The sequence below is a fragment of the Alkalimonas delamerensis genome (assembly GCF_030717955.1).
Taxonomy (GTDB): domain Bacteria; phylum Pseudomonadota; class Gammaproteobacteria; order Enterobacterales; family Alteromonadaceae; genus Alkalimonas; species Alkalimonas delamerensis.
Map to the genome: position 1 here is coordinate 1 of NZ_JAUZVY010000007.1, position 113,338 is coordinate 113,338.

At 54.9% G+C, this 113,338-nt stretch carries 107 protein-coding genes (1 of these 107 cut by a window edge); 49 read left to right on the forward strand and 58 right to left on the reverse strand.

The window, feature by feature from the left end:
• Positions 1-20: 20 nt before the first annotated feature.
• From Q3O59_RS14460 to lptM, 9 genes are all read right to left on the reverse strand, one after another.
• Entirely contained in the window at positions 21-833 is an 813-nt protein-coding gene (locus Q3O59_RS14460; RefSeq protein WP_305946263.1) for a hypothetical protein, read from the reverse strand.
• A gap of 50 nt (positions 834-883) precedes the next feature.
• A complete protein-coding gene (locus Q3O59_RS14465) occupies positions 884-2,995 on the reverse strand; it encodes a tRNA(Met) cytidine acetyltransferase TmcA domain-containing protein (protein WP_305946264.1) in 2,112 nt (703 codons plus the stop codon).
• Complete coding sequence (uvrD, locus tag Q3O59_RS14470) at positions 2,953-5,124, reverse strand: DNA helicase II (RefSeq protein WP_305946265.1); 2,172 nt, start codon at positions 5,122-5,124, stop codon at positions 2,953-2,955. The genes Q3O59_RS14465 and uvrD overlap by 43 nt, the downstream gene beginning before the upstream one ends.
• Before the next feature lie 82 nt (positions 5,125-5,206).
• On the reverse strand, positions 5,207-5,908 hold the full coding sequence (locus Q3O59_RS14475) for an HAD-IA family hydrolase (RefSeq protein WP_305946266.1): 702 nt from the start codon (positions 5,906-5,908) through the stop codon (positions 5,207-5,209).
• Positions 5,908-6,843, reverse strand: a complete 936-nt coding sequence (gene xerC, locus Q3O59_RS14480) for a tyrosine recombinase XerC (protein ID WP_305946267.1) — start codon at positions 6,841-6,843, stop codon at positions 5,908-5,910. The genes Q3O59_RS14475 and xerC overlap by 1 nt, the downstream gene beginning before the upstream one ends.
• The gene (locus tag Q3O59_RS14485; protein ID WP_305946268.1) at positions 6,833-7,531 is read right to left on the reverse strand and encodes a DUF484 family protein; all 699 of its coding nucleotides are present in this window, start codon (positions 7,529-7,531) and stop codon (positions 6,833-6,835) included. The genes xerC and Q3O59_RS14485 overlap by 11 nt, the downstream gene beginning before the upstream one ends.
• Complete coding sequence (dapF, locus tag Q3O59_RS14490; protein ID WP_228590484.1) at positions 7,528-8,388, reverse strand: diaminopimelate epimerase; 861 nt, start codon at positions 8,386-8,388, stop codon at positions 7,528-7,530. Before dapF ends, Q3O59_RS14485 begins: the two co-directional genes overlap by 4 nt.
• A complete protein-coding gene (gene lysA / locus Q3O59_RS14495) occupies positions 8,385-9,635 on the reverse strand; it encodes a diaminopimelate decarboxylase (RefSeq protein ID WP_305946269.1) in 1,251 nt (416 codons plus the stop codon). Before lysA ends, dapF begins: the two co-directional genes overlap by 4 nt.
• Positions 9,622-9,837 (reverse strand): LPS translocon maturation chaperone LptM, encoded by a 216-nt coding sequence (lptM, locus tag Q3O59_RS14500; RefSeq protein WP_228590470.1) that lies wholly within the window; start codon positions 9,835-9,837, stop codon positions 9,622-9,624. The genes lysA and lptM overlap by 14 nt, the downstream gene beginning before the upstream one ends.
• Before the next feature lie 203 nt (positions 9,838-10,040).
• On the opposite strand from lptM, the gene Q3O59_RS14505 reads away from it, so the two are divergent.
• From Q3O59_RS14505 to Q3O59_RS14540, 8 genes are all read left to right on the forward strand, one after another.
• Positions 10,041-10,721, forward strand: a complete 681-nt coding sequence (locus Q3O59_RS14505; RefSeq protein WP_305946270.1) for an alpha/beta hydrolase — start codon at positions 10,041-10,043, stop codon at positions 10,719-10,721.
• Position 10,722: 1 nt separating this feature from the next.
• A complete protein-coding gene (gene hemC / locus Q3O59_RS14510; protein WP_305946271.1) occupies positions 10,723-11,655 on the forward strand; it encodes a hydroxymethylbilane synthase in 933 nt (310 codons plus the stop codon).
• The gene (locus Q3O59_RS14515) at positions 11,652-12,398 is read left to right on the forward strand and encodes a uroporphyrinogen-III synthase (RefSeq protein ID WP_305946272.1); all 747 of its coding nucleotides are present in this window, start codon (positions 11,652-11,654) and stop codon (positions 12,396-12,398) included. Before hemC ends, Q3O59_RS14515 begins: the two co-directional genes overlap by 4 nt.
• Positions 12,395-13,558, forward strand: coding sequence for a uroporphyrinogen-III C-methyltransferase (locus Q3O59_RS14520; RefSeq protein WP_305946273.1), 1,164 nt, complete (start codon positions 12,395-12,397; stop codon positions 13,556-13,558). The genes Q3O59_RS14515 and Q3O59_RS14520 overlap by 4 nt, the downstream gene beginning before the upstream one ends.
• Entirely contained in the window at positions 13,555-14,649 is a 1,095-nt protein-coding gene (locus tag Q3O59_RS14525) for a heme biosynthesis HemY N-terminal domain-containing protein (protein ID WP_305946274.1), read from the forward strand. The genes Q3O59_RS14520 and Q3O59_RS14525 overlap by 4 nt, the downstream gene beginning before the upstream one ends.
• Complete coding sequence (locus Q3O59_RS14530) at positions 14,649-15,152, forward strand: DNA-deoxyinosine glycosylase (RefSeq protein ID WP_369812397.1); 504 nt, start codon at positions 14,649-14,651, stop codon at positions 15,150-15,152. Before Q3O59_RS14525 ends, Q3O59_RS14530 begins: the two co-directional genes overlap by 1 nt.
• Positions 15,153-15,527: 375 nt before the next feature.
• On the forward strand, positions 15,528-16,913 hold the full coding sequence (locus Q3O59_RS14535) for a pre-peptidase C-terminal domain-containing protein (protein ID WP_305946275.1): 1,386 nt from the start codon (positions 15,528-15,530) through the stop codon (positions 16,911-16,913).
• 72 nt (positions 16,914-16,985) lie between these two features.
• Entirely contained in the window at positions 16,986-18,059 is a 1,074-nt protein-coding gene (locus Q3O59_RS14540) for a cyanophycinase (protein ID WP_305946276.1), read from the forward strand.
• 63 nt (positions 18,060-18,122) lie between these two features.
• Here the strand turns inward: Q3O59_RS14540 and Q3O59_RS14545 are convergent, their stop codons facing one another.
• The 4 genes from Q3O59_RS14545 to ubiD all read right to left on the reverse strand — a co-directional run bounded on the left by Q3O59_RS14545 (position 18,123) and on the right by ubiD (position 21,122).
• On the reverse strand, positions 18,123-18,533 hold the full coding sequence (locus Q3O59_RS14545) for an acyl-CoA thioesterase (protein WP_305946277.1): 411 nt from the start codon (positions 18,531-18,533) through the stop codon (positions 18,123-18,125).
• A 111-nt stretch (positions 18,534-18,644) separates the two neighbouring features.
• On the reverse strand, positions 18,645-19,352 hold the full coding sequence (gene fre, locus Q3O59_RS14550; RefSeq protein ID WP_305946278.1) for an NAD(P)H-flavin reductase: 708 nt from the start codon (positions 19,350-19,352) through the stop codon (positions 18,645-18,647).
• A gap of 10 nt (positions 19,353-19,362) precedes the next feature.
• Positions 19,363-19,647 carry a 2Fe-2S iron-sulfur cluster-binding protein gene (locus tag Q3O59_RS14555; RefSeq protein WP_305946279.1) on the reverse strand — a complete coding sequence of 95 codons (285 nt, stop codon included), beginning with the start codon at positions 19,645-19,647 and terminating at the stop codon, positions 19,363-19,365.
• Positions 19,644-21,122 carry a 4-hydroxy-3-polyprenylbenzoate decarboxylase gene (gene ubiD / locus Q3O59_RS14560; protein ID WP_305946280.1) on the reverse strand — a complete coding sequence of 493 codons (1,479 nt, stop codon included), beginning with the start codon at positions 21,120-21,122 and terminating at the stop codon, positions 19,644-19,646. The genes Q3O59_RS14555 and ubiD overlap by 4 nt, the downstream gene beginning before the upstream one ends.
• A 253-nt stretch (positions 21,123-21,375) precedes the next feature.
• Here ubiD and Q3O59_RS14565 point away from each other — a divergent pair, with 253 nt between their 5' ends.
• A complete protein-coding gene (locus Q3O59_RS14565; protein WP_305946281.1) occupies positions 21,376-22,149 on the forward strand; it encodes an EAL domain-containing protein in 774 nt (257 codons plus the stop codon).
• Between the two features lie 78 nt (positions 22,150-22,227).
• On the opposite strand, the gene Q3O59_RS14570 is transcribed toward Q3O59_RS14565, so the two are convergent.
• Entirely contained in the window at positions 22,228-24,747 is a 2,520-nt protein-coding gene (locus Q3O59_RS14570) for a TonB-dependent receptor plug domain-containing protein (protein ID WP_305946282.1), read from the reverse strand.
• Between the two features lie 282 nt (positions 24,748-25,029).
• On the opposite strand from Q3O59_RS14570, the gene Q3O59_RS14575 reads away from it, so the two are divergent.
• Entirely contained in the window at positions 25,030-26,202 is a 1,173-nt protein-coding gene (locus tag Q3O59_RS14575; protein WP_305946283.1) for a cystathionine beta-lyase, read from the forward strand.
• 218 nt (positions 26,203-26,420) lie between these two features.
• Positions 26,421-29,300 (forward strand): TonB-dependent receptor, encoded by a 2,880-nt coding sequence (locus tag Q3O59_RS14580; protein ID WP_305946284.1) that lies wholly within the window; start codon positions 26,421-26,423, stop codon positions 29,298-29,300.
• A gap of 46 nt (positions 29,301-29,346) precedes the next feature.
• On the opposite strand, the gene Q3O59_RS14585 is transcribed toward Q3O59_RS14580, so the two are convergent.
• The 3 genes from Q3O59_RS14585 to Q3O59_RS14595 all read right to left on the reverse strand — a co-directional run bounded on the left by Q3O59_RS14585 (position 29,347) and on the right by Q3O59_RS14595 (position 31,636).
• Positions 29,347-30,447: a GGDEF domain-containing protein gene (locus tag Q3O59_RS14585; RefSeq protein WP_305946285.1), complete on the reverse strand. Its 1,101-nt coding sequence runs from the start codon at positions 30,445-30,447 to the stop codon at positions 29,347-29,349.
• A complete protein-coding gene (locus tag Q3O59_RS14590) occupies positions 30,447-30,965 on the reverse strand; it encodes a molybdopterin-dependent oxidoreductase (RefSeq protein ID WP_305946286.1) in 519 nt (172 codons plus the stop codon). Before Q3O59_RS14590 ends, Q3O59_RS14585 begins: the two co-directional genes overlap by 1 nt.
• A gap of 122 nt (positions 30,966-31,087) precedes the next feature.
• Complete coding sequence (locus Q3O59_RS14595) at positions 31,088-31,636, reverse strand: YaeQ family protein (RefSeq protein ID WP_305946287.1); 549 nt, start codon at positions 31,634-31,636, stop codon at positions 31,088-31,090.
• 130 nt (positions 31,637-31,766) lie between these two features.
• Between Q3O59_RS14595 and Q3O59_RS14600 the strand changes: the two genes are divergently transcribed.
• Positions 31,767-32,339 carry a hypothetical protein gene (locus Q3O59_RS14600; RefSeq protein WP_305946288.1) on the forward strand — a complete coding sequence of 191 codons (573 nt, stop codon included), beginning with the start codon at positions 31,767-31,769 and terminating at the stop codon, positions 32,337-32,339.
• 118 nt (positions 32,340-32,457) lie between these two features.
• Complete coding sequence (locus Q3O59_RS14605; RefSeq protein ID WP_305946289.1) at positions 32,458-32,928, forward strand: Hsp20 family protein; 471 nt, start codon at positions 32,458-32,460, stop codon at positions 32,926-32,928.
• Positions 32,929-33,082: 154 nt separating this feature from the next.
• Here Q3O59_RS14605 and Q3O59_RS14610 read toward each other — a convergent pair whose 3' ends face one another.
• From Q3O59_RS14610 to Q3O59_RS14630, 5 genes are all read right to left on the reverse strand, one after another.
• Positions 33,083-33,322 (reverse strand): TIGR02647 family protein, encoded by a 240-nt coding sequence (locus tag Q3O59_RS14610; protein WP_305946290.1) that lies wholly within the window; start codon positions 33,320-33,322, stop codon positions 33,083-33,085.
• A 67-nt stretch (positions 33,323-33,389) separates the two neighbouring features.
• Positions 33,390-34,235, reverse strand: a complete 846-nt coding sequence (locus tag Q3O59_RS14615; RefSeq protein ID WP_305946291.1) for a transporter substrate-binding domain-containing protein — start codon at positions 34,233-34,235, stop codon at positions 33,390-33,392.
• 57 nt (positions 34,236-34,292) lie between these two features.
• Entirely contained in the window at positions 34,293-35,096 is an 804-nt protein-coding gene (locus Q3O59_RS14620) for a CLCA_X family protein (protein WP_305946292.1), read from the reverse strand.
• 100 nt (positions 35,097-35,196) lie between these two features.
• Complete coding sequence (locus tag Q3O59_RS14625) at positions 35,197-35,523, reverse strand: isoamylase early set domain-containing protein (RefSeq protein WP_305946293.1); 327 nt, start codon at positions 35,521-35,523, stop codon at positions 35,197-35,199.
• 228 nt (positions 35,524-35,751) lie between these two features.
• Positions 35,752-38,427, reverse strand: coding sequence for a M14 family zinc carboxypeptidase (locus tag Q3O59_RS14630; RefSeq protein WP_305946294.1), 2,676 nt, complete (start codon positions 38,425-38,427; stop codon positions 35,752-35,754).
• 340 nt (positions 38,428-38,767) lie between these two features.
• On the opposite strand from Q3O59_RS14630, the gene Q3O59_RS14635 reads away from it, so the two are divergent.
• Positions 38,768-39,568: a substrate-binding periplasmic protein gene (locus tag Q3O59_RS14635; protein WP_305946295.1), complete on the forward strand. Its 801-nt coding sequence runs from the start codon at positions 38,768-38,770 to the stop codon at positions 39,566-39,568.
• Positions 39,569-39,895: 327 nt separating this feature from the next.
• Here the strand turns inward: Q3O59_RS14635 and Q3O59_RS14640 are convergent, their stop codons facing one another.
• The 4 genes from Q3O59_RS14640 to Q3O59_RS14655 all read right to left on the reverse strand — a co-directional run bounded on the left by Q3O59_RS14640 (position 39,896) and on the right by Q3O59_RS14655 (position 45,084).
• On the reverse strand, positions 39,896-40,684 hold the full coding sequence (locus Q3O59_RS14640; RefSeq protein WP_305946296.1) for a hypothetical protein: 789 nt from the start codon (positions 40,682-40,684) through the stop codon (positions 39,896-39,898).
• Between the two features lie 179 nt (positions 40,685-40,863).
• On the reverse strand, positions 40,864-42,243 hold the full coding sequence (gene dbpA / locus Q3O59_RS14645; RefSeq protein ID WP_305946297.1) for an ATP-dependent RNA helicase DbpA: 1,380 nt from the start codon (positions 42,241-42,243) through the stop codon (positions 40,864-40,866).
• Positions 42,244-42,318: 75 nt separating this feature from the next.
• Positions 42,319-43,236 (reverse strand): histone deacetylase family protein, encoded by a 918-nt coding sequence (locus Q3O59_RS14650; protein ID WP_305946461.1) that lies wholly within the window; start codon positions 43,234-43,236, stop codon positions 42,319-42,321.
• Between the two features lie 3 nt (positions 43,237-43,239).
• Positions 43,240-45,084, reverse strand: coding sequence for a bifunctional acetyl-CoA hydrolase/transferase family protein/GNAT family N-acetyltransferase (locus Q3O59_RS14655; RefSeq protein ID WP_305946298.1), 1,845 nt, complete (start codon positions 45,082-45,084; stop codon positions 43,240-43,242).
• Between the two features lie 145 nt (positions 45,085-45,229).
• Between Q3O59_RS14655 and arfB the strand changes: the two genes are divergently transcribed.
• Positions 45,230-45,652, forward strand: a complete 423-nt coding sequence (arfB, locus tag Q3O59_RS14660; protein WP_305946299.1) for an alternative ribosome rescue aminoacyl-tRNA hydrolase ArfB — start codon at positions 45,230-45,232, stop codon at positions 45,650-45,652.
• 9 nt (positions 45,653-45,661) lie between these two features.
• On the opposite strand, the gene Q3O59_RS14665 is transcribed toward arfB, so the two are convergent.
• Entirely contained in the window at positions 45,662-46,540 is an 879-nt protein-coding gene (locus Q3O59_RS14665) for a TraB/GumN family protein (RefSeq protein WP_305946300.1), read from the reverse strand.
• 171 nt (positions 46,541-46,711) lie between these two features.
• Between Q3O59_RS14665 and ppc the strand changes: the two genes are divergently transcribed.
• Positions 46,712-49,345 carry a phosphoenolpyruvate carboxylase gene (ppc, locus tag Q3O59_RS14670; RefSeq protein WP_305946462.1) on the forward strand — a complete coding sequence of 878 codons (2,634 nt, stop codon included), beginning with the start codon at positions 46,712-46,714 and terminating at the stop codon, positions 49,343-49,345.
• Positions 49,346-49,402: 57 nt separating this feature from the next.
• Here the strand turns inward: ppc and Q3O59_RS14675 are convergent, their stop codons facing one another.
• Both Q3O59_RS14675 and Q3O59_RS14680 read right to left on the reverse strand, forming a co-directional pair.
• Entirely contained in the window at positions 49,403-49,900 is a 498-nt protein-coding gene (locus Q3O59_RS14675) for a hypothetical protein (protein WP_305946301.1), read from the reverse strand.
• Positions 49,901-50,006: 106 nt separating this feature from the next.
• Positions 50,007-50,894 (reverse strand): LysR substrate-binding domain-containing protein, encoded by an 888-nt coding sequence (locus Q3O59_RS14680; RefSeq protein WP_305946302.1) that lies wholly within the window; start codon positions 50,892-50,894, stop codon positions 50,007-50,009.
• Between the two features lie 299 nt (positions 50,895-51,193).
• Here Q3O59_RS14680 and Q3O59_RS14685 point away from each other — a divergent pair, with 299 nt between their 5' ends.
• Together Q3O59_RS14685 and Q3O59_RS14690 are read left to right on the forward strand one after the other, a co-directional pair.
• Positions 51,194-53,245 carry a protein-disulfide reductase DsbD family protein gene (locus Q3O59_RS14685; protein WP_305946303.1) on the forward strand — a complete coding sequence of 684 codons (2,052 nt, stop codon included), beginning with the start codon at positions 51,194-51,196 and terminating at the stop codon, positions 53,243-53,245.
• A gap of 74 nt (positions 53,246-53,319) precedes the next feature.
• Positions 53,320-53,922 carry a thioredoxin family protein gene (locus Q3O59_RS14690; RefSeq protein WP_305946304.1) on the forward strand — a complete coding sequence of 201 codons (603 nt, stop codon included), beginning with the start codon at positions 53,320-53,322 and terminating at the stop codon, positions 53,920-53,922.
• 129 nt (positions 53,923-54,051) lie between these two features.
• On the opposite strand, the gene Q3O59_RS14695 is transcribed toward Q3O59_RS14690, so the two are convergent.
• The 4 genes from Q3O59_RS14695 to mtnK form a co-directional block, all read right to left on the reverse strand.
• Positions 54,052-54,744: a hypothetical protein gene (locus Q3O59_RS14695; RefSeq protein WP_305946305.1), complete on the reverse strand. Its 693-nt coding sequence runs from the start codon at positions 54,742-54,744 to the stop codon at positions 54,052-54,054.
• 898 nt (positions 54,745-55,642) lie between these two features.
• Positions 55,643-56,539 (reverse strand): exo-alpha-sialidase, encoded by an 897-nt coding sequence (locus Q3O59_RS14700; RefSeq protein WP_305946306.1) that lies wholly within the window; start codon positions 56,537-56,539, stop codon positions 55,643-55,645.
• An 83-nt stretch (positions 56,540-56,622) separates the two neighbouring features.
• On the reverse strand, positions 56,623-57,339 hold the full coding sequence (locus Q3O59_RS14705; protein WP_305946307.1) for a DUF5020 family protein: 717 nt from the start codon (positions 57,337-57,339) through the stop codon (positions 56,623-56,625).
• Between the two features lie 82 nt (positions 57,340-57,421).
• Positions 57,422-58,630, reverse strand: coding sequence for an S-methyl-5-thioribose kinase (gene mtnK, locus Q3O59_RS14710; RefSeq protein WP_305946308.1), 1,209 nt, complete (start codon positions 58,628-58,630; stop codon positions 57,422-57,424).
• Between the two features lie 86 nt (positions 58,631-58,716).
• On the opposite strand from mtnK, the gene mtnA reads away from it, so the two are divergent.
• On the forward strand, positions 58,717-59,751 hold the full coding sequence (gene mtnA / locus Q3O59_RS14715) for an S-methyl-5-thioribose-1-phosphate isomerase (protein WP_305946309.1): 1,035 nt from the start codon (positions 58,717-58,719) through the stop codon (positions 59,749-59,751).
• A gap of 162 nt (positions 59,752-59,913) precedes the next feature.
• On the opposite strand, the gene Q3O59_RS14720 is transcribed toward mtnA, so the two are convergent.
• From Q3O59_RS14720 to Q3O59_RS14730, 3 genes are read right to left on the reverse strand one after another with little or no spacing between them, the layout of a single operon-like run.
• Positions 59,914-60,456: a 1,2-dihydroxy-3-keto-5-methylthiopentene dioxygenase gene (locus Q3O59_RS14720; protein WP_305946310.1), complete on the reverse strand. Its 543-nt coding sequence runs from the start codon at positions 60,454-60,456 to the stop codon at positions 59,914-59,916.
• 2 nt (positions 60,457-60,458) lie between these two features.
• Positions 60,459-61,133 (reverse strand): acireductone synthase, encoded by a 675-nt coding sequence (gene mtnC, locus Q3O59_RS14725; protein ID WP_305946311.1) that lies wholly within the window; start codon positions 61,131-61,133, stop codon positions 60,459-60,461.
• On the reverse strand, positions 61,130-61,771 hold the full coding sequence (locus Q3O59_RS14730) for a methylthioribulose 1-phosphate dehydratase (RefSeq protein WP_305946312.1): 642 nt from the start codon (positions 61,769-61,771) through the stop codon (positions 61,130-61,132). Before Q3O59_RS14730 ends, mtnC begins: the two co-directional genes overlap by 4 nt.
• Before the next feature lie 172 nt (positions 61,772-61,943).
• Between Q3O59_RS14730 and Q3O59_RS14735 the strand changes: the two genes are divergently transcribed.
• From Q3O59_RS14735 to deoA, 5 genes are all read left to right on the forward strand, one after another.
• Positions 61,944-63,095: a pyridoxal phosphate-dependent aminotransferase gene (locus Q3O59_RS14735; protein ID WP_305946313.1), complete on the forward strand. Its 1,152-nt coding sequence runs from the start codon at positions 61,944-61,946 to the stop codon at positions 63,093-63,095.
• Positions 63,083-63,865 (forward strand): amidohydrolase, encoded by a 783-nt coding sequence (locus tag Q3O59_RS14740; RefSeq protein WP_305946314.1) that lies wholly within the window; start codon positions 63,083-63,085, stop codon positions 63,863-63,865. The genes Q3O59_RS14735 and Q3O59_RS14740 overlap by 13 nt, the downstream gene beginning before the upstream one ends.
• The gene (locus Q3O59_RS14745) at positions 63,865-64,464 is read left to right on the forward strand and encodes a carbohydrate binding domain-containing protein (RefSeq protein WP_305946315.1); all 600 of its coding nucleotides are present in this window, start codon (positions 63,865-63,867) and stop codon (positions 64,462-64,464) included. Before Q3O59_RS14740 ends, Q3O59_RS14745 begins: the two co-directional genes overlap by 1 nt.
• An 88-nt stretch (positions 64,465-64,552) precedes the next feature.
• Complete coding sequence (cdd, locus tag Q3O59_RS14750; RefSeq protein ID WP_305946316.1) at positions 64,553-64,984, forward strand: cytidine deaminase; 432 nt, start codon at positions 64,553-64,555, stop codon at positions 64,982-64,984.
• 32 nt (positions 64,985-65,016) lie between these two features.
• Positions 65,017-66,333, forward strand: coding sequence for a thymidine phosphorylase (gene deoA, locus Q3O59_RS14755; protein ID WP_305946317.1), 1,317 nt, complete (start codon positions 65,017-65,019; stop codon positions 66,331-66,333).
• A 58-nt stretch (positions 66,334-66,391) separates the two neighbouring features.
• On the opposite strand, the gene rho is transcribed toward deoA, so the two are convergent.
• Both rho and trxA read right to left on the reverse strand, forming a co-directional pair.
• Positions 66,392-67,657 carry a transcription termination factor Rho gene (rho, locus tag Q3O59_RS14760; protein WP_305946318.1) on the reverse strand — a complete coding sequence of 422 codons (1,266 nt, stop codon included), beginning with the start codon at positions 67,655-67,657 and terminating at the stop codon, positions 66,392-66,394.
• A gap of 222 nt (positions 67,658-67,879) precedes the next feature.
• On the reverse strand, positions 67,880-68,206 hold the full coding sequence (gene trxA, locus Q3O59_RS14765) for a thioredoxin TrxA (RefSeq protein WP_091343963.1): 327 nt from the start codon (positions 68,204-68,206) through the stop codon (positions 67,880-67,882).
• A 103-nt stretch (positions 68,207-68,309) separates the two neighbouring features.
• Between trxA and rhlB the strand changes: the two genes are divergently transcribed.
• From rhlB to Q3O59_RS14795, 6 genes are all read left to right on the forward strand, one after another.
• Entirely contained in the window at positions 68,310-69,593 is a 1,284-nt protein-coding gene (gene rhlB / locus Q3O59_RS14770; RefSeq protein WP_305946319.1) for an ATP-dependent RNA helicase RhlB, read from the forward strand.
• Entirely contained in the window at positions 69,565-71,088 is a 1,524-nt protein-coding gene (gene gppA / locus Q3O59_RS14775) for a guanosine-5'-triphosphate,3'-diphosphate diphosphatase (protein WP_305946320.1), read from the forward strand. Before rhlB ends, gppA begins: the two co-directional genes overlap by 29 nt.
• The gene (locus Q3O59_RS14780) at positions 71,085-71,567 is read left to right on the forward strand and encodes a GNAT family N-acetyltransferase (RefSeq protein WP_305946321.1); all 483 of its coding nucleotides are present in this window, start codon (positions 71,085-71,087) and stop codon (positions 71,565-71,567) included. The genes gppA and Q3O59_RS14780 overlap by 4 nt, the downstream gene beginning before the upstream one ends.
• Positions 71,568-71,569: 2 nt before the next feature.
• The gene (locus Q3O59_RS14785; protein ID WP_305946322.1) at positions 71,570-72,139 is read left to right on the forward strand and encodes a hypothetical protein; all 570 of its coding nucleotides are present in this window, start codon (positions 71,570-71,572) and stop codon (positions 72,137-72,139) included.
• Positions 72,140-72,216: 77 nt separating this feature from the next.
• On the forward strand, positions 72,217-73,380 hold the full coding sequence (locus tag Q3O59_RS14790; protein WP_305946323.1) for an E22 family MetX-like putative esterase: 1,164 nt from the start codon (positions 72,217-72,219) through the stop codon (positions 73,378-73,380).
• 12 nt (positions 73,381-73,392) lie between these two features.
• Positions 73,393-74,388, forward strand: coding sequence for an extracellular catalytic domain type 2 short-chain-length polyhydroxyalkanoate depolymerase (locus tag Q3O59_RS14795; RefSeq protein ID WP_305946324.1), 996 nt, complete (start codon positions 73,393-73,395; stop codon positions 74,386-74,388).
• On the opposite strand, the gene Q3O59_RS14800 is transcribed toward Q3O59_RS14795, so the two are convergent.
• The gene (locus Q3O59_RS14800; protein WP_305946325.1) at positions 74,376-75,026 is read right to left on the reverse strand and encodes a TetR/AcrR family transcriptional regulator; all 651 of its coding nucleotides are present in this window, start codon (positions 75,024-75,026) and stop codon (positions 74,376-74,378) included. The genes Q3O59_RS14795 and Q3O59_RS14800 overlap by 13 nt on opposite strands.
• Positions 75,027-75,327: 301 nt before the next feature.
• On the opposite strand from Q3O59_RS14800, the gene Q3O59_RS14805 reads away from it, so the two are divergent.
• From Q3O59_RS14805 to Q3O59_RS14815, 3 genes are all read left to right on the forward strand, one after another.
• Positions 75,328-77,493, forward strand: coding sequence for a TonB-dependent receptor (locus Q3O59_RS14805; RefSeq protein ID WP_305946326.1), 2,166 nt, complete (start codon positions 75,328-75,330; stop codon positions 77,491-77,493).
• Between the two features lie 25 nt (positions 77,494-77,518).
• The gene (locus tag Q3O59_RS14810) at positions 77,519-78,784 is read left to right on the forward strand and encodes a thiolase C-terminal domain-containing protein (protein WP_305946327.1); all 1,266 of its coding nucleotides are present in this window, start codon (positions 77,519-77,521) and stop codon (positions 78,782-78,784) included.
• Between the two features lie 63 nt (positions 78,785-78,847).
• Complete coding sequence (locus Q3O59_RS14815; protein WP_305946328.1) at positions 78,848-80,395, forward strand: AMP-binding protein; 1,548 nt, start codon at positions 78,848-78,850, stop codon at positions 80,393-80,395.
• Between the two features lie 14 nt (positions 80,396-80,409).
• On the opposite strand, the gene hemB is transcribed toward Q3O59_RS14815, so the two are convergent.
• From hemB to Q3O59_RS14870, 11 genes are all read right to left on the reverse strand, one after another.
• Entirely contained in the window at positions 80,410-81,420 is a 1,011-nt protein-coding gene (hemB, locus tag Q3O59_RS14820; RefSeq protein WP_305946329.1) for a porphobilinogen synthase, read from the reverse strand.
• Positions 81,404-82,183, reverse strand: a complete 780-nt coding sequence (locus tag Q3O59_RS14825; RefSeq protein ID WP_305946330.1) for a GGDEF domain-containing protein — start codon at positions 82,181-82,183, stop codon at positions 81,404-81,406. Before Q3O59_RS14825 ends, hemB begins: the two co-directional genes overlap by 17 nt.
• Complete coding sequence (locus Q3O59_RS14830) at positions 82,180-82,971, reverse strand: TatD family hydrolase (protein WP_305946331.1); 792 nt, start codon at positions 82,969-82,971, stop codon at positions 82,180-82,182. The genes Q3O59_RS14825 and Q3O59_RS14830 overlap by 4 nt, the downstream gene beginning before the upstream one ends.
• 3 nt (positions 82,972-82,974) lie before the next feature.
• Positions 82,975-83,469 (reverse strand): hypothetical protein, encoded by a 495-nt coding sequence (locus Q3O59_RS14835; protein ID WP_305946332.1) that lies wholly within the window; start codon positions 83,467-83,469, stop codon positions 82,975-82,977.
• Positions 83,459-84,226, reverse strand: coding sequence for a twin-arginine translocase subunit TatC (gene tatC / locus Q3O59_RS14840; protein WP_228592341.1), 768 nt, complete (start codon positions 84,224-84,226; stop codon positions 83,459-83,461). The genes Q3O59_RS14835 and tatC overlap by 11 nt, the downstream gene beginning before the upstream one ends.
• The gene (gene tatB, locus Q3O59_RS14845) at positions 84,204-84,536 is read right to left on the reverse strand and encodes a Sec-independent protein translocase protein TatB (RefSeq protein ID WP_228592343.1); all 333 of its coding nucleotides are present in this window, start codon (positions 84,534-84,536) and stop codon (positions 84,204-84,206) included. Before tatB ends, tatC begins: the two co-directional genes overlap by 23 nt.
• The gene (gene tatA / locus Q3O59_RS14850; protein WP_228592345.1) at positions 84,537-84,797 is read right to left on the reverse strand and encodes a twin-arginine translocase TatA/TatE family subunit; all 261 of its coding nucleotides are present in this window, start codon (positions 84,795-84,797) and stop codon (positions 84,537-84,539) included.
• Between the two features lie 33 nt (positions 84,798-84,830).
• Positions 84,831-86,459 carry a ubiquinone biosynthesis regulatory protein kinase UbiB gene (gene ubiB / locus Q3O59_RS14855; protein ID WP_305946333.1) on the reverse strand — a complete coding sequence of 543 codons (1,629 nt, stop codon included), beginning with the start codon at positions 86,457-86,459 and terminating at the stop codon, positions 84,831-84,833.
• 3 nt (positions 86,460-86,462) lie between these two features.
• Positions 86,463-87,068: a ubiquinone biosynthesis accessory factor UbiJ gene (locus tag Q3O59_RS14860; protein ID WP_305946334.1), complete on the reverse strand. Its 606-nt coding sequence runs from the start codon at positions 87,066-87,068 to the stop codon at positions 86,463-86,465.
• Entirely contained in the window at positions 87,068-87,823 is a 756-nt protein-coding gene (ubiE, locus tag Q3O59_RS14865) for a bifunctional demethylmenaquinone methyltransferase/2-methoxy-6-polyprenyl-1,4-benzoquinol methylase UbiE (protein WP_305946335.1), read from the reverse strand. Before ubiE ends, Q3O59_RS14860 begins: the two co-directional genes overlap by 1 nt.
• Positions 87,824-87,907: 84 nt before the next feature.
• Complete coding sequence (locus Q3O59_RS14870; protein ID WP_305946336.1) at positions 87,908-88,921, reverse strand: GGDEF domain-containing protein; 1,014 nt, start codon at positions 88,919-88,921, stop codon at positions 87,908-87,910.
• Positions 88,922-89,229: 308 nt separating this feature from the next.
• On the opposite strand from Q3O59_RS14870, the gene Q3O59_RS14875 reads away from it, so the two are divergent.
• Positions 89,230-90,969, forward strand: coding sequence for a DUF885 domain-containing protein (locus Q3O59_RS14875; protein WP_305946337.1), 1,740 nt, complete (start codon positions 89,230-89,232; stop codon positions 90,967-90,969).
• A gap of 88 nt (positions 90,970-91,057) precedes the next feature.
• On the opposite strand, the gene Q3O59_RS14880 is transcribed toward Q3O59_RS14875, so the two are convergent.
• Together Q3O59_RS14880 and Q3O59_RS14885 are read right to left on the reverse strand one after the other, a co-directional pair.
• Positions 91,058-91,297 carry a hypothetical protein gene (locus Q3O59_RS14880; RefSeq protein ID WP_228590912.1) on the reverse strand — a complete coding sequence of 80 codons (240 nt, stop codon included), beginning with the start codon at positions 91,295-91,297 and terminating at the stop codon, positions 91,058-91,060.
• A gap of 36 nt (positions 91,298-91,333) precedes the next feature.
• Positions 91,334-91,810, reverse strand: a complete 477-nt coding sequence (locus tag Q3O59_RS14885; RefSeq protein ID WP_305946339.1) for an EVE domain-containing protein — start codon at positions 91,808-91,810, stop codon at positions 91,334-91,336.
• A 77-nt stretch (positions 91,811-91,887) separates the two neighbouring features.
• On the opposite strand from Q3O59_RS14885, the gene tesB reads away from it, so the two are divergent.
• Positions 91,888-92,763, forward strand: coding sequence for an acyl-CoA thioesterase II (tesB, locus tag Q3O59_RS14890; protein WP_305946340.1), 876 nt, complete (start codon positions 91,888-91,890; stop codon positions 92,761-92,763).
• Between the two features lie 2 nt (positions 92,764-92,765).
• Here tesB and plsB read toward each other — a convergent pair whose 3' ends face one another.
• A complete protein-coding gene (gene plsB, locus Q3O59_RS14895; protein WP_305946341.1) occupies positions 92,766-95,216 on the reverse strand; it encodes a glycerol-3-phosphate 1-O-acyltransferase PlsB in 2,451 nt (816 codons plus the stop codon).
• 272 nt (positions 95,217-95,488) lie between these two features.
• Here plsB and lexA point away from each other — a divergent pair, with 272 nt between their 5' ends.
• The 5 genes from lexA to Q3O59_RS14920 all read left to right on the forward strand — a co-directional run bounded on the left by lexA (position 95,489) and on the right by Q3O59_RS14920 (position 100,643).
• Complete coding sequence (gene lexA, locus Q3O59_RS14900; protein ID WP_305946342.1) at positions 95,489-96,112, forward strand: transcriptional repressor LexA; 624 nt, start codon at positions 95,489-95,491, stop codon at positions 96,110-96,112.
• 341 nt (positions 96,113-96,453) lie between these two features.
• On the forward strand, positions 96,454-97,596 hold the full coding sequence (gene coxB, locus Q3O59_RS14905) for a cytochrome c oxidase subunit II (RefSeq protein ID WP_440132272.1): 1,143 nt from the start codon (positions 96,454-96,456) through the stop codon (positions 97,594-97,596).
• Positions 97,597-97,599: 3 nt separating this feature from the next.
• Entirely contained in the window at positions 97,600-99,186 is a 1,587-nt protein-coding gene (gene ctaD, locus Q3O59_RS14910) for a cytochrome c oxidase subunit I (RefSeq protein WP_228590922.1), read from the forward strand.
• Positions 99,187-99,195: 9 nt separating this feature from the next.
• Positions 99,196-99,762: a cytochrome c oxidase assembly protein gene (locus tag Q3O59_RS14915; protein WP_305946343.1), complete on the forward strand. Its 567-nt coding sequence runs from the start codon at positions 99,196-99,198 to the stop codon at positions 99,760-99,762.
• A 2-nt stretch (positions 99,763-99,764) separates the two neighbouring features.
• Positions 99,765-100,643 (forward strand): cytochrome c oxidase subunit 3, encoded by an 879-nt coding sequence (locus tag Q3O59_RS14920; protein ID WP_305946344.1) that lies wholly within the window; start codon positions 99,765-99,767, stop codon positions 100,641-100,643.
• 44 nt (positions 100,644-100,687) lie between these two features.
• Here the strand turns inward: Q3O59_RS14920 and Q3O59_RS14925 are convergent, their stop codons facing one another.
• On the reverse strand, positions 100,688-100,897 hold the full coding sequence (locus Q3O59_RS14925; protein WP_228590928.1) for a DUF2909 domain-containing protein: 210 nt from the start codon (positions 100,895-100,897) through the stop codon (positions 100,688-100,690).
• Positions 100,898-100,923: 26 nt separating this feature from the next.
• Between Q3O59_RS14925 and Q3O59_RS14930 the strand changes: the two genes are divergently transcribed.
• From Q3O59_RS14930 to Q3O59_RS14950, 5 genes are read left to right on the forward strand one after another with little or no spacing between them, the layout of a single operon-like run.
• Positions 100,924-101,658, forward strand: a complete 735-nt coding sequence (locus Q3O59_RS14930; RefSeq protein WP_305946345.1) for an SURF1 family protein — start codon at positions 100,924-100,926, stop codon at positions 101,656-101,658.
• Positions 101,645-102,169, forward strand: a complete 525-nt coding sequence (locus tag Q3O59_RS14935; RefSeq protein ID WP_228590932.1) for a redox-active disulfide-containing membrane protein — start codon at positions 101,645-101,647, stop codon at positions 102,167-102,169. Before Q3O59_RS14930 ends, Q3O59_RS14935 begins: the two co-directional genes overlap by 14 nt.
• A complete protein-coding gene (locus tag Q3O59_RS14940) occupies positions 102,166-103,176 on the forward strand; it encodes a COX15/CtaA family protein (RefSeq protein ID WP_305946346.1) in 1,011 nt (336 codons plus the stop codon). Before Q3O59_RS14935 ends, Q3O59_RS14940 begins: the two co-directional genes overlap by 4 nt.
• The gene (gene cyoE / locus Q3O59_RS14945; RefSeq protein ID WP_305946347.1) at positions 103,176-104,090 is read left to right on the forward strand and encodes a heme o synthase; all 915 of its coding nucleotides are present in this window, start codon (positions 103,176-103,178) and stop codon (positions 104,088-104,090) included. Before Q3O59_RS14940 ends, cyoE begins: the two co-directional genes overlap by 1 nt.
• The gene (locus Q3O59_RS14950) at positions 104,080-104,721 is read left to right on the forward strand and encodes an SCO family protein (protein ID WP_305946348.1); all 642 of its coding nucleotides are present in this window, start codon (positions 104,080-104,082) and stop codon (positions 104,719-104,721) included. The genes cyoE and Q3O59_RS14950 overlap by 11 nt, the downstream gene beginning before the upstream one ends.
• Before the next feature lie 40 nt (positions 104,722-104,761).
• Here the strand turns inward: Q3O59_RS14950 and Q3O59_RS14955 are convergent, their stop codons facing one another.
• Together Q3O59_RS14955 and nfuA are read right to left on the reverse strand one after the other, a co-directional pair.
• Positions 104,762-105,793, reverse strand: a complete 1,032-nt coding sequence (locus tag Q3O59_RS14955; protein ID WP_305946464.1) for a polysaccharide deacetylase family protein — start codon at positions 105,791-105,793, stop codon at positions 104,762-104,764.
• 46 nt (positions 105,794-105,839) lie between these two features.
• Positions 105,840-106,418 carry a Fe-S biogenesis protein NfuA gene (gene nfuA / locus Q3O59_RS14960; protein ID WP_305946349.1) on the reverse strand — a complete coding sequence of 193 codons (579 nt, stop codon included), beginning with the start codon at positions 106,416-106,418 and terminating at the stop codon, positions 105,840-105,842.
• Between the two features lie 150 nt (positions 106,419-106,568).
• Here nfuA and Q3O59_RS14965 point away from each other — a divergent pair, with 150 nt between their 5' ends.
• The gene (locus tag Q3O59_RS14965; RefSeq protein WP_305946350.1) at positions 106,569-109,112 is read left to right on the forward strand and encodes a M14 family zinc carboxypeptidase; all 2,544 of its coding nucleotides are present in this window, start codon (positions 106,569-106,571) and stop codon (positions 109,110-109,112) included.
• Between the two features lie 205 nt (positions 109,113-109,317).
• On the opposite strand, the gene Q3O59_RS14970 is transcribed toward Q3O59_RS14965, so the two are convergent.
• Complete coding sequence (locus Q3O59_RS14970) at positions 109,318-110,031, reverse strand: ComF family protein (RefSeq protein WP_305946351.1); 714 nt, start codon at positions 110,029-110,031, stop codon at positions 109,318-109,320.
• A gap of 13 nt (positions 110,032-110,044) precedes the next feature.
• On the opposite strand from Q3O59_RS14970, the gene bioH reads away from it, so the two are divergent.
• The 3 genes from bioH (at position 110,045) to Q3O59_RS14985 (ending at position 112,019) form a co-directional block, all read left to right on the forward strand.
• A complete protein-coding gene (gene bioH, locus Q3O59_RS14975; protein WP_305946352.1) occupies positions 110,045-110,827 on the forward strand; it encodes a pimeloyl-ACP methyl ester esterase BioH in 783 nt (260 codons plus the stop codon).
• Between the two features lie 72 nt (positions 110,828-110,899).
• Complete coding sequence (locus Q3O59_RS14980) at positions 110,900-111,178, forward strand: excinuclease ATPase subunit (RefSeq protein ID WP_305946353.1); 279 nt, start codon at positions 110,900-110,902, stop codon at positions 111,176-111,178.
• 4 nt (positions 111,179-111,182) lie between these two features.
• Positions 111,183-112,019, forward strand: a complete 837-nt coding sequence (locus Q3O59_RS14985; RefSeq protein WP_305946354.1) for a putative metalloprotease CJM1_0395 family protein — start codon at positions 111,183-111,185, stop codon at positions 112,017-112,019.
• Between the two features lie 16 nt (positions 112,020-112,035).
• Here Q3O59_RS14985 and Q3O59_RS14990 read toward each other — a convergent pair whose 3' ends face one another.
• Positions 112,036-113,338, reverse strand: partial view of a Tex family protein gene (locus Q3O59_RS14990; RefSeq protein ID WP_305946355.1) — the 3' portion only. Its footprint extends 1,013 nt past the window's final position; 1,303 of the gene's 2,316 nt are visible here — the last part of the coding sequence; its start codon lies off the right edge, out of view — the gene reads right to left on this strand; it ends in the stop codon at positions 112,036-112,038.

Here is a 113,338-nt window from a genome sequence, read left to right on the forward strand (position 1 = left end):
CACCGGTAGGCCTTTTTGCGTTACGGTTTTCTGTTCAGATTACCATGCCTGTCAAAGCTCCAATGCTCTGTGCCAAGTAACTCCAGATAGGATTTGGCCTCGGAAAGAGGAACGGCATGGATAAAGTGTTGTTGATGGTCAAGAAAGATTAACCATTGCTGGTTGCTCTCAGCAAGCTCAGATGCTGATAGGTAGCGATGCATTCCGAGGAAAAGTGGCGGATAATGCTTCCAGCCTTTTTGGCTGCGAAAGATGTAATCGCTTTGGTAATCCAGATGCAGGTAATTGGCCTGCTGGATAGCGGAAAGCTGGCTTTTATGGACGATGTTGACAATGGCGATGCTGTTGCTGCTTGCAATCAGTTGTTGGTAGCGCTGCTGCTGAAGATCCTGGCCTTGCTGTCTAAGAGCAAGGGTATCTGCAAAACTCTGATCCAGTGGAGGGCTGAGCTCTAGAGCAAAGTAGGCCTCTCGGTAATCCCTGAATAATTGCTCCCAGCCATCGTCGTCATCACAGGCTAACGATCTGTCTTGCCATTTGAACACAGTGCTGGAAGGTTTGAGAGCGATGCTCCTTATAAAGTCCCGATAAGACGCAATGGGCAGCGCTAGAGTTTGCTCGATCACGCTGACGGCAGGGAAGCTTTCGAGCTCTTGATATAAGCTGCTCCATTGAATAGCTGATTCACTGTGCTGACAGTGGTGATAAGCTTCGGTCAGCTGTTGACTAAGTTGCTCTGTATCAAGCGCAACCTGCAGCAAGCGTATTTGTTGTGCGGTAAAATCCTCCGCGGTAAGGCTGGAAAAGAGGGTAAAAGCAACAATTGAGAGCATGGTAATGTCATCAGCTAAAACACCAGATTAACACTATTTTAGTTGATGTACTACTTTGAGGCGGGGGTTGAAAGTGCTGCCGCCATCATGCAGCGCAATCGCTCGATGATCTGCTTTTTACCGGTTAAACCAAAGGTTCTGGCTAAAGAATCAAAGGATCTCTTTTGCCACAGCAGGGCTATGCAGAGCTCGGCATCTGCAGCTGGCACATCCTGCAGATGCTGATTAAACCAATGCAGCAGCTGGCTATAAATAAGTTCGAAAGGACGCTGCTGATCGGCAAACAGGATCAGCGCCTGATAATCCAACTGACTGAGTGTTTGCTGTGGTGGTGTGACTAATTGTCGAAGCAGTGCGGGGGAAAGCTGCGAGTAAAGGGCCGGGACTTGATCATAGAGCTGGCGGCTAAAGCTGCTTTCCAATTGCCTGATGGTACTTTGGTGCTTATTGCTTTGCTGCAACATCAGCAGTGAATGCTCACCGCTGGCCTGATCGGCTTTGACGCCCAAGCGTACCGGCACAAAGCCAGCTCGAGACCAGAAGCTCAGCAGCGGTGCCGATACCGCAAAGCTGGTTCCGAGCAGGCGCTGCGCAGATTGATAGTGTGCACTGATACGGCTTAGCAGCTCAGTGCCAAGGCCTTGCCCCTGCAATTTGGGGTGCACTACTATGCGCTGGACACGGGCCATCGGCGCTTGGGCAAGTTTGGGTTGTTGCAGGTGAAACGTCAGGCTTTGTGCCAACAAATGCCCTTGTACCCGTCGCTTGCCAAGCAGTACTTCTTTACTGAGTAATTCGGGTAATTTGCCTTCCAGACTAACCAGGGCACAAGCCAGCAGGTTGTTGTGTTGCAGCAGGGCAAAGACTTCCAGTTGCGGGTTATCCAGCAAAGCGGCCAGATCATCGACTTTGGTTTGGTAATGCGCCAAAGACAACAAATGAAACAAAGATTGCAGCAGCTCTGGCTGCTTAAGCAGCTGGCCGGAGTTGAGTTGTTGCAGCTGCAATGCATCGATAGCGCCGTCCCACTCCGGATCTTGCTCCGATAGATTTAACAGCAAGCTATGAAACAGCAGTTGTTCGAGTGGATCGCCATCCGCATAACGTATCGGCTGCGTGAGCTGCAGCTGTTTAAAACCGGCAAAGTGCTGCTGCAAATAAGCCTGAAAACGTAACTGAAAGCCGCGGCCGGTGCCTTCATAGCCGTGCTCAGTGGTGGCAAAAACGACTCTGGGATAGGCCTGCACCAGTTGCTGCAACAAAGGGGTGGGGATGGCGGCTGCTTCATCCACCAGCACCAAATCAGCATGCGGTTGCTGCTTTAGCAGCACATCAATCGGCAGGTAACGCAGCAGCGATTGCTGTTCAGAACTGACATGGGCACAAAAGTGCTGTTGGCAGATAGCCGCAGCTGACTCAGTGGGCGCCGTCAACAGGATTTGTTTATCGTGCTGTGCTAATTCAGCGGCAGCCAGCCCAAGTGCTGCTGATTTACCCCGGCCCCGATGCGCGGTCAGCACCAAAGGGCGTTTGCGATGGCCCAGCGCTACTTTATGAATGGCGGCAACTGCAGCTTGCTGCTCGGGGCTGGCATAAGGTGCCGGTGCTGGCTCAGGGGTGGTAATTTTCGGAAAGATGGGGGCTTGCTGCACCTCATCGGGTGTCAGCCAGGCCAGTGCGCATTGCTGCAAGCGCTGGCAGAAAAACCGCACAAAATCACCCCGGTGTTTGCTTGCATCCAGTGGATAGGGCAGCAGATGGCGATGGTCAGGGTTCGGTTGTTGCATCCACTGCTCAGGCTCTGGTGTCAGCAGCAACCAAAGACCATCCGCTTTAAGACTGCCGCTAACCGCAGCAACCAAATCGGCAGGAAAACCTTGCTCTGCATTAATAATCAGCCAGTCGCACTCAGTGCCGAGCTGTTTGTGTTGTCGGCTCGGTACCAGTGCACCAGCCGGCGCATCCGGGCCAATCCAGCACAGTTTGTCCGGCTGGAAGTGTTGCAACAGCTGCTGTACTTCCGGCAACAAGCGGCTGTTGCTGCCACTGAACACCACGGGCAGGCGGCATTGGGCAGCGCTGGCGGCTCTGAGCCAATCAGGCAGCTGCTGCACCAACATCAGGCGATGGCCTCCAGCCTGGCGTAGGCGGTGACCAGCCATTTGCTGCCCACCTCGTCAAAATTAACCTGAATTCGTGACTGAGCCCCGCTGCCTTCGTAGTTTAGGACGGTGCCTTCGCCGAATTTGCTGTGCAGCACCCGTTGTCCGAGCTTGTAGCCGGTACTCTCAAAGGCAAGATGGCTGGCTTGCTGACCAAAGCGTCCCCCTGTGGCGGGCTGCACCACCCGGGTGGTCAAGCGGATGGGCTGCAGATACTGCTCGGGAATTTCGCGCAGAAAACGGGATGGCAGTTGGTGGTGCTCCTGGCCATAGATGCGGCGACTTTCGGCGTGGCACAGATACAACTTTTGCATCGCTCGGGTCATGCCGACGTAACAGAGGCGACGCTCTTCTTCCAGCCGGCCGGGCTCATCGGCGCTTTGCTGGCTGGGAAACATGCCTTCTTCCAGGCCGTTGATAAAGACCAGCGGAAACTCCAGCCCTTTGGCGCTGTGCAAGGTCATCAGCTGGACCGCATCGGCGTGCTTATCGGCCTGGTACTCACCGGCATCCAGCGCAGCCTGGGACAAAAAGGACTCGAGCGGCGTCATTTGCTCGTCGGCCTGGTAAGGCGCACTTTGACAGGCGCTGATCAGTTCGTTTAAGTTCTCCAGCCGGGTCTGAGCTTTTTCACCCTTTTCGGCCTGGTACATGGCGTAGAGGCCTGAGCGTTTGATGGCATGTTCGGCTTGTTCGTGCAGTGGCAGCTCCATGCATTCGCTACTTAACTGCTCAATCAGCTCGATAAACTGGCCAATGGCATTGGCTGCACGACCCGATAGCTGCTTTTCAGCCAACATCCGCTGCAGACTTTGCCATAGGGTCAGCTGCTGGCTACGGGCTTCTGCCCTTACTTTGGCCAGGGTGGTGTCGCCAATACCGCGAGCTGGCGTATTAATCACCCGCTCGATGGCAGCGTCGTCGTTGCGGTTGGCAATCAGCCGCAGGTAGGCCAAGGCATCTTTGATTTCCTGCCGCTCGTAAAAGCGCAAGCCACCGTAGATGCGGTAATTGAGCCCTGCCTGGATCAAGGCTTCTTCCAATATCCGCGATTGGGCGTTGTTGCGGTAGAGGATGGCTGCATCGCTTAAGGTGTTGCCTTGCTGCTGCCAGTCCTGAATGCGGCCGACAATAAAACGGGCTTCATCCAGTTCATTAAAGGCGGTGTAGAGCGAAATGGGCTCGCCTTCCTGGCCATCGGTCCACAAGTCTTTGCCGAGCCGGTCGCTGTTGTTGGCAATGACGGCATTGGCGGCTTTTAGAATGGTGGCGGTGGAGCGGTAGTTTTGCTCCAGCCGGATGGTGACAGGCTCGCTGAAGTCGCGCAAAAAGCTCTGAATGTTTTCAACCCGGGCACCGCGCCAACCATAAATCGACTGATCGTCATCGCCGACTATCATCACCTTGCTGTCTGGCCCTGCCAGCAGCTTTAGCCAACGGTACTGAATGGCGTTGGTATCCTGAAACTCATCCACCAGCACATGGCGAAAACGCTGTTGGTAGTGTGCCCGTACTTCAGGGTGTTGCTGCAATAACTCGACCGAACGCAGCAGGATCTCAGCAAAATCGACCAGCCCGGCCCGATCACAGACATCCTGATAAGCGGCATAAATCTTCAGCATGGTTTGCAGGCTGAAATCGCCGCCGGCTTCAATTTGGCCTGGCCGATCGCCCTCGTCTTTGCGGGCATTGATAAACCATTGAATTTGCTTAGCGGGCCAGTGTTTTTCATCCAGATTCAGGCTTTTCAGCACCCGGCGGATCAGCCGGTACTGATCGTCGGAGTCGAGGATTTGAAAGCCCTGCGGCAAACCTGCCTCCTGATAGTGGTGGCGCAGCAAGCGGTGCGATAAGCCGTGAAAAGTGCCCATCCAGAGGTTGTGCAAGCTGACCCCGACGGTGTGCTCAATGCGACCACGCATTTCCTGCGCGGCTTTGTTGGTAAAGGTCACTGCCAGCAAGCTGTAAGGAGCGACTCGTTCGACCTGCATTAACCAGGCCAAGCGATGGATCAACACCCTGGTTTTGCCACTGCCAGCCCCTGCCAGCACCAGCATATGCTGCGGCGGCGCTGCCACAGCTTCGCGTTGGGGGTCGTTCAGGTCATCCAGCAGGCTCGATACATCCATCAGGGCATCCGATTGTTACAGAAAAAGGCATTATAACAGGCCTGAGCCGCAGGCCAAGATTTGGTGGATGGATATCCAGTGTTTATCCCAGCAGTTTAATCAATTGCGACAGCTGGGTGAGCCGCAGATGGGGCAATACAGGGACTGAGCTTTGATGGTGATCCAGCCAGGCGGCCTGGCAACCGGCGCTGAGTGCGCCCATCACATCGGCCCGGTGGCTGTCGCCGATATGCAGGATCTGTTGTGGCGTAAGCTGCAGCTTTTTGGCGGCGGCCAGAAATAGATCTGGAAAGGGTTTCATCCGGCCATCCGGCCCGGCCTGCAGACTGAACTGAAACAGATCCCCAAGCCCCATGCGCTGGATGCAGGCATTGCCATTGGTGATCGCTACCAGCTGATAGCGGCTGGCCAATTGCTGCAGCAACCGACGCACTTCTGGTGTTATGGAGATCGTCGTTCGTGCCTGCCAAAAAGCCTGATAAGCGGCTTCGGCGATTTTAGCCGCCTTACCAGTCGCCAGCCCAAGCTGAATTAACCCTGCTTCCAGTCCCAGCAAGCGCCAACGGCCAATATCGTGGCGAATGTCCGGTTGTTGTTGCCCCAGTTGCCAGCGCTGCTGACTCCAGTAGTCCAGCGGTTTGTGCAGCTCAGGCGCCAGTTGTTGCTGCAGGCTGTGCAGCATCGCCTGTTCGGCCGCCAGCAAGACCGGCCGGTTGTCGTACAGGGTGTCGTCCAAATCGAATGATAAGACTTGAAAAGGCGCCAATGCCTTATATAACTGCATTAACTTTTCTTCCTTGCTCTGGGATGCGCACCATCGTACACCTTAGCCAAGTGCTGAAAGTCGAGGTGGGTGTAGACCTGAGTGGTGCTTAAATTGGCGTGGCCGAGCAGTTCTTGCACGGCGCGCAAGTCGCCACTGGATTCGAGCAGATGGCTGGCAAAGGAGTGGCGCAGCATGTGTGGGTGCAGCGATTGTGGCAGCCCTTGCTGTTTGGCCCAGCGTTCGACCCGTTGCCGGACCTGGCGGGTGGAGATGCGTTGTTGCTGCAGGCTTAAAAACAGTGCCTGACTGTCCTCTGCCGGCAGCTTGGGGCCGGCCAGTTCGGGCCGGTGCTGCAGCCAGCTTTGCAGTGCCTTGATGGCGAAGCGGCCAATGGGCACCAACCGATCTTTGCTGCCCTTACCCCGCACCCGCAGCAGCCGCTGGTGCCAGTCAATGTCCGGTAGATTGATGTTGACCAGCTCTTCCAAACGCAGGCCGGACGAGTAAAACAATTCCAGCATGGCGCGATCGCGGTAGCCCAGGCTATCCTCGGGCTCGGCATCCAGCAGCTGGCGTATTTGATCGACATCCAGTTGCTTCGGCAGGGTTTTCGGCGCTTTGGGGACTTTCAGCTGTTGGGCCGGATTAATCTCCAATCCAAGCTCGGGCTGCAAAAAGCGAAACAGGCTGCGCAAACTGGCGGCGCGCAGGGCCAGTGAGCGCGGCGCTAAACCTTGCTGAAAATCCTGCATCAGCAGGCGTTGCAGCATCGTCTGTTTTACCTCCGACCAAGAGGACACCGGCAAACGGATGGCAATGGCTTCCAGCTGCTGCCGATAGCTGCTCAGTGTGGCCTTGCTGTACTGACGCTCATGGCGCAGGTGATCGATAAAACGTTGCAGCGGCCCGGCCAGCGCCTCAGGCAAGGCTGAGCCCGTCTGCTCAGGCGACATGGTGCGCCGGTGAGAGCACCCGCACCACCAGTTCGGCGATATGGGCCAGAAACAAGTTGTCCATCTCGGGCTGGAAGTGATCGTCCTGCTCACTGCCGAAGGCCAGCAAGGCCAGCGGGGTATCGCCGGCCTGAATCAATTGCAAAGCGACCGAATGAATGCTGGCCGGGAAAATCAGTTGCTGCTCCTCCTGGTTTAACCGCCCGAGATAGAGGTTGCGATCGTTCAGGCGCCGGTTGAGCAGCAGTTCAAACTGGCTGTAATCCGGCTTGCTGCCCTCGGCGGCAAAGGAGAACAGCTTGCAGGCATGCACGCCTGGCATGGCGGTAGTAAAGGCGGTTAAGTGCTGCTGCAGCTCGCTGGCGTGCCGGCACTGCATCAAATCGACATGCAATTGATTCAGCGCTTTAAAAATCAACTCGTTGTGACGGGCGATGCCCATCAGGCGGGTGATCTCTTCTTCCAGAGCGTGGATTTTCTCCCGTTGCAGCTCCAGCTTGCGCTCGACCAGGGAAATACTGCCTTTTTGCGAGTGGGGTAAACGCAGCTCTGCCAAGAGCTCTGGGTAGTGCAGGAAAAAGTCCGGGTGTTGCTGCAGGTGATCCATCACCAGGGCGGCTTGCATTCGCTGCTCATCGGCTTGCAGTTCAGCGGCTGTCAGACTGTTGTTTTCTTTGTTGCTACTCATAAATTGATTTGTCCGTCGTATACGTGGGTGGCGGGGCCTGTCATCCGAACCGGTTGGCCGGGGCCTTGCCAGCGAATGGTCAGGCTGCCACCGGGTAAGTCTACCCGCACTTGTTGTTGGAGTTTTTTCTGCAAAGCACCCACTACCACAGCAGCGCAAGCTCCGGTACCACAGGCCAGGGTTTCACCGACACCGCGCTCCCAGACACGCAGCTTGATGTGCTGAGGGTTGATGATCTGCATAAAGCCGATGTTGGCGCGCTCCGGGAAGCGCTCATGCAACTCGAATAAAGGCCCCAGAATGTCAACCGCGGCGGTATCCAGTTGGTCAACAATGGTCACCGCGTGGGGATTGCCCATTGAAACCACCCCTGCCAGCAAGGTTTGATCGTCGGCCCGCAGAATGTAAGTGGTTTCCTGTTTGTTGGCTTTAAACGGTATGCGATCCGGCTCCAGCTGCGGCACGCCCATATTGACTGTGACCTGGCCATCTTGTTCTACCAGCAGCTGAATGGTACCTGACTTGGTGCTGACGCCGATTTTGTGTTTGTTGGTCAGGCCGCGGCTACGGACAAAGCGGGCGAAACAGCGGGCGCCATTGCCGCATTGTTCCACTTCGGAGCCATCGGCATTGAAAATGCGATAATGGAAGTCCAGATCCGGATCATAGGGTGGCTCGACCATCAGCAGTTGATCAAAGCCAATGCCAAAGTTGCGATCGGCCAGCCGGCGAATTTGCTCGGGCGTGATGTAGACATTGTTGCTGACGTTGTCCACCACCATAAAGTCGTTGCCAAGACCGTGCATCTTGGAAAAGTGCAGCACAGTCCCGCGTTTGTCATGACGCTGCGCTGTCATGGGAGCGTTTGTTCGCCGCGCCATAAATCCTGCCATAGTTCACGTTGCCGGATCAGATGGCAGTTGCCACCATCCACCAGCACTTCGGCCGCCCGGGGCCGGCTGTTGTAATTGGAGCTCATGGTAAAACCATAGGCTCCGGCTGAGCGGACCGCCAGCAAATCGCCTTCGGCAATCGCCAGATCGCGGTCTTTGCCGAGAAAATCACCGGTCTCGCAGACCGGGCCCACCACATCGTAGCGCTGGGTTGCACGGTCACTTTGTTGCTGCACCGGCACGATGGCTTGCCAGGCGCTGTACAGTGCCGGCCGGATTAAGTCGTTCATGGCGGCATCGACAATGGCAAAGTTTTTTTCCTGACCTGGCTTTAAGTACTCCACCCGGGTCAGCAACACGCCGGCATTGGCCATAATGGCCCGGCCCGGTTCAAAAATCAGCGTCAGTTCCGGGTAGCGTTGCAAGCGTTCGACCACAGCAGCGGCGTACTCGCTGGGGTGCGGTGGGGTTTCTTCCTGATAACGGACACCCAGGCCACCACCGACATCGATGTGTTGCAAGCGGATCCCAAGGCCAGCCAGACGGTCAATCAATGCCAATAGCTTGTCCAGCGCATCCAGAAAAGGTTGAGTTTCGGTGAGCTGTGAGCCAATGTGGCAGTCGACGCCGACCACCTGCAAGTGAGAAGCGGCGGCTGCTTGTTGGTAGATGCGCTCGGCATCATTGATATCGATGCCAAACTTGTTGGCTTTCAGACCGGTTGAAATGTACGGGTGGGTTTTGGCATCGATGTCCGGATTGACCCGGATGGAAACCGGTGCCACTTGATCCAGCGACTGGGCCACCTGCTGCAGGCGCATCAGTTCGGCTTCCGACTCGACATTGAAGCACTTGATGCCCAGTTGCAGCGCATAACGCATTTCGTCGGCGGTTTTGGCCACACCAGAAAAGACCACTTTTTTTGGATCGCCGCCGGCAGCGATGACCCGGCGCAACTCACCTTCGGACACGATGTCAAAACCAGAACCCAGTCGGGCCAGCACATCCAGAATAGCCAGATTGCTGTTGGCTTTGACGGCATAACAGATCAAATGGGGGTGCCCTTTGGCGGCATCGGCAAAGGCATGATAATGCCGTTCGATGGTGGCCCGGGAGTAGACATAACAGGGGGTGCCGTAATGACTGGCAATGTCTGTTAAAGGCACGTCTTCAGCAAAAAGCTGCTGCTCACGGTAATTAAAATGGTCCATATGGCTCGCTCTGAGAAACAAAGTTGTTGGTTTTTTCAGGGGGATCGCTTGGCTCTTCTGCGACAGTTTCCGGCGGTTGTGGTAAGGTAAGAGGACCTTTTTGGCCACAGGCTGTGAAGGCCAGCAAAGCCACCGCGACCAAGGCGAAACGGGAAACAAGCAAACGAGTTCGGTAAGCTGGATGCATGATGATGTATTTCATAAATTGCCAGACACTCTATAATCGCATCCTTAGCCGCAAAAGCAAACAGCTGACGCTATGAATGATCGCGAATAGGCTGAATTCGTTGGCTGAAACCTGTGCACACCGACCGGCGGCTAGCCGGGTGGGTCCCGGTTAGTCCGGACTTTGCGACGAACCGCCAGTACAACGACTGGCATAGCTACTCAAGATGAGCCAATGTTATGACAACACTTCCTTTTGTCGATACACCCAGCCAGGGGCCATGCCAGAGCGTGGTGGTCTGGCTGCACGGTTTGGGTGACTCAGGTCATGGGTTTGCCCCCATAGTGCCAGAGCTGCGCTTACCAGCTGATGCCGGTATTCGTTTTATTTTTCCGCATGCGCCGGTGCAGCCGGTCACCATCAATGGTGGCATGGAAATGCGTGCCTGGTACGACATTAAAAGTATGGACTTATTGAGCCGGGCCGACGAAGCCGGTGTTCGCGATTCTGCGGCCAAGGTACAGCAGTTGCTGGATAGCCTGATCGCCGAAGGCATTCCCTCCGAGCGCATTGTGCTGGCTGGATTTAGCCAGGGCGGCGTTATTGCGCTGCATTTGTTGCCGCGTCTGCCCTACAAACTGGCGGGCGTGATGGCGTTGTCCACCTACCTTTGCGCACCCGATAAGCTGCCAGCAGAGGCCGTGGCTACCAACAAAACAACACCGGTCTTTATTGGTCATGGCACCCAGGACCCGGTGGTGCCGATGGCCGGTGGGCAACAGGCGTTTCATGCCTTAAAAAATCAGGGCTTTCAGGTACGCTGGCACGAGTACCGGATGGAGCACAGCGTGTGCGCCCAGGAAGTGGCCGACATCCGCAGCTTTTTGCAGCGTCTGCTGATCACTGAAAAGGAGTGCTGAGGTGTCCCAGACTTTACGCATAGCAACCCGGAAAAGCGCGCTGGCACTGTGGCAGGCTGAATACGTGAAAGCCGAGCTGGAAAAGCATCATCCTGATCTGCAGGTGATGTTGGTGCCGATGTCGACTCAGGGGGATAAAATTCTCGACACGCCGTTGGCCAAAATTGGAGGCAAAGGGCTTTTTGTCAAAGAGCTGGAAACGGCCTTGCTGGATGGACGGGCCGATATCGCGGTGCACAGCATGAAAGATGTACCGGTGGCCTTTCCGGATGGCCTGGTGCTGCAAACCATTTGCCCGCGGGAAGATCCGCGCGATGCCTTTGTTTCCAACCGTTACGCCAATCTGGATGCGCTTCCCGCTGGCGCTGTGGTTGGCACCTCCAGCTTGCGCCGGCAGTGCCAGTTAAAAGCCAGACGCCCCGATTTGGTGATTCATGATCTGCGTGGCAACGTCAATACCCGTCTGGCCAAGCTGGACCAGGGCGACTTTGATGCCATCATTCTGGCGGCGGCAGGGTTAATTCGGCTGGGCTTTCAACAGCGTATCGCCGATTGGCTGGAACCCGAGCAAAGCCTGCCAGCCAATGGTCAGGGGGCGGTTGGCATTGAATGCCGGGCTGACGATGTGGTGACACAGCAATGGCTCTCTGCACTGCATGATGCCGATACCGCGGATCGGGTGCTGGCCGAGCGGGCGATGAACCGTCGCTTGCAAGGTGGTTGCCAGGTGCCGATAGGCGCTTACGCGGAACTGGCAGGGGATCACCTCTGGTTGCGCGGCCTGGTCGGCTCGCTGGATGGCGACCAGATACTGCAGGCGGAAGCCAGAGCGCCGCGTCAGCAAGCCGAAGCCCTGGGTGAGCAGGTCGCAGAAGCACTGCTGGCCCAGGGGGCTGCCGATTTGCTGGCAGCCGCTTATCAGGACCGCGCATGACAGCGCACAGCCTGTTAATCACCCGACCAGCCGGCAAGGCCGATGGCTTGCTGGCCAGCCTGGATCAGTTGGGCTATCAGTATCTGTATCAGCCTCTGATTGCGACCCAACTGGTACCGATCAAAGCCAAAGAGCAACAATGGCTGCAACAGGCCGATCAGTTGATTTTTGTCAGTGTCAGCGCCGTCACCTCGCTGCAGCAGCAGCTGGATGCCAGCACGCTGGCGGCTCCCCTTCGGGCTGTCGGCCACACCACCGCCACGGTGTTGCAGCAGTGGACCGGCCGCGAGGTGCTGTACCCGGACGATCAGCGCAGCGAAGGGGTGCTGTCGATGCCTTGCATGCAGCAGGTGGATGGTCAGAACATCGTGATTGTACGGGGGCAAAGTGGCCGTGAACTGATGAAGCAGGGGCTGCAACAGCGGGGAGCCCGGGTGCGTTATGTGCAAAGCTACCATCGGTTGCCAATCGAGCTGGATGGCTGTGCCTTGTATGCATTGTGGCAGCAGCAGGTGAGTTGTATTCTGGTCACCAGCGAAGAAATTATGCGGCGGTTATTTTCGTTACTACCGGTCGAGGGCCATGACTGGTTGCGCAGCCGCTACTGGATCCTGGTCAGCCCGCGCATGCACGATGCCGCGCTGACACTTGGCATTCCGGTGAGCAAGATTATACTGGCAGACAATGCCAACGACAGCGCCTTGATGGCAGCGATAGGTCACTACAAAAGAGGTTACTTATGAGCCGTGAGCCGGATACCACTGAAGCAGCTGCAGCAGAGGCAACGCCACAGGAAGGCGATGCGATGCGTTATCTGTCGGAAGAAGCGATGCAAGAGCCTGCGCGGAAAACCGGCAGGGGCATCGCCTGGCTGGCGCTGTGGTTGCTGTTGATGTTGCTGGCTGCACTGACAGCGGCTGCCTGGTGGCTTTACCCGCAATTTCAACAACTGAGTCAGCTGCCTCAGCAGCAACAGCAGCAGTGGGAGCGACTGTTCAGTGAAGAGCGGCGCTTGTTGCAACAGCAAAGCCGGCAGGTGCAGGCCGATATGCAAGCCGGGCAGGAATCATGGTTGCGGCAACAGCGCCTTCAGCAGCAGGAGCAACAGCAGCAATTGCAACAGCAAGCGGCTCAATTTCAGCAGCAGCTGCGTTTTCTGGAGCAGCGGCTGGAGCAACAACAGGGTGCAGCTCCCAGCATCTGGTTATTGGCAGAGGTGGACTACCTGCTGCGGATGGCCAGCCAGAAAATCTGGCTGGAACTGGATGTGGCCACCAGCCAACAGTTGCTGAAAAGCGCCGACAGTCGGCTGGCACAGTTGGCGGAGCCATCCTTGGTGATGGTTCGTGAAGCCATCCGGCAAGATCAGCAAGCGCTGGCGCGGCTTCGGATCCCCGATCCGGTCGAGACGCAGCTGGCCATTCGTGCGCTGCGTGATCAAGCGCTGGAACTGCCTTTTACACATCAAGCCGGGCCTGTGTTGAAAGCTGAGGTGCCCGCAGAGCAAGGCTGGCAACAGCGCTGGCGGCAGCTGTGGCGCCAAGGCCTGAGTCAACTGGTGCAGGTGCGTCGGGCCACGGCGGATGATGAATTTAGCCTGAGCGCAGAGCAGGAGTTCATTGTGCAGCAGCGGTTGCAACAGCAACTGGTACAGGCCGAATTGGCGGCGCTGCAACAGCAGACACCGCTGTTTCGGGCCAGCCTGCAAGAGGCCAAAAGCCTGGTGCAGCGTTTTTACCTGGACTCTGCGCCGGCTACCCAGCAACTGCTAGCCCGGCTGGAAGCCCTAATTGGCCAGGAGCTTCACCCAGGCCACATCGCGCCCTTTCAAAGTCTGGAGGCATTGCAACGTTATCAGCGCACCATCGATTTGCTGTCGGATGAAGCAGGAGAGGCGCCATGATGCGACTACTGCTGTTGGTGTTGTTGCTGGCGCTCGCCATGTGGTTCGGCCCCCTGGTATTGGCCCAGCCAGGCTATGTCCGTATCGTGGTTGCCGGCTATACCCTTGAGATGACTTTGGTGGGGCTGTTGAGCTGCCTGTTGCTGGTGATGCTGCTGAGCTGGCTGGTGCTGCGGCTGTTGCGTTTTGTTTGGTTGCTGCCCAGTCGATCCTGGCGCTTTTGGCAGTGGCGCCGGCGACAAAAAGCCGAGCAAGCCTTCCAGCAGGGGCTGCGCGCTTTTGCGCGGCAACAATGGCAGGATGCCGCGGCTTTGCTGCAACAATCGCTGCAGCATCACCAACACCAGCAGGAAAAGCAGATGTTGGCCGGTTACGCCGCCTTTTATGCCGGCCAAAAGCAACAGGCTGAGCAGTTGGTCCAGGCGTTGCCCGAGTCCGATGCCAATACCTGGTTTGTCAAAGCCGACCTGCTGATTCAGCAAGGACGTGCGGCCGAGGCGGCCCAGTTGCTACAGCCCCGGATGGAGCAGCAATCAACGGCCTGTGGCCTGGGCCAGCTCTACCTTTACAGCTTACAGCAAGCCGAGCAGTGGCAATCCTTGCTGGAACAGGTGCCGACGGCGCTTAAACAGCGTTGGTTTAGCAAGTCGCAATGGGCCGTGCAGCGTTACCAGATTTATCCCAAAGCCATCAGCAGCCTGGTGCAGCAAGGGCAATTTTCCGAGCAGGCCGATTACTGGCAACAGTTGCCTGGCAAAGAGCGCAAATCGGTGGCGGCTGCGATTGGCCGGGCCTGGGCCAAAGCCAATCAGGGCCAAACGGAGCAGGCGGAGCGTCTGCTGGTCAATACGCTGGCGCTGGCCGATGTGGAGCTGGCCTGGCCTTACCTGCGGCAAATTCCACTGGGCAACTCGGTGTTGCAACTGCGCAAACAGGTGCAACACTGGTTGCGTGATCATGCCGCCAATGGTTACCTCTATGCCGTGCTGAGCTGGCTGGCTGCGCAGGAAGGGGAGCTGGAGCAAGCGCGGCTGGCCTGGAAAAAAGCGTTGCAGTACCAGCCTGAACTGGCGACGTTCGGATCGCCCTGATGGCGCAGCTCACCGGGCTGGCGCCAGTCAGCCGGCCCGATGCGCGGCTGTTGGTGCTGGGCAGCATGCCAGGAGCCGTGTCACTGGCGCAGCAGCAGTATTATGGTCATCCGCGCAATCATTTTTGGCCCATCATGGCCGAGCTGTTTGGCTTTGATGCCGCTTTAGCCTACCCGGAACGCGTCCAGGCGCTACTCAACAATCAAGTAGCGCTGTGGGATGTGCTGCAGCACTGTGAACGTCAGGGCAGCCTGGACAGTGCCATCCGTGCTGAAATACCAAACAACTTTGCTGAGTTTTTTGCCACTCACCCGGCCATTCGTGTGATCGCCTTTAACGGCCGAAAAGCGCAACACAGCTTTCAGCGCTGGGTGCTGCCACAGCAGGTGTTACCCGACGGCTGCCAGCTACTGGCCTTGCCATCAAGCAGCCCGGCCAATGCGACTATTGCACGCGAGCAACGCTTGCTGCAGTGGCGACAACTGGCAGATTTTTTGGCCTGATTAAAATCAAACCCCTCAATGGCTTACTTGGCTGCAGTGTCAATTAAGCTGACAAATATTAAGTTTTTTCTTGACAACATGCCTGTCGCGGGACAATAGTGTTTATAAAGTAATCAAACTGACACCTTTGTATGATCCTGCATGGCCCCTGTCAATTCGACACCCGCTGCCTGGCTTTTCGCCAGCAGGGCCTGCATGCATGCGCCACCGATTATCACCTCTCTGAGTGGTTCGACGAATAGCCACCTTCCCTTGCTAAGGTCTTAGCCAAGGTTCAATCCGAATACTTCCGTAGTCTGTGTAGTACCTGTAGTGCATGCTGCGGAGTTTCTGCCCTTAGGGCATTTCTATAATAACGATAAGCAGGTAACAACAATGAAAGCACTCGTTCAAATCAGCGCCATGGCGCTGTTGATTAGTAGCCATGCCTACGCCTGTCTGACGCAGGAGCAGGAAAACAACAACACCGAAAGCCGCGCCAATGGGCCTTTGTGTTCCGGGGTGACGGTGGATGCCAGCATCCATAACCGCAACGATGTGGACTGGTTTTATTTTGATACCACCAGCACCGGTGATATCTCCATCAGCTTAAGTCACGGCAATAATGTTGATTTTGACTGGTTTTTGTACCGGGAAACCGGCAGTTACATCCTCTCCGGCCAAACGGCGAACAACCCGGAAACCGGCACCTATCCAGCCGCTGCCCCCGGACGACACTACATCAAGGTCACCCGCTATGCTGGCACTGGCAATTACCAGTTGCTGGTCACCTTTAACGGGGACGGGCAAGGGGGCGATCCTGATCCGACGCCTGGCAGTTGCGACTATGGCCCGCGGCCCAGTAAGCCGGGTGGCCTGACGGTTTACCGGGTGGGCAGTCTGGAGGATAACTGCGTCGAGCTGTCGGAGCCGGCTGTATTGTTGATGGGGGGCGGTACCGATGTGGATGACGCCTTCAGTCAGCGGGTTGCTCCACATATTCAGGGCGGCAATATTGTGGTACTGCGTACTGCTGGAACCGGTGCCTACAATGACTACCTGCAGGGGCTGACCAATGCCGCTTCGGTAGAAACCATCATTGTCGATAGCCGCAACAAGGCCAACAGCGACTATGTGGATTGGGTGATTCGTACCGCTGAGTTTGTCTGGCTGGCCGGTGGTGATCAAAGTACCTACATCAGCAATTGGCAGGGCACCAAGGTGGAAGAGGCCATCCAGTATGTCTACGACAAAGGTGGCGTGGTGGGTGGTACGTCGGCCGGTAACCATGTGCTCAGTCAGTTTGTTTACAACCCGGATGGTGTTCAGGGAGCTGTAAGCGCTGAAGTGGTAACCGACTTTTGCCACAATACCATTCAAATCAGCACCGACTTTCTGAACATTCCGATGTTGGCCAACACCATCAACGACACCCACTTTTATGAGCGGGATCGGATGGGACGTTCGGCGGTGTTTCAGGCGCACTTAGGCAGCTCGGGTCGCGCCATCGGTGTGTCAGAGCGTACTTCACTCTTTGTGCAGGCGAATGGCCATGCGGTGGTGGATGGCCAGTACGAAGTGTATGTGCTTCGGGCCGATGGCCAAACCTCGTATCAGCAAACCAGTTGTGGTCAGCCGGTCGTGATGAGCGATTTGTTGCGGTACCGCTTGTTGTCTGGCGATAGCTACAATCTGCTGAATAACAGCAGCTCGGTCTCGCCAATCCGGATTGGAATCAATGGCAATTTTAGTAGCTTTTATACGCCATCCAACCCTTACTAACACGAAACAAGTGCCTGGCCGCATCTGCTGCGGCCAGCGCACAACAGAGGGATGCGATACGCAATGGTTCAAATGAAGAAGTTAATGCCAGTGCTGGCTCTTGGCATGATGGTGGTACTGAACACGGGTTGTAGCAGCAGTGATACACAAACAGAATTGCTGAGCAGTATTGAGCAACTGGCCAATGCGGAGGCCTGTGGCTATGGGCCAAGGCCAGAGCGGCCGGCAAATCTAACCCGCTATGCGGTGGGCTATACCGGCGATGTGTGTGTTGCTCTGAACCCCGATGATGCCGGCGTTATTCTGATGGGTGGCAGCAGTGATGTGGACAGTATTTTTGTCAGCAAGGTACGGCCTCACATCCAAAATGGCAATGTGCTGGTATTGCGCACCCGCGGCGCGGCCGGCTACAACGACTACTTGCAGCAGCTGACTCAGGCTGCCTCGGTGGAAACTTTGATTGTTGACAGCCGGGATAAGGCCAACAGCGATTATGTGGCCTGGGCGGTGAAAACCGCTGAGTTTATCTGGTTTGCCGGTGGCGATCAGTCCGAGTACATCCGCTATTGGCAAGATACCCGCTTGCAGCAAAAGCTGCACTACGCCTACCAAAAAGGGGCCATTATTGGCGGTACCTCGGCAGGTAATGCGATTTTAGGCGAAGTTGTCTACAACCCGGATGGGGTGGGCAGTGCTGTATCTTCTGAGGTGGCGAAGGATTTTTGCGATGCCAACATTCGCTTTAGCGGCGACTTTTTGCAGGCTCCGATGTTGGCTGGCACCCTAACCGATACCCACTTTAAGCAACGGGATCGAATGGGGCGTTTGATGGTGTTTTTAGCCCATCATCCCGAAAAAGCCTTGACCGGTATTGCGGTCTCCGAGCAAACAGCACTTTGGGTGGCGCGCGATGGCCAGACCGAGGTCTATGGGCACCATGAAGTTTATATGGTCAGAGCCGACGATCAGACTCAGTTTCGTCAAACCGAGTGTGGCCAGCCGGTCATCATTGATGATTTGCTGCGTTACCGTCTGGTGCCGGGGGATCACTATCAGCTGGGCAGCCATCAAAGCTCAGTAGTGCCGCTGCGGATCTCGCTGGATGGACGGCAAAACCCCAGCTACCAACCTAGCAACCCCTATTAGCAGTGTGTTCAATCAGAGCAGTTGATTCTGCTCTTAAGATTAGTGTCTGCTACGCGCCTAGCCTTAACCCTGCTGCAGTTGCTGCTCCAGTCGCTCTTTTAAAGCCCCTTCAATGGCGACGGCTTTGCCGGTTTTTTGATCCAGACAGACAAAGGTAATATCAGCATCGGCAGCAAGGGTGTCGCTGCCTTTAATCCGAACTTCCTGGCGGACCATGGCACTTTTGCTGCCAATTTTGCTGAAGCGGGTGCTGATTTGCAGAGTATGCCCCATGGTGGCGGCTTCACGGTAGTTGATATTGATGTTCACAATGACCCAGGCCAGGCCCAGCTTCTGAAAGAACTCGACGTCGCCATTGTCTTCCAGATAGCCCCAGCGGGCTTCCTCTAAAAATTCCAGATAACGGGCATTGTTGACATGCTGATAAATATCAAGGTGATAGCCGCGGACTTTGATATCAGTTAGGTGTGGCATAGGGGCAATCTCGTCTATAAACAGACCCGGATTATGGCACAGGCCATCTGGCTGGACCAGTTCATGCTGAGCAAAACACGACTGAACGGGTCCATGCAGTCTGGTTCCCGCTTAGATATAAGCAAACGCATCAGCGAACATCTGTTCGCGATGTGCGCCTTGCTGCAAAAAGGCATCCCGTGCCATACCCACCATCGGGAAAGGGCCAGCGATGTAAATATCATACGCATCCAGTGAGACAAAATCATCCAGCACCGCTTGATGCACCAGGCCGGTCCGTCCTTGCCAGCTGGCTTCAGGCTCTTGCACCACCGGAATAAATCGAAAGCCAGGCTGGCTGCTAGCCCAGCTCGCCAGCTGTTGCTGCAGGTAAAGGCTGCTCTCTTCCCTGACACCCCAGTATAAAAACACCGGTCGGTTTTGGCCTTGTTGCTGCAACGCCTGAGCCAGACTGTAGATGTAGGAAAAGCCGGTGCCACCAGCAAGCAATACGATGGGGTTGTCGCGCTCTGCGCGCAAAAAGGCCTGGCCGAGCCCTCCTTCAATGCAAACCGGCTGCCCGGCTTGTTGCTGCTGCATCAGATAATTCAGCGCCTGACTGCTGTATTCATCGGCTTTGGAGCCGCCAATATGCAGTTCCAGCAGCTGGCTATCGGGCGTGCAGGCCAGCGAGAAGGGGCGCTTGTCCTGCTCTGTCAGACAAAGCTGAAGGTATTGGCCTGGCAGGAAAGTCACCGGTTGTTCCGGTCGAAGCAACACCCTTTGCACAAAAGGGGTTAAAGGCGTAATGGCTTCTACGGCGCATTGGGTTGGGTTCATGTTGGTCTCATCAGGCTTGAATAAAAGGGTGGTGCAATACCAAATCCGTGGTCGGATAGGCTAAACAACCATAGGTAAAGTTTTGCGTCTTGTCGATGTCCGAAAGCGGCGACGGTGGCTGATAGCGTACCTCGCCTTGCTGCAATCGGCAAACGCAGCTGGTGCAAACGCCCTGTTGGCAGCGGTATGGGTAATCAATGCCCTGGCGCAGTGCAGCTTGCAGTATCGTTTCACCAGCACTGGCCTCGAAACTGAGGCCGGCCGGCATAATGGTAATCCGGTAGCTTTGGCTCATGGCTCTGGCAGCTCAATGCCTAGTTCGGGCCAGAGTGCATCCACCCGGGCTTTGACCGCCGGATCCATCACAATGGGCTCGCCCCATTCGCGGTCGGTTTCACCCGGCCACTTGTTGGTGGCATCCATCCCCATTTTAGAACCCAGGCCTGAAACCGGTGAGGCAAAATCCAGGTAGTCAATGGGCGTGTTCTCGACCAGCGTGGTATCGCGGGCCGGATCCATCCGGGTGGTGATGGCCCAGATCACATCTTTCCAGTCACGGGCATTGATGTCGTCGTCGCAAACAATGACAAACTTGGTGTACATAAACTGGCGTAAAAACGACCAGACCCCCATCATCACCCGCTTGGCATGTCCCGGATACTGTTTTTTCATCGTCACAACCGCCAGGCGATAAGAGCAGCCTTCGGGTGGCAGATAAAAGTCGACAATTTCCGGAAATTGTTTTTGCAAAATAGGGACAAATACTTCATTCAGAGCCACCCCCAGAATGGCCGGCTCATCCGGTGGTCTGCCGGTGTAGGTGCTATGATAAATCGGGTCTTTGCGATGGGTGATATGGGTGACGGTAAACACCGGGAAGTTGTCCACCTCGTTGTAATAGCCGGTGTGATCGCCATAAGGTCCTTCCGGTGCCATCTCGCCGGCCTCGATGTAGCCTTCCAGCACAAACTCGGCACTGGCTGGGACTTGCAGGTCATTGCTTAGGCATTGCACCACTTCGGTATTGTCACCGCGCAGCAGGCCGGCAAAGCCGTATTCGGACAGGGTATCTGGCACTGGCGTGACCGCCCCCAAAATGGTCGCAGGGTCTGCGCCCAAGGCCACCGCAACCGGGAAACGCTCACCCGGGTGGGCTTTTTGCCATTCGAAAAAATCCAGTGCGCCGCCGCGGTGGGATAACCAGCGCATAATGACTTTGTTTTTGCCAAGCACTTGCTGGCGATAAATACCCAGATTTTGCCGCTCTTTGTGTGGGCCCCGTGTGACGGTGAGTCCCCAGGTGATCAGAGGCGCGGCGTCGCCGGGCCAGCAATGCATGATGGGCAGTTGGGTTAGGTCGATGGCGTCGCCGGTCAGTACCACTTCCTGGCAGGGCGCTTTGCGGACTTTTTTCGGCGACATGTTCAGCACTTGCTTAAAAATTGGCAGCTTGCTGAAAGCGTCCTTTAAGCCTTTGGGGGGCTCGGGCTCTTTTAAAAAGGCCAGCAGTTTGCCCACCTCGCGCAAAGCGCTGACATCTTCTTGCCCCATGCCCAGAGCCACCCGCTCCGGGGTACCAAACAGATTGGCCAGTACCGGGATCTTTGAGCCTTTCGGGTTTTCAAACAGCAAGGCGGGGCCACCGGCACGCAAGGTGCGGTCGGCTATTTCGGTCATTTCCAGCACCGGGTCCACTTCGACCGTGATGCGTTTCAGTTGGCCTCGTTGTTCCAGCTGATGGATGAAGTCTCGCAAATCTTTGTATTTCATAAGCTCGTTCATTGGCAAAGCAGCAAATTACGTAGCTGCAGCATGGCAGGATCAGCCCCGACTCAGGTAGCGAAGTATACACTTTGACAGCCGAGCTGTCAGTCCGGCTGGTGGTTGGCTGTCTTGATAAAATCCATCATTGCCTGCTTCTGCTGAATCAACACGAATTATCGATTAAAGACCCGCCTGCGGGCTGTAATGGTTTGAATCTATGACTATACTGAAAAGAAACGAACCCACGAACAGAGGTTGCATGGACTTTCCCGCCAGCATCAAGCAGCAGACGTGTCAGGACTGCCTGAGCGGTCAATCCCTTGGTTTTGACATCAAAATGGCGTTCCAGCCAATTCTGGATTGGCAAGCGCAATCAATTTTTGCCTACGAGGCTTTGGTGCGTGGCCCTGAAGGGCAGGGGGCTGGTTGGGTGTTTGAGCGCATCAACAAAAGCAATCGGTATTATTTTGATCAGGCCTGTCGGGTCAAAGCCATTGAAACTGCGGCCCGGCTTGGCTGCAGCACCTATTTGAATATCAATTTTATGCCCAATGCGGTCTACAACCCTGAGACCTGCATCAAAGCCACTTTGGAAGCCAGCGATCTCTATGGCTTTTGCAAAGAAAAAATTATTTTTGAAGTAGTAGAGACGGAAGAGATCCCGGACAAAGAACACTTAACCCGCATCTTCCAGAGTTATGCCCGCCATGGTTTCTTAACGGCCATTGATGATTATGGCGCTGGTTTTGCCAATCTGGAGTGGTTGCAACGCCTAAAACCCAACATTCTGAAATTAGACATGGCCTTGATCAGAGACATCGACCAAAGCCCGGCCAAGCAAGCCATCGTCCAGGACACCATGGCACAATGCGAACTGCAAGGGACCCGGGTGTTGGCTGAGGGCATAGAAAGTGCCGCTGAGCTGGCCTGGCTGGTGTCGGCCGGTGTGCGTTACCTGCAAGGCTACTATTTTGCCAAGCCAGCGCTGGAGCAGCTTACGCCGCTGTCAGCCATTCATGGTTTAGCGCAGTAGTGGCTGACCCCACAGGGATTCTCTTAGCAAGCAACAAAGGCGCCGGGAGGCGCCTTTATTGTTTGTGCCGCGATCAGCTTAAAAATCGTAGCTAATGCGGGCGTAGACCATGCGACCAGAGCGGCCGAAAGGCGAGTAGTTGGAAAAAGAAGTGGCTCCTGTGGTGTTCAGGTGAATTGGAAAGGCATCTGGATAGGTATCGAACAGGTTATCGGCACCAAAGGCGACACGCATGCTGTCGGTCAGCTGGTAGCGTCCTTCCAAATCCACCAGGACCTTAGCCCCTAAGGTAAAGTCGTTGGCCGGATTGGCATTGGGTGCCAATACCTCGCCATAGCGGGTTGCTTTTAAAGTGGCGCCAAAACGATCATGGCTCCAATTGATAATGGCACCCAGCTTGTCTTTCGGGTTGCCTTTTTCAAAGGTCAGCACATTGACCCGGCCAAATAAGGTTGGGGCAGGATCCAAAGCGGCCAGCTCGGCTGTTTCCGGTATCCGGGTGACTTTGGTGTTGTTGTAATTTCCTACCAGCGTAAAGTCGAAGTTACCGATGCTGTCGGTCATGGTGGACCAATTGATCACCACATCAACCCCCTGGGTTTCGGTATCGACACCGTTGATAAAGAAACGGCCACCACCAATGCCAAGGAAACCCTGAGACTCCAGGTACTCACGTACGTTCGCCTGTGTCAGGTTTTCGGAAAGAACAATGCGATCATCAATATCAATACGGTAAGCGTCCACCGTAATGGTGACAGCATCAAAACGCATCACGGCACCCAACGAGAAGTTGATGGACTTCTCAGCATCCAGCTCGCGCGCTCCTAGTGCTATTGCCACCGGGTCACTGACCGGGAAGGTGGTAATATCAAAAGGAATGCCATTGATAAAATTGGTTGAGGTGGCGGTAAAGTTTTGTTGCTGTAAGGAGGGCGCCCGGAAACCATTTTGCACCGAGCCACGCAGCGCAAAGGCATCGCTAAAATCGTAGCGGGTTGCAAATTTGCCCGAAAGGTTGCTGCCAAAATCCGAATAGCGCTCGGCCCGGATGGCCGCCGATGCCAGCCAGTCATCCGTTATATTGGCTTCCAAATCCAGGTAGGCACCGACAGCTGTCCGGCTTTCACTGACTTCATTGGCTGGCCGGAAGCCTGGAAACACCTGGGAGCCAGAAGCTGTAGGGAGGCCACTCGGCAGCAAGACACCACCATTGCGGTAGGAGTCGGGTTCGCCAGCAAAGATGGAGTAGGCTTCGCGCCGTGCTTCAATGCCCACCGCCAGGTTCAGGGCAGAGGCAAGCCCATCGACATCAATGGCTTTGACCCCGGATAAGTTATAGACCCACTGATTGTACTTGTAACCACCGGCATCAAACTCGGTTTTGCTGGCAGGGCCTAACGAGCGGTTAAGGGTATTTTCAATGGTAAAGGCCATTTTGTTCGAGCCGTAGACCAGAGAGCTGTCCAGTTGCCATTCACCCCAGTCCCACTCGTAGCCGAATGCCGCACTAAAATCATCGACATCGGGTGAGATCAGCGGTAAAAAGCCGTCCGGGTAAATTTCGATCACATTGCGGGCATCACTGGCTGGTCGGTAGAAGCCGGCCGAGGTGGCCTGACGATTCTGATAGCTGGCCCAGCCATACAGCTTGCCGTTATCTGTAGTGATGCCGGCATTGGCGAATAAGGTCCATTGTTGCAGTTCTGGCTCGCCGTACCAGGCATTAAAGCGATCGAAGGTCAGTTCACGTGGGTCCAGACTGCCATCTTCCAGCCGTGGGTACTGACGGCGGTAATCCCAGCCACCGCGCTCAGTGCGGTCTTGATCTTTAAACTCCGCCGATAGGGTCAAAAAGCCATTGTCACCCAACTCTAACCCTTTCCAGCCTGCCAAGGTAAAGGTTTTGCCATCGGTTCTGGATCGCTTAATGCGCCCATCCGCAATGCCCCAGGTTGCATCTGGCACGGTTTGGCCAGCAACCGGTGGGTTGGTGGGATCCGTTGTGGGGGTGGTGTAGCTGGTGTCACGGAAGCTGTAACCAGCTGTGACGGAGCCGCCATCGCTGGCCTCGCGCAGCCGTACGTTCATTACGCCGGCAATGGCATCGGAGCCATATTGGGCTGAGGCACCGTCACGCAGCACTTCGATGGCACTGATGGCGCTCATCGGAATGGTGTTAAGATCCACCGCCGAGGCACCACGACCGACGGTGCCATTGACATTGACCAAGGCCGCAGCATGGCGGCGTTTGGAGTTGACCAACACCAGGGATTGATCCGGTGACAAGCCGCGCAAGGTGGCCGGCCGGATGGTATCGGTGCCATCGGCAAGGCCGGGTCTTGGGAAGTTAAATGAAGGCAAAGCGACCGATAAGGCCTGGTTTAGCTCGGTGGTGCCGGATCGCTCCAACACATCAGAGCGGACTAAGTCGACCGGTACCGCTGTATCGGAAATGGTTCGGCCGGCGACCCGGGTACCGGTGACGACAATGGTTTCTACATTTTCAGCATTGGCATCATCGTTATCGGCGAAAACAGCCGGGGCAGCTAGCAGGGATGTTATCGCCAGAGCCAGTGGCGTGAGTTGAAAGTAACGCATACAGTTTCTCCTGTGGGATCTCGAGTTTCTTATTATCAGTTCTATCCTTGGTCAAAAGGTGCTGATGAAAGATGGCCTCTTCGGCTTCTTATCCGTCACAATAAACTGCATTGTTGCTGCATCGTACCCTTGTCGCCGCATCGCAGGCAGGCAAACGGTATCGCTGTTTCGAGAAGCATAGACTATAAGCGCATGATTTTCCTTTCAACAATAGTCGAATGGATGATTTGAAGTAAAAAAGTCAGTACCATGCCACGACAGGACTAGCAAAAGGGCACAGCGATGAAGCAGAACACCCGATTAATTCAGGCAGGGCGAGGCAAGCAGTGGATCGGACAGGCAGTGAATCCTCCTGTGGTACGGGCCTCTACCATCACCTTCGACACCATGGCCGAGCTGGCCCACGCCAGTCAGCACAAAGGGGAGCGGGTGCCTTATTACGGGCGCCGTGGTACCAGCACGCACTTTGCATTTCAGGAAGCGATCTGTGAGCTCGAAGGCGGCGCTGGCTGTGCGCTTTACCCATGCGGCGCCGCTGCGGTAAGCGGTTCTTTGCTGGCGTTTTTGCAGCAAGGTGATCACCTGCTGATGGTAGACTCGGTGTACGAGCCGACCCGCGCCTTGTGCGAAAAAGTGCTGCGACCCATGGGCGTGGAAACGCAGTATTACGATCCGATGTTGGGCGCAGATATTGAACGATTGATACGCCCCAACACCAAAGTGATTTTTTTAGAGTCGCCAGGCTCCATTACCATGGAAGTGCAGGATGTGCCGGCCATTTGCCGCATTGCCCGTGCCAACGGCATCGTCACCATACTGGACAACACCTGGGCATCGCCCATTTTGTGCCGGCCATTTGCACTGGGGGTGGACGTTTCCATTCAGGCGGCAACCAAATACATTGTGGGGCACTCCGATGTGATGCTGGGTACCGCCAGTGCCAATGCCAGCCACTGGCCACAGTTGCGTGAGCACAGTTATTTGCTTGGCTATTGTGCTTCTGCAGACGATGTTTATCAGGCCAGCCGTGGTCTTCGAACTTTAGGTGTGCGGCTGGCGCAGCATCAACAAAATGCCTTGCAGGTGGCCGAGTGGCTTGCGCAAAGGCCCGAGGTTGAAACGGTGCGCCACCCGGCTTTTGCCAGTACTCCTGGTCATGCTTTTTTTCAACGTGACTTTGCCGGTAGCAATGGCTTGTTTTCCTTTGTGCTGAAACAAGGCGGCGCCAAAGCGGTGGCGGCCTTTGTTGAAGGCATGCAGTACTTTAAGATGGGCTTCTCCTGGGGCGGCTACGAAAGCCTGATCTCACCGACGCTGAATGTACAGAAGCTGCGAACCGCCAGCGAATGGCCCTACCAGGGGCCGCTGATTCGACTGCACATTGGCTTGGAAGATCCGGCCGATTTGATTGCCGACCTTGAGCTGGCTTTTCAGCGTTATCAGGCCAGCCTCTAAGGCTGGCTGCGGTAAAATCACTCAGTTTGTATAATTATTCATAATAATCTGCATAAAAAGTCAGCATGCAGTGGTTTTTACCACTGTTTTGCTGGATCCTGCCGCGCCTTTCCTTACAATGCGCCCCATTTTGGGGAAACTCATCGTTGGCTCGCTAAGCAGTCAATGGACTTTCAACACTGAAAGACCCGAGGGTCGCATTTTTCAGGGGAGACACTATGTTGCAAAATTTTTCTCGCAAACGCCTGTGGCAGGTTAGTCAGCTTGGGTTGCTGGGAACCGGGGCTTTATTGGGTGTTGCGCATGCAGAAACCGACACACTGGCGATGGCGGAAGTTACGCCAGAGCGTATTCAGGTCACAGGGTCGCGCATTTTACGTGAAGGGGCTATTGCGCCATCGCCGGTCACCGTGATTTCCGGTCAGGAGCTGGTTGAAACGGGCGCTATGAATATCGGTGAGGTGTTGAATGCACTGCCATCACTGGCTGCGACCTTCTCGTTAGCCAACTCGGGCCGCTCCATCGGTACGGCAGGACTGAACTTACTGGACTTACGTGGCATGGGCACAGCCAGAACTTTGGTGCTGGTGGATGGCCGCCGTCATGTTTCCAGCAGTGCGGGCTCGGCTGCAGTCGATACCAATGCCATTCCAACCGCCTGGATTGACTCGGTAGAAATTATTACCGGCGGTGCTTCTGCTGTTTATGGCGCAGATGCGGTGACTGGGGTGGTGAATTTCCGCCTAAAACGCGATATTGAAGGCTTTGATTTGCACGCCAGTGTTGGCCGAGCGGAAGATAGTCCTTACCGGAACCATAAATTGACTGCCTCCTATGGCAGTTACTTCGCACAGGACCGGGGCAATTTTGCGCTGTCTGCTGAGGTATCCGGGCAGAATGGCATCAATGCGACGCAGCGCCGTCAAACACGCACCTCCTTCATGGCGGTCCGCAATCCTGAAGATGGCGATTACCGGGATGACGATGGACAATGGGTACACGATGGGATCCCCGATACCATCACCGTGGCCAATGCCGGCTGGTACGATAGTTCTACTGCCGGTAATTTTTATCTGGTGTCCGACAGCGGCACGGTGGATTGGTTTATTTTCAACCCGGATGGCAGTGTACGGCCACAGGACCTGGGTACTACCTATGGACAATGGGGCCGTTGTTCCGACTGCGAATTTCTTGATCTCCGTCGTTACAATGACTTACAGCCAGCCTTTAACCGTTTTAATGTCAACAGCAAGCTAAATTTTGAGCTGACGCCCGATACCTTGTTGTTTGCCCAAGCCAGTTTTGTCCGCAACAGAGGTAACAGCGAAGGGCAGCCCTCCTTTTTTGAGTACGACAGTGCCCTGATGGTGGGGCGGGACAATGCTTATCTGGATCCGAGCCTGGTGAGTCTGATGGACAACTATGGTATTGACCAGATTGCCGTCCATCGCTTCCAGGAGGATGCCGGGCGCCGCCTGGAGAATAACCGCAGAACAACAGCACGCTTTGTCGCAGGTGTGGAGGGTATCCTTGGCCTGGATTGGAACTACGAGCTGTATGGTGTTTTTGGCGAAACCAAACTCGAGCAGGTAAACCGCAACAATTTAATTCGCACCAATTTTGCGCAATCCATCGATGCCATTGTGGTCGATGGTGAGATAGTGTGCCGTGATGAGCTGGCCCGTGCAAACGGCTGTGTACCAACCAGCATTTTTGGCGATAACGCCATTAATGAGCAAGCACGCCATTGGTTTAATACCAACTCTTACAGCAACAGCACCATCCGGCAAACCGTATTCAGTGGCCACCTAAACAACAGTGGTTTGTTTGAGTTGCCTGCTGGCTTCGTTGGGGTGTCACTGGGTGCAGAGTACCGGAAAGAAGAAAGTGAAAGCACACCGGACAGCTTTGCGGCTACCGGTGCCACCTTTTTAAATGCGCTGCAGTATGAAAAAGGTAATTTTGATGTGCAGGAAGCCTTTGCTGAGTTGTCGATCCCGGTGTTGGCTGATTTGCCCTTGATTCAAGATCTGGTGCTTGACCTGGCCGTACGCGTGGCCGATTACAGCACCATTGGCACTGCCGTCAGTTGGAAAACCGGGCTGGATTGGCATCTGAACCCGGAGCTACGGGCTCGTGCTACCTACTCGGAAGCCTTGCGGGCACCGAATATTGGCGAGTTGTTCGGGCCACAAAATCAGACCTTTTTCCGGGTCACCGACCCGTGCAGTGTGCACGAAGCGCAAAGTGAAACCCGCCGGGTAAATTGTGCAGCTTTGGGTGTACCGGCAGACTTTGACCCTCAGGCGACCGCTTCCAGCATTGAAGGCTTGAGTGGTGGTAACCCGGAACTGCGGGAAGAAAAATCCACCAGTTACACATTGGGGCTGGTGTACCAACCGGACTGGTTGCCAGGCTTTAGTGCGACACTGGATTACTGGTCGATAGAGATTGACGATGCCATTTCGTCGGTATCGGCGCAAAATATCCTGAATAAGTGCGTGGATGCAGAGCTGGGCGTGAACAACCAGTTTTGTGAGCTGGTGGAGCGAAATGAACAGCATGAACTGGTGTTGATTACCTCCATCACACAAAATGTGGCAGCCTTAACCGCCGAAGGGGTCGACTTTGAGCTTGGCTATGACTTCGATGCTCTGGGAGGACGTTTCAATACCAAGCTGATTGGTACTTACCTGGACTCGCGTAAGACTTTCTCGTTTCAGGACAGCCCTGAAGAGTTCGATCAGTTTGCAGGTACCCTTGGTTATGCCCGTTGGCAAAGCAATCTGAGTATCAGCTATCGCTACGATGTTTGGAGCCTTGGCTGGAAAACCCGCTACCTGGATCGTGTGTCCTTGTTCCGTCAGCAAGAGTTGGCTGTGAACCCGGATCCAAGTGACATCATGCATTATGGCAGCTACTTTGTCACCGATGTGCGGTTGGGGTATCAATTCGCTTCAGGGGTACAGCTGACTCTGGGAGTGGATAACGTGTTCGATCGTAACTTGCCAGGCGTGACGACCGGTACCACCGGCACCACCGGCCTTTACAACAACATTGGTCGTTTTTACTACAGCAATGTGTCGTACCGGTTCTAAGCGTTGACTTGAATGAAGACAGCCCGCGCCTGATCGCGGGCTTTTTTTAATCGGCGATATGACGCTTGAGTCGGTTTCTACCGGCCGCTTTTGCCTGATACAAAGCCGCATCAGCAGCCCGGTACAAGTGCTCGAAGTTCTGCTGGCCTTGTTCACTGATGGCCAAGCCCATGCTGGCTGTGATATGGATGTGGAAGCTGTCACTGACTCTGGCTTCGGCTAAGGCACTCAGCATCACTTTGCACAGTTGCTCGGCAACTTCGGCCGATGTTTCCGGCATGATCAGCATAAACTCTTCACCGCCAATGCGGGCCAGCACATCGGTTTCGCGCCGGATGCAGGTGCGCATCACCTGGGCCACCATTTTCAACGCAGCATCGCCTGCCGGGTGACCATACTGGTCGTTGATCGCTTTAAAATGATCGATATCCAGCACAGCGAGAGCGAGCGGTTGGCGGGTACGTTGTGCCATCGATGTCAGCAGTTTTCCTTGCAGCATGGCACTGCGGCGATTGAGCAAATGCGTTAGTCCATCCTCGGTAGCAAGCCGGTTGAGCAGCTGATTTTGCTGGATTAATACTACAAAGAGCGTCAGCAATACCAGGCCAATGGCAAACATGGCCAGACTGAGCCATGCGACTGCCGCACTGTAACGGTAGAGCAAGCGGGTTTGATCGGCCACGATCCACTGCATGGTGCGATGCACATCGCTGGCAAAGATATCCATATCCTCCTGGATGAGCTCTATAAAGTCTTGCAGAGCCAAAGGGTCGATATGATCGGCTGGCAGCTCCAGCATCTGCCGCAACTGCTCGAGTTGCAACTCCAGTACTTTAAAGTTGCTGCCCAGATCGACAAAGTTGCGCAGCAGGCCCTGAATGGTCTGTTGCCTGGCCTGAACTCTTGTCCATAAGGGCCTGGCGGCTTCTTTGCCGGCTTGATCAGACAAGGCCCCGATATAAAGGGAGACTTCACGATTCAGCATTTCAATCTGGCGCGACACATCAATAACGCGCATTGGCGGATGCTGTTGCAGGCTTAACTTGGTATGCCATATCCAGCCGCTCACCAGAGTGGCAAGCGCAACATAGCCCAACAACAAGGCGATCGCGCGGCGGCTCAGCTTGATGTTGTGCCAGGAGCGCATCAGGGCCGGACCCGGATCTCAGCCAGACTCCAAATCCATGGTGCCAAAGGAGCCGTGCCATCCAGCACAGCTTGCGCCTGGCGTGGCCAAATTAAAATGACAGGACCATTGTGTTCCAGCGCGATTGGCTGGCCATTAAAGCGGGTCGCCAGCACTGGCTGGCCGGCATGGATTTCTTCGGTAGTTAAACGAATGCGGTAATCATTCAGCGCATTTAAACGAATGTCCTGAAAGTGATTTAGTTGGTATTGTGTCAGTAAATCCTGCAAATACACACCCTGCCATTGCCCCTCCGGGCCCCAGGCTGCCTGAAAACGGGCTTGCTGCTGTGGTAGTTTGTCCAGGTCTTTCAGTGTCAGGGCATGCTGCTCTTCAGCATGGCGCAGCAGCAAAATGATATCGGAATCCGCCCAGCTTGGCAGGGCGACCATCAGCAGCAGACACATCAGCCAGCTGCTAGCGCGGATCGGGCTTCTGCTGGCTGCATTGCTGTGAATAGACGTTGCCAGGCTTATCATGTTTTGGCTCCATTGGTTGGGCATCAGCGCCCCTTTTTTTACAAGTATGCTGTGCAAATACAACTGTTGCCAGAGGCAACTTTAGCTTTATGCTGCCCATGCCTTGCTGAATACAACCTGACTCAGGGCTCGCCTTTCAGCTGCACAGGCTGCAGATGCACTGTCTGCTCGTCGTCACTAAGCCAGATTTGTCCCTCGGTGATGGTGCACTGCAGCGTCATCTGGCGTTGGATCAGTTTCAGCCCCTGTTGCAAGGTATCTTCAGGCAGTTGCCAAATACGCAGGTTTTGATAGCGTTGCAAAGCGGACTGCTGTTGTTGCCACCAGACATCGGTACTGCGGCCACCGTAACAATACAAATGCACCCGCTTTGCCCGGCCACAGGCTTTACGCAGCCACTTTTCATCTGCCTGGCCAAACTCCACCCAAAGCGCAATCTCGCCACTCAGGCTGCGCTCCCACAACTCGGCTTCCTCGTCTTCCGAACTCAGGCCTTTGGTAAAGCTTAGCTGGTCGCTGGCATTGAGTGCAAAAGCAATCATTCGCACCAGCAGTCGTAAGTCTGTCTCGGATGGATGCTGCGCCAGCGTCAGTTGATGATCGCCATAGTAGTTCCTGTCCATGTCGGCAATTGTCAGCTTGACCTTGAAAATGGTCGACTTCAGTGCCATGTGCGCCTCTGCATCAGAAAAAGAGCAGTGTATCGGTTGCAACCCGGAGGCTCAATAAAAGTTGCAGCCAGACAGCAAAAGCAGCTATAACAGCGATACCGCTCGGTGAAAAGGGTTAAAGGAAAATCAAATGAACGTAATTAATTTGGCTGTTGGCTGCTTGTTGAGCCTGGTTATCGGTGCTACCCAGGCGTCCACCGTGGTGACTGAGCAGAATTTGCAACGTTATCTGGCCTTACTGCCTGAGATGGAGGCATTGGAAGATAGCTTTCCGGAAGTCGACAGCAGCACTTTGGAGTTGCAAGCGCATTGCAACTGGCAGCGGCACTACGACCAAACCCTGACCCAGCTGGCAACACCCGAGCACCGCCGTGCCCTGGAGCAATTGCTGAGGCAACACAACTTCACTCCGGCCGAATACACTGAGCTGAGCTTTAAATTCGCCTGGACTTCCCTGCAGATGGTTGAACCCATGATGGACATGATGCAGCAAATGCTGGAATACATGCCAGCCGAAGAGCGTGCCGAGCAAGAAGCAGAGATGCGCAACCTCAAGCAGATTATGGCATTACTGGACCAGTGCATGACGGATGAAGAAAAAGAAACCATCACCAAATTAACCGGTGAACTGATGCAGCAGATGATGGGCATGGATGATGATTCTTTACACCAATTGGAGCAAATGCTGCAACAGATGCAGTGAAAATTTGCCTGAGCGCACTTGAAAGTTTCACCGAAAACCATACATACAGTGATGACGGGGCAGGTCTCTAAGAGAGTGCCCTTAATCACAACTCGTATTGCTTTTCGGAGAATATGTTATGAACACCATCGATTTTAGCCCACTGTACCGTAGCAGCATTGGTTTTGACCGCTTTGCCTCTTTGCTGGATCACGCACTGCGTTCGGACCAAAGCAACAACAGCTACCCTCCATACAACATTGAAGTGCTGGATGAAAACCGCTACGCCATTACCCTGGCGGTAGCAGGATTCACTCAGGACGATCTCAGCATCGAAGTCGAGCAAGGCGTGCTGACCATCAAAGGCAGCAAAGACAGCGACAGCAAGGAAAAACGTCAGTTCCTGCATCGCGGTATTGCCACCCGCTCCTTCGAGCGCAAATTTAACCTGGCCGAGTTTGTCGAAGTGGTCGACGCTTCGATGGATCATGGTTTGCTGACCGTCAGTCTGGTGAAAGAAATTCCAGAGAAAATGAAACCAAAGCAAATCGCCATCAAGGCCGCCAATGGCAACACTGCCATTGAGCATAAGGCAGAGAAAGTCGCCTAAGCTGGCGAGCTAGCATTCCAAAACAACAAGGGCTGCCACTGGGCAGCCCTTGTTGTTTTGGCACGTTGCTTTTGCTTAGTCCAGCACAAAGGTGCTGGTTAATCGATAAACTCGCATCCAAAGACGGGCGGAGCATGGCAGGTCTGTGTCTTTTTCAACGTGGCACCTCCAAAATCCGCAATGCCATTTGCAAATGCTCGGCGCAATGAATACCTAGATCGGTCAGGTAACCGCCATCGGCTTGGGTTAGCAAGCCTTTTTGATAGAGCCGGCCTATCGCGGCTTTGGTGGCCGCATCGGCATCTTTATGCACTTTAATGCCTTCGCGGACACTGTCGAGGTTGTACAGGTTCAGAATACGGATTTCATCGTTGAGCTCTGGGGTAATGGGCATAGCGCTTCCTTATTTTTTATTCTCCATCAACCTTAGTTGTTTTTGGCCGCTTTACCAATCTGGTTTATCAATTTTGCTGCGCGGCTTTGAGGTACTCCCACCCCTGCGCTTGCTGATGGGACGGGATGCTTTGCATGATCAATTGCCGGAACTCAGGATCGGTACTGAGTGCATGAATGGCTTGGTTGAGCTTTGGCAGGATGCTGCGCATTTCAGCACTGTTGGAGCAGGCAAAGTGTGACAGCTGGAAGGGCTCTGTTTCGGCATATGGGAAAAAAGACAATGCCTCTCGGTGCTCGTAAAGCACCACTTCGTAATCAATCATGAGATCAATGAAGCCTCGTTGCAGCATCGGTAGCAACTCTGCCGGCTGATTGCTGGAGCTGGTGCGGGTGTAGATGGAGCTGCTTCGTTGTAGGGTGGCGAGCAGGTGGTCGGTTTGTTGGCCGTAACTGCGGTTGGTTTCGATACCTAATACCGGAGGGCGTCGCTCGTTCAGCAGTTGCTGCAACTGGATGGGCCCGACCTGGCTATCGCGCTCAAGCCGTGCAGATAAGGGCGAGTCGCGCAATGTCACCAATTGCAGTGCATGTTCTACCATGTAGGGTGTGCTGAACAGGTACTGCTGGGCCCGCTCGGGTGTTTTCAGCAGCCAGGGCATGCAGGCGGTGGGGTGCTCCTGTACATACTGTCTGGCTCGATTGCGTGTGATGTGCTCAATCTGAAAGGGCACAGGAAGTTTCTGTAAAATCTGCTGCAGTACCGCAGACTGGTGCCTTATTTGATGCTCTGGGTTGAGCCAGTCCACCACATCAATGATCACCAGGGCCGTTTTTTTTTCATGAGGCTCTGAATTGGCGGCATTGATCGTCATCGGCAACAACAGAATCAACAGCCAGACGTACCTGCTCATGGGCTACCCTCGGAGAAAAGAAAATATCGAGTTGTTGGATTTAAAACAGAAGTATAGTCACAATTCCTGGTGTTTGTTTTTTCCAAGTGCCAGCCCAAGAGTTGAGAAGTAGTGGAGCCAGTGTGTGCCGAGTTGTTGCAGCAAGGCTGTATTCGGGTAGGCGCCGGCTTTGGCCAGCTGGCTTTGACGAGTACCGCTGACTAAAAAATGGCTTTTCAACGGTTGGGCTTGCAGCATGGCCTCAAATGCCCGGGCGCACAGCTCCTCTGGTTGGGATAGGTACAGTTGATTGCGAGCGCGATCCAGTTCGGCGCAGTGCAAAAACCAGCTGCTGGGCTGGCTGCCATCGGGGGATAGCAGCAGGGTTTTGAAACCATCCAACAGCAATTGGTTTAATGGGTGGGGCTTGATGCGCTGTGCGTGCAAAAAGCAGCGACTAGCAAAGTCTTGATTGCCGGCACCTGGGAACACCTTGCTGGCAATGTAGTGATCAAAGGCATGAAACCATTCATGGGCCAGGCTGCCGGCACCGGCATTTTTGGCCAGGGCTAAAATACGGCCTCGCGGTTGGTAGTGGGCGCAGACACCGCGCTGGCCGCCAATGCCAAAGGTCAGGGTGAGTGTTTGATTTAATGACAGTACCTGCTCGGGTACCTGCAGCAGCTGCTGCAAATCGCACAGCGCATCAAAAAACAAGTTGGCGGCACGCTGCTGTTCTTCAGCCGTCACCCAGCGGCCAATGCGAATGCCACGAAAGCCAAACAGTTTGACGATATCGGTGAAGCTGACGTCGGCCCCGGCTCTGTGGTTTGGGCCATTGCGGTAAAAGACGGTCTCTAATCGGCTCACGCTGAAAGGCATCCTTATGGCTGGCAGCAAGCATAGCCTTTACTGCCAGCTGGGCGCAATCGATCAGCTGAACCGTATTTTATCCTACACTACCGGTCTTTCTGCACGGGTACTAGCTGGCCCGTACCGACACCACCGAGTTTTCCACCCCAAGCGGGGTGGGCCGGTAGCCATCGGCCTGCCAGTCGTTGTCGTATTGCTCGTTGCCAGCCTCATCCAGCAGGCAATAACGGAATTCAAAATCGTCCTGCTGATCGGTCGGCAATTCCAGTACGGTTTTGAAACCGCCATTTTTGAGTCGCTTCAGCGGCTCCTTTTGCCAACCCTGGGCCTCGCACAGCAAGAAAGCGCTGCTGGCTTCTTTAGCGGCTTCGGCCGGGATCTCAAAAGTGACTTTAACCACAGGGCGGCTTTTCAGAAATTGTTTCTTCAATGGCATCGGGAGCTCCTTGGTGCAACAGTTCATCAGGCCCTGCTGCCTGGCTTTGGTGCAAAAGGCACCATCAGCAGGCAACGACAACAGCTTTGCAGTTGGTTTTAACCGCTACTGGCAAGGAATACAGAAACTGTGCCAGCTTGGCAGCTGCTGGCTATGCTGCCAGCGCAGCATGACAACAGCGTGACAAAACCCGGCCAGATGGCCGGGCTGATTAAGCATAGCAGAGACTCAACGCAGTGGGGTGGCGTGCGCAGCGCCGCGGAATACGGCATTGATGTACAGCAGGTGCATGCCATCGACATAGGCGCGGAAGTTCGGCTCCTGAGTGAAGGCAATCACCTGGCCGCGGCCGCGCGGCTGGACCATCAGCAGCGGCTTGTGGGCAATTTGCAGCCGGTTTTCATCCCAGACAAAGCCACCGGCCAGCAATTCATCCGGGCCTTTGAAACTGACCACATTGCGCCCGTCGTTGATGCGCAGCGGCTGGTACACCTGATTGCCGACATAGATGCTGCGCACTGTTGGGGCGATGCCGGCGGTCAGCCAGTGGTTCTGATCCACCCTGGCATTGGCCAGGAAGCCGGGTACCCAATCGGGATCGACCCGGTAGGGCTCCAGCATCGCTTGCAGCTCCTGCTGCTCGGCCAGCAAACGCCCTGGCACCCGCGGTTCATCCAATGGTTTTTCCTGCTCACTGATGCGGTATTCCCGCTTACTGGCCAGCAAAGGTTGTTCGCCTTCCAGCAGCCACTCTGTGGCATTGCCCAGGGTGATCAGCACACCACCACGCTCGACAAAGTGGCGCAGATTGTTCTGGCCGGCCAGGCCAAGGGCGGCGCTGTAGCCAGCGCGGCTGGTCGCCGGCAAAATCAGTACCTGGTAATGGCTTAAATCGGCCGTGCGCAACTGAGCGGGGCGGATCGCCGTCACCGGGTAGCCGATGCCTTGCTCCAGCACAAAGCGTGCACTGCCGGCGCTTAGTGGGTTGGTGGGTTCGTCCCAGACCATGGCCACTTGCGGTGCATGCAGGGTTTTGACATTCATCGAGCCAAAGTTGGGGCCATCCAGCACCCAGCTGCTGTCAATGCCTTCCACCAGAGCGCCGCTCTCTAGTGCCAGCTGCTGCACCAGCTCGGTGAGCTCGCTGGGGTTATCGGCCCGGCTGAGTATCAAGGTACCTGCCGGGTAGCGCTTGCCATTTTGATGGGTAAATGCCAGATCACTGCTGCGCAGATGCAGGCCTTGTTGCAGCGCCCGGCTCATAAAGCGGGCACTGGCCATATCGCCCCAGGGCACCAGATAGCCAAAGCGTGCATCCGGCTGCTGCACGCTGCCAGGCAGCACTGTCTCTGGCCCGACACGGCTGCTGCTAACCCGAACCGCCCGGTTGCAGCGGTCAAGCTCCAGGTTGTACATCAATGGCAGTGACCAGGCGGTGACGTCGTAAATTTGATCGGGCAGGTTGTTGGCGCGCCGCTCTTCCTGGCGGGCAATAAAAACGCTGTCCATCGGCACCGTATCATCCAGCAGGGTGCGGATCAGGTGATAGCTCGGCTGGTTGGTGTGCACGATGTAGGCACCGGGCTGGTAACTGTTGCCGCAGGCCCGAAAGCCTTCTGTCGCCTGGTCGACTTCAATGCCATGCTGGGTTAACACGCCCATCAGCTTCTGATGGCCCGCTGCATCCCGCTGCGCCGGGAAAATGTAGCTGCGAATGCTGTCTTTTTCGCCTTGCTGACTGGCCGACAGGCGGTACTGGTAGAAGTTTTGCAGCAAGGTATTGGCCTCGCGGCTGGCAGTTTCCAGCGTCGCTTTGAAGGCCACAAAATTGCGCTGGACCCCATCGGCGAAGGTCAGGATAGTGCCATCGCGTTTGCGGAACTGATGACCGCGGGCTGACGCCATTTCATAGGTCATGGCGATGCTGCCGTAATACAGTGGCCAGCTGGCGCCATAGCCGGGGTAGAAGGCATCAAAAATTTCCCGGGTAAAGTAGTCGTAACCCAGCTCATCAAACCAGTGAGCGTTGTTCTGGCCAATTTTATGCAACACAGCACGTTGCTCTGCCTGAATATGGGGGTTGTAGGGTTCGGCTTCCGGGCTAAAGTAATAGCCCATGTCGCCGCCCATTTCATGCGAGTCGACAAAAATCAGCGGGTACATCTGCTGCAGGGCTTGGACGCGACCCCGGATTTCCGGCTGTGTCAGTGAAATCCAGTCGCGGTTCATATCGAACAGGTAGTGGTTGGTGCGGCCATTGGGCCAGGGTTCATTCTGCTCGGCCGACAGGCGATCGCTGGAGTGCGCCAGGCCAACGGTGGCGTAGTAGCGGCTGACGAAGCGGTGGTGGCCATCCGGGTTTTGCAGCGGGTCAATGTACACCAGGGTATTGGCCAGAATGGCCTGGGTGCGTTCACTGCGATCGGCCAGCAAGTGGTAGGCCAGCGCCATGGCGGCATCGGCCGGGCTGATTTCATTGCCATGCAGGGTGCTGGCAATCCAGACGCTGGCAGGCAGCCGTTGCAGCAAGGCGCGGGCCTCGGCGGTGGGCAAGCTGCGCGGATCCGCCAACCGGCGCATATCGGCTTCAATCTCATCAAGCCGCGCAATATGATCTGGGCTGCCGATCACCGCATAAAATAACGGCCGGCCTTGCCAGCTGGTGGCATAAGGCACCAACCGTACTTGCTCAGGGTGATCCTTGGCCAACTGCTCAAAGTAGCGGGCAATGGCGGCAGGTTCTGAAATGCGCGCACCCAGCGAGTAGCCCAGTACCTGCTCTACTGTGGCGACAGCAGGGTTGTGGTCGCTGCCTGGAAACTGGGGCGTAGGGATTGGCTCGGCGGCAAAGACTGGTAAACAGCAAGCCAGCAGCAGGAGCCACGAGCGACGAAAGTTTGGCATCGATTTCTCACAAAAAAAAGAAAATTACCTTTACCCTAAAGGGCAAACCGGGTACCAGCAAGGGCCGGTCGAAGTGGTTGCGATAAATACAGGCCGGAATGCGGCTGATGCCAACTGTCTAGAACCAAGGTAAAAGGAAAAAAGGAGTCACTGCGCAACAAAAGTCAGCTATCTTTAACTGCATGAGGCAGAAACGGTCATTCAGACAAATAAACCTTGTGACAAGGAGAGGCGGATGAACTTGTACTCAACGGTAGCTGGCCGTAGCATTGGGTGCGTATGACCAGAATATACGTACCATGGCTGCAAGCATGAAAGACTCGTTGCGAGGTTTTAAGTTGTGAGGTTATTTATTCGACTGCTGCTGTTGTTCATCGGTGTTCAGAGTGGTGTTGCGCAGTCGGAGACGTGCGCGCTTCGCATGGCGGTGGAAACGGACTTTCCGCCGCATCTGATTCAGCAAGACGAAGCCTGGACAGGCCTTAGTGTGGATCTGATGGCGCTGCTGGCAACCAAAGTAGGCTGTGAGCTGAAGCTGATAAACTCTCCCTGGTTACGCTCCTTGCAGCTGAGTGAGCAAGGGCAATTGGATGTGGTCAGCCATTTATCGTTCACGCCTGAGCGTCAGGCTCATTTTGCCTTTATCGGACCTCATCACATTGAAAGCATTTATCTGATAGGGGATGCGACGCAATTGCCGCCGCTAGAGCAGTTGGCGCAGTTGGCCGATTCGGTTGATCTTGGCAGCATCGCGACCTTGCACGGTGGCTATTATGGTGAGACGTTTGAGCGCCTTCGGAAAGAACCGAATTTTGCCAGCCAATTGGTCGTTATTAGCAGTATTCAGGATAAGCTGGCACTTCTGCGTGCTGGCAGGGTGAATGTGATTTTAGAAGATATCAGCGTGGTGCGCTACTGGCAGCAACACCAGTATGAAGAGGCTGAGCGCTTTCAGCCGCTCTTGAAAGTGTATGAAAGCCCAGTGTATTTTGGCTTTAGTAAAGCATCACTATCGGACGCTCAGATTCGCAAGCTGGCTGATGCCTGGCTGCAGCTGTACCAGCAAGGCAAAATAGCCGAGGTGTATCGTAACTACAATCTCTCGCTTGAGTCCGACTTGACCCCGACCTCTCAATGGTAATGCGTCACGAGTGGAGGCTGAGCACGCACTAAAGCTGCTAGGCCCGAAAGTTGCGGCCTTTCATTTTGTCGTGATTTAAAATCTGCAGCGCTTTTTTGCTGCACCAAGTGCTCCAGTAAGGCGTCGTTAACCAACTCTAAGTCGCTAATCTCCTGACCTCGGGTGGCCACATCGGTCACCGCTCAGCCGGCAGCTTGTTCTCTTCGTTTGGCTTTAAAAAGCTAAAGTTGTATTTTATAGGTGAAGCATGCATTAGAAAGAGTGAGGTTTTGGTGGCGTGTGTGACTTCTAAATAGCGCCGCCACTCTGGAAGTGGCGGCTTAAAGTCTACACCAGTCTGCGACTGCCTAAGAGTATCAGTCCAGTTAACATTACGATAAGTGTGGGTGTTTCTGGAACAGAAATGGTGCCATAAGTCAGATTATCATATCGCACAGTAAAGTCGTTACCATCGTTTCTTGCATTGAGTATCACATCACCAAAGTAAGCATGTCCTCCGGTGTTGCTTGTCAGAACATGTGTACCATTGATTGCATATTGTATAAAGCCATCTACAATTTCAAACGAGAATGTGTTGAATGCATTGTCGCTAAGCAAATCATTTCCTTGATCCCACCAGCCGTCATTGCCATTCCAAGTTTGGGCTGTGATTGCTCCTCCATTGAAAATATACTCAATAATTGGATAAAAGCTGATAGCATCAGATGAGTTATAAGTAGTTGCCCAAAAGCCACCCAAGCGCTCTTCTATTAGCCAGTTTTCAGTGTCCAGAAATACATCAATAGAAACAAAAGTTGAAGGGCTAAGAATGCGCTTCATGCCTTGTGTTGCATAGAAGGGGTCTGCACCACACTTGTCTTGTTCATTACCATTTATAGACATTTGTAGTTCATTATTGACTATGGAGAATGAGGATGGTGCACAGCGATCGACAATCCAATCGCCCAAGGAGCTACCATCAGCAAAAGTTTCCGTAATTAGATTGGCTGAAGCATTGAAAGAAAACAGTGCAACAAGTGCTATTGTTATTGATTTCATTGAGTACCCCTTGTGGTTTGACTGGTTTTTTTTAAATCCGGTAAACACCAGCAAAAAACAAGCCGTTAATTTATTCATTTAAAAACAATGGCTTATAGTTTGCGTGGTGCTGAATGGTAAAATAAGCTGACATTACGTCAACCACGGTAGAGGTATAATGAATATAGTATTTGGTTTAGAGTGACAGATGATACATAAGCAAATCTAAACCAGTTGGTTATGAAACACGAACGCGATACAAGCTCTTTTACGAAGATTTACAGCTGCCAGGCTTTGAAGTTGCGGCCTTTCATTTTGTCGTGATTTAAAATCTGCAGCGCTTTTTTGGCGACACTGCGCTTGACCGCCACATAAGCCCACAAGTCATGCAGCTGAATTTTACCGACATCGTCAAAAGCGATTTGCTGATTGCGGGTTAAGGCTCCCACGATATCGCCTGGTCGTAGTTTCTGTTTTTTGCCGCCCTGGATCTGAATGGTCACCATGGTGGCTTTGGCCGGTGTCTTATCCAGCAGGCTGAGTGCTGGCAATGGCTGTAATTGGATCGTCTTTGTCAGCTCGTCTTGCAGCAGACTGACTTTGTAATCATCTTTGCCATCGACCAGTGAGAAGGCCTGCCCTTTGGCACCAGCGCGACCAGTGCGTCCAATACGGTGGGTATGCGTGTCGGTATCGTGCGCCAGCTCGGCGTTGATCACCAGCTCCAAATCGCTGATGTCCAGGCCACGGGCGGCGACATCGGTCGCCACCAGAATACGGGCGCTTTGATTGGCGAATTGCAGCAGGGTTTGATCGCGGTCTTTTTGCTCCAAATCGCCATGCAGCGCTTTGGCGCTAAAACCATGCTGCTGCAGCGCATCGGTCAGTTGCTGGGTCACCCGCTTGGTGTTGCAAAACACCACGCAGCTGGCCGGCTGATGCTGCTGCAACAGCCGCATCACCGCTTCTTCGCGGCTGCTGTCACCCAGGGCATAAAACTGCTGCGCGATTGGGCTTTCGGCTTCGGCTTGTTGCACCGATACTCGCAGTGGCTGGCGCATCAGGCTGGCAGCCAGTTGCTCAATTTGTGCCGGATAGGTGGCGCTGAACAACAGCGTTTGGCGGTTGGCCGGGGTGGCGGCAGCGATGGTGGCGACATCGTCCAGAAAGCCCATCTCCAGCATGCGATCGGCCTCATCCAGCACCAGGGTGCTGAGCTCGGATAAATCCAGCCGCTGTTGCTGCAAATGATCCAGCAGCCGGCCCGGCGTACCCACCAGAATATGGGCGCCATGCTCCAGCGACAAAATCTGGTGACGGCTGGGTACCCCACCGCACAGGGTCAGCACCTTGATGTTGTGAATGCTTCGCCCCAGGGTACGAATTTCTTTGGCGACCTGCTCGGCCAGCTCCCGGGTTGGGCACAGCACCAGGCTTTGAATACGAAAGCGTTTGACCTTTAAGCGGCTCAGCAAGCCCAGCGCAAAGGCGGCGGTTTTGCCCGAGCCGGTCTGCGCCTGAGCAATCACATCCTGGCCCGCCAGAATGGCCGGCAGGCTTTGCTGTTGAATCGGCGTCATCTGCCGGTAATTGAGATCCTGCAAGGTAGTCAGCAGTTCAGGGGCTAAAGAAAGTGCAGCAAAATCGGTAACAGGCATGGGCTTTGGCTCCGTGACGATGGCAAAGAGCCAGCGGTTGTGATTTCGACCGTCAGTATACCAGATAGCGCGGCATCAGAGCATGGCTTTTAGATGCGCCACTACACTGCGTCCGAGCGAGCTTAAATCGTAGCCGCCTTCCAGCATCGAGACGATACGGCCCTGACAATGGCGGTTGGCCAATTGCTTTAACTCCCCGGTCAACCAGGCGTAGTCGTCTTCTTTTAATAAAAACTGCGACATCTCATCTTCTGCATGGCCATCAAAGCCGGCGGAAATAAACACCAGCTCCGGAGCAAAAGCATCCAACTCAGCAAACCAGCGTTGTTGCACTGCCGTGCGCCATTGCTCCCCCTTGCAGCCAGCAGGCAGGGGCAGGTTCAGGATGTGTTCGCTGCTGCTGTCATCGCCGCTGTTGGGGTACAGCGCCTGTTGATAGGACGAGCAAAACAGCACCCGATCGTCGTGACGGAAAATTGCCTCGGTGCCGTTGCCATGATGGACATCAAAATCGACGATGGCCACCCGCTTTAGCTGGTATTTATCCAGCGCATAGCTGGCGGCAATGGCGATGTTGTTTAAAAGGCAAAAGCCCATCGCCTGATCGGCGGTGGCATGATGCCCCGGTGGCCGTATGGCGCAAAATGCCTGCTGGTTGTCGGCTTGCATCACTTCATCCACTGCCTGAATGCCAGAGCCTGCCGCCAACAGGGCGGCCGGCAGACTTTTCGGTGTCATGGGGGTATCCGGGTCCAGCCAGATCTGGCCCTCGCTGGGTGCCTTGGCAAAGAGCTCGTCAATATAGAGCTTGCTGTGGGCCCGGTACAGATCGCTGACCTCTGCCGGCCGGGCATCAACCTGTTTGATCACGTACTCCAGGCCCGAGCGCAGCAGCTGATCGGAAATGGCATAGAGCCTGGCCGGTTGCTCCGGATGCTCCGGGTCCGGGTTGTGCAAGGCGCAGCGCGCGTGGCTAAACAGGGTGAGTGGCATCATTTACTCCTTGGTGGCCTTCGGCAGGCTGAGCTTCAGGGTGACTTCGCCTGGTTCATCGGCCGGCAGGCGGACAAAGCCTGCTTTGATAAAGACGTTCAGCATCGGCTGGTTGTCGGCCCGCACATAGGCCAGCATGGCGGTTAAGCCGCGCTGGCAGGCGATGGCGATCATGGTATCCAGCAGCCGTTTGGCCATGCCTTTGCCCTGGTATTTCTCGCGGGTCACAAAGGCCACTTCGCAGCTGTTGCTGGCCGGCAGCAGGTAGTAGCGACCCACCGCCTGAATTTGCACCGCTGAGCCTTTTTGTCGCACGATGCACAGCGCCAAATCTTTCGATTGATCGACACTGACCAGGTTGCAGGACTTTTCCCGGCTCATCTGGGTTGGCACCGCGTTGTAACGCAGTTGCAGGGTTTCTTTGGTGTGCGAGTAGAAAAACTCCTGCAGCCGCCGTTCATCGGAAGGGTTGAGCGGACGCAAATCAAAGCTCTGGCCGTCGATGCGCAGTTCTTTAAAGCCCACTTTGCCAAGCTCAGGCACATCGACCGGGGTTTGTTGCTGGTAATGCGGCACCCAGTAATGCTCGCGCACTTTTTGCAGCAGCTGATGGCGAAACTTCGGGTGGGCAACCCGGATCAGCTCCAGCGCCCGCTCGCGGATGCTTTTACCGCGCAACGAAGCGACGCCAAACTCGGTGACCACATAGTGCACATGGCCGCGGCTGGTGACCACACCGGCGCCTTCCCGAATATGCGGCACAATGCGTGAGTGCTTGCCATCTTCGGTGGTGGAGGGCAGCGCAATGATCGGCTTGCCACCAGCACTCATCGAGGCACCCCGGCAAAAATCAACCTGACCACCAATGCCACTGTAAAACTGATGGCCAATGGAGTCGGCCACCACCTGACCGGTTAAGTCGACCTCAATGGCACTGTTAATCGCCATCATTCGATCGTTGCGGGCAATGTTCGCAGGTGAATTGACGTATTCACTGGGGTAAAAGCCAATATGCGGGTTGTGATGGACAAAGTTGTACAGCGCCTGGCTGCCGACGCAAAAGCTGGTGACTACCTTGCCGGGGTGAAAGGTTTTTTGTCGGTTGGTGATGACGCCTTTTTGAATCAGCGCCATGATGCCGTCGGTGATCATGTCGCTGTGCACGCCCAGGTCTTTGTGGTTGCCGAGGTATTTCAGCACCGCATTGCAGATGCGGCCAACACCGAGCTGGATGGTGGCGCCATTGTCCACCAGCAACGCAATGTACTGGCCAATCCGCTCACTGACTTCGTTGTCGGTTTCCACCAGTGGCAGCTCGGGCAGGGGCTGTTCGCAGTCGATGCAAAGGTCAATCTGGTCGCGGTGAATAAAGCTTTGGCCATAGGTCACCGGCATGCGTGGATTGACCTGAGCAATCACGGTTTTGGCCGCTTTGGCTGCTGCTGCCACCACATCCACCGAGACGCCGAGCGAGTGATAGCCGTGCTGATCGGCCGGGCTAACCATAATCAGCGCTACATCCAGCGGCAGAATGTCGTCGGTAAAGAGGTGCGGAATATCCGACATAAAGCAGGGGGTGTAATCGGCCCGGCCCTCGGCCACCGCCTGGCGGATGGTATCGCCGCCAATAAAAAAGGTGTTCACTTTAAAACGGTGCTGCTGATCCGGGTTGGCCCAGACATTGTCGGACAGGGTCAGCAATTGCACAATTTCAATGTCGTGCAGCTGGCGGCCATGGGCCAGCAGGTCGTCCATCAGAGCGCCTGGCACCGCAGCATGGGAGCCAATAAAAATCCGCTGGCCGGATTTCAGGTACTTTTTCCAGTCGATGCCAAGGGTGGAAGGCATAAGGGCTCCTGTTTTTTGCAGTATCCATCAAGTGGCAGTAGGTCACCATGCTACTTTAGGTTTAGGTCGACTTTAGGCGATTGCCATCGGCAGCTCAAGCCAACTGTGGTAGGCTGGCGCTCTGTCGAAACGAGGCGCTAATGCTATGATACGTATCAATCAACAGCTGGAGCTGGCCGACGACGAACTGGAATGGCAGTTTATGCGTGCCAGTGGCCCGGGTGGCCAGCATGTCAATAAAACCTCGACCGCGGTGCAGCTGGTGCTGGATATCCGGGGCAGCTCGCTGCCGGATTGGTTGAAGCAGCGGTTGCTGAGCAAGGCCGATCATCGCATTACCCAAAGCGGCAAAATTTTGATCAAGTGCCAGCAAAGTCGTAGTCAGGAACAAAACCGTGAGCAGGCGCTGGCGCAGCTGATCCAGTTGCTGGCTGCGGCCTCGGTGCAGCAGAAAAAACGCACCGCCACCAAGCCAACCTTTGGCAGCAAGCAGCGGCGACTGGCGCAGAAAAAGCAGCGTGGGGCCACCAAGGCGCTGCGGCAGGGCAAGCCGCAGCTGGATTATTGAGGATGGCGACTACTGAGCGCTGAGTTGCCGTACCTGATAGCCGCGGGCTTTCAGCAAGTCCAGCACATTGTCCGGGCCTGCCAGGTGCAAGGCGCCCACCAGCACAAATTCAACTTGTGGCGTTTGCAGCATGGCATCGATTTGCTCAACCCAATCCAGGTTGCGCTCGGTCAGCAGTCGCTGATAAAAGCGCTGGCCCACTTCGGTGTCGTGCATTTCGCTGACCAGTTCGGTTAACGCCTCGCGATCACCGGCGCGCCAGGCGGCCAGGGTTTGTTGCATAAACTGCTCAGTTTCATCCAGTTGATCCAGATTTTGCGCGATCCAGTCGTCTTCAAAGCCATCGGAAATGGAAAACAGCAGGGCAAATTGTTGTTCCAGTGTTTCTAAGAAGCCTTTTTCCAGACCATCCTGCGCCCCTTTATTGAAAAAGTAGGCATCCACCCCTTCACCGGCCATTCCCAGTTGCTGCAACTTAAATTGCAGCATTTGCACCAGCACAAAGTCTGGTTTGAACTGGGCGAGGGCCGTGATATCGATACCTAAATCGGCGGCAGCCTGTTGCAAACGCTGGTAGCTTTCCGGGCTAAGCACCGTTTGTAAGGTACGGCCATCCTGATACATGGCATAGCCAAGCACCATGGGGCCAATGCTGGGGTCTGCCATTTTGGCGATGTCCACCTCAAACACCAGTTTTTCGGCTTGTTGGTAGGCTTTATCAAATTCCGCCGGCAGAGGAAACTCGCTGGCTGGCAACAGATGGACGGTGCCACCAATAAACAGCTGATGTTGGTCGTTGCTGATCTGCCAAACGGCACTTTGTGCCAGCAGCGCCTGGCTGCAAAACAGCAGGCCAATCGCAAACAGGCGGGAAAAAATTTGTGTCATCTTAAAAACGCTCCTTGTGCGCTAAAAACATTATCATAATGGTAAATTGCAGATAACAAAAGTGTGGCGTGTCTGCCGAAAGGCAGAATGTCGCTGCTGCGGTAAGCTATCATGCTTGAGTACAGTCTTGCTTAGTATTAGGGTGGGTGCAAAGTAGACAGTGTGGAGAACATCATGGAGCATTATGCAGCTTTAAGGGGCAATGTTGGTTTACTAGGCACTCAGTTAGGCGATTTGATCCGGCAGCATTTAGGGGATGATGTTTACCAGCGTATTGAGCAAATTCGCCAACTTTCCAAGGAAGCACGGGCTGGTGACAGTGGTCGTGAGCAGCAATTAAAACAGTTGCTGCAATCGCTAAGCGACGAGGAGCTGTTGCCGGTAGCGCGGGCTTTTGCCCATTTCCTCAATTTGGCCAACCTGGCCGAGCAGCAGCACAGCACCAGTCAGGAAGTACTGGCCGAAGATCCCCAAGCCGCACCTTTGCAGGCGATGTTAACGCACCTCAAAGCGGCGCAGTTGGACGCCGATGCCATCGCTGCTGCTGTTGATAAGCTGGCCATTGAGTTGGTGTTGACGGCACACCCGACCGAAGTATCACGCCGCACCATCATTCACAAACTAACGGAAATTGCCGATTGCTTAACCGCGCTGGAGCAGCAACGCGCCGATTGCCAGCAGCAGCGGCTGCGTGGGCGGATGCAGGAGCTGATAGCCCAGCTGTGGTTTACCAATGAAATTAGGGAGCAGCGCCCGACTCCGGTCGATGAAGCCAAATCCGGTTTTGCCATCATTGAGAGCTCCCTGTGGCAGGCAGTACCGGCCTTTTTACGTGAGCTGGACAGCTGGATGCGTGATGCCGCTGGTCAGGCGTTGCCGCTTGCGGCTACGCCGGTGCGCTTTGCCTCCTGGATGGGCGGCGACCGCGATGGCAACCCTTTTGTTACTGCCAAAGTGACGCGGCAGGTTCTGCTGTTAAGCCGCTGGAAAGCCGCTGACTTGTTTATGCAGGATCTGGATGTGCTCAGCAAAGAGCTGTCGATGAATCAGGCCAACGATGAATTGCTGCAGCTCAGTGACGGTGCCTTTGAACCCTACCGTGCAGTACTCAAACAATTGCAACAACAACTGGCCTATACCCGTGATTGGTTGACCGAAGCGCTGAACCGGGATCGGTTGCAGCGCCCAGCCGATTTGATCTGGCAGCAAGATCAGTTGCTGGAACCTTTGCTGCTGTGCGATCGCTCCTTGCGCGAATGCGGCATGGCACAAATTGCCGATGGCAGGTTGCAGGATACCATTCGCCGGGTCTATTGCTTTGGAGTGACGCTGCTAAAGCTCGATATCCGTCAGGACGCGGCCCGCCATGCGGCGGTATTCAGCGAGCTGACCCGCCATCTGGGGCTCGGCGATTACTCTGCCTGGAGTGAAGCGGACCGCCAGGCATTCCTGCTGCGCGAGCTGCCCAATCGCCGGCCGCTTTTTCCAAAGCAGTGGCAACCTTCCGAAGAGGTGCAGGAGGTGTTGGACACCTGCGAGATGGTCGCCCGCCATGGCGAAGAAGCTTTGGGTACCTATGTGATCTCGATGGCGGGCAAGCCGTCGGATGTGTTGGCGGTGCAGCTGCTATTAAAAGAAGCCGGCATCGGTTTTGCGATGCGGGTAGCGCCTTTGTTTGAAACCTTAAGCGATTTGCAGCAGGCACCGGAGTGCATTGGGCAGTTGCTGGCGATTGACTGGTACCGCGGCTACATTCAGGGCCAGCAGGAAGTGATGATTGGCTATTCGGACTCGGCCAAAGACGCTGGCGTACTGGCTGCCTCCTGGGCACAGTACAGCGCCCAGGAGGCCTTGGTGCAGGTCTGTGCCGATGCTGGCGTGAAGCTGACCCTGTTCCACGGTCGTGGTGGCACCATTGGCCGTGGCGGAGCGCCGGCCCATGCCGCCATTTTGTCACAGCCGCCGGGCTCCTTAAGCGGTGGGTTCCGCGTCACCGAGCAGGGCGAGATGATTCGTTTTAAGTTTGGTTTACCCAAGCTGGCCGAGCGCAGTTTGAGTCTGTATGCCAGCGCTGTGCTGGAAGGCATGCTGCTGCCTCCACCGGTACCCAAAGACAGCTGGCGCCGGGTGATGACGGAGTTGGCAGAGAGTTCTTGCCAGGCTTACCGGGCCATGGTGCGCGAGCACCCGGATTTTGTCCGCTATTTCCGGGCAGCAACGCCAGAGCAGGAACTAGGCCAGTTGCCGCTGGGCAGTCGCCCTGCCAAACGCAACCCCAAAGGTGGGGTCGAAAGCTTACGCGCTATTCCCTGGATCTTTGCCTGGTCGCAAAACCGTTTGATGCTGCCGGCCTGGCTGGGCGCTGGCAATGCCTTGCAGCAGGTGCTTGATCGCGGTGAGCAAAAGGTGCTGGCGGACATGCAGCAACAATGGCCGTTTTTCGCTACCCGCTTGTCGATGCTGGAAATGGTGTTCTTAAAAGCCGATGCTGCTATCTCCGCCTACTACGACCAGCGGCTGGTGCCGGCTGAACTGCATGAGCTCGGGGCACAACTGCGCCAGCAGCTGGCGCATGATCAGCAATTGCTGCTTAGCCTGACGCAGCATCGTGAGCTGATGGAAAATGAAAGCTGGATCCGCGAGTCCATTATGCTGCGCAACACCTATGTCGACCCACTGCACTTGCTGCAAGTGGAACTGCTGCACCGGCAGCGTAGCCAGTCTGAGCAGCTGAGCCCACCAATTAAGCGGGCTTTGATGGTGACCATCGCCGGTATTGCTGCTGGGATGCGTAACTCCGGTTGAGCGAGGTGCAGAAAAAAGCCCGGCATCCTGCCGGGCCTGGTTTCCCCTGTTCTGGTATCAGCGCTGTGCAATCAGCCCTTCAAGTCGACTGGAAAATTGCTGCAGGTTGTGCTGCACCAGCTCATTGTCGCTGAGCTTGGCCGCACGCTGAAAGTCTTGCTGGGCACTGGGCAGGTCCTGAGCAACCCAGTGCATCACGCCGCGGTTGCTCAATGCTAAGGCCTGCATTTCACGACGCTCGGCTGGGGTCGCCTGCGCCTGGTGTCTTGCCAGGTGGATGGCTCGGCTGCAGGCTGGGCTGGCGCCATTGAGGTTGGCCAGCTGAGTGTTGGCTACGCACAACGCCATGGTTTGGGAAAAGGCATCGCTGCCCCGGCTTTGCGTTTTCAGGGCGGTAAGGCCTTCTGTGGTCTCGCCTTGTTGCAACTGCATGGCTCCCGGTGTGGCCTCGATGACCGCCATCTGGTAGGGGTTCGTGGCACTCACCAAGGCGGGCAGGCAAGCCAGGGTAACAAAGGCTGCTGGCATCAAAAAGTTTGAAAGTGACGTCTTCATGGTGATTCTCCGGTTGCTGTCAGTCATGGGTGCTGACAGCCCTAACTTTAGAGTTTGTTCCCCAATCCGACAAAGGATAAAAATACAGCCAATGGATGAGCAAAACTCATCTGTACTCGGCAAAGCTGTGCAAGACCCAATCCAGCAGCCATTGGATTTCAGGGCGTTCCGGCTGGGGTTTGTGCTGGATCAGGTAGTACTTATCACGGGTGGTCCAGCTGCCATCAAACAGTGCCATTAAAGCGCCGCTGTGAAACCAGGCCTGGCTGATGGGCATCGGAATCAGGGCGATGCCAAGCCCCTGCTCGGCGGCCCGTGCCATGCCAAACATGCTGTCGAGCTGCAGGATTTGCTTTGGCCTGAAGTGCTCAAAGCCGGCGAACTCGGCCCATTGGTGCCAGGCATGGGGCCTCGATTGGTGCAGCAACAACGGCAACTTGTTCAGCGCTTCCAGCCCCAATTCGCGGCATTGTTGGTACAGGCTTGGGTTGCAGGCCGGTTGATAGCTGATGGCAAAGAGTTCATGGCACAGCGCGGACTGGGGTGGGCTGCCAGACAGAATAATGGACACATCGGTTGGCCGACTGGGATCGCTGCGGGTTTTTACCGTATCAACCCGTAAGTTGATGCCCGGGTATTGTGCCGACCAACCGCGCAACCGCGGCATAAAAAGCTCACTGGCGAAGAACTCGGGCATGCTGATGCTGACCTCCTTGCTGCCCGCGTTTTGGCTGAACTCACCGATGGTGTGTACCAGCTGCTGCATCACTGGCTGAATCGCCAGATAAAAGCTCTTGCCAGCCGGGGTGAGTTCTAACGCCCTGGTTTTTCGAACAAATAAAGTCAGCCCTAAATCCTCTTCCAGCTGGCGGATTTGGTGGCTGACTGCCGAAGGGGTGATGTACAGTTGCTCGGCAGTAAATTTAAAACTTAAATTTTCGGCTGCCAGACAAAAGCAACGCAGGCCGCGCAGCGGCGGCAGGCGAGTCGACATGAAGACTCCTGAATGAAGTTGTGGTCAAGGTTTCACTTAAGGTACAGCAAGAGTCGTGCCGGCTCAAAGCCGCTGCAAAGGGGCATTTTCAGCCCTAACAGTCGATTGTTGTGCACCATTGTGGTGCGATTGGCGCTGCTGGTGCACGAATGCTGGTACAGAGCTACCTTTAATCTTTGCTTTTGGGGAGCTGGTCGCAGCAAGGCCATAGGACTTGATCGCACCCCGGTGACATGGCGTACACTGGAAAGCCAATAGGTAACTTCGAAATGGCCATGTATCGACGACTAGTTTGGCTGATGCTCACTTGCATCGGTCTCTGTACGGCGCTGTACTCTGCACCAACAGTCGCAGTTTCCACCGGCTGGAAGCAGGCGCCCCACATTCAGGTTGAGCTGGTGAGCTCGCATCAGGCGGTGGCACCTGGCCAGAGCTTTTTGGTGGCTTTGCATTTGCTGCCACAAGAGCACTGGCATACTTACTGGCAAAACCCCGGCGACTCGGGCATGCCTACCCAGATACGCTGGCAACTGCCAGATGGCGTAACGGTATCCGATATTCAGTGGCCCACACCTCAGGCTTTCGCTATTCCGCCCTTGATGAATTATGGCTTTGAAGGGTCGACGGTGCTGCTCAGCGAGATTACTCTGCCAGCCGATTATGCCGGTACTGGCTTGTTGCTGCAGGCCGATGCGTCCTGGCTGGTGTGTGAAGAGATTTGCATTCCCGGTGATATGTCCTTTGAGTTGCCACTGGCGGTGGCGCGTCAGCCGGCAGAGTCCACCCACCATCAGGCCCTGTTCGAACAAGGGCGGGCATCCCAGCCGGTGGCCCTTCAGCGCACAGCCTCGTATCAGGTGCAGGATGGCGTTTTTTCGGCGGTGATTGAATCCAGAGACGACTTGCTGGTCGATGCTTTTTTTGTCGGTGCGACCGACCTGGTCGAGCATGCCCAGGCGCAGGAGATCAGCTGGCAGGATGGCAGTTTGCTGCTGCGTCAGCCGCAAAATACTTATTTCCATCAGGCACCCGAGCAGATCGAGATTGTACTGACCAGTGGCCCGCAATCCTTTGTGGTGCAGGCGCAGCGTCTTGATGTGGGGGGCGCAGTCGCGGCTGGTAGTGAATTTGGTCTGGCTGCTTTTCTGACGGCACTGCTGCTGGCGGCTGGTGGTGGCCTTATCCTGAATCTGATGCCCTGTGTTTTCCCGGTGTTGTCGTTAAAAGCCATCAGTCTTGCCAACAACAGCGGCGATGCCGGCCGGCAAAAGCGCGACGCCTGGAGTTATACACTCGGTGTGCTGGCGATGTTCGCTGTGCTGGCTCTGGCGTTAATTGGCTTGCGGGCGGCGGGTGCTGCAGTGGGCTGGGGCTTTCAGTTGCAAAACCCCTGGCTGGTTGGGGGCCTGGCTTACCTGTTTTTTGCGCTGGGTTTAAGTTTGTCCGGCCTGGTGCAATTTGGCAGTCGCCTGATGCAACTGGGATCCAGCCTGGGTCAGCGTCAGGGCGCCAAAGGCTCCTTCCTGACCGGAGTTTTGGCTGTCATTGTGGCCAGCCCTTGCACGGCGCCTTTTATGGGCGCTGCCCTTGGCTATGCGGTCACCCAGTCGGCCCCGGTGGCTTTGCTGGTGTTTTTAGCCCTGGGTTTTGGCATGGCGTTGCCGTTCTTGCTTCTGGCATACAGCCGCCGACTGGCCCGTTTACTGCCTAAGCCAGGCGCCTGGATGGATACGCTGAAGCAATGGCTGGCGTACCCTTTGTACCTCACCACCGTTTGGTTGCTGTGGGTGCTGGGTCGTCAGGCCGGCGTGGATGCGCAGGCATTGGTGCTGGTTGGCCTGGTTTGTCTGGCCGCTGCGCTGTGGCTTTGGGGCCGTCAGCAGCTGGGGCAGGGCTTTCGGTTGGCGCCGCAGCTAAGCTGGGTCTTTGCACTGCTGGCTATCTTATTGCTGGTGCTGTTGCAGCCACAGCAGGGTGCGCAGCAAAGTGCGGAAAACCGGCATTGGGAGCCCTGGAGCCCGGAACGCTTGGCTGAACTGCAAGCGGATAAGCAACCGGTGCTGGTCAATATGACCGCTGATTGGTGCATCACCTGCTTAGTCAATGAGCGGGTGGCGCTCAATACCGAGAGTGGCCGCCAGGCACTGACGGACTATGGCGTGACTTACTTAAAAGGTGACTGGACGCTGAGAGGTGCGGATATCCACGCCTATTTGCAACAGTATCAGCGTGATGGGGTGCCCTTGTATGTGTTGTACTGGCCGGGACAGGAGCCAAAAATTCTGCCGCAGATTTTAACGCCAAATACGCTACGCGATCAGCTGGCGCAGTTGGCAGCAAAACCCAACTGATCTTAACCTGCAGCCTGTGTGGTAGTGGCTGCCATTTAACTGTGAGCGGGCACACGCCCGAAAGGAGCAATACCATGAAACTTAAGCAACTCTTCAGTGCTCTGGCGCTGGCTGGTACAGTAACTGCGGTGGCTGCCGCGCCACAAATTGGCGCTCCGGCTCCGGATTTTACCGTGGTCGATAGCCATGGCCAAACCCACTCACTGGCCGATTTTGCCGGCAAGAATGTGATTCTGGAGTGGACCAATCACGACTGTCCTTTTGTGGTCAAGCATTACGTCAGCGACAACATGCAGGGGCTGCAACAGCACTTTGCCGACAACGATACGGTCTGGTTGAGTGTGATTTCATCCAGGCCAGGCAGCCAGGGCCATGTCAGCCCGGAACAGGCCAACGAGCTGACCGCCAGCCGTGGCGCCCAGCCAGCTGCGGTGCTACTGGATGAGAGCGGCGACATGGGGCGCGCCTTTGATGCTCGCGTTACACCACATATGTATGTGATTGGTGCCGATGGCAACCTGCTGTATATGGGCGGCATCGACAGCATTCCTACCGCCAATCCGGAGGATATTCCAAGAGCCGAAGCCTACCTGGCGAATGCCGGCAATGAAGTCCTCGCCGGCCAGCCGGTCAGCAAGCCCATCACCCGGCCTTATGGCTGCAGTATTAAGTACTAAGTCTGCCTGCTTGGGATCCTTTGATCAAACTATGCCATTCTTTCTTTTAAATTATGGCGCAGTTTGATCAATGCCACATAAACAAAAACGCTATTGTGCTGCATAAACCGGCTGCTGTTCGTTATGCTCTCAATGGATCCCCCTAAAGTGCTCGTTGGTGACATAAACTAACCTGAAATGTTTAGTGTTCCCATCATCGTAAATGCCATAGGTTCCACCAGTGCCAGCAGCCGTGATTCCGGAGAATTTCTGCTTATTAAACAATAATTCGTCTTCCAATTGTTGCAATTGCAGCTCTGTTAAGCGCTCAACCCCCGCGAGCGAAACGAAGCACGCGTTTTTATCGCACTCAGCGACATCTAAGCGGATCGTGTTGTATTGCGGGTTTTGCTGTTGCCAGTCTAAGAACACTTGCTGTAAGTAATGTTCGTGCTCCATACTTTCAGTCGTTTTGAAATCTTGCTTCGCTGCTACTATGAGTGAGGTGTCATCACTAAAGAGCAGCTGACGGTAATCGTCGCTTCGAAAAATGGTTTTTTCAGGATCTGCAGCTTCAATTTGCTTACCTGGGTCTGCTGAGGTTGGCTTGTCTTGAGTCAATGAGGCTGCACGTATGTTTTGTTGACTCGGTTGTTCAGCGATTAAATCTGTTTTTTTAGTTGATTGACTCTGAAGAGTTGCACTTTTCGTTTGTTGCAAAGTCGATAGCTGCTCAGACTTTGGCTGAAAGCTGGCAGAAGGTGATAGAAAGTTGAAAGCTCCAAAGGCAATGGCTAAGATGATAGTTACGCTGATAAAAAAAATTTTGCTTTTCATAGTCATACACGCTGATTCTCAAATGAATTAAACGCCTGCCGTGACTGCTGAAGACAGGCGAATTTTCTATTGTATTTGTCTAACCCACACATCACCACCGCAACAGTCCGTTACGGTTGCTGGATTAGTGCTGGTATCGACATTACAGGAGTTATCACACCGATAAGTTGTACCATCTACAGTAACTCTGGAACCCGCATAGGCTTTGCTAGCCGAAAAAGACAATCCAATAATTATAAGAATAACTGTTTTTCTGACCATAAATCACTCCATTTTTGGGATAAAAGTAGTCGCCATTTGGCTAAGTGATAATCTCAGGAAAGTAATCAAAAGGTAATAATTTAATGTGATAAACAAGAGATATTTTAGTGATATTTGCAGCATTATTTTTGCCAATCAAATCTGGCACTGACCTTTATGTGATGAGTAGTAGCTGATGAACAGAGTGTTAGCCTGCAGCACCATGCCGGCATAGCTGCGGGCACTTCCAGAGGGCAGGGCGTGCCACTAGGGCCCAACGAATTCCTGTTTCTGCCGATAGTCAGGATATTTGTTCTAACAGAACCGGATCATCTTCGGCTTAGCTGGCGTGATTTTATCAAGCAAACGATCCATGGCGTGATAACGCTCGCAGCTGCTGAGGCACTTTTCTATATCCAATAAGCTGTTGGCAGACAAGTTGCAGCAGATGAACCTTACTATTCACAGGCCTTGGTGATAGAAAATCTTCGATTGATCCGTACCAACACTTTTGGACACCGCGCCAAGTGAGTGCTTGTCTGCTATGGTCTTCGCCCTGCCGAGTATCATGCCTGACAGGCTATGCAGCGACCTTAAAAAATTTGGCAGCAGCTAAAGCATACTCTGCTGGAAGTAACAACAAGGCACGCCAGTGAAAGGATGGCTATAGTGATACAGTAGCTAAATAAATCCGGCTCTGGCCTTCATGCGAGGAGTAGTAGCTGATGAACAGCTTGTTGCCCTGCAGCACCATGCCGGCATAGCTGCAATCGCCGCCTGAGGGCAGAGCCTGCCATTCGGTCAGTTGACCACTGTGCCGGTCTATCCAGCATAAGCTGGTGCGTACCTTGTTATCGTACAGCCGAACGCAGGCCAGCAAGCGGCCATCCGGCAGCTCCAGCCATTCGGGGCCGCCGATGCGACAACCAATGTCGCGCCAATCCCAATGCTGATAGGGCGGCCTGGCGCGGCCATACAGGCCATGCTCCGGATCGCGGCGCAGCAGGCAGAGCGCGGTGCCATCCGGCTCGAACAATAAACCACTTTCGTTGGCGTAACTGCCGCTGTAGCTATCCGGGTTGATTGGCTGATAGTGATGGCCGTCGCTGGTTTGGTAAGCGCGGACAAAGCGCGGCTGGCCGCATTTATAGCCCATGGCCAGCCCTTGCTGCTGGTGCCAGCTCAGTCGCCAGATCCAGATGTTGGGCTCTCCTATTGGCACAGCCTTTGACCAATGCAGGCCATCGTCGGAAAGCCAGGCGTAGCTTTGGTGGCTTTGCTGGCTTTTGTCATGCAAAGCACCGGCACCGTACAGCATCAGTCGGCTGTCGGGCAGGATGCTGAATTTAGCGTCGCGTAAGTCGGCATCCGGCAGGCGAATCACCGCAGAGCTGAGCCAATGCACACCATCGAGGGAGCGCAGGATGCGGAAATGGCCGTCAGGCGAGACGTGGGCACTGCCTTCTCTGAATACGCACCAAAAGGTACGGTTAAAGTGAATCAGGTCGGTAAAGGCATTGTGCGCGGCCTGCTGCCAGATGCACTGCAATTGGATGGCCATAGTTGGCTCCAAAGTCACTTAAATTCTTACATGCTAACAGCTTTTTCGGAAGGATCCAGCGCTACCCGTACAAACAAAAAGCGTTAAAAGTGCCACTTCACCAATAGATTGACATTGTTTTCATGACTGCGCAGTGCCGGGCTGTCGGCTACGCCGAATTTGTTGCGCCAAAACACATACTCAATGCCTAACCATAGCTGACTTTCCATGCCCAGATGTGGGCTGGCCAGCCATTTCAGTTGCGGGGTCAGATTCAGGTTGGCGCGTTGATCGACACTGGTGCTGGCCCAGTCCATAAAGCCATCCAGTAAAAACTGCTGGTTGCCTAAGGTAAAAGGGTAGGCCCAGACCAGGGTGAGTTGCCAGTTATTGGCCACTTTGTCGTTGTTGCGCCGGTAGACATTGGCTTGCACGAAGCGAAAGCCTGGCACGGCTAAATCAACGCCGGCACCATACAGGTAGTTGGTCGCCAGGCTGCTCATCTCGATATGGGCAGCCAACAGCACATCGGTGACCGGGCCAAACTGGTAGTTGCCGCTGGTGTTCTTGCCCAGGCTAAAACGCGGTTGCAGTTCAGCATAATTGGTGCGGGTGCCATCTTTAAAACGCATGTGGTCGAGGAAGAAAAAATTATCGCCCCAAGAGGTGTTGGCGGCGTGCTCAATGGTAAAGACATGGCGGCTGGGATCGCCAAGCCGGTAATTTTCGCCATAGAGATAGGTTAAGCGGAAGTCCTGCCACAGCACCTTGGCTTCGAGCGGAAATAGGGACAAACCGAAGAGGATCAGTAAGATGCGCATCTTTGGCTCCAGTTAAACCAGCGGGTAAACAGAGTAAAGATGCATTTAGCCAGCCTCGCAAGTCAGACTGGCAAAAATACCATTATTCCGGCAGTGGTAAGTGACGGACCAAGGTGGTGAGCTGAGCGATGGTACTCAGGCTTTGCCGCTGCATAATCAGCTGGCGGCCCAGTGCCAGTGCAAAGCGTTCGCAGCGGGCCCGCTGCGGCTCATGACGAATTTGTTCCAGGTCTGCCACATGCGCCAGGCCGACGGTGCGACGGATCAGCTCACAGCCTGCATAGCCAATGCTGTCGGCCAGGACTTGTTGCAGGAAAAAGCTCTGATAATTGCTGTTGGCAAAGCTGCTTTCTTTGGTCTGGGTTTGCATCAGCTGGTTGAAGGTGCTGGCAAAATTCAGCCAGAGTGTTTCAATTTGTTCGAGCAGATAGGCTTGTTGCTGCTCGCGGGCAGCGGTGTCTTCTTGCAAACCAAATTGACCGGCATAGCTGAGTAATAAATTCCCCAGCAGGCTGCCGACATCAAAACCTATGGGGCCGTAAAAGCCAAACTCGGCATCGATCACTTTGCATTGCTTTGCACTGACAAAAATACTGCCGCTATGCACATCGCCATGCAACAGAGCCTGTGGTTTGGACAAAAAGTCTGCTTTTAGCCGTGCGACCTCTGCTTGCAAGGCCTCATCGTGCCATAGCTCGCGGGCCTGCGGCAAAATGGCCTGATGAATGTTGTTGCGCTCGTGGTTGCAGTAGGGATCGGTAAAAAACAGATCTTCGGTGATCAGACAGAGCTCCGGGTTTAAAAAGCGCGCAACCTCGGCTTTTTTTTGCAAGCCGTTTAAAACAAAGTCGCTGGTATGAAACAAGGTCTGGGCCAGGTACTGTGCCATCTGGTTGGCCAACAAGGGGAATTGCTTGCCTGCGACCAAGGCGCTGCGCAATATCTCCAGCTGGCCCAGGTCTTCCATCAAAATCGCGGCCAGGGCTGCATCGTAATGCAGCACCTTAACGGTATGCTCCGGGCACAGCCGGCCATGACGCAGCAAGACTTCAGCCTCTATTCGGGCCCGGTCGATGGTGAGTGGCCAGCTTTCACCAACACAGCGGGCATAAGGCAGAGCTTGTTTGACAATCAGGCTGCGTCCCTGTTGGTTTTTCACCCGAAATACCAAATTCAGATTGCCATCACCAAATTCTTCTGCTTCAAGCTGATCGTTGTCACGAAAAGCATCAGCATGGCTAAGGGCAAAGTGCTTGGCATCATCTGCGGTAAAAGTTTGGTAGTCACTCATAGGGGATCCGGACTTGTCAGGCCAATAGAAGAACTGCATAATCGCAAACATTCTAGACGTCTGCAAGGCTAAATAAGGCATAAAGCATGAAAAACATGGCGGGTCTCAGCATCAAAATCGAACAAGGCCAGTTGTTTATTCTGGATCAGACGCTGTTACCGCATCAGCAAAGCTGGCTGCATTGCCAGCAGGTTGAGCAGATGGTGGCGATGATTCAACAATTGCAGGTGCGGGGCGCACCTGCAATTGGCATTGCTGCATCCTTGTTGCTGGCTTACCGGGCTGAGCAGGGCGATAGCCGTGCGCAGCTGCTGCACAGTGCTGAAGTACTCAGAGCAGCCCGGCCTACCGCGGTCAATCTGATGAATAACTTGGATGCGATGGTAGCCGCCTTGCAACAGTCCGATTATGTCAGCGCGGCGGTGGCCTGCGCCGAGCAGCTCTTTGCCGAAGATGTGCAGCTGTGCCTGCAGATGGCCGAGCATGGCGCGGCTTTGGTTCAGCCGAATGAGCGGCTGCTGACGCATTGCAATACCGGCGGTCTGGCAACGGCAGGGGTTGGCACGGCGCTGGGGGTGGTGCGACTGGCACATCAGCAGGGCAAAGCCATCAAACTGTGGGTGGACGAGACCCGGCCTTTGTTGCAAGGCGGGCGTCTAACGGCCTGGGAATGTGAGCAACTGGGCATTCCGTATCAGCTGATTTGCGACAATATGGCCGCCATGCTGATGGCTCGGGGCGAGGTCGATCGCATCTTTGTCGGCTCGGATCGTATCGCTGCCAATGGCGACTTTGCTAACAAAGTCGGTACCTACAATTTGGCGGTACTGGCGCATTATCATCAAATCCCTTTTTATGTGGTGGCTCCGCACACCACGGTCGATCCCCGCTGCAGCGACGGCAGCCAGATCCCGATTGAGCAGCGCCCAGCGGCGGAAGTGCGCGGCGTGAGCGGTAGTTTTGGTCAGGTTTGCTGGGCGCCGGAGCAGGCACCGGTGTTTAATCCGGCTTTTGATGTCACGCCTGCCGGGCTGGTTAGCGGCTGGGTGCTGGATAGTGGTGTGCTTGATCAAGCTGATGTGGCTGCCGGTGCTTTAGTCCGGTTAAACCCAACCCAATAAAAAAGCCCGGAGCAAGCTCCGGGCGAAAGACAAGGATAGACAGGGTGGAACCGCCTTTTCGGGGCGACAAAGCCAGACTAAGGTGTTTCTGCTTTGCTGACAAAGGAGATAAATCCATCCGTCGGGTGAAAAAATCTCATCCATAGCGCTCGGAGTTAAGCGTCAATCCAACAGCGGAAAGCGCGAGGCAATAGCACTGCCGGTAAAATTGGCGACCCAGCCTTCCGGGTTATTGAACAGCCGGATGGCGGTAAAATTGGGCTCGCTGCCCATATCGAACCAGTGCGGGGTATTGGCCGGTACACTGATCAAGTCGTTTTGCTGGCACAGCACTTGGTAGATGTGCTCGCCCAAATGCAGGCAGAACAAGCCTTCACCGCGGACAAAAAAGCGCACTTCATCTTCGCTGTGGGTGTGTTCGGCCAGAAATTTCTGCCGCAGCGCCGCTTTGTCCGGGTGATCGCTGTTGAGCGAAATCACATCCACCGTGACATAGCCGCCTTGCTGCTTTAGCCGCTCGATGTCATCGCTGTAGGCCTCCAGAATGCTGTCGGCATCGGTGCTGGCATCGATGGGTTGATTGGCTTGCCATTGTTCAAAGCGGATCCCCTGCTGCTGCAGTTTTTCGGCAATCTCAACAAGGTTGTCGCTCTGGAACAATGCCTGGGAGGGCTCCTGCGCTGGGTAGATGGTTAAGCTGGACATAACTAGACCTCGATTTGGTAAAAGTCCCGGGCAACCGGGTGAGTCCCCGGCGCCTGGCCGTCACGAATCAACTGGGTGGTGGCGATCCCCAACTTGCTGGCAGCATCCAGTTCGGCCACCACATCGGATACAAACAACACCTGGCTGGGTGGGAACTGCAAATGTTGCAAGATGGCTGCGTAGGAGGAGATTTCCTTCTTGCCACCGATGCGGGTATCAAAATAACCGCTGAACAGCGGGGTTAGATCACCAAAATCACTGTGGCGAAACAGCAGTTGCTGCGCCTCTACTGAGCCGGAGCTGTAGACAAACAGCTGGACGCCTTTGGCTTGCCAGGCCTTGAGCTGCTCGGCAGCATCCGGGTACAGGTGGCCGGTAAAGTGGCCCTGCTGATAACCCAGTCGCCAGATCATGCCTTGCAGGGCTTTCAGTGGCGTGATTTTTTCATCGGCAGCAATCCAGGCCTGCAATTGCGCAATGATGGCGTCCAGGCTGGCTTCCGGTTGCTTCATCAGCTGGCGCACCGCCTTCAGCTGCATGGCCACTTCGGCTTGTTCACTGCGCTGACGAATAAATTCTGGCAGCTGCTCAGCGGCATAGGGAAACAGCACCTCGGTGACAAAGCTGATGCGGGTGGTGGTGCCTTCAATATCGGTGACAAGGGCGCGGTAGTTCATACATGTCCTGTAAGTCGGATGCGTTCTAACTCACAGTGTATAAGAAATTCCCAGGCCTCTAAATGCCTTTTTGCGTCTTCCAGGCTTTGTCCCCAGACATAAAGCCCATGACCGCGCACCAGCAGGGCCGAAGCGGTTTGTACCTGTTGCCAGCGTTCGGCGACTGCATCGGCCAGTGCCGGGATATCCTGGGTGTTGTCAAACACCGTCAACGGGCAGCTATCTTCATGGCTGTGCTGACCACGAATGGCTTTTTGCATTTCGTAGCCGGTCAGTAGATGTTCTGTGCCGGGGAGCAGCCGGGAAAACACCGTTGAGTGCACCGAGTGGGTGTGCAGCACCGCCTTAATCTGGTGATCCAGTTGATACAATCGGGCATGCAGCGCCGTTTCTGCAGAAGGGGTGCCGTCGCATTGCAGGGGGCCTTGCTGCCAGCTCACCGGCAGCAAATCTTGTGGGCTGAGCTGGCCTTTGTCTTTGCCAGAAGCGGTGACCAGGGCGCTGTGCTCACCCGTTCGAATGGAGAAGTTGCCGCCCGTGGCCGGCACCCAGTGGCGGCTGGCGATCCAGCGGCCGGTGGCACAAAGCGCAATGGCATATGGATTCAGTTGCTGCACGTGCTGCGCGGCTTGATTCATCTGATCTGCTCCTGAACACCCTGACGTTTAGATGTCTATACATAAAAAGGTCTGAAATGATACCATGCTGGTCCAGTTTGGCAACCGTTGCCTGTTGCTCGGTACCCTGTCGTTCTTGCCAGAGCGAAGGGACAGGCGCTATGGTAGAGGCAACCGAAAGGCAGGAATTCAGATGCAAAACGACCTTCAGTCCAAATTACCCGGTATCGGAACCTCGATTTTTACCACCATGTCGCAATTGGCGGCAGAGCAGCAGGCCATTAATTTGTCCCAGGGGTTTCCAGACTTTGGCTGCGATCCCTTTTTAGTGGAGCAGCTGGCCTCCTTCAGCCAGCAAGGTTTGAATCAGTATGCACCCATGGCTGGCGTCTTGCCACTGCGTCAGCAAATCGCTGCTTTGATTGCACGTTGCTACCATCAAAAGGTGTGTCCAGAGCAGCACATTACCGTGACCTCCGGAGCCACCGAAGCCTTGTTTTGTGCCATTCAGGCTCTGGTTCGCCCCGGTGATGAAGTGATTGTGTTTGATCCTGCCTACGATAGCTATGCCCCGGCGGTGCAGTTGGCCGGTGGCGCCACGGTGCACCTGGCTCTGCTGGCCCCGGACTTTCAGGTCGACTGGCAGCAGGTCGCGGATGCCATCAACGATAAAACCCGGCTGATTATTGTCAACAGTCCGCACAACCCCAGCAGCAAGGTGTTCAGTGCCAGCGACTGGCAACAGTTGCAGCAATTGGTCTGCCAGCATGGACTGTATTGCATCAGTGATGAAGTGTACGAGCACATGGTGTTTGATGGCCGGCCACAATTGAGTGCTTTGTGTTTCCCGGATTTAGCCGCGCGCAGCCTGGTGGTGTCGTCCTTCGGCAAAACCTTTCATGTCACCGGCTGGAAGCTGGGGTATTGCGTAGCGCCCCCAGCGCTGATGGTCGAGTTTCGCAAGGTGCACCAGTACGTGACCTTTTCCAGCTTTACCCCGGCCCAGTTTGCTGTCGCCGCCATGCTGGAACAGCAGCCGGAGCAAGTCGTTGGTTTGGCCGCTTTTTATCAGCGCAAACGCGATGTGTTTTGTGCGGCGCTTAGTGGCAGTCGCTTGCAGCTGCTGCCGGCTGAGGGCACCTACTTTCAGCTGGCCGATTACAGTGCCATCAGCGAGCTGCCGGATCTGGAGTTTTGTCGCTGGTTAACGGTGCAGCACAAGGTGGCGGCCATTCCGCTCAGTGTGTTTTACCGCCAGCCGCCGGCGCAGCGCTTGGTTCGCTTTTGTTTTGCCAAAGAAGAATCCACCTTGCAGCAAGCGGCGGAGGTTTTATGTCGTCTTTAAAAGTAGCCGTGGTGCAAAGCAGTCTGCATTGGCAGGACCCTGTGGCCAACCGTCAGCAATTGGCTGAGAAGATTGCAGCGCTGAGCGGTCAGGATCTGATTGTGTTGCCGGAAATGTTTACCACCGGCTTTTCGATGGACAGTGCCGCTGTTGCCGAGCCGGCCGGCGGTGAGAGCCTGGACTGGCTGAAGCAGCAGGCAGCGTTATCCGGCGCTGCGCTTTGTGGCTCGGTAGCAGTACAAGAGCAGGGGCAGTACTACAACCGGCTGTACTTTGTAACGCCTGAAGGCGAGTGTACGCAGTACGATAAAGTGCATTTGTTTCGGATGGCCGGTGAACATCAGGCCTATGATGCTGGCCGCGAGCGGGTCATCGTACCCTGGCGTGGCTTGCGGTTTTGCCTGCAAGTTTGCTACGACCTGCGCTTTCCGGTGTTTAGCCGCAACCGCAACGACTACGATGCCTTGATTTACGTCGCTAACTGGCCGGCGCCACGCCGCCTGGCCTGGCGCACCCTGCTGTCGGCCAGAGCCATTGAAAACCAAGCCTATGTCATTGGCTGCAACCGTATTGGCACCGATGGCAATGGTGTTGAGTACAGTGGCGATAGTTTGATTGTTGATTATCTGGGCCAACCCCTGGCTGATGGTCTGGACCAGAGCACCGTGCTCTGCGCTGAGCTTGACGCGGCTGCCTTGCAGCAATTTAAACAGAAGTTCCCGGCTTATCTGGATGCGGATGCTTTTGAACTAACCATAAGGAGAGGATGATGAAACAGTACGCACTTGGGGTGTTAGGGCTAGCCTTATTGGTGTTGCTGCTTGGTTGCAGCGATAGCGGCGAAGCCGTCACTGATTCGTCGGCCAATCAGCAAGGTGAGCTGGATGCCGTGCACTGGCGCTACGCCACCGATCCACACGGCAGCAGCGCCAGCTACAGCGGTGAGCTGGTGCAGGATGGCATTGCCCAGATCGCCTTTTACCGGGTACCTCGGGTGGATGCGCAGAACAATTCCTGGGTGGAACTGATTTACGACTTGCCGAATGGGAGCTTGCAAGGCGCCAGTGGCTTGCAGCTGAGCTACCAAAGCAGCAGCGATCTGGTGGTCAAGCTGGCGCAGCTGGAGTATGGCGAGCAGGGCGATCAGAGCTACGCTCATTACCAGGCGGTGCTGCCTGCTGCCACCGATTGGCAAGAGGCTACTTTATCACTGGCTGACTTTCAGCGTCCTTACTGGACACCAGCAATCTCCGTCGATCAGGGCATCGTTCCAGCCCATGTCAGTGCCATCTATCTGGTGCCGGACTTAACCGACGAAGCTGGGGGAGAGGCATTGCTCAGCATTCGTGCAGTTGAGTTAATAAAGTAACAATTTTTCAACCTGTGCTCTTGATCTAACGGCTTTTTGCCGTCATAACTGTGGATCCGGCTTTTGAGCCATCAAGGATACCCGAGTTATGACTGCACTACCCGAAGCCTTGCAGCCTTTGTATCAGGCGGCGCGTGAAGCCGCTAACAATGCCTATGCTCCCTACAGCCAGTTTCCGGTTGGGGTGGCGGTGCGAGGGCTCAGTGGCCGCATCTACAGCGGCTGCAATGTCGAAAATGCCTCTTACGGTGGCACGGTTTGCGCCGAGCGCAATGCCATTGCTGCGGCAGTGGTCGCTGGCGAGCGTCAGTTTGATGCCTTGTTGGTGTACACGCCGCAGGAGAAGCTGACTCCGCCCTGTGGCCTGTGCCGTCAGGTGATTGCTGAATTCTTTTTGCCGGAGACCCTGATCTACAGCAGCAACCACCAGCAGCAGATCCAGGGCTGGACAGTACAGCAGTTGCTGCCGGATGCCTTTACCCCTTTGTATTTAGCCAACAGCACCAAGGTGCCGAACTAAGGTGCCAAACTAAGGGTGCCGACGGAGTAGCTATGCCGATCCCACAGGAAATAATCAAACGAAAACGCAATGGCGGAGCCCTGAGCCAGGACGAAATCGCTCAATTTGCTAAGGGCTTAACCGATGGCAGCTTTAGCGACAGTCAGGCCGCCGCGCTGGCGATGGCGATTTATCTCAATGGCATGACGGTAGACGAAAAAGTCGCGCTGACGCTGGCGATGCGCGACTCGGGCACCTGCCTGAACTGGCAGGGCCAACTCAATGGCCCGGTGGTGGACAAGCACAGTACCGGTGGCGTGGGTGATAAAGTGACCCTGATGCTGGCGCCGATGGTGGCCGCTTGTGGCGCTTACATGCCTAGCATTGCAGGCCGGGGGCTGGGCCATACCGGCGGTACTGTGGATAAACTGGAAAGCATCCCGGGGTACAGCTGCAATCAGTCGCTTAGCCGTATCCGTCAGTTGTTACCAGAGCTGGGCTGCCTGATTGTCGGTCAGACCGATGAGCTGGCACCGGCCGACCGGCGCTTGTATGGCATCCGTGATGTAACAGCGACCGTCGAGTCCATTCCGCTGATCACCGCGTCCATTTTATCGAAAAAACTGTCTGAAGGTCTGGACGCTCTGGTAATGGATGTCAAAGTGGGCAATGGCGCCATCATGGCCACTGCCAGTGATGCCGAAGCTCTGGCGCGCAGCATTGTCGATACCGCCTGCGGTGCCGGTGTGGCCACCCGGGCTCTGATCAGCGACATGAATCAAATTCTGGGCACGACAGCCGGCAATGCGCTGGAGGTGCTGGAAACGCTGGACTACTTAACCGGCAAGGTGCGTGAGCCCCGGTTGCACCAACTGACGCTGGCATTGGGCGCCGATATGCTGGTGCTGTCCGGTTTGCAGCCGGATGAGGCCAGTGCCATCCGAGCGCTGGAGCAGAGCCTGAGCAGCGGCAAAGCGGCGGAGTACTTCGCCCGCATGGTGGCGGCTCTGGGAGGCCCGGCTGATTTGCTGGAGCGGCCAGAGCGCTATCTGGCCAAAGCCCCTGTCGAGCTGGAGGTGCCAGCGCCGGTCAGCGGATACTTGCAGGTGCAGGATACCGTAGCACTGGGGATGGCGGTGGTTCGGCTCGGCGGTGGCCGGGCTCACCCCGATCAGCAAATCAACCCAGCCGTAGGCTTTAGTGCGATATGCCCAGCGGGCAGCTGGCTGGAGCAAGGGCAACCTTTACTGAAAGTCCATGCCAGCTCGGATGCGGCTGCCGAGCAGGCGGTGCAGGAAGTGCTGGCTGCTTGTGCACTTTGTACTGATGCCGCAGCATCATTCCCGCTGGTGCATCAACGGCTAGCCTGAATCAGCAACAAAAAAGCCAGCCCGATGAGGCTGGCTTTTCACCTTGACGCTTCGCTTGTTAGCTGCGCTGGCGCTTCATCGATTCGAAGAACTCGTCGTTGGTCTTGGTCATACCAAGCTTATCGATCAGGAACTCCATCGCATCGGACTCATCCATCGGATTGAGGATTTTGCGTAAAATCCACATCTTTTGCAGTTCTTCTTGCGACACCATCAATTCTTCGCGACGGGTGCCGGAGCGGTTGAAGTCGATGGCCGGGAAGATGCGTTTTTCGGCAATTTTGCGTGCCAGGTGCAGCTCCAGGTTACCGGTGCCTTTAAATTCTTCGTAGATGACTTCGTCCATCTTCGAGCCGGTATCGACCAGCGCAGTAGCGATGATGGTTAAGCTGCCACCTTCTTCGACATTCCGGGCGGCACCAAAGAAGCGCTTCGGCTTGTGCAGCGCATTGGCATCGACACCACCGGTTAATACCTTGCCGGAGCTTGGGATCACGGTGTTGTACGCCCGGGCCAAACGGGTAATGGAATCGAGCAGGATAATGACGTCTTTTTTGTGCTCGACCAGGCGCTTGGCTTTTTCAATCACCATTTCAGCCACTTGCACATGGCGGCTGGCTGGCTCATCAAAGGTGGAGGCAATGACTTCACCTTTCACCAGACGCTGCATCTCGGTGACTTCTTCCGGCCGCTCGTCAATCAGCAGTACCATCAGCACGCATTCCGGGTGGTTGGCGGCGATGGACTGGGCGATGTTTTGCAGCAACAAGGTTTTACCGGCTTTTGGTGGTGCCACGATTAGGCCACGTTGGCCGCGGCCAATCGGGGAGGCCAAATCCAGCACCCGGGCGGTGATGTCTTCGGTACTGCCGTTGCCACGCTCCATTCGCAGGCGGTCATTGGCATGCAAAGGCGTTAAGTTTTCAAACAGAATCTTGTTGCGGGCATGCTCGGGCTTGCCGAAGTTGACCTCGCTGACTTTCAGCAAGGCAAAGTAACGCTCGCCTTCTTTCGGTGGCCGGATCAGGCCGTCGATGGTATCGCCGGTGCGCAGGTTAAAGCGTCGGATTTGGCTGGGTGAGACATAAATGTCATCAGGCCCTGCCAGGTAAGAGCTGTCGCCTGAACGCAGAAAGCCGAAGCCATCTTGCAGAATTTCCAGTACGCCACCGCCATAAATCTCCTCGCCTTTTTTGGCGTGGGATTTCAAAATGGCGAAAATAATGTCCTGCTTGCGTAAGCGAGCCATGCTGTCTAAGCCCATGGACTCGGCTAATTCCACCAGTTCATTGATTGGCTTACGTTTTAATTCGGTTAAATGCATAGTGTGGGTTCTAGTTGATCGAAATAGATGTTATTAGCTTATCAGCGGGTTTGAAAAGGTTTGGAGTTGGTTTACTCGACAGACAAGCGTGGTCATGGGTGTTGTACTGCCGATAACAATAGCAGGTGATGGCACAGCCGTCTATATGTTATCGGCAAAAAACTGCATAAAAAGTCAGCAGCATGGCGGCGATAAAAAAACAGCCATGCCTACAAGCGGTGATTAGATGTTGCTGTCCAGAAACTCTTTTAACTGGGTCTTGGACAAAGCTCCCACCTTTGTCGCAGCAACCTGGCCATTTTTGAACAGCAGCAAGGTTGGAATGCCACGAATGCCGTATTTAGGCGAGGTATTCGGGTTTTGGTCAATATTCAGCTTGGCAATGGTGACTTTTCCTTGATATTCACCTGCCACATCGTCCAGAATGGGCGCGATCATTTTACAAGGGCCACACCATTCAGCCCAGAAATCGACCAATACAGGTTGTTCAGCATTCAGGACATCGGTTTCAAAACTATCGTCTGAAACATGTAAAATCAGGTCACTCATTGATTGTCTCCGTTAGTAAACTGGGCAGATCGACTGCAAAAAATGTCATCAATTTAAACGTGGCTGTTTCCTAATGCAAGGGGAACCGTTATGCTAGGCTGGTATGAATAAAACACACTTAACATCACAGAAGTTCGCCGATTTCGCATTGGCACCCCAGATACTGGATGCACTGAACAGTCAGGGCTTCAGCTATTGTACTCCAATCCAGGCGCAGTGTCTGCCTTTGGCATTGCAAGGCAAAGACATTGCCGGTCAGGCGCAAACAGGTACTGGCAAAACGCTGGCCTTTTTAACCGCCACCTTTCACTACCTGCTGAACAATGAACCCAGGGGTTCAGGCCAACCACGCGCCATCATTATGGCTCCTACGCGTGAACTGGCGGTTCAGATCCATCAGGATGCGGTGGCACTGGCAAAAAGTGCCGGTTTTCGCCTTGGCCTGATCTATGGGGGCGAAGGTTACGATTCACAACGGCAATTGCTGGAACAAGGGGTCGATATTTTAATTGGCACCACCGGCCGCTTGATTGATTACCAGAAACAAGGCCTGTTTCAGCTGGACCAAATTCAGGTGGTGGTGCTGGACGAAGCCGATCGCATGTTTGATCTCGGCTTTATCAAAGACATCCGCTTTTTATTCCGGCAGATGCCACCGGCCAATGAACGGCTTAGCTTGTTGTTCTCGGCGACCTTGTCGTACAAGGTGCAGGAGCTGGCGTTTGAGCAAATGAACGAACCGGTGCATATCCATATCGAGCCGGACCAGATGACCGCCAGCCGCATCAGCGAAGAGCTGTTTTACCCGTCCGATCCAGACAAAATGAAGCTGCTGCTGACCTTGATGGAAGAAGAGTGGCCGGATAAAGCCATTGTTTTTGCCAACACCAAGCACAGCTGTGAAAACGTCCACGCCTGGCTGGAAGCCGATGGCCACCGGGTCGGCTTGCTGACCGGCGACGTTATTCAGAAGAAACGGCTGAAGATTTTAGAGGACTTTACTCAGGGGCGGCTGGACATTCTGGTAGCAACCGACGTTGCCGCCCGTGGCTTGCACATCCCGAAAGTCAGCCATGTGTTTAATTTTGATTTGCCTGATGATTGCGAAGATTACGTGCACCGCATCGGCCGTACCGGCCGGGCTGGCGAAAGCGGTAAGGCCATCAGCTTTGCCTGCGAACGTTATGCGCTGAACCTGACGGCCATTGAAGACTACATCCGTCACCCGCTGCCGGTCACTCAGTACGATGCGGATGCGCTGCTGACGGATTTAACCACACCGAAACCCCGGGCTCGTCGTCGCACCACCACGGCGCGCAGTGGCAGCGGCGGTCGTGGCCGTAGCGGATCCAACCCCAATGCCAGCCGACGTCCCCGCAGCCGCTGAGCCTAAGCGCTCAGAGCATCAGGATATCTACGCCGTCATCGACCTTGGCTCCAACAGCTTTCATATGCTGATGGTGAAGGTGGTTGGCGGCAGTGTGCAGGTGATAGGCCGGGTGAAGCGTAAAGTTCGGCTGGCTGCTGGTTTGAATGAAAACCTGGTGCTTAGTCGCCGCGCCATGAAACGGGGCTGGGAATGTCTGGCGCTTTTTGCCGAGCGGTTGCAGGACATTCCGCCACAAAATGTCCGCATTGTCGGCACCGCCACCTTGCGGCTGGCACGCAACGTCAAAACCTTTTTGCACGATGCCGAACACATCTTAGGGCACCCCATCCGGGTGATCAGCGGCGAAGAAGAAGCCCGCATTATTTACCTGGGCGTTGCCCACACTTCCAATTGCGAACAAAACCGGCTGGTGATTGATATTGGCGGTGCCAGCACCGAAATCATCATTGGCCAGGGCTTTGAGCCTCTGAAGCTCAGCAGTCTGCATATGGGCTGCGTCACCTTTTTGGATGGGTATTTTGCCGATGGCTTGCTGACCGAAGACAACTTTAATGCCGCTATCGCTGCAGCAGAACAAACTCTGGCGCCCATTTTGCCGGACTATCAGGCACTGGGCTGGCAAGTGGCGGTGGGAGCCTCCGGCACGGTGCAGGCAATGCAGGAAATTCTGATTGCTCAGGGCATGGATGAAACCATTACCCTGGAGCGGTTGGAAGCCATTATGCAGCAGGCGGTGGTCTGTGGCCGGCAAGACCAGCTGAGCCTGGTAGGTCTGGCGCAAGAGCGCAAGCAGGTGTTTCCGTCCGGGCTAGCTATTTTGATCGCCTTGTTTCGTGCCCTTGGCATTCAGGGCATGACTTTATCAGGCGGGGCTTTGCGCGAAGGGGTGCTGTACAGCATGTTGCCCCAGTTGCAGGAGACCGACGTCCGACATCGCACCATGGCTAGTCTGATGGTGCGCTACCACATTGATCAGCAGCATGCCAACCGGGTGGCCGATATGGCTCAGTCGCTGGCGCAGCAGCTTAGCCCACGCTGGGCGCTGAGTGCTTTTGATGGGTTAAGCCTGTTGCAGGGTGCAGCTTTGTTGCATGAGCTGGGCTTACTGATTGAGTACAAAAACCACCATCACCACGGCGGCTACATCATCAGTCACTCCGACTTGCCAGGCTTTACCCGGGCGCAGCAGCAACTGCTGATGGCACTGGTGCACAATCACCGGGCTGATATCAATCGCGAGCTGATTGCCAAACAGACCATGACCTCGGTGCTGCTGACGGTCCGCCTGACCCGGATCCTCCGGCTGGCGGTGGTGTTGTCGATGCGCCGTCGCCACGAAGCCCTGCCCAATGTCACCTTAAGTGGCAAAGGCGAGCAGCTGGTGCTGCAACTGCCAGCAGGTTGGTTGGATCAACACCCGCTGATGCGGGCTGAGCTCGAACAAGAAGTGCAGTACCAGCAAGCTGCTGGCTGGGAGCTGGCGCTGCAGTGAGCACTGTGCTTAAGCCCTGTCCTACACCGCTCCCAGCTGCATTACGGCAGCTCAGGGTGGCGCCGCAGCAACAAGACTTTGTGCTGCCCATCGCCAGCATCATTGCCCAGCAGCAAGCCAGCGAGCATTTCCAACTGGTCTATCACCAGCAGCAGTTGGTGGGCTTTTTTCTCTTGGATACCGGTTACAGCCAACAGCATGACTTTGCTAACCATAGCGATCTTGGCCTGCGCTGTTTTTTTATTGATCAGCAGGCGCAGGGGCAAGGCATTGCCAGCGCAGTACTGCGTCAGCTGCCCAGCTATTGCCAGCAGCATTTTCCCGGTTTTCAGCGGTTGCTGCTGACCGTCAATTGCCGCAACAAGGCGGCAGCGCGTTTGTACCAACAGCATGGCTTTGCCGACAGCGGCCAGTTGTATCTGGGTGGATCCGCCGGACCGCAGCATATTTTCTTGCGCCAATTGCAAACGGGAGCTTAGGCATGGAAGGCTTAATTCTGGCGATGATTTATCTCAGTGTCTTGGGCGCGCCCTTCGTTGGCTTTTTTATCAGCTCTGGTCCCTACAGACTCAAACCTGTGCTGTTTACGGCTATTGGTAGTATGGCAACTATTTCACTTGCCATGACGCTGGATATTCGGTTTAGCTGGCAGCTACTCAATGCTATGGCATGGGGGACCTGGTATCTGGGTTACTGCGTGCTGGTATTCTCATTGTTGCGGTTAAAGCCGCGTTGGTTGGGGCGTCTGCTGACCTTTGTGGGCACAGTGCCGATGCTGGCGCTGGCTGCTATCAGCGTGCTTGGCATGATGGTGCTGTTTTTTGTAGCCGGTGACCTGGCGCCACAGCATCGTCAGTCACAAGACGGTCTGGTTTGCACCGTCTACACCAGTGGCAATGCCACAACAGCTTATAACTATCATGATGTGCATCTGACCAAGTCTTGGCCATGGTTACCGTTACTGGAGCGTCGTGTAGAGAACCACCGGATTTTGGATAAAGGTCAATCCTTGCCGCAATCTTGCAAGCAGGTACTGATCGCTGCCAACTAGCACTAAAGTGCTATAGCATTGCAGTGGAAACTGACTAATGTTGTCTTCAACAAGCGTTCAATTAGTTGTGTTGCCCCATGAAATTTTTCCTGTTGTTGTTGCTCTGCTGGAGCATGCCGGTTGTTGCTGAGCCTTTGCTAACCGAGAAACGGTCATTTAGCAGTGACAATTTCCGAACTTTTTCAGGCCAGCGGATCCCACGCATTGATGTTGGCTGGCAGAGCTATGGCACCTTATCGCCTGCACGCGATAATGTGATTTTGATCACCCATTTCTTTTCCGGCAGCTCGCATGCCGCAGGTAAGTATCAGCCGGATGATGATACTACTGGATACTGGGACGCCATTATTGGGCCAGGTAAAGCCATAGATACCAACCAGTTTTTTGTGATCAGTGTCGATACTCTGGTGAATTTGAATGTGCATCACCCCAAGGTGATTACCACCGGACCTGCCACCATTAATCCTGAAACCAATCAGCCGTATGGCCTGGACTTCCCGGTGGTGACCATTCGTGATTTTGTCGAAGTGCAGCGGCTGGTGCTGGAGTCACTGGGGATCAAGCGTTTGCATGCTGTGATGGGCGCTTCGCTGGGGTCGTTGCAAGCATTGGAGTGGGCCACTGTCTATCCCGAGCGGGTGGAGCGGTTGATCTCCGTGATAGGTGCAGCTGAGATGGATGCCTGGACTGTGTCGGCTCTGGAGCATTGGGGCACACCCATCCGGTTGGATGCTAACTGGCAGCAAGGCAATTATTACGATGCTGAGCCGCCCACTGAAGGCTTGGTCGCTGCGCTGGCTTTGATGACACAGCAGGCAACCCATCCGTCTTTTTTTAATCAGAGCCCGGTTCAACATCAAGCGATGGATCAAGCCGCTTTGGCATCCATTCATACAGCCCCTGCGATTGTGAGCTGGTTGCGTGATTATGCCAAAGAGCGGGCCCGGTACGCCGATGCCAATCATTTGCTTTATCTGGTGCGAGCCAGCCAATTGTATGTCGCTGGGCAGCAAGGACCCTTGCTGGATGCAATCCAGCAGATCCAGGCGCGCACGCTGGTGATTGCGGCAAAAGAAGACGTTATTTTATTGCCCTATTTAGCCAAGGAGCTGCACCAGTCGCTGGATAGCAGCGGTAAAGCGAGCACCATGTTGTGGCTGGATGGCCAATTAGGCCACCTGGATGGAATTGCGCATATTGCACAAGCCGAGGCAGCGCTTCGTACTTTTCTTGAGGAATAAGGAGTGATTGGTATGATCACCACATTGGTTTTGTTGGCCGGTCTGGCCGTTGGCGAAGAAGTGTCTCTCAAGTTGCAGCTGGTTGATAATCAAATCACCGTATCGGGTTTATCCAGTGGTGGCTACATGGCAAGCCAGTTTCATATTGCTCACTCCAGCAGAGTTGTGGGGGCGGGGATTTTCTCGGCAGGGCCCTATTTTTGCGCCCGCAACAATTTGCAACTGGCGCTGCAGGAATGCGTTAGTCAGGCAAATGCAGAACTTCCTTTTGAGCAAATCAATCAGCGGATGGCCAGCTGGCAGCACCAGGGGTTGATTGATCCGATTGTTTCGCTGGCAAACAGCAGGGCCTGGTTGTTTCATGGCCAGTTGGATCAGCGAGTGGACTCTCAGCTGACCAGGCAATTAAAACAACAATATCAGCAGTGGCTTCCTGATGCACAAATACGGCTGGTTGATGATAAGGCGGTAGCGCATTTGTTTCCTACCCAATCAGCAGGTGGCTCCTGCGAGGTTTCTGAGTCTCCTTTTATTGGTCATTGCCAGTTTGCTGCCGCCAGCGAAATGATGGATTTTTTGACAGCCGAAGCGACCGCTTACCCAGAGGAAACGGGGCAGATTTATCAGTTTGATCAATACCAGCTCGCCGGCCAACCGGTTCGCGGTATGGCGCAGCATGGCTACCTTTTTGTCCCCGAAGCTTGTAAGGCTGGCAACACGTGCGCACTGCATATCAGCTTTCATGGTTGCAATCAGAATGCCGAGTCTGTTGGTCAGGCTTATGTGCGACAGACAGGGTTCAATGAGTGGGCAGGTCAACACCGAACGGTGGTGCTTTATCCGCAAACGATGGCCACGAATGCGCCACTGAACCCGCAGGCTTGCTGGGACTGGTGGGGTTATACCTCTGCCGCTTATGCCACCAAAGAAGGGGAGCAAATCAACGCTGTGGCACAGATGATAGAAGCCTTACAGCGACAGGTAACCGTGATACGTCAAGCACCCTGATCCGAACAGAGCTGACGAAAACCAGCGGAAATAAAAGGCACCATCACCTGATAGGCGGCTTCAAAATCGTCTGAATGGCATAAGCCACCGGACAAGCTGTCAATCCGGCCGGTATTGGCAAAGGTTAATGCCAAAGCACCGGACAATTGATGGTAACACCAAAAAATCTTTTCCGGGCAGGCCTTTGGGAAAGTGCGCTGCATCGCAGAAGTAAATTCCCGGATCAAATCGTCAAAGTGCTGTTCCATCATCGTCTTGCCCCAGACCGGTGAGTTGTTGATGTAAGCAATCAGCGCACAATAGTGTTTCCAGCCTTTATCGGTACTGGCCTGAGCGATTTTGAGGGGCTGCAAAAAGGCTTCTACAATCTGCTCGATGGCAGCAGGCTTCGGGCTTGCCACTTGCTCTGCAAAGCGCAACGCATCCAGGCGTGCAGCGTTGAGCAGAGCACCTCGCCGCGCAACGACAGCACTCAGTAAGGCCTGCTTCTTGCCAAAATGGTAGTTGGTCAGTGCCACATCTACACCTGCCAGGCTGGCAATTTGCCGCAGAGTCACTCCATCAAATCCATGCCGGGCAAACAGCTCCTCGGCAGCATCCAGTATCCGATCTTTGCTGTCTTTATCCTGCGGTGGCATTGCGCTTCTCAGTGGGGTTTTAGCCGAGTATAGGCAGCCTGGCTTGGGACAACAAGCCCTGATGGTGCCAGGCGGAGTATTTCATGGCGGCACTGTACCAAAGTACTAGTTCGGTCGCTTGATCTTCAACAGTCGTTGAACTTTAATAAGGAATCCTCAACAACTGTTGAACCAGCGGTGCGGTTTGCACTTGTGAGTCAAAGCAGCCATCTACGGAGCGAATACCATGATAAAAACAAAATTAACGCCTATAGCCCTCTGCCTCTTGTGCTCTACCGGCAGTATCGCGGAGGTTTCAGTTGTGCAAGAAAGCAGCGAGCAGGTTGAAGAAAGCCGGCTGGAGGTGATTGAAGTTACGGCACGGCGCATGGCTGAAAATTTGCAGCGGGTGCCGGTGTCGGTCACCGCCCTAAACGAAGGGGCTTTAAGGGATAAAGGCATCAGCAGTCTGGAGCAGGTAGCAAGGGAAGCACCCAATGTGACACTTGCTGCGAGCCGCGCCACCAATACCACCCTGACGGCCTATATTCGTGGTGTCGGGCAGCAGGATCCTCTCTGGGGCTTTGAACCTGGGGTGGGGATATACATCGACGATGTGTATCTGGCTCGACCACAGGCGGCCTTACTGGATGTGTACGATGTTGAGCGTATCGAGGTTTTACGTGGACCTCAGGGAACCCTTTACGGCAAAAATACCATTGGCGGTGCCATTAAGTATGTGACCAAAAGTGTCCGTCGTAGCGACCCATTGGTCTTGGATGTCGCCATTGGCAGTTACCAGCAGCGCGATGTCAAACTGGGCGGTGCTGTGGAGTTGATGGATGACACCCTATGGCTGGGTGGCGCTATAGCCCGTTTGGACCGCGGAGGCTATGGTCGTTATGTGGGGCCGTTGCATGCTGGCGCGGACAATGCCAATAAGGATTTGCTGGCATACCGCATTTCACTGGAAGCGCAACCCAGCGAGCGATTTACTTTGCGTCTGGATATGGACAATACCCGCGATAATGCTAATAACCGCGGCGGCCACCGTATGACGGATGAAGAAGTGACAGGCTTGCCGCCATTGGACAATGTGTTTGATACCCGATCTGGCATCGATCCCCGGCAGCGGGTTCGCAGCGAGGGCAGCGCCCTGACTTTGAATTGGCTGCTTTCCGATAGTTGGTCACTGAAATCGGTGACGGCAAGGCGCAAAGGCAGTACCGAAACCAATATTGATTTTGACAATCAACAACTCAGCCTGATGGAAGCTGAAGGCGTCGAGTACAGCGATTCCCAGTTTAGCCAGGAGCTGCAGGCAACGTTTCGGGGACAGCGGTTATCCGGGGTGGCTGGTCTTTACTACTTTGATGGCAGTGCCGACGGCGCTTTTGATTTAGACCTGTTCCGGGATTTATTTGGTGCCCGTGTGATAGGCACCCGGACCATCGGCTCCGTGGATACCACCAGCACATCGCTGTACGCTCAAGCCAATTATGAATTGACCTCACAATGGGTGCTGACCCTGGGGGGACGCTACACGCAGGATAAAAAAGAAACCAGCTCCTTTTTTTCCAGCTTCAATGCGTTGCAGGGTGTGGGCAGCTATGATGATCAGGTTGTTGCCTCGGACTTTGTGCGCTCGCCGAGCTTTAGCGATTTCTCGCCCAAGTTTGGCGTATCCTACTATGCAAGCCCACAGCTGATGTGGTTTGCATCCTATTCTCAGGGTTTTAAAAGCGGCGGTGTCGACCCCAGAGCCAATCTGGCGGCCAATGCCAATGCCGGCGATCCCTTTGAGCCAGAAAAAGTGGCGACCACCGAGCTTGGTTTTAAAAGCGAACTGCTGGATCGTCGTCTGCGCTTGAATCTGACCTTATTTGACAGTGCTTATCGAGATCAGCAGGTTGCCACCAGCATCCTGATTGACACTACCGGCGATGGCAATGCCGACAGCTTTGCCGGACAAGTGCTGAATGCTGGGCGTTCCAGTGCGCAGGGTTTTGAGATTGAAACCATCGCGGCCTTATCCGATCACTGGTCGGCCATGTTGACCTACGGTTACATCAATACCGGTTTCGATGAATTCTTAACGGTTGATCCAGAGACTTTGCAACAGATCAATATTGCCGATAGCGCCGTAACAGCGAATACGCCGAAAACGACGTTGAACCTGGGGCTTTCCTACAGCAATGAGCTGTGGGATGGTGATTTCAGAGCCAACTTGAGTGCGGCTTATCGCAGTACGGTACATCTGTTTGAGCAGCCGTCACCCATCGATCAGCCCGGTGTGACCTTGCTGGATCTAAATATGATTTGGATTAGCCCGAGTGCAAAATGGGAGCTGGGCCTGCATGGCAAGAACCTGACCAACCGGGAGTACCGGGTGGCTGGTTACAACTTTCCGGCCTTCGCCAACAGCGTGATTGGTTACTATGGCGCACCACGTACCCTAACGGCCAATCTTACCTATCGTTTTTGGTAACGGCCTCAGGTCAAAGGAGAGCAGTATGGCGAAGCAAGCAGTCTGCATCGTTGCAGGTGCGCATAGCAAGTTTGGAGCCCACTCCAGTAAAGATGTGGACGGAAAGCGTCAGGATGACTGGTCGCAGGAGTCGATGCTGGCGCACGTGGTCACACAATGCCTGCAAGATGCGGGGTTAGCTGCAGCCGAGGTTGATGGCATTTGGCTGGGGAGCTGTTCACCGGGTGCTTTTACCGGTCAGGAGCTGTTGGCTCCGGTGCTGACCAAGCTGGACAGTGGTTTTCGCTTTAAAGCCATGACCCAAGTGACGGCGGCCTGCGCCTCAGGCAGTGCCGCCATCTTCGCGGCTGTTGATGCGCTGGCTGCCGGGCGGGTGGATACTGCACTGGTGCTAGGGGTGGAAAAAATGACATTGCGCAGCACCGCTGAAGTCACGGGCATTCTGGCTCGTTGCTCCTATTGGCCGGAAGAAGGGGCGGCAGGCGTAAGTTTTCCGCAGCTTTTTGCCCGTCAGGCTCAGGCCTACCAGCTGGAATATGGCATCGCTGACGAGTCGTTTGCAAAGATGCTGGCGGAGGTTGCAGCGGCGAATTACGCCAAAGGCGTGCATAATCCGCTGGCTCATTTCGGGCCGGGCAGTTTCATTGACAGACTGCAACTGACCACTGCCAGTGCGCTCCTTGCGCTCAATGCGGAGGACGAAAGTCGCAATCCGATGATTGCACCACCCTTTCGTTTGCATGATTGCTCGCCGGTCAGTGATGGGGCTGTTGCCCTGCTGCTGACCCGGGGGGATCACCCGTTGGCACAAAGGCAAAGCGTTGAACTTGCCGGGCATTGCAGTGCGGTGGATATGCTGCCACTGAGCCAGCGACAGCAGCTGCACCAGTTGGAAGGGGCCCGTTATGCCATGGAGCAGGCTGTGAAGGCAGCTGGCATTACCCAGCAGCAGCTTGACTTGATAGAGTTGCATGACTGCTTTACCAGCAATCAGCTGCTCTGTCTGGAAGCCGCTGGCATTTGCCAACCCGGCCAAGCAGGCTTCGATTATCTGGCTGGCCGCTTTGCTGCCAATCAGGATATTGCGGTAAATCTGTCCGGTGGCCTGAAATCAAAAGGGCACCCGGTCGGGGCGAGCGGTGTTTCCATGCATTTCTTTGCGTACCGGCAGCTGCTTGGTAAGGCGATAGGGGTGGCGGCGCACAAGCTACCTGAACATGCCGCAGTGTTGAATCTGGGCGGTTCCGGTGTAGTGAACAATGCCAGCATTTTACGTCGCAGAGCGAGTTAAGCCATGGTGGATCCCTTATCGTATTTTCTTCAGCATAAGCCCGGTAGCTGGACGACAGCCCAGGTGCTTGATTTCCAATATCAGCAGCAACCAGACGCCTGTGCGATTCAATTTGTTGATGGTCCGGCATTCACCTTTGACGATCTCCATCGGCAAAGCTGTTACCTCGCCAATGGCTTGGTTGCTTATGGTTTGTCGCCCGGTGACAAGGTCGCCAGCCTGTTACCAACAGGGCCCGAGCTCTGTCTGAGCTGGCTGGGGATCCAGCGTGCTGGCGGTGTCTTTGTGCCACTGAATACCGAGCTACTTGATGGCTTCTTACGGCATGCGCTTGCGCTCAGTGAAGCCAGGATACTGATTTGCGAACAGAAGCAACTGGACAAGCTGCAGCTGATCGCAGAGCAGCTGCCGAAGCTGCAACAGGTTTTTGTGGTTGGCGATTACCAGCCGCATAAAACCAGTGAGACCGTGCATCGCTTTGATGCGTTAATGAGTCAGCATCAGTCAGCAGCACTGCCTTCGCAAGACTTTCAGCAGCTGGCCTGTTTGTTATTTACCTCAGGCACAACCGGGCCCTCCAAAGCGGTGATGATGCCGCATGCGCACTGCTTTTTGTATGGACTGGGCACGATAGAAAATTTGCAGCTGCAACAGGGCGACAGCTACTACATTTGCATGCCACTCAATCATGCCAATGGACTCTTTATGCAGCTTTATGCCTGTTTAATCCTGGGAATTAAAGCAGTGATCCGGTCTAAGTTCAGTGCCAGCCGCTGGCTCAGTGATATTCAGCGCTATCAGGTGACTCATACCAATTTGCTGGGCGTCATGAGCGAGTTTATTTTGCGCCAGCCAGTTCAACAGGAAGAGCAAAGCCACGCGTTAAAAGCCATTGCCGCAGCCCCGGCATCCGCAGCCATGATTGCCGCTTTTCAGCAGCGTTTTGGCGTTGCTATGTATGAGCTGTATGGTATGTCGGAAGTTAATATTCCGCTGTATACCCCAATGGATAAACCCAAAGCGGGGAGTTGTGGCAGGCCTTACAGCCGTTACTTTGAGGTGCGGATTGCTTGTCCTGCGACTGACTTGCCCTGCGAAAGCGGAGAGGTTGGCGAGATCCAGGTCCGGCCCAAACTGGCTGCTGGCTTTATGAGTGGTTATTACGGCATGCCAGATAAAACGGTCGAGGCCTGGCGGAATTTATGGTTTCACACCGGTGATCTCGGGCGCTGCGATGAAGACGGGTACTTTTATTTTGTCGACCGACTAAAAGACTCGATTCGCCGCCGTGGGGAAAATATTTCGTCGTACGAGATTGAGACCACGGTGCTTGCGATGGAAGGCGTCACCGAGTGTGCTGCCTATGCTGTGCCCTCGGACATTCCGGATGGGGAGGATGAAGTGATGCTGGTGGTGGTGACAGACGCAGAGATCAAGCCAGAGCAGATCCATGCATTTTGTCAGGGAAAAATCCCTGGTTACGCCATGCCACGCTTCATCCGCCTGACGCAGGCGAGTGAGCTGCCAACCACGGCTACCAACAAGATTCAAAAAAACGTGCTGCGTCAGCGTGGAGTCGATGCGTTAACCTGGGACAGTCAGCAGTTCTAACTGCCCCGGATCATTTACGCCTTGGATTGCTGCAACCAAATCGCCACTTTTTTAGCAAAGTAAGTCAGGATGCCATCGGCACCGGCGCGTTTGAAGGCCAGCAAGGACTCCATAATCACTGGTTTCTCTGCCAGCCAGCCGTTTTGAATGGCGGCCATGTGCATGGCGTACTCGCCGCTGACCTGGTACGCGTAGGTCGGGACGCCAAATTCATCTTTGACCCGCCGCACAATGTCTAAGTAAGGCATGCCGGGTTTGACCATCACCATATCGGCGCCTTCGGTTAAATCCAGCGCCACTTCGCGCAGTGCTTCGTCGCTGTTGGCCGGATCCATTTGATAGGTCTTTTTATCGCCGCCTTTTAGGTTGGCGGCGGAGCCGACCGCATCGCGGAAAGGGCCGTAGTAGCTGGAAGCGTATTTGGCCGAGTAAGCCAGAATGCGGGTATGGACGAAGCCGGCTTCTTCCAGCGCTTCACGAATCGCCCCAATGCGGCCATCCATCATATCGGATGGTGCTACCACATCGGCACCGGCTTCGGCATGCGACAGCGCTTGTTTTACTAACGCTGTGGTGGTGACATCATTCACCACATAGCCACTGTCATCAATGATGCCGTCCTGGCCATGGGTGGTGAAAGGGTCCAGAGCCACATCGGTAATGACGCCAAGCTCCGGCACGGCGGCTTTGAGTGCCCGTACTGCCTGCTGCGCCAGTCCATCCGGGTTCCAGGCTTCTTCGGCCTGCAAGGATTTTTTATCGGCCGGGGTAACGGGAAAGAGAGCAATGGCAGGAATGCCGAGCGCAGCCAGTTGTTTGGCTTCTTCGACCAGCAGATCAATACTGAGTCGCTCAATACCGGGCATTGAAGCAATGGCTTCGCGCTGCTGCTCACCTTCCAGCACAAAGACCGGGTAAATCAGGTCGTCGACTGAGAGTTTGTGCTCGGCCATCAGCCGGCGACTGAAATCGGCCTGACGCATACGGCGCATCCGGGTCCAGGGGAAATCATTCAGTGGTGGCATGTTGTGGATCCTTACTGCTGTTGGGCTCTGGTCGTAAGACTGTGATGGATGGGTGGCTTTGTACCCGGTTACGACCTTGATGCTTGGCCTGATAGAGGGCCTTATCGGCATAATGCACGTAAACTTCGATGCTGCTGTCGGCATTGGCAACGGCGGCAAAGCACCCGGCGCTCAGGGTAATGGCCAATTGATGCTGCTGAACGGGTAGGGGCTTTTCTGCCAGCAAGTGGCGAATACGCTCTGCCACCTGACTGGCACCGTCGGTATCGGTATTGGGCAATATCAGTGCAAATTCTTCGCCGCCATAACGACATACGATGTCGCTGGTGCGCTTTAGCTGACTTTGCAGCAGACCGGCAACCTGGCGTATCACCTGATCACCGGCCAGATGCCCATAGTCATCGTTGACTCGTTTAAAGTGATCGATATCCAGCAGCACCAGGGCCAGCGGACGCTGCTCACGCCGGCTTCGATTGATCTCTGCCTGCATTTTACGCTCAAAATAGGCGCGGTTCTTCACACCAGAGAGGCTGTCGGTGGTGCTCTGGGTTTCAAGTTGCTGATTTTTGTCTGCCAGCTCCTGCAAGGTGATTTGCAGCTCTAAGGTTCGCTCCGACAAGGTGGCTTCCAGCTCGGATTCAAGCCAACGGATGTGCTTGCGATGCAGATAGCTGAGGCCAATCACAGCTATCACCAGGCCTATCAGGGTTCCTACACCCAGTGCCAGCAGCACTTCGGTTTGCAGCCAGAAATCAAGGCTCATGCCTGCTCTCCGTCGAGCCCCAGCAATTGGCAGCTGTTTTGCCAGCATTGTTGCTGCAGCTGCTCGATAGAAACGCCTTTGAGCTCGGCCAGATAGCTGGCAATGGCAGGTAAAAAGGCGGGTTCGTTGCGACGGTTCTTGGGCTTGGGGTTCAGGTTACGCGGCAACAGGTAGGGTGCATCGGTTTCCAGGCAGATGCGATCCAGTGGCAGGTAGTGAATGGCTTCAACCAGCTCGTGATGGCGGCGCTCGTCGCATAGCCAGCCAGTAATGCCGATAAAAAGACCTAAATCGAGGTAGGCGCCCAGTTGTTCTTTACTGCCGGTAAAACAATGGGCAATACCGTGCTGGATGTTAAACTCTTGCAGCAGCGTCAATTGGGTGTCAAAGGCATCCCGCTCATGCAGGTAAACTGGCAGTTGCAGCTGTTGTGCCAGAGCCAATTGCTGTCTGAACACTGCAATTTGGCTTTGTTGCGAAGAAAAGTTGCGATTAAAATCCAGACCACATTCGCCGATAGCCACCACCTCCGGCTCAGCGGCGAGTTGTTGCAACTGCTCGATCCAATCGGTCTGAACATGGTCGGCCTGATGCGGGTGCACACCCGCAGTAGTCACGCAGTGGCGATGCTGCTGGCTCCAATCCAGATTTTGTCTGGCTTCTTGCAGATCAGAAGCAATCAGCAGCCAACTGTTCACTCCGGCTTGTTGTGCATTGCGCCACAGAGCCTCGCGATCCGTATCGAATTGCGAACTGAACAGGTTGACGCCCAGATCAAACCAAGCCATGGTTTATTCGACCCGACGTACCCGGGTGGTCCGGTTGTTGCGATCGTTGCCCATTAAAAAAGAACCCAGCGCAGCACGGCGGACATAGTGCTCTTGTCCAGGTTCAACCGGATAAAACTCGGCACTATTCTGTTGCCAGATCTGACCGTTGTCGAAATGAATAATTAACTGATCGCGCGCACTTTTTTCTACTTGAATCACTGTGGCATGGATTCGATCAAGCTGCTCCTGCTGCCGTGGTGCCGGGGCGCCAAAATCGGCTTCTGAGCGGCGGTCACTGGCCTGAGGAGCGCGGCGTTCGGCAGCTCGTTGCTGGCCTCTTGCTTGTGGTGTCAGCGAGCTGGCCAATTGATCGTAGCAGTCCAGACGCTCGGTGGCACTTTGCTGCTGCTGACATTGCAGCAAGGCTTGACGCAGGGGGGCTTCAGCTGCCAGGGCTGGAAGGCTGCAAAGCATGGCCAGACTGCTGACAACACAACAAAATCGCTTAGCGTTCATCGTTGATCTCCTGCTCAGGCTCTGTGCTGTCCTCAGCTTTCGGTTGGTAAAAGCGCCCCAACAACAAGCCACATTCGAATAAGACCCACATCGGAATGGCCAGCAGGGTTTGGGAAATCACATCGGGAGGAGTCAGTAGCATGCCGGCGATAAAGGCGCCGACCACGATGTAGGGGCGTTTAGCAGCCAGTGCCTGAGGTGTGGTGGTGCCGGACCAGATCAGCAGCAGGATGACTACCGGAATTTCAAAGGCGATGCCGAACGCAAAAAACAACTTCAACACAAAGTTCAGGTAGCTGCTGATATCGGTGGCGATGGTGATGCTTTCCGGAGCGTAGCTGGTAAAAAAAGCAAATACAATGGGGAAGACCACGTAGTACGCAAAGGCAATGCCGGCATAAAACAACAGGGTACTGGAGATGACCAAGGGGGCAACCAGCCGGCGCTCCCGCTGATACAGTGCTGGGGCGATAAACTGCCAGAGCTGAAACAAGATGTACGGAATGGCCAGGGCAATCGCCACCATAAAAGTCAGTTTAAAGGGTGCAAAGAAGGGCGAGGCAACGTCGGTGGCAATCATGCTGCTGCCTTCAGGCATGGTGGCTATCAGCGGCATCGCCAGCAATTCGTACAGGTCTGCTGCAAAGTAGGCCAGGCTGGCAAATACCAGCAGCACGGCAATAATGCAGCGTAGCAGTCGGTTACGCAGCTCAACCAAATGTCCCAGCAGGCTGTCAGGTTCGGCTTGAATCGTCATTGCTTGGTGTCGCATCCTGTGGTGGTTTGCTGCTGCCTTTGTTGACATCCTCGGCGGCTTTTTTCAGCTCGGCCACCGCGGCTTTTTCATCCTCGGTCAGGTTCAGGAAGTCTTTTTGCTCGGCTTGCTTGAGCTTTTGATGCAATTCGTGCACGCGCAAATTGTCGCTCAACTCGGCCTGCATCTGGTGGCCAAATTGCTTGACCGAGTTGATGGTGCGGCTGACAGAGCGAATGGCACCGGGTAAGCGCTCTGGCCCCAGCACCAGCAAGCCAACCACCGCAATGACCAACAGCTCCCAGAAGCCCATTTAGTGTTTTTCCCGCTCTTTTGCGTTGTCAGCACTGCTGCTGTGTTGCTCGCGCTCAGCTGGTTTTTTCAATTGCTCTGGCGTTTCTGACTCATCGGACTCTTTGCTTGTGGTTTCGTCATCTTTTACTGAGTTACGAAACCCTTTGATAGCAGAACCCAGATCCGAGCCCAGACCGCGTAACTTTTTGGTGCCGAACAACAGCACAATGATGGCAAGTACAATCAACAATTGCCAGATACTAATTCCACCAAATCCCATCTTGCTATCCTTTTAACACAGCCTATTGTCAGGTTACGACCATACTGCTTTCACAGCAAAAAATAAAGCACCAGTTGCAGTCAGTGCGGTTGCCAGCAAGCTGCCTGCGCCAAGCAGAACGCAACTGGCGATCAGCAAGGAGCCGGCTGCTATGGTGGCGAGTAAGCGACTGTGCTGCTGTTGGCGTTGCTGCAATTGCTGCGCCAATAAGGTGCTCATCAACTGTTGTTGTTTGGGGAGTTGGTCCAGTGCCCGATGCAGCAAACTGGGCATTTGTGGCAACTTTTCTGCCCAAAAAGGCGCGTTTTCTTTCAGTTGGCGCCACAGGGCAGGCAAACCGATTTGTTGCTGCAGCCAGTTTTCTAAAAAGGGCTTGGCCGTTTTCCATAAGTCCAGTTGCGGATAGAGCTGGCGACCCAAGCCTTCAATGTACAGCAGGGTTTTTTGCAGCAATACCAGCTGCGGTTGCACCTGCATGTTAAAGCGTCGTGCGGTGCTGAACAGATTGAGCAGCACATGGCCAAAGGAGATTTCAGCCAATGGCTTTTGAAAAATCGGCTCGCAAACTGTGCGGATGGCGCTTTCGAATTCTTCCACATTGGTATTGGCGGGCACCCAGCCTGAGTCCAGGTGCAACTGAGCCACTTTGCGGTAATCCCGATTGAAGAAAGCGACAAAATTCTCCGCTAAATAGCGCTTGTCTTCACTGTTTAAGGTGCCAACGATGCCGCAATCAATGCCAATGTACTTCGGGTTGTGGGGGTGCTCACGCGAGACGAAGATGTTGCCCGGATGCATGTCGGCATGAAAAAAACTGTCCCGGAACACCTGGGTAAAAAACACTTCCACACCACGTTTGGCCAACAGCTCCATATCGGTGCCCTGGGCTTTTAAAGCGGCAATGTCCGACACCGGGATGCCATAAATGCGTTCCATCACCATCACATTGCTGCGGCAGTCATCGCTGTAGACATAGGGAATGTACAGCGAGTCGGAGTCCATAAAGTTTCGCCGCAACTGAATGGCGTTGGCGGCTTCTCGTTGCAGATCCAGCTCATCCAGGATGGTCTTGCGGTACTCTGCCACCACTTCCCGGGGCCGTAAGCGCTTGCCATCGGGCAAAAAGCGGGTTGCGGCTTCGGCAGCGGCTTCCATTAAGGACAAATCGGCCAGGATTTGCTTGCGGATCCCCGGCCGGATGACTTTAACCACCACATCGGCATCGGGCCCATCGGCTTGCTTCATGGTGGCGGCATGCACCTGCGCAATGGATGCCGAGGCCAGTGGCTGCAGCGAAAACTGGCTGAACTTGTCGCTGATGCTGGTTAACCCCAGGGCCTTTTCAATCAGCACCTGCGCCTGATCGCCAGGGAAAGGTTCAACCTTGTCTTGCAGCTTCGCCAGCTCATCGGCCCAGTCGGCCGGCAACAAGTCACGTCGGGTCGAGAGCATTTGTCCCAGCTTGACCCAAACCGGCCCCAGGCTTTGCAATGCCAGTCGCAATCGCACGCCTTCCGGCGCCTCAGGGCATTGGTTGCGCAGCCAAAAGGCGCTGTTGCGCAGCAGACGCAGATACCAGGGCCGGTGCTTGAGCGGAACCAGCTCATCCAGTCCGTATTGCAGTAAAGTTTTTTGAATTTGATAAAACCGACCAATGCGCATCGGTTACTCCTGCCGTAATCTAAGTTGTTGCTGCAGCCGTTCCAGCCGGGCGTGCAACTGGCTGACCTCGGTGCAGAATTGCACCACTTCCAATGAGGTTGGGCTGAGCTGCAGCTCGTCTTGCAGCAGCTCGGTCGTCAACTGCTGCAAGGATTGCTGTTTGTGCTGAATCAGCATCGACAGCTGCGACAGCAACAGGCTGAGCTTGTGGGTCAGACCATCGCCCAGATAGCGGGCGACATGGCTTTGCCAGTCTGGGTTTAGTTGCTGAAAAAAATTACTAAATTGCTGCGCAATCTGGATATCGCCGTCAATCTGCACCGCATCGGTTTTAATCAGGTGTGTCAATTGATTGGGATCGCGCAGTTGCCGCAAACTGCTGAGGCTGGCCCGAATGGCACAGTCTACCGCTTCCTGGTGCAGATTCAGCGCTATGCTGTCCTTGGTTGCTGTCAGCACCAGGCGCCAATCAAATTCCGTCAGCTGGAAGGCCAGTTGTCGGCCGTTCAGTCGCTGCAGCCGGCTTTGAGCTGCCGGGTCCAGTGCAATGATTTCGGTCAGAGCTGTTTCCGCCAGGCCCGTCAGCCAATGCGGTGCCAATTGCAGCATCAGAATTTATAACCCCGATGCAAGGCCACGATACCTCCGGTGAGATTGTGGTAGCTGACTTCGGCAAAGCCGGCTTGTTCCATCATCTGTTGCAAGGTCTGTTGATCTGGATGCATTCGGATGGACTCGGCCAGGTATTGGTAACTGTCGGCATCGCCAGCCACCAGCTGCCCCATTTTGGGCAGCAGGTTGAATGAATAAAAATCGTAGGCTTTGTTGAGCAATTCAGACTGGGGTTTGGAAAACTCCAGGACCAGCAAGCGCCCGCCCGGCTTCAGCACCCGGAACATCGAGGCCAGCGCCGCATCTTTGTTGGTGACGTTGCGCAGGCCAAAGGCAATGGTAATGATGTCAAAGCTGTTGTCGGCAAAGGGCAGGGCTTCGGCATTGGCCTGAACATACTCAATGTTGTCAACCAAGCCTTGATCGCGCAGCTTATCCCGTCCCACGGCCAGCATGGAGGCATTGATATCGGCCAGCACCACTTTGCCGCTTGGACCTACCCGTTTGGAAAACAGCGCCGTCAAATCGCCGGTGCCGCCAGCCAGGTCCAGTACCTTCTGGCCGGGACGCACCGCACTGCAATCCAGGGTAAAGCGCTTCCAGAGCCGGTGAATGCCAAAGGACATCAAGTCGTTCATCACATCGTACTTGGCTGCTACCGAATGAAAGACATTGGCTACCAGGGACACTTTGTCGTCTTCAGCCACAGTTTTGTAACCAAAGTGGGTGGTTTTGGAATTGCTATCGGACATGTCAAAGCCTTGCAGAGAAATTCAGCCGCTAGTGTAAAAGATCTGACGGCAAGACGCCAACGGAACCGTTGCAGCCGCTGCGCTTTACAGCATGGCTTCGGTGGCTACCTGATTGCGGCCCCGGTGTTTGGCAATCTGCAAAATTTGTGTGGTTCTGGCCAGAAACTGCTGCCAGTTTTCCTGGGCCTGATACAAAGAGACGCCCAGTGAAATGGTGACCTTTGGCAGGGTTTTTTTGCTGCGGGACGAGACAAAGCGTAACTTCTCGACCCCTTTACGGACTTGTTCGGCAATCTCACCGGCGGTACGCAAATCCACATCCGGCAGTAAGATCAAGAACTCTTCACCGCCAGCCCGCACAGGCAGGCCGCTGTCTTGAACGTAGCTGCGGACTTTGCGGGCAACTTTGCTTAGAATAACATCACCGATGGTGTTGCCATAATCCTGGTTGAACTGGCGAAAATGATCCAGGTCCACCGCAATGGCGGCAATCTGGCGTTCCGGCTGCTCGGTAAACCACAATTCCAGGTGCTCTTGCATGGCCAGTCGGTTGTAAAGGCCGGTGAGCGGGTCCAGCAGACGCAACTGCTTCATCTCTTTCAGCTCGGTGCGCAGTTGATGGCTTTGTTGGTTGGCGAGATCCAACTGTTGGTGCAATTGCTGGTGGCTATTGCGTACTTTTTCTGTTGCTTCAATGAGCTGCATCAGGTTTAGCTTGAGTGCCGGATCGCTGCTGCTGAGCTCAGGCAAATGATGATCGAGCAGCTCAAGGTAGTCGCTGGTGGCTTCATGCGCCAGATCGGTGCACCCGGACAAACGAGTGACCATGGTACCAACCCGCTGCACCAGCTGTTCATTTTGTTGCTGAGATTTCTCGATCCAATGGCTGTAAAGTTCAGCCATAATAAAGTCGTCGAAAGGCAGCCGGGCTTCAACCCGTTGCTCAATGGCCTGACACAGACCGGCATTTTGACCACTGCTGTATTCGTAACTGACGGTATAATTGACCGGGTGAGGCGCTAAGTTGTGCCTTAACAGGAAAGCGGCTGCCTGAGACGACTTCTCTCTGGCCAGCGCTACCGGGTCATTATACATCATGACAATGGAAACTCCGTTTGAATTTCAGGTTTACTGTGCTGTGCTCTTCACCGCAGGGACATCACAGCTACAGGTCGCGACTTGTTGTTTTATTGAGCAAAACCAAGCTGTCGCTTGTAATGTTCCCTAACATAACGACTTCCCGACCAATAGCCAAGTGTTTTTTAACATTTGTCCTGTACCAATTTTGAAAAATACTGAAAGCATACAAAATGCGTTTAATGGGCCTTCGAAAGCGTTGGCATGGACTGGCTTTTGTCACCAAGCTAAGTAGAATTCATTTACAAACAAGAAACAGTGAGGTTCTCATGCGTTTTTTCACCCTAGTCGCAGCCACGGCCTTTGTTGTGGGTTGCGCCAGCCAGCCGTCGGTTCCAGTTCACAGCGATCAGACTTTCAGTACCTTTGCTGCAGAGTTGTGGCAAGCTGAGCAAGAGCGGAGCCGGCCGGCGCCAGGGCAGCTGCCGGACATGTCGCCCGAGCACTTAAGCAAAATAGCCGCTGAACGGCAGCAGTGGCTGCAGCGACTGGATGCCATGGATTTGACGCTGTTATCGGAGCAAAACCAGATCAATCACGCTATTTTACGTTATCGTTTGGCCAACCAGTACGATCAGTACCGTTTTGGGGCGCACCAAATGCCGTTACTGTCCGAGTCGGGTTTTCATACCAGCCTGGCTTTTATGGCGCAGCGTGGTGGCTTTCGGCAACTGGAGGATTTTGAGAACTATTTAAGCCAATTGGCCCAGATGCCACGCTACTTCGAGCAGCAGATAGACTGGATGCGGCAAGGCATGGCTTCGGGCATGACACAGCCTCAGGCGGTGTTAACCGGTTTTGAAGAGAGCATTCAGGCCTACATTACTGAGCAAGCCGAGCAGAATGTTTTCTTCACGCCGTTTCGTCGCAAGCCGGATACTGTGACCGATGCGCAGTGGCAGCAACTGACCGAGCGCGCTAAGCGACTGATCAATGATGCGGTCAACCCAAGCTATCAGGCCTTTTACGACTTCTTTGTTGGCGAGTACTACCCCAATGCCCGTCAAAGCATTGGCGCCAGTGAGCTGCCCAATGGTCGCGATTATTACCAAAACCGGCTGGAGCACTACACCACCTTGCAAATGACGCCTGCCGAAATCCACCAGATTGGTTTGGATGAAGTCGCCCGCATCCGGGCTGAAATGCAGCAGGTGATCGATGACTTGGGCTTTGAAGGCAGTTTCAGCGATTTTGTTGATTACTTGCGCACCGACCCGAAGTTTTACGCTGAAACGCCGCAGCAACTGATGCACTACGCGGCCTACCTGTCGAAAAAAGCCGATGCCGCGCTGCCGCGCTTCTTTTTACGTGAAACCTTGCCTCGCACCCCGTATGGCGTGGCACCGGTACCGGATGAAATTGCCCCCAAATACACCACAGGCCGTTATTTAAGTGCCAATACCGACCGCGATGCCGGCTATTACTGGGTCAATACTTATGCGTTGAATCGTCGGCCTTTGTATGAAATGGAGGCGCTCACTTTGCATGAGGCAGTGCCAGGCCACCATCTGCAAATTGCGCTGTCGCAAGAGATGGAACAACTGCCGGATTACCGCCGCAGTTTTTACACCTCTGCCTTTGGTGAGGGTTGGGGCTTGTATGCTGAGTACTTAGGGCTGGAAATGGGCTTTTACCAAATTCCTTACAACAACTTTGGCCGTCTGTCATTTGAAATGTGGCGTGCGGTGCGGCTGGTGGTCGATACCGGCCTGCATGCCAAGGGCTGGAGCCGGCAAGAGGCCATCGACTTCCTGGCCAGCAATAGCGCTTTATCGATGCACAATGTAGTGACGGAAGTCGATCGCTACATCAGCTGGCCCGGCCAGGCCTTGTCTTACAAACTGGGAGAGCTGACCATTCGTCGTTTGCGCCAGGAAGCCGAAGCAGCCTTGGGCAGCGATTTTGATCTGCGCGAGTTCCACCATCAGGTGCTGAAAAATGGCAGTGTGCCGTTGCAAGTGCTGGAGCAACAGATTCAGCAGTACATTGCCGAGCAGCAACGTCGTTAACGGTGTTTTGCGGTCAGGGTGAAAGCTTTGGCCGCAATGCAAAGTGTCCTGAAACAAAAAACAGCAGCCTGAGCTGCTGTTTTTTTGCTTAGTGCCGGATGGTAATCTTCGGCTCGGTATCAATTTCGCCGTCCTGGTCGATGGCGGCGACTCTGGGGCCTGCCAGTAAAATGGCCAGGTTGCCAGTGGTGGAGTGGCGAACAAAGGCCAACTCGTACCCATAACGCTGTAATTCAGCGACCGAGAATTTTTGTGCCAGATTCAGTTCATCCCAGATTTGTTGCATTTCCTTGTTCGACTGGCGTCTTTCCACAAGAGCTGCTTGCATCATAAAACACCTTTTACCTTCGTTTGTCGAAAAGATTCAGTCCTGAGGGGACAATGCTTTCAGGCTGAGAATAGCGTGCCACTCATCGTCTGTCACTGGCATTACCGATAAGCGGTTGCCTTTTCTGACCAATGGCATATTAGCCAGTTTAGTGTATTTTTTAAGCATGTCCAGCATTAATAGCTGGTCAAACTTCTGCTCAAACTGCACATCTACGGCTACCCAGCGCGGATTATCCGCAGTTGACTTGGCATCAAAGTAGGGACTGGTCGCATCGAACTGACTTGGATCCGGGTATGCAGTGCGGCTAACACGAGCAATGCCGGCAATGCCGGGTGGTTTGCAGCTGGAATGGTAAATCAACACCTGATCACCCAACTGCACCTGGTCCCGCAGAAAATTTCGTGCCTGATAGTTGCGCACTCCATCCCATAGGAAACTCCGGCTGGGCTCGGCTTTCAGATCATCGATGCTCAGTTCATCCGGTTCGGTTTTAAAGAGCCAATAGGCCATGGGGTCACTGCTTTTGTTGGTTACTTGGGTATATACTAGCGACATCGTTGCAGTTGATAAAGCAAAAGCAGGGGCCTATGAGTCAGGTATTGGATAAGTTGTTGTCGTTGTTAAAGCTGGAAACCATCGAGCTTGGTCTGTACCGCGGGCAAAGTCAGGACCTGGGGTTTAAAGCCGTGTTCGGTGGCCAGGTGATGGGGCAGGCGTTATCGGCGGCCAAAGCAACCATCGATGAAGATCGCAAGGTGCACTCCTTTCACTCGTATTTTTTACGGCCGGGCGATGCCAGCAAACCCATTGTCTACGAAGTGGAAAACATTCGCGATGGCAAAAGTTTTAGCACGCGCCGGGTGCGGGCCATTCAGTTTGGCAAAGCCATTTTTTACATGACGGCTTCGTTTCAGCGCGAAGAGGAGGGCTTTGAGCACCAGGATGCAATGCCAGAGGTGCCGGGGCCGGATGAACTGGTGTCGGATCTGGACTTTTACCAGCAGCATGCCGACAAAATCCCCGAGGCACTGCGCAGCAAGTTTATCTGTGAAAAGCCGATAGAGATGCGGCCGGTCGATTTTCAAAACCCCTTCGAGCCGAAAAAAAGTGCGCCCAAGCGTTATGTCTGGTTTAAAGCCAATGGTACCATGCCAGATGATCTGCGGGTGCACAAATACCTGCTGGCCTATGCCTCGGACTTCAACTTTTTGCCAACGGCTTTGCAGCCGCATGGCCGCTCCTTTATGGCGCCTAACATGCAGGTGGCCACCATCGATCATGCGATGTGGTTTCATCAGGATTTTCGTTTTGACGACTGGCTGCTCTATGCCGTTGACAGCCCATGTGCATCCGGAGGCCGGGGCCTGGTGCGCGGCCAGTTTTTTGACCGCGCCGGACGTCTGGTGGCCTCCACCATGCAGGAAGGGGTGATCCGGCAGTATCCGCTGAAGCCTGCATCTTGAGGTCACTTGGGTATAGTGGCTGCACAGCTCTGAACCAGCCGCTGGATGCTTTGCAGTACGTCCGAGTGCAGCATGGCATTGACGATGCTGGTCAGATTGTCCAGCTGGTAGGTAGCCTGCAAGCTGCCATCCTCGGTTAGCCGCAGCAACTGTTGCTGACGCAGTGCCTTCAACAAGGTAGCAAACAGCTGTTTATCCAGATACTCCGGTGCGGTAATGCCATGCAGCGTCAGCAAGCGTCCGGCCAGCGCCTGACTCTGCTGCTCCAGTGCTGCTCGCTGCCAGCTCCGGCCTTGTTGCAATAAATTCAATACGATGGCGTAGCGCTGCAGGGTATCGGTTGCCACGCCGGCCAACAGGCCGAGTTGCCGGTAGCCTGGCGCTTGTTGGGGCACTGGCTTGGGTGCCTTGGCTCCCCCTTCAATCAAACCGGCCTGCTGCATGAAATCCAGCAAACTTGTGGCCAGCGCATCCGGTTGGCTGTGCAGGTACAGTTCGGTTGCCAGCAAGGGGTAGAGCTGTTTGATGGTATCGCTTAGCAAGGACGAACTCAGATCGCGCTGACGCAACAAAGCCGATGCCAGGATGGCGGGCAACATAAACAGATGAATGATGTTGTTGCGGAAGTAGCTGAGCAGAATGGCCTGTTCGGCGGACAGCGCGATGATCTGGCCAAAATGATCGCTGCTTTGTTGTACTTTTTCCATCGCAATGGCGTGATTGACCAGCTCGGCTGCACTTTGCTCCGGCAAACTGATGCGGGCATGGTAGGGCAGCTGTTGCTGCAGCTTAAGATAAAGCGCCAGTTGCTGTTCCAGCTCCGAGCGGGCCATGGCTTTGTGTCGGGTTGCCAACAGCACCAAAGCCACCAGATTCACTGCATTTAACGCCGCCGACTGATTGATGTGCACCATCACCTCTGTGGCCAGTTCATCCACCACGCCACCCAGCCAGGCTGGTTTAGGGACTGTACTGTACTCACGCAGTCGCTTCCAGTCGGGCACCCGCTCGGATAAATAACTGTTCAGTGAAATCGGCTCGGCGAAATTGATGTAGCCATAACCGTAATTGCGCAGCTTGCGAATGGCTTTAAAGACACCGAAGACCGACTCTTTTTGTTTGGCTGAGCCTTTGAGTTCACTCAGGTAGGTGTTGACCTCCATCACATGCTCATACCCCAGGTACACCGGCACCAGGGTAATGGGGCGGTCACTGCCTTGCAGCAGGGTCTGGACCGTCATGGCCAGCATGCCGGTTTTTGGTGCCAGCAAACGACCGGTGCGGCTGCGACCTCCTTCCGGGTAAAACTTAACGGCATAGCCTTTATTAAACAGTTGGCCCAGGTACTCACGAAACACCGTCGAGTAGAGCTTGTCGCCACTGAAGCTGCGGCGAATAAAGAAAGCCCCGCCGCGGCGGAAAATCGGCCCGGCTGGCCAGAAGTTCAGGTTGACCCCGGCCGCGATGTGCGGTGGTACCAAGCCCTGGTGGTAAATCACATAGCTGAGCAAGAGGTAATCCATATGGCTGCGGTGGCAAGGCACATAAACAATTTCATGGCCTTTTTGCGCCAGCTCCTGCAACTGCTTGCCATGCTGAATCTTGAGGCCGTGGTAGAGTTTATGCCACAGCCAGCCCAGCACCCGATCACCGACCCGCAGGGTTGATTCCCGGTAATCGGCCGCTATTTCCAACAGCAGTTGCCGGGCCCGCTTGCGGGCTGCTTCGGTAGAGACTTGTTTGGCTTTGGCCTCGTCGGCGATGGCTTTTTTCACCGCTGGGCGCGCCAAAATGGCATGCTGCAGCTGGTTGCGGTTCATCAAGCGAGGCCCGGTCGCTGCCAGCCGCTGCCGGTAAAAATGAATGCGCGACATCCGCAGCAGTTTGCGTGCTACCACGGCATCGGCACCAAATTGAGCGGCCATCTGTTGTAATTGCACTGGCGGGCTGAAGCGGATCAGGGTATGACGGCCTGAGATCAGCACGATCAGCAGTTTAGCCAGCCAGTTGGGGGAGTGGGCTTCGCCCAGCAGCCACTTAATGCTGTTTTCTTTGCCGGGCGTGCGTCCCCATAAAATGGCGGCTGGAATTAACTGGGCATTGAGTTCAGGCTGCTGTTGGTGGGCTTGCAACAGCGCCAGTCCCTGCTGCAAGGCACGGGTTTTGCCGCGACCACCAATCAGCCGATGCGGTTTTTCCAAAAATAAAATGCGGTCGTGCCGCTCAGAGCCAAGCTGCACCGGCTGCATGGGATCCGGCAGTTGCAGTTGCTGGCACACCCGGCGCAGCACCGCTAAATCGCTGGCCGATTCGGTATGACAGATGTAGAACACCGGACGTTGGACATTCAGCTGCAGTTCCGCTATCGGCTCCGCCGGCAGTAATTTGCAACGAACCAAAGGGCGCAGTGGCCATTTCAACAAAGCAGCAAGCCATTGCAAGCGCAGCAGCATATCGAGTTTCCGTGATGGCAAAACCTATATTTTATACCCAAGTGACCTCAAGATGCGAGTTTCAGAGCCTTTGGGCGCTTTCCATCCTCAGGTTCGCGAAACGGTATATCCCTATAACCGCTTTCAATGCAAGGCACACTGGCGACGCAATGTCGACCACCTTGCTAGCCAGGGTGCCCACTGCCAGTTCGGCAGTGGATGCCTGGTTCGACTTGGCATTTTAAAAAAGCCTGTATATACTGACAGTATCCACTGTACAGGTAACCAGCACTATGAGACCACTTACTGCACGTCAGGCTGAAATTTTGCAGCTGCTGCGCGATTATCAAGCCGAAACCGGCATGCCGCCGACCCGGGCGGAAATCGCCCGTCAATTGGGCTTTAAGTCGGCCAATGCCGCCGAAGAGCATCTTAAAGCTTTGGCGCGCAAAGGGGTGATTGAAATGCTGCCGGGTACCTCCCGTGGCTTACGTATTATTGAGGATGAAGAGGCCGCGCCAGAGCAACTGGGTTTGCCTCTGGTTGGCAAAGTGGCGGCCGGTCAGCCGATTCTGGCAGCCGAGAACATTCAGGATCATTACCAGCTGGATGCTCACTTATTTAAGCCGCATGCCGACTTTTTGCTGCGGGTGCAGGGCATGAGCATGCAGGACATTGGCATTTTGGATGGCGATCTGCTGGCGGTGCACAAAACCAACCGGGCCGAACAGCGGCAGGTGGTGGTGGCCCGGGTAGACGATGAAGTGACAGTGAAACGCTTTGAGCGTCAGGGCTCCAGGGTGCTATTGCACCCGGAAAACCAGGACTTTGAGGTGATCAAGGTGGATCTGACGCAGCAGGAGTTTCAGATAGAAGGCCTTGCTGTTGGGGTGATCCGCAATGGCAGTTGGCTGTAACGGATGACGAAACAACGCTAACTTACTGAGCTAAAAAATAGAAAGAGCGCTGGTACGACCACTTGGTTTTGCCGGCGCTTTTGCTATTTAGGGGTTTACACTGAGCGCGATTTGGATAATTCTTAGGCGAGAACTGATGAAATAATAAGTACCCATAAAGGGACAGCGTCTGTTCCGCTTTGTGCGACAACAATCAGCTTAAAAAATTGTGCGCTAGCATTGCGACAAATAACTACAACAATTTCAAATCAGCAATTGCGAAATGTTGCCATGGATTAAGGTGTACTGTGTGCTTCGTTTCGACAGTTTGCTTTTTGCAAAATGTCAGAGGAGAAGTAAACGTGGCGAAAACGAGAAGTTTGCGTTGGTCGCTACCGGCCTTGTTGTTGGCAGGCCAGGCTCATGCAACTGAAATCCAGTTCAACATGACCCCTGGTGTCACCGATATCAGTCAGCAGGTGTACAACTTGCACATGACGATATTCTGGATTTGCTGCGCCATTGGCCTGGTGGTATTCACCGCGATGTTTGTATCCATTATCCTGCATCGTAAGTCCCGTGGCGTCACCCCCGCCACTTTTCATGAAAGTACCAAGGTTGAGATCATCTGGACCGCGATACCGGTGCTGATTCTGATCCTGATGGCGATTCCGGCCACCCGGGTGTTGATTGCGATGGAGGATACCAGCGACTCGGATGTGACGGTGCTGGTCACCGGCTCGCAGTGGCGTTGGCATTACGAGTATCTGGATTACGACATCGACTTCTTCTCCATTTTGGCGACGCCGCGTGGTCAGATTGAAGGCCGGCTGCCCAAGGGGCAGAACTACCTGCTTGAAGTCGACCGTCCACTGGTGATCCCGACCGGCAAAAAAGTCCGTTTCCTGATGACGTCGGACGATGTCATTCACTCCTGGTGGGTACCGGCCTTTGCCATTAAAAAAGACACCAACCCGGGCTTTATCAATGAAGCCTGGACCCGGGTCAATGAGCCAGGTATTTACCGCGGCCAGTGTGCCGAGCTTTGTGGCATGGACCACGGTTTTATGCCCATAGTGGTGATTGCCAAAGAGCCCGACGATTTTGCCATCTGGGTTGAGCAAGAAGAAGCCCGCATTGCCGCCATTCGTGAAGAGGAACAGCGCTTGCTGGCACTTCGGATGAATCTGGATGAGCAAATGGAACTGGGTGAGCGGGTTTATTTGGCGCACTGCGCGGCCTGCCATCAGCCAAACGGCACCGGTTTACCGCCGATGTTCCCGGCTTTAAAAGACAACCATGTGACGACTCAGGATCGTGCCGAGCACATCCGGGTGATGGTCGATGGTCGCCCCGGCACCTCAATGGCATCCTTTGCCCGACAGCTCAGTCTGCGTGAGCTAACCTCCGTAATCACTTACACCCGTAACGCCTGGGGCAACGATACCGGCGATGTGGTGCAGGCGGTTGAAGTCTATGAGTACATGCAGAGTAAGGGAGAGTAGGGCATGAGCACCGTAACCACTGCAGATCATCATGATGCACATCATGATCACAAGCCAACCGGCATCAAACGTTGGCTCTTTACCACCAACCACAAGGACATTGGTAGCCTCTACCTGTTGTTCGCGCTGGCGATGTTTTTCCTCGGCGGCGCCATGGCGATGGTGATCCGACTGGAGTTGTTCCAGCCGGGCATGCAATTTGTTGAGCCGCAATTCTTTAACCAAATGACCACCATGCACGGTTTAATCATGGTGTTTGGCGCGGTCATGCCAGCCTTTACCGGCCTGGCCAACTGGATGATCCCAATGATGATTGGGGCGCCGGATATGGCACTGCCGCGGATGAACAACTGGAGTTTCTGGATCCTGCCTTTCGCGTTCTTGATCCTGATTATCTCGATGTTTTTACCAGGCGGTGGGCCGGACTTTGGCTGGACCTTCTACGCGCCGCTATCGACCACCTACAGCAATGACAGCACCGCTTTGTTTGTGTTTGCCATCCATATTATGGGGATTTCCTCTATCATGGGTGCCATCAACGTCATTGTGACCATCGTCAACATGCGGGCACCGGGCATGACCTGGATGAAACTGCCCCTCTTTGTCTGGACCTGGCTGATCACCGCTTTCTTGCTGATCATGGTGATGCCAGTACTGGCCGGTCTGGTAACCATGGTGTTGACCGACAAGTACTTTGCCACCAGCTTCTTTGATGCGGCAGGCGGCGGTGATCCAGTGTTGTTCCAGCATATTTTCTGGTTTTTCGGTCACCCGGAAGTCTACATTATGATTTTACCGGCTTTTGGTATTATCTCCGCCATCGTACCCACCTTTGCCCGTAAAAAGCTGTTTGGCTATGCCTCCATGGTCTATGCCACGGCCAGTATCGCCATTTTGTCATTCTTAGTCTGGGCTCACCATATGTTCACCACCGGCATGCCGGTCTACGCCACCCTGTTCTTTATGTACACCACCATGCTGATTGCGGTGCCCACCGGGGTCAAGGTGTTCAACTGGGTGGCCACCATGTGGCGTGGCGCCATGACCTTTGAAGTGCCGATGATGTTTGCGCTGGCCTTTATTGTGCTCTTTACCATTGGGGGCTTGTCCGGGGTGATGCTGGCGATTGCGCCGGTCGACTTCCAGTACCACGATACTTACTTTGTGGTGGCGCATTTCCACTATGTCCTGGTGTCGGGTGCTGTCTTCTCGCTGGTTGCCGCTGCTTACTACTGGCTGCCGAAATGGACTGGCCATATGTACGATGAGAAACTGGGCCAACTGCATTTCTGGTGCTCGGTGATTTCGGTGAACCTGCTGTTCTTCCCGATGCACTTTGTCGGCCTGGCCGGTATGCCGCGGCGGATCCCGGACTACGCCTTGCAGTTCGCAGATTTTAATGCCTTTATCAGTGTCGGTGGTTTCCTGTTTGGTTTGTCGCAGCTGATTTTTGTCTGGGTGCTGGTGAAGTGCATCCGTGGCGGCGAAAAAGCACCGGCTAAGCCGTGGGAAGGCGCTGAAGGCCTGGAATGGGAAGTGCCGTCACCGGCGCCGTACCATACCTTTGATACCCCACCGCAGGTGAAATAGGAGGCCACTATGAATGCGAAACACAGCACCCTGATTGGCAAATTAAGCTTGCTGGTGGTTGCCATGTTTGCGTTCGGCTACGCCTTGGTGCCGTTGTACGATGTCTTTTGTGAGATCACCGGCATCAACGGCAAAACAGCATCCGAACCGGTATCTGCTGAGGCTGCCATTGTCGATACCAGCCGGGAAATTACCATTGAGTTTATTGCCCGGCCCAATCAGCAGATGCCGTGGATTTTTAAACCCGAGGTGCGCCGAATGCGGGTGCACCCGGGCGAAATCCACGTGATGAATTATCTGGCAGAGAACCCGACCGGCCAGGCCATTGTGGGTCAGGCTGTGCCCTCTGTCTCACCCGGTCAGGCGGCGCTTTTCTTCCATAAAATTGAATGCTTTTGCTTTACCCAGCAGTACCTGGCGGGCGGCAACGACATGCTGATGCCGCTGCAATTTTATGTGGATCCTGCGCTGCCATCTCAGTTTAGTACCATTACGCTGTCGTATACCCTGTACGATGTCACCAGTCAGTGGCAGCCCGGGCAACAAGACGACAGTGCCAAAGAGTTTGGGGAATAAGAATGAATAACGAAGGCTACCAAAAATATTACGTGCCTGATCAGAGCCCATGGCCACTGGTCGGTGCCATTGCATTGTTTTTTATTGCCTTAGGGGCCGGCTTTTATGTGATTGACATGAGCAAGGACCAAAGTGGCTGGGGTGGTTACATGCTGCTGCTCGGCATCGCTATCCTGTTTGTAATGCTGTATGGCTGGTTTAAAAATGTGGTGGATGAATCCATGTCGGGCTTGTACAGCGCGCAGATGGATCGCTCCTTCAAACAGGGCATGAGCTGGTTTATCGTCTCCGAAATCATGTTTTTTGCCGCACTGATTGGCGCTTTGTTGTACGCTCGCTTTATTGCCGTGCCTTGGCTCGGTGGGGCCAGCAACAACGAAATGACCGGTGCCATTCTGTGGCCAAATTTCGAAGCCGTCTGGCCATTGCTCACCACGCCAGGTGGCACCGAGACCCAGGCCATGGGGTGGGGCTTGCCATTGATCAACACCATGATCTTGATCACCTCGTCCATCACGCTGCACTTTGCCCATACTGCCATCGAGCAAAACAAACGCGGCCAGTTGACCGGCATGCTGCTGGTAACCTTGATCCTTGGGGTTATCTTCCTTGGGCTGCAAGGCTATGAGTACATCCTGGCGTACCGCGACCTTGGCTTGCGTTTGGACTCAGGGATTTATGGCAATACCTTCTTTATCCTGACCGGCTTTCATGGCATGCACGTGCTGTTGGGCGCGCTGATTTTGTTCTTTGTGCTGCTGCGGGTGCTGAAAGGTCACTTTACTGCAGAGAAACACTTTGCGTTCCAGGCCGGTGCCTGGTACTGGCACTTTGTCGACGTGGTCTGGGTGATTGTGTTCTGTCTGGTCTACGTGTTTTAACCGGCCGGGGTGGATCACCCCGGCTTTTTGCCTTACTTTTTCGTTTAGTAGGGACGCGGGTTTGGCGTCAGCACGCCGGTTGCCAGCGCCACTAAAATTAACAGCATCACCAGTGCGGATAAAAAGACACGCTTACCCAGGAAGCTACTCATCCGCACTGTACCTGGTTCGCTACGTAGCATGGTAAAAAGCGCACGGAATAAGTTAACAACAATAAAGAGCAGTAGTGCGATGATGGCAAGATTCAACCACATATTTTTTGTTCTCCCGGATTGGTTTTATGCATTTTAGGATGGCTGGCCGTTCCTTCTCGGTGCACCCTGTCTGGTTGCTGATCACTTTGACGGTATTTGTCATTTTAATCAAGCTTGGTTGGTGGCAGCTCAGCCGTGCGGTAGAAAAAGAACAGCAATTGCAGCAATTGGCAAGCTGGCAGGCCGAAGGGCCGCTAAGTTGGACCCAGTTGCAACAGCTGCCATTGGCCGAAGCCGACCTGGTACAAATAGCCGACCAGGCACGTTGGCTGGCTCCCAGAGTCTGGCTGCTGGACAACAAAATGGTGCAGAGCCGCATTGGCTACGATGTGGTGATCCCGGTGCAGTTTAACCGTTTTGATCCTCCGGTGTTGGTCAACCTCGGTTGGGTGCCGGCCGCCGGCAGCCGCAATGAGTTGCCTGACATTGAGATCCCGGAAGAATTGCCAATCCGCGGTTTGCTGCGCACTTCCTTTGGCAGCTTCCGGTTGGGACAAAACCTGGAGGCCGGCGGGGACTGGCCGATGCGGATCCAGCAAATTGAGCTGGAAAGCATCAACCCCTACTTGCCAGAACCGGCCTTGCCGGCAGTGATTTACCAAATGGAACAAAGCCCTTTTCTTCCCCATTATCAGCCCGTGGTGTTGCCGCCGGAAAAACATCGCGGTTATGCCCTGCAATGGTTTATGCTGGGGGTGGCTGCATTGGGGGTTGCTTTGGCCGCCAGTTTGCGTAAAGAGGATGACAATGAACAAAACTAAATTTCTCAGTATTTTCCTGCCGATTTGCTTGTTGCCGCTGTTGCTGGCCAAGTTGGCACTGCATTTTGAATGGTTCGAAGGGGGTACCGCCAGCCAGGGCGAGTGGATGCCGGAAGAGGTTTTTGTGCTGCCGGGTTTGGAGGCGCATGAAAAAGTATGGCGTCTGGCGGTCATCCCGGCAAACGACTGTACCGAGCGCTGTCAGCAGGGCCTGCATACGGTGCAGCAACTCTTTATTGGTTTGGGGCGAAAGCAGGTGCAGGTGCAGCCCTGGTTGTTGAGCACTGAACCTGCCGATACCATTCTGCAGCAATACCCGGTGTTCCAGCAGCAACCGGGGGCTAACAGCAGTCATGCAGCGGTACAAAACTACATTGTGATTGTCGATGTGCAAGGGCTGGCACTGCTGCGCTATCCGTTGCCCAATGATGAGCAGCTGCCGGCCGATATTGCCCGCGCCATTCGCAGCGATTTGTTAAAACTGATGAACTATGATCGGATCCGGGTATGAACAAAGGTCTCTTGCAAAAACTCTCCACTTGGACTCTGCTGCTGACCATGGTGGTCATTATTCTGGGGGCTTACACCCGCTTGACCGATGCCGGCCTGGGTTGTCCGGACTGGCCCGGCTGTTACGGCTTTATAAAAGTGCCGATGACCGAAGCACGGATAGCGCAGGCGGAGCAGGCTTTTCCTGAGCGGCCACTGGAGCCCTTTAAAGCCTGGAACGAGATGATTCATCGTTACTTTGCCGGCACTTTGGGTTTGATGATCGCGGCTATTTTCTTTATCAGCTGGTTTGGCAGAATTCTGACACCACGCCTGCTGCCAACGGTGCTGGCGGCTTTGGTGATCTTTCAGGCCGCCCTGGGTGCCTGGACGGTGACCTTGAGCCTGTTGCCCATCGTGGTGATGGCGCACCTGATGGGCGGCTTTACCTTGCTCTGTTTGCTTGGCCTCTATTGGCTGCAGTTGCGGCCAGAGTATCAGGCTAAGCTGGAACCTCAGCTTGCCAGGCTCAAGCCACTGGCGATTGCAACGACGGTGGTGGTGGCACTGCAAATTGCCCTCGGCGGCTGGACCGCCGCCAACTACGCAGCTCTTGCCTGCATTGAGCTGCCAATCTGCGAGCCTGGCTGGGCCAGCCGGCTGGCACTTGGGGAAGCCTTTAGTTTGCACTTGGGCTACGATGACTACGAGTTTGGCGTGATGTCGCAGGATGCACGCCAAACCATTCATGTCTTTCACCGAATTGGTGCGGGCATTACCTTACTGGTTACCGGTCTCTTTAGCTGGTTGCTGTGGCAAAAAGCGGCAACCGCCCTGATGAAAAAACTAGCGCTGGCGCTGGCGGCGATTTTGCTGCTACAGTTTGTGTTAGGGGTACTGAATGTGGTGTTGCATCTGCCGCTGCTGAATGCCGTTGCGCACAACTTTGTCGGGGCGAATTTATTGCTGTGCATGGTGGTGATCCTCTATCAGCTCAAGCACTGCACCAGGGAACAGGAGAAAGCATAATGGCCATTGCCAAACAACTGAATCGCCATGCCATCGCCAGCTGGCGCGACTATCTGGAGCTGACCAAGCCCAAGGTGGTGGCATTGCTGGTGCTCACCGCCTGGGTCGGCATGATGCTGGCGGTACCGGGCTTGCCCGATGTGCAGGTGATGCTGCTGGCCACGCTGGGCATTGGTTTGTTGTCGGCTGCCGCTGCTGCGCTGAATCATGTGGTTGATCAAAAAATTGATGCCAAAATGGCGCGAACCCACAGCCGCCCTGTTGCCAAAGGGCGCATCAGCTCCAATCAGGCCATTGGTTTTGCCCTGCTGCTGGCTGTCAGTGGTTTTGTGATGCTGTATCTGGGCGTGAATGCCCTGACGGCCTGGCTGACCCTGCTTAGTTTGTTTGGCTATGCGGTGGTGTACACCATGTTTTTAAAACGTGCTACGCCACAAAATATTGTGATTGGTGGCTTGGCAGGCGCGATGCCGCCTTTGCTCGGTTGGACGGCGGTGACGGGCGAACTGCACGGTTACGCACTGTTGTTGGTGATGATCATCTTCACCTGGACCCCTCCACACTTTTGGGCACTGGCCATTCACCGCCGTGATGATTACGCCAAGGTGAACATGCCGATGCTGCCGGTAACCCATGGCATTGCTTTTACCAAAAGCGCCATCCTGCTGTACACCATCATGCTGTTTATTGTCTGCTTGCTGCCTTATGTGGTGGGCATGACCGGGCTGATTTATCTGGTGGGGGCTTGCCTGCTGAACTTACGCTTTATGCAGCATGCCTGGCGGCTGAAGTTTGCCGATAGCGATGGCCAGGCGATGGCCATGTTCCGTTTCTCCATCGTTCATTTAATGGTACTTTTTCTGGTACTCTTGCTGGATCATTACTTAAAGATAGCTCCGATTTATGGCTTCTAAACTTTTCTTTCCTTTGATCGCGGTGCTGGCGCTGGTCGCTGGTGTAACAGGTTACCACTGGCTGCAAAACAGCCATCAACCGGAACACACGCTGCTGTACCCGCAGCCGCGGGTGTTGTCGGATTTCAGGCTGACCAGTCATACCGGCTCTGCGGTGACAAGGGACCAGCTGTATGGTCAGTGGACACTGGCTTTTGTCGGATACACCTACTGCCCGGATATTTGCCCGTTAACCCTGGCGCAACTGGCCGGTTTGCATGATGACTTGCAGCGGCATGTGTCGGAGCCACTCGGTATTTGGTTCGTGTCGGTGGACCCGAACCGGGACACACCGCAACAAATGGCCAGCTATGTGCAGTATTTTCAGCAGGCTGCCATCACCGGGGTGACTGCCGGCCATGATCAGCTGTTTCCTTTTGTCCGCCAATTGGGGCTGATGTACGCCATGTCGAGTACCACCGATGAGCATTACTTGGTGGACCACAGCGCTTCCATTGTGCTGATCAATCCAAAGGGGCAGTTGGTGGCAATGTTCAAGCCAGAGTTGGCCGAAGGGCGGGTCCCCACCGTACACAGTGAGGATTTACTGGCCGATTTCCCCTGGGTGATCCGGCAGCTTAGCCGAAGCTAAGCTGTCGGCATTTTTAAGCCGCTGCTCTTAAGCCGCTGCTCTAGTCGCTGGAGCGGCCGTAGAGCCAGGGTTGCGAGTACCAATAGAAGTAACCACGCTTGCTGATGGATGGGGCAGTGCAGTTGTAGCGCGCTCTGCCTTGACGCAGTGGCTTGCTGGCCTGAGCAACAAAGGTCTGGCCATCCTCCAGCCACTCGGGTTCAATCACTTCCATACCGGCAAAGCAGCGCAGCTGCGCAGGGCGAAAATCGTCAACCTCCAGTTGCAACGACAGCGTCGGTGGGTTTTGCGAACTAGTCACCATCGGATCGGCCTGGCGATGCTGCACAATGGTAAAAGGCAGGGTGCGTAGCTTTTGCGCCAGATCCGACATTTCAGCAAAACGGCCAGCGGCCGGAAAGCGAGGCACCCGGGTCATCTTGGTGCTAGGGCCAACGGCACCGGATTGTTGGCCAATACCGATAAAGCCCAACTCCTTGACCAGGGCTTCCAAGCGGGGGCTGAACTCCCCATAGGGGTAGGCCAGCAGACGGTGACTTTGGCCGGTTTCTTCTTTGATGCGGCGCTCTGCATCCAAGATGGTGGCACGCATCCGCTGCAACCAGGCCTCTTTGCTTTCACCGGGTTCGGGCTGCGCCATCTTCTCGTGGTACATGGCATGGTTGGCAACCAGCACACCATCCTCACTCATACGGCGGATCTGATCCCAGCTCATCACCGGCCCGGTGCGGTTGTCGATGTCGCCCGGGCTGATAAAAATGGTGTAGGGTACGCCATACTCCATCAAAATAGGGTGGGCAGCGGTGTAATTGTTGGCGTAGCCATCATCAAAGGTAATGGCAACCGCATTGTGCGGCACCGGCTCACCGTTTTGCAGCTGCTGCAGCAAGACATCTAGGGGCATTACCTTGAAGTTGTGTTCCTTCAAGTGGTCCAGGTGTTCACGCAGTTCGGCTTCGGTGGTGCTGCTGACTCTGGGCGTGTCTTCGGCAATGTGATGGTAAATCAGGATCACTGCGGCCTGGGCTGGAGAGCAAAGCAGCCAGAGCAACAGCAACAGACTCAGTAGCATTGATTTCACAGGGCCTCCTTGTTCTGATTTGGGCCGACCGGGCATTTTAGTAGTAAGAGTGCTCACCACGCTGATGTTCGGTCACGTCTTTCACGCCGGTTAACTCGCCGGCAAAACGATTCAGCAGTTCTTTTTCGATGCCTTCTTTCAGCGTCAGATCAACCTGAGCACAGCCGTTGCAACCACCACCGAATTGCAGCACCACAACGCCGTCGGTGTTCAGCTCGACCACCCGAACATTGCCGCCATGGTTAGCCAGCTGCGGGTTGATTTCGGCATCAATCATGTATTGGACCCGTTCGCGCAGCGGCGCATCGTCACTGACCTTGCGTACCTTGGCGTTCGGCGCTTTTAACGTTAGCTGCGAGCCCATCTGATCGGTGACAAAGTCAATTTCAGCATCCACTAAAAAGGGTTGGCTCTCAGCATCGACCACGGCAGAAAAACCAGTAAAAGGCAGCTGCAGATCAGTGGCCTCCACCGAGTCGGGCGGACAGTAAGAAACGCCACACTCCGCGCTGGCCGTGCCTGGGTTGACGACAAAGACCCGGATATGGGTGCCTTCGGGCTGCTTTTCCAACAGCTTAACAAAGTGACTCTGTGCACTTTCAGAAATTGCGATCATCGTTAGTACCTGACTAAATTACTAGGTTATAGCCTATGATACTCTTCCTGACGAAGGGTTTCCAGCCCGGCTTGAGTTTGGGCGGCCTTTATTGGACACTTATACCCAAGTATCCTCACGATACGGATTTTCAAATCCGGAGACGACTGCATGAAATACCTGTTACTGACGCTGCTGCTGTGCAGCTTTCACCTGCAAGCCATCTGGCCAGAGAGCGCGCTTGATCCTGAGGTGCCAACCCCGGCCCAAACATCCGGGTACGCCATGGGCGAGTGGCATTGGCGTCATGACCAGATACAGCAGTACTTTGAGCGCCTGGCAGCGCATTCTGCGCTGGCTGAGTTGCAGGTGATTGGCTACAGCCATCAGCGGCGTCCTTTGCTGCAACTGATCGTCTCATCCGAAGCCAACCTGAGCCGGTTGGAGCAAATTCGCCAGCAGAACCAGGCGCAGAGCCGGGGACAGGCTCTGTCCGATGATGCCCCGGTGATTGTTTGGTTGGGCTACGGTGTGCATGGCAACGAGCCCAGTGCCGCCCACGCCGCTGTGGCTCTGGCTTACTACCTGACCGCCAGCCAGAGCACCGAGGTGCAGCAATGGCTGGACGAAGCGGTGATCATTATTCAGCCCAGCCTGAACCCGGATGGCCACGATCGCTTTTCGCATTGGGTCAATATGCACCGTGGCAAAACACCGGTGGCGGATCCGCAGCATCGTGAGCATGTTGAGCCCTGGCCCAACGGTCGACCCAATCATTATTGGTTCGATCTAAACCGGGACTGGTTGCTGCTGCAGCATCCGGAAAGTCAGGCCCGAATCGCCGAGTACCATCGCTGGTTGCCCCAGGTGCTGGGTGATTTTCACGAAATGGGCACCAACAGCACCTATTTTTTTCAGCCTGGGATCCCAAGCCGCAATTACCCACTGACGCCAGAGCGCAATTTCGAACTGACCCGGATCCTGGCGGAGTTTCATGCCGCCAGTCTGGATCAGGCGAAAGAGTTGTACTACACCGAAGAAAGCTTCGATGACTTTTACATCGGCAAAGGCTCGACCTACCCGGATGTGACCGGTGGCGTTGGCATTCTGTTTGAGCAAGCCAGCAGCCGGGGCCATGCGCAGGAGTCCATTCACGGCGTTTTGACCTTTGAGCGTACCATTCGCAATCAGTTGCTGACCTCGCTGTCGACCATCCGGGGCTCGGTGGAATACCGCCGCGAACTGCAGCGCTATCAGCTGGACTTCTTCCGTTTGGGGCAAACCGAAGCCCGGCAGGAAAATTACCGTGGCTACATGCTGACCGAAGGACAGGATAAAACCCGGTTGCAGGCATTGCTGCGGTTGTTACGCCAGCACCAGATTGAGGTCTACCCGCTGGTGCGCGACTGGCAGGATGGGCAGTATAGTTACCGGGCCGGGGAAAGCTACTTTGTGCCCTTCCAGCAGCCACAGTACCGCCTGCTGAAAGGCGCATTCAGCACCCGCAAGAATTTCCCGGACAACACCTTTTACGATGTGTCCAGCTGGACCTTGCCTTACGCCTACAACATTGAGTTTCGACCGGTGCAGCGGGACCCATCCCGGGTTCTGAGCAATGACAACTGGCAGGAGGTTGCTCAGTCGGTTGTCGCACCTGAGTCAGGTGCCTACGCCTACGCTTTTGACTGGCAGGATCAGAATGCGCCTTTGTTGCTGCAGGCGTTGCTGGCCGATGGGGTCGTCGCCAAAGTCGCTCAAGCTGATTTTACCGCCGTGACCCCGGATGGACCCCAGCCTTTTGTCGCCGGCTCGGTGTTGATCCCGGCCGGCTTGCAGCAGCAGTCCGATTGGTTTAGCCGCTTGCTGGCGGCGCAGCAACGGTTGTCGTTGCCGCTTTATGCGGTGCAAACGGGTTTAACGCCGCAGGGCAGTGACCTGGGCAGCTTCCGCTTTGTGCCGGTGTCCTTGCCGCAGGTGCTGCTGCTGGCCGGGCCTGGCATGAACTCCACCGAGGTCGGTGAGCTGTGGTACAACCTGGAGCGGCTGGCGGGCATTTCGCCCAGCATGGTGGAGCCTGATCGCTTCAGTCGCATTGACTTAAGCCGCTACAGCCATATTATTTTGCCCGATGGCAATTACCAAAGCTGGAACAGCGCCGAGCTGGAGCCATTACGACGTTGGCTGAATGCCGGTGGCATCCTTTGGGGACAAAAACGAGCCCTGAGCTGGCTGGTGCAGCATGAGCTGCTGCAAGCGCAATTGTGGCACCCGGCGGAGATGAACCGGCTGATTTCCCACCAAAACCTGCGCTATGCCGATCAAGAGGTGTTGGCCGGGAGGCAGCGGATTGCCGGCGCCATTTTTGAAGCCGAGCTGGATCGCAGCCATCCACTGGCTTTTGGCTTCCCCCGGGACCGGCTGCCGCTGTTTAAAAACAGCACCTTGTTGTTGCAGCCTTCGCATGCGCCCTTTGTCAATGTCGCTCTGTACAGTGAGCAGCCGCATCTGGCTGGTTACACCGCACCGGAGTTTGTCCCCCGTATTGGCCAGGCTGCGGCCTTAATTGCGCACAATCATGGTCGGGGACGGGTGATTGCCATGACCGACAATCCGGTGTTTCGTGGCTACTTTAAAGGCTCCAGCCGCTTGCTGATCAATGCCTTGTATCTGGGCCACACCTTTTCCGCCAGCCCGCAAACCGAGGAAGAGGATTAGCCGCTAGTTAGTGCCCGTCCAGAAAGGCGGGCACTAGCGCAGCGCAGGGATGCGCTGCCATTTTCAGTGCGTGGTAACGCATTGAAAATGTGAGACAAATGGAAAGCGGGTATAGGGATGTACCGTTTCGCGAACCTAAGGATGGAAATCGCAATTTTCATTTGTCGTTCCAGAATAAGGGCAGGAGCCCGTTTCTGGATGAAAACTAGCTACGCCGGTCTTTGGCCGTGATGGCCAAAGTCCAGAGCTGAGGCGGATTGGCACCCTGCTGCTGCAAGCAGCGGCAGGCTTGTTGCAAGGTGCTGCCGGTGGTGATCACATCGTCGACCAGGGCAATTCGTCCCAGCTCGGCCAGGCGCCCCTGCCAGGCTGGATGCAACTGAAACAATTGCCGGCTGTTTTTCAGGCGTTCGCCCCGTTTTAATCGCTGCTGCTTTAACCCTTGCCGGCGTCGTTTCAGCAACGGCAGCAGTGGCCGATCCCAACAGTTGCTCAGGACCTGCGCCAACAACCTGGCCTGATTAAAGCCCCGCTTTAGATAGCGCCATGCGGGCATCGGTATGTAGCAAATCGCATCCGGCAGCGGATGCCCCTCAGCGCGGTAGCGCACAGCCATCTGCCGAAACTGCTGCATCAACCAGTGGCCGGCGGCCAGTTGATCTTGGTGCTTCCATTGGCTAATGGCATAATCATAAGGTGCCTGATACCAGCTCAGGCTCAGCAAGCGCTCAGCATAGAGTTTGGGCAAGCCTTGCTGCACAGCGGGCAGCCACAGCAAATTGCCCTGATAAAAACCAATGTCAAAGCCTGGCAAGGCGCTTTCACAGCAGCTGCATAGCTGCTGACCCGGTCGGTGCACCGCTAAATCACACCAGAGGCAGCGGTTTGGGATCAGCGGATGCAATAGTTTTTGTAGCATAAATGTTTATTCGATGTTTTTTAGGAGTATGGTGCAGGTGGCAGATCAGGGCAAGCCTCAGTTGGTATTGTTGCATGGCTGGGGGATGAATCAGGCGGTGTGGCAGCAGTGGCTGCCTTTATTGCAGCAGGACTGGCAGGTGCAGGCGCTGGACTTACCGGGCTTTGGTCTGAGCCGGCAGTGCCCGAAACCCTACAATTTAGCGGCTCTGGTTGAGTTGTTGCAGCCGCAGCTGCCGGCCAGGGCTGTGCTTTGTGGCTGGTCGCTGGGTGGTCTGGTTGCCATTGAGCTGGCCAGGCGCTTCCCACAACAGGTGCAGGCGCTGGCTCTGCTGGCAGCATCGCCTTGCTTTATGGCGCAAAGCGACTGGCCGGGGATGTCGGCACGCATTTTTACCCAGTTTCAGCAGCAACTCAGCCACAACATAGCGCAAACCATCCAGCGCTTTTTGGCCATCCAGGCGCTGGGGAGCCCCAGCGCAAAAGAGGACATCAAGCAGTTGCGCCAGGCCATTTTGCAGTTGCCCGAGCCACAACCAGAGGCCGTACTGGGCGGCTTGGAATTGTTGCAGCATGGCGATCTGCGGGCTGAGCTGGCCCGGTTGCCGCTGCCGGTTTATGCTGCCTTTGGCCGGCTCGATACCTTGGTGCCCAGTGCTGCTGAACAGGCATTGCAGCAATTAGTGCCATCAGCTCAGACCCATTGCTTTGCCCATGCCTCACACGCGCCTTTTATCTCGCATCCGGCTGAAAGCGCTGCCTGGTTGCTGCATTGCCAACAGCAATTACCGGCTTAGCGGCTTAAACGCTTTATTTTTTACCCAAAATGGTTAATAATTAACCAGTGAAGTAAGTGGAATGAGGGGCCTATGAACATTCAGTCGGCTTTTGCGTCCGGCCTGCAAGGTCTGCAATCGGCCAGTGATGGCATGCGGCAGAGTACTCAGAACATCAACCAGCAAAGCCGCCCGCTGGACGCGGTTCAGCCGGATGACAATGCGGCTGTGTCTGTACCAACAGCCACCGGCCCCAGCCTGGAAGCCAGTTTGGTGGATCTCACCGTGCAGCAGCGACTGGCGGAAGCCAATGTCCGCTCCATCGAAACCGCCAGCAGTGTGCTGGGCACCTTGATTGATACCAAGGCCTGATGCCATGTTGATTACGTCGCATTACCCCAACGTCAGCCTGAATACCGCCAACCCGGCGACGGAGATGGCGCGGCGTGATGGTGAGCGCCGTGATCTGTTTCAGCCGGTACAAGAAGCGGCCAAAAGCGCGGCGGAAAAACCGGTTGCCACCGATGACAAAGCCAAACAGCAGCAACCAGTTCCAGTCAGCAATGCGCAGCGCAGTGAACAAACCGCGACAGAAACCAATGCCGCGGCCCGTGGCCGGGAGCAAGACGCAGAGCGGGATCCAGAAAGTCGTTCTGAGGATGAGCAACAACGCCAGCAGGAGCGTGCCGAGCAGCAGGAGTTACGTGAGCTGCAGGCGCGGGATCGTGAAGTCCGTGCTCACGAACAAGCGCATGCGGCGGTGGGTGGTCAATACGCCAGTGCACCAAGCTACACCTACGAACGCGGCCCGGACGGCAATCAGTATGCCGTTGGTGGTGAAGTACAAATCGATATTTCTGAGATCCCCGGCGACCCACAGGCAACGGTGCAAAAAATGCAGCAAGTCCGCGCCGCTGCTTTGGCGCCTGCTGAACCCTCAGCCGCTGATCGGCGTATTGCTGCAGACGCTAGTCGTCGCATGCTGGCAGCCAGAGCCGAGATGGCTAAAGAAGCCATTAGTCGTAGCAACGAGCCGTCAGCGCCGCGTCGGGCGATGGCCGATACGGCTGCTGAAGATCAAATCCGTGTGCCTGCAGCCAATACGGGTACAGTGTCTGACACCGAAACACTGCAGCGACGTAGCCAGGTAATTAACGGCTATTACCAGCGTGCCACCCAACCCAGTCAAAGCAGCCTGCGCCAACTGGCCTGACGCAGCTTCTCAACAGCTATTTCTTTAACTTCGCCAACGCATCGGCAAAGGCATTGCCCATAGCGGCATTGGCCGGGGCGGCAGCTTTGGCTGGCTTGGCCGCTCGGGGCTGCTGGCTTTTTCCTTTGCCGGTCGGGCTCTTTGATGCTGCTGCCTGGCCAGGCTGTTCGTCCATCCGCATGGTGAGCGCGATGCGTTTGCGCTCTTTATCCACATCTAGTACCTTCACTTTGACGATGTCACCGGCTTTTACCACTTTGTGTGGGTCGCTGACAAAGGTGTCGGACAAGGAGGAAATATGCACCAGACCATCCTGATGCACGCCAACATCGACAAAGGCACCAAAATTGGTGACGTTGGTGACCACACCCTCCAGCAGCATGGCGGGCTTTAAGTCGTCGATGGTCGTGACGCCTTCTTTGAAGCTGGCCATTTTAAACTCCGGCCGAGGATCCCGGCCTGGTTTCTCCAGTTCATTTAAAATATCGCTGATGGTTGGAATACCGAAGTGGGCATCGGCAAAGTCTTCGGCTTTCAGCTTGCTGATAAAATCGCGGTTTCCCGGAATGTCCTGCAGCGATTTTTGGTGCTGGGCCAGAATTTTTTCCACCACCGGGTAGGACTCCGGGTGCACGCCTGAGGCATCCAGTGGATTGTCACCGCCGCTGATGCGCATAAAGCCGGCGGCTTGCTCAAAGGCTTTGGGACCAAGCCGGCTAACCTTTAACAGCTGTTTGCGGTTTTGGAAGCGGCCATGCTGCTCCCGGTGCAGCACGATATTTTGCGCCAGAGTTTTGTTGAGGCCGGCGACCCGGCTCAGCAGGGGTACTGACGCGGTATTTAAATCCACGCCAACGGCGTTCACACAATCTTCAACCACCGCTTCCAGCGATTTAGTGAGCAGACTTTGGTTGACATCGTGCTGGTACTGGCCGACACCGATGGCTTTGGGCTCAATTTTTACCAGCTCGGCCAACGGGTCTTGCAGCCGGCGGCCAATCGACACGGCACCGCGGTACGAGACATCCAAATCCGGAAACTCTTGAGCCGCAAACTCCGAGGCGGAATAGACCGAAGCGCCGGCTTCCGACACCATGATTTTGGTCAGTTTTAACTCGGGGTGCTTTTTCATCAGCTCGGCCACCAGCTGATCGGTTTCACGCGAAGCGGTGCCATTGCCAATCGCCACCAGCTCGGGCTTGAATTGCTGACACAGGTTTTGCAGGGTGCGCAGCGACTTGTCCCAGTGGTTTTGTGGCGCGTGTGGGAAGATGGTCTGGCTGCTCAGCAGCTTGCCGGTTTCATCCAGCATCACTACT

Bases quoted from the DNA above. Each gene is read 5' to 3' on its own strand.
- Q3O59_RS14460 (WP_305946263.1), bottom strand. From the start codon at position 833: ATGCTCTCAATTGTTGCTTTTACCCTCTTTTCCAGCCTTACCGCGGAG.
- Q3O59_RS14465 (WP_305946264.1), bottom strand. From the start codon at position 2,995: ATGGCTGGTCACCGCCTACGCCAGGCTGGAGGCCATCGCCTGATGTTG.
- uvrD (WP_305946265.1), bottom strand. From the start codon at position 5,124: ATGGATGTATCGAGCCTGCTGGATGACCTGAACGACCCCCAACGCGAA.
- Q3O59_RS14475 (WP_305946266.1), bottom strand. From the start codon at position 5,908: ATGCAGTTATATAAGGCATTGGCGCCTTTTCAAGTCTTATCATTCGAT.
- xerC (WP_305946267.1), bottom strand. From the start codon at position 6,843: ATGTCGCCTGAGCAGACGGGCTCAGCCTTGCCTGAGGCGCTGGCCGGG.
- Q3O59_RS14485 (WP_305946268.1), bottom strand. From the start codon at position 7,531: ATGAGTAGCAACAAAGAAAACAACAGTCTGACAGCCGCTGAACTGCAA.
- dapF (WP_228590484.1), bottom strand. From the start codon at position 8,388: ATGACAGCGCAGCGTCATGACAAACGCGGGACTGTGCTGCACTTTTCC.
- lysA (WP_305946269.1), bottom strand. From the start codon at position 9,635: ATGGACCATTTTAATTACCGTGAGCAGCAGCTTTTTGCTGAAGACGTG.
- lptM (WP_228590470.1), bottom strand. From the start codon at position 9,837: ATGAAATACATCATCATGCATCCAGCTTACCGAACTCGTTTGCTTGTT.
- Q3O59_RS14505 (WP_305946270.1), top strand. From the start codon at position 10,041: ATGACAACACTTCCTTTTGTCGATACACCCAGCCAGGGGCCATGCCAG.
- Q3O59_RS14515 (WP_305946272.1), top strand. From the start codon at position 11,652: ATGACAGCGCACAGCCTGTTAATCACCCGACCAGCCGGCAAGGCCGAT.
- Q3O59_RS14520 (WP_305946273.1), top strand. From the start codon at position 12,395: ATGAGCCGTGAGCCGGATACCACTGAAGCAGCTGCAGCAGAGGCAACG.
- Q3O59_RS14525 (WP_305946274.1), top strand. From the start codon at position 13,555: ATGATGCGACTACTGCTGTTGGTGTTGTTGCTGGCGCTCGCCATGTGG.
- Q3O59_RS14530 (WP_369812397.1), top strand. From the start codon at position 14,649: ATGGCGCAGCTCACCGGGCTGGCGCCAGTCAGCCGGCCCGATGCGCGG.
- Q3O59_RS14535 (WP_305946275.1), top strand. From the start codon at position 15,528: ATGAAAGCACTCGTTCAAATCAGCGCCATGGCGCTGTTGATTAGTAGC.
- Q3O59_RS14540 (WP_305946276.1), top strand. From the start codon at position 16,986: ATGAAGAAGTTAATGCCAGTGCTGGCTCTTGGCATGATGGTGGTACTG.
- Q3O59_RS14545 (WP_305946277.1), bottom strand. From the start codon at position 18,533: ATGCCACACCTAACTGATATCAAAGTCCGCGGCTATCACCTTGATATT.
- fre (WP_305946278.1), bottom strand. From the start codon at position 19,352: ATGAACCCAACCCAATGCGCCGTAGAAGCCATTACGCCTTTAACCCCT.
- Q3O59_RS14555 (WP_305946279.1), bottom strand. From the start codon at position 19,647: ATGAGCCAAAGCTACCGGATTACCATTATGCCGGCCGGCCTCAGTTTC.
- ubiD (WP_305946280.1), bottom strand. From the start codon at position 21,122: ATGAAATACAAAGATTTGCGAGACTTCATCCATCAGCTGGAACAACGA.
- Q3O59_RS14565 (WP_305946281.1), top strand. From the start codon at position 21,376: ATGGACTTTCCCGCCAGCATCAAGCAGCAGACGTGTCAGGACTGCCTG.
- Q3O59_RS14570 (WP_305946282.1), bottom strand. From the start codon at position 24,747: ATGCGTTACTTTCAACTCACGCCACTGGCTCTGGCGATAACATCCCTG.
- Q3O59_RS14575 (WP_305946283.1), top strand. From the start codon at position 25,030: ATGAAGCAGAACACCCGATTAATTCAGGCAGGGCGAGGCAAGCAGTGG.
- Q3O59_RS14580 (WP_305946284.1), top strand. From the start codon at position 26,421: ATGTTGCAAAATTTTTCTCGCAAACGCCTGTGGCAGGTTAGTCAGCTT.
- Q3O59_RS14585 (WP_305946285.1), bottom strand. From the start codon at position 30,447: ATGCGCTCCTGGCACAACATCAAGCTGAGCCGCCGCGCGATCGCCTTG.
- Q3O59_RS14590 (WP_305946286.1), bottom strand. From the start codon at position 30,965: ATGATAAGCCTGGCAACGTCTATTCACAGCAATGCAGCCAGCAGAAGC.
- Q3O59_RS14595 (WP_305946287.1), bottom strand. From the start codon at position 31,636: ATGGCACTGAAGTCGACCATTTTCAAGGTCAAGCTGACAATTGCCGAC.
- Q3O59_RS14600 (WP_305946288.1), top strand. From the start codon at position 31,767: ATGAACGTAATTAATTTGGCTGTTGGCTGCTTGTTGAGCCTGGTTATC.
- Q3O59_RS14605 (WP_305946289.1), top strand. From the start codon at position 32,458: ATGAACACCATCGATTTTAGCCCACTGTACCGTAGCAGCATTGGTTTT.
- Q3O59_RS14610 (WP_305946290.1), bottom strand. From the start codon at position 33,322: ATGCCCATTACCCCAGAGCTCAACGATGAAATCCGTATTCTGAACCTG.
- Q3O59_RS14615 (WP_305946291.1), bottom strand. From the start codon at position 34,235: ATGAGCAGGTACGTCTGGCTGTTGATTCTGTTGTTGCCGATGACGATC.
- Q3O59_RS14620 (WP_305946292.1), bottom strand. From the start codon at position 35,096: ATGCCTTTCAGCGTGAGCCGATTAGAGACCGTCTTTTACCGCAATGGC.
- Q3O59_RS14625 (WP_305946293.1), bottom strand. From the start codon at position 35,523: ATGCCATTGAAGAAACAATTTCTGAAAAGCCGCCCTGTGGTTAAAGTC.
- Q3O59_RS14630 (WP_305946294.1), bottom strand. From the start codon at position 38,427: ATGCCAAACTTTCGTCGCTCGTGGCTCCTGCTGCTGGCTTGCTGTTTA.
- Q3O59_RS14640 (WP_305946296.1), bottom strand. From the start codon at position 40,684: ATGAATAAATTAACGGCTTGTTTTTTGCTGGTGTTTACCGGATTTAAA.
- dbpA (WP_305946297.1), bottom strand. From the start codon at position 42,243: ATGCCTGTTACCGATTTTGCTGCACTTTCTTTAGCCCCTGAACTGCTG.
- Q3O59_RS14650 (WP_305946461.1), bottom strand. From the start codon at position 43,236: ATGCCACTCACCCTGTTTAGCCACGCGCGCTGCGCCTTGCACAACCCG.
- Q3O59_RS14655 (WP_305946298.1), bottom strand. From the start codon at position 45,084: ATGCCTTCCACCCTTGGCATCGACTGGAAAAAGTACCTGAAATCCGGC.
- arfB (WP_305946299.1), top strand. From the start codon at position 45,230: ATGATACGTATCAATCAACAGCTGGAGCTGGCCGACGACGAACTGGAA.
- Q3O59_RS14665 (WP_305946300.1), bottom strand. From the start codon at position 46,540: ATGACACAAATTTTTTCCCGCCTGTTTGCGATTGGCCTGCTGTTTTGC.
- Q3O59_RS14675 (WP_305946301.1), bottom strand. From the start codon at position 49,900: ATGAAGACGTCACTTTCAAACTTTTTGATGCCAGCAGCCTTTGTTACC.
- Q3O59_RS14680 (WP_305946302.1), bottom strand. From the start codon at position 50,894: ATGTCGACTCGCCTGCCGCCGCTGCGCGGCCTGCGTTGCTTTTGTCTG.
- Q3O59_RS14685 (WP_305946303.1), top strand. From the start codon at position 51,194: ATGCTCACTTGCATCGGTCTCTGTACGGCGCTGTACTCTGCACCAACA.
- Q3O59_RS14690 (WP_305946304.1), top strand. From the start codon at position 53,320: ATGAAACTTAAGCAACTCTTCAGTGCTCTGGCGCTGGCTGGTACAGTA.
- Q3O59_RS14695 (WP_305946305.1), bottom strand. From the start codon at position 54,744: ATGACTATGAAAAGCAAAATTTTTTTTATCAGCGTAACTATCATCTTA.
- Q3O59_RS14700 (WP_305946306.1), bottom strand. From the start codon at position 56,539: ATGGCCATCCAATTGCAGTGCATCTGGCAGCAGGCCGCGCACAATGCC.
- Q3O59_RS14705 (WP_305946307.1), bottom strand. From the start codon at position 57,339: ATGCGCATCTTACTGATCCTCTTCGGTTTGTCCCTATTTCCGCTCGAA.
- mtnK (WP_305946308.1), bottom strand. From the start codon at position 58,630: ATGAGTGACTACCAAACTTTTACCGCAGATGATGCCAAGCACTTTGCC.
- mtnA (WP_305946309.1), top strand. From the start codon at position 58,717: ATGAAAAACATGGCGGGTCTCAGCATCAAAATCGAACAAGGCCAGTTG.
- Q3O59_RS14720 (WP_305946310.1), bottom strand. From the start codon at position 60,456: ATGTCCAGCTTAACCATCTACCCAGCGCAGGAGCCCTCCCAGGCATTG.
- mtnC (WP_305946311.1), bottom strand. From the start codon at position 61,133: ATGAACTACCGCGCCCTTGTCACCGATATTGAAGGCACCACCACCCGC.
- Q3O59_RS14730 (WP_305946312.1), bottom strand. From the start codon at position 61,771: ATGAATCAAGCCGCGCAGCACGTGCAGCAACTGAATCCATATGCCATT.
- Q3O59_RS14735 (WP_305946313.1), top strand. From the start codon at position 61,944: ATGCAAAACGACCTTCAGTCCAAATTACCCGGTATCGGAACCTCGATT.
- Q3O59_RS14740 (WP_305946314.1), top strand. From the start codon at position 63,083: ATGTCGTCTTTAAAAGTAGCCGTGGTGCAAAGCAGTCTGCATTGGCAG.
- Q3O59_RS14745 (WP_305946315.1), top strand. From the start codon at position 63,865: ATGAAACAGTACGCACTTGGGGTGTTAGGGCTAGCCTTATTGGTGTTG.
- cdd (WP_305946316.1), top strand. From the start codon at position 64,553: ATGACTGCACTACCCGAAGCCTTGCAGCCTTTGTATCAGGCGGCGCGT.
- deoA (WP_305946317.1), top strand. From the start codon at position 65,017: ATGCCGATCCCACAGGAAATAATCAAACGAAAACGCAATGGCGGAGCC.
- rho (WP_305946318.1), bottom strand. From the start codon at position 67,657: ATGCATTTAACCGAATTAAAACGTAAGCCAATCAATGAACTGGTGGAA.
- trxA (WP_091343963.1), bottom strand. From the start codon at position 68,206: ATGAGTGACCTGATTTTACATGTTTCAGACGATAGTTTTGAAACCGAT.
- rhlB (WP_305946319.1), top strand. From the start codon at position 68,310: ATGAATAAAACACACTTAACATCACAGAAGTTCGCCGATTTCGCATTG.
- gppA (WP_305946320.1), top strand. From the start codon at position 69,565: ATGCCAGCCGACGTCCCCGCAGCCGCTGAGCCTAAGCGCTCAGAGCAT.
- Q3O59_RS14785 (WP_305946322.1), top strand. From the start codon at position 71,570: ATGGAAGGCTTAATTCTGGCGATGATTTATCTCAGTGTCTTGGGCGCG.
- Q3O59_RS14790 (WP_305946323.1), top strand. From the start codon at position 72,217: ATGAAATTTTTCCTGTTGTTGTTGCTCTGCTGGAGCATGCCGGTTGTT.
- Q3O59_RS14795 (WP_305946324.1), top strand. From the start codon at position 73,393: ATGATCACCACATTGGTTTTGTTGGCCGGTCTGGCCGTTGGCGAAGAA.
- Q3O59_RS14800 (WP_305946325.1), bottom strand. From the start codon at position 75,026: ATGCCACCGCAGGATAAAGACAGCAAAGATCGGATACTGGATGCTGCC.
- Q3O59_RS14810 (WP_305946327.1), top strand. From the start codon at position 77,519: ATGGCGAAGCAAGCAGTCTGCATCGTTGCAGGTGCGCATAGCAAGTTT.
- hemB (WP_305946329.1), bottom strand. From the start codon at position 81,420: ATGCCACCACTGAATGATTTCCCCTGGACCCGGATGCGCCGTATGCGT.
- Q3O59_RS14825 (WP_305946330.1), bottom strand. From the start codon at position 82,183: ATGAGCCTTGATTTCTGGCTGCAAACCGAAGTGCTGCTGGCACTGGGT.
- Q3O59_RS14830 (WP_305946331.1), bottom strand. From the start codon at position 82,971: ATGGCTTGGTTTGATCTGGGCGTCAACCTGTTCAGTTCGCAATTCGAT.
- Q3O59_RS14835 (WP_305946332.1), bottom strand. From the start codon at position 83,469: ATGAACGCTAAGCGATTTTGTTGTGTTGTCAGCAGTCTGGCCATGCTT.
- tatC (WP_228592341.1), bottom strand. From the start codon at position 84,226: ATGACGATTCAAGCCGAACCTGACAGCCTGCTGGGACATTTGGTTGAG.
- tatB (WP_228592343.1), bottom strand. From the start codon at position 84,536: ATGGGCTTCTGGGAGCTGTTGGTCATTGCGGTGGTTGGCTTGCTGGTG.
- tatA (WP_228592345.1), bottom strand. From the start codon at position 84,797: ATGGGATTTGGTGGAATTAGTATCTGGCAATTGTTGATTGTACTTGCC.
- ubiB (WP_305946333.1), bottom strand. From the start codon at position 86,459: ATGCGCATTGGTCGGTTTTATCAAATTCAAAAAACTTTACTGCAATAC.
- Q3O59_RS14860 (WP_305946334.1), bottom strand. From the start codon at position 87,068: ATGCTGCAATTGGCACCGCATTGGCTGACGGGCCTGGCGGAAACAGCT.
- ubiE (WP_305946335.1), bottom strand. From the start codon at position 87,823: ATGTCCGATAGCAATTCCAAAACCACCCACTTTGGTTACAAAACTGTG.
- Q3O59_RS14870 (WP_305946336.1), bottom strand. From the start codon at position 88,921: ATGATGTATAATGACCCGGTAGCGCTGGCCAGAGAGAAGTCGTCTCAG.
- Q3O59_RS14875 (WP_305946337.1), top strand. From the start codon at position 89,230: ATGCGTTTTTTCACCCTAGTCGCAGCCACGGCCTTTGTTGTGGGTTGC.
- Q3O59_RS14880 (WP_228590912.1), bottom strand. From the start codon at position 91,297: ATGCAAGCAGCTCTTGTGGAAAGACGCCAGTCGAACAAGGAAATGCAA.
- Q3O59_RS14885 (WP_305946339.1), bottom strand. From the start codon at position 91,810: ATGGCCTATTGGCTCTTTAAAACCGAACCGGATGAACTGAGCATCGAT.
- tesB (WP_305946340.1), top strand. From the start codon at position 91,888: ATGAGTCAGGTATTGGATAAGTTGTTGTCGTTGTTAAAGCTGGAAACC.
- plsB (WP_305946341.1), bottom strand. From the start codon at position 95,216: ATGCTGCTGCGCTTGCAATGGCTTGCTGCTTTGTTGAAATGGCCACTG.
- lexA (WP_305946342.1), top strand. From the start codon at position 95,489: ATGAGACCACTTACTGCACGTCAGGCTGAAATTTTGCAGCTGCTGCGC.
- ctaD (WP_228590922.1), top strand. From the start codon at position 97,600: ATGAGCACCGTAACCACTGCAGATCATCATGATGCACATCATGATCAC.
- Q3O59_RS14915 (WP_305946343.1), top strand. From the start codon at position 99,196: ATGAATGCGAAACACAGCACCCTGATTGGCAAATTAAGCTTGCTGGTG.
- Q3O59_RS14920 (WP_305946344.1), top strand. From the start codon at position 99,765: ATGAATAACGAAGGCTACCAAAAATATTACGTGCCTGATCAGAGCCCA.
- Q3O59_RS14925 (WP_228590928.1), bottom strand. From the start codon at position 100,897: ATGTGGTTGAATCTTGCCATCATCGCACTACTGCTCTTTATTGTTGTT.
- Q3O59_RS14930 (WP_305946345.1), top strand. From the start codon at position 100,924: ATGCATTTTAGGATGGCTGGCCGTTCCTTCTCGGTGCACCCTGTCTGG.
- Q3O59_RS14935 (WP_228590932.1), top strand. From the start codon at position 101,645: ATGAACAAAACTAAATTTCTCAGTATTTTCCTGCCGATTTGCTTGTTG.
- Q3O59_RS14940 (WP_305946346.1), top strand. From the start codon at position 102,166: ATGAACAAAGGTCTCTTGCAAAAACTCTCCACTTGGACTCTGCTGCTG.
- cyoE (WP_305946347.1), top strand. From the start codon at position 103,176: ATGGCCATTGCCAAACAACTGAATCGCCATGCCATCGCCAGCTGGCGC.
- Q3O59_RS14950 (WP_305946348.1), top strand. From the start codon at position 104,080: ATGGCTTCTAAACTTTTCTTTCCTTTGATCGCGGTGCTGGCGCTGGTC.
- Q3O59_RS14955 (WP_305946464.1), bottom strand. From the start codon at position 105,793: ATGCTACTGAGTCTGTTGCTGTTGCTCTGGCTGCTTTGCTCTCCAGCC.
- nfuA (WP_305946349.1), bottom strand. From the start codon at position 106,418: ATGATCGCAATTTCTGAAAGTGCACAGAGTCACTTTGTTAAGCTGTTG.
- Q3O59_RS14965 (WP_305946350.1), top strand. From the start codon at position 106,569: ATGAAATACCTGTTACTGACGCTGCTGCTGTGCAGCTTTCACCTGCAA.
- Q3O59_RS14970 (WP_305946351.1), bottom strand. From the start codon at position 110,031: ATGCTACAAAAACTATTGCATCCGCTGATCCCAAACCGCTGCCTCTGG.
- bioH (WP_305946352.1), top strand. From the start codon at position 110,045: ATGTTTTTTAGGAGTATGGTGCAGGTGGCAGATCAGGGCAAGCCTCAG.
- Q3O59_RS14980 (WP_305946353.1), top strand. From the start codon at position 110,900: ATGAACATTCAGTCGGCTTTTGCGTCCGGCCTGCAAGGTCTGCAATCG.
- Q3O59_RS14985 (WP_305946354.1), top strand. From the start codon at position 111,183: ATGTTGATTACGTCGCATTACCCCAACGTCAGCCTGAATACCGCCAAC.